Source organism: Pseudoalteromonas haloplanktis ATCC 14393, from assembly GCF_000238355.1.
GTDB classification, from domain to species: domain Bacteria; phylum Pseudomonadota; class Gammaproteobacteria; order Enterobacterales; family Alteromonadaceae; genus Pseudoalteromonas; species Pseudoalteromonas haloplanktis.
In genome coordinates this window covers 1-98,329 of record NZ_AHCA01000013.1, presented here as the reverse complement: position 1 = coordinate 98,329, position 98,329 = coordinate 1, and the positions used below count along the sequence as shown (strand labels likewise).

Sequence of the window (98,329 nt, the reverse complement as noted above, 5' to 3'; positions counted from 1 at the left end):
ATCTTTAATTTTAAAACTGATTAACCTAGAACCTAAAAATTTGAGCTTAATTTATCAGAACGTAGGAACTGTAACCTAGGGGCGGAAGCGTGCCTAAAGGGATAGGTTCTAGGTAAGTGACTAGGGGCTAGGTGTTTTGGCTTTTGTGGGAACAGGCTTTAGCCGTGATTGTTTTTGGTTATGTGTTAAAGCTCATCGGCGCTAAAGCGCTCTCCTACAACCATTAAAGGTTAGGAGCTAGGATTCGTAGCCAGAAACTCGTTACCCGCAGCCCGTGGCTTTTCTCATACACTTCTCTTTGTGCAAATGGTTCTTAAATGACTTATTCACAAAAGGTTAAGACGCGCCGCGCTTAAATGGGAAAATGTTTGGCAAGTAAATAAAAACAATCAAGAATGCTTGATAATAAAAGCCCGAAGCCCGAAGCCCGAAGCCCGAAGCCCGAAGCCCGAAGCCCGAAGCCCGAAGCCCGAAGCCCGAAACTTTAACCAAGATTACAAAAAAGTTAACCGCTTGCACACTAAACGTGCAGCCAACCTTGCGAAGCAAGGGTAGCCATGCTTTAATTAGCCAGCAAAAAAATAACAGCAATTTATTTAAAATAAGCTGAAAGTTTTAGAATTTAATATTATTTTGGGAATAAACAATGGCGCTAAGCTGTAAAACACTTGTAGCATCACTCACGTTGCTAACAATGACAGGTTGTACAATCATCCCCGGTAGCCATTTCGAAGGAATCGAATCGGGTGAACAAACAAAAAACCTTGAACAAGACCTTGAAAAAGTAAACATTCAAATTATTGATTCATCTTTGATTTATCAGCAAAAGCAAGCACGTAAAAAAGTTAAGCCACCTTCAAGCCTTGAAGGTTTAGACACCCAAAATTACGAATACATACTCGGCGTAGGTGACGTACTCACCATTGGCGTATGGGATCACCCAGAGCTAACAATACCCGCCGCAGTACAACGTACCGCAGAGTTTGATGGTTTTCGTGTACAAGCCGACGGTACAATTACCTATGCCTATGCACCAAATATTCAAGCCGCGGGTAAAACCGTACAACAAGTTCATGCTGAACTCGTAAAACGCCTAAGTCGAGTGATTGAAGACCCTCAGGTTGATGTAAAAGTGGTAGGTTTTAGAAGTCAAAAAGCATATGTAACCGGTGAGGTTCAACAACCTGGTGTACTACCTGTTACAGAAATTCCACTGACTTTAATTGATGCTTTAAATAAAGCAGGTGGCTTAACAGCAGCTGCCGACTGGCGCACCGTAACATTTACCCGTGGCGATAAAACCGAAATTATCAAACTAGATGACTTTTATGCTCATGGTGATATTTCGCAAAACCGTTTACTACAACACGGTGATATAGTGCATGTAAATCGTAATGACCTACAAAATGTATTTGTACTAGGTGATGTTAAAAAAGCAGGCTCTGTGGGGATTAACCGCTATGGCCTAAATCTAGCCGAAGCACTGAGCAACTCGGGTGGCTTAAACGAAAACACCGCCGATGCAAATGGCGTATTTGTACTGCGTAAGCGCAACCTTGAAACCGACGGTGTGATTGCTGATGTATACCAATTACACGCAAAAAATGTGGCAGCCCTGGTATTGGCAGAGCAGTTTGAATTACAACCGCACGATATAGTGTATGTAACCTCAGCACCACTTGCCCGTTGGAACCGTGTAATAAGCTTACTATTACCGTCTATCGCAACGGTTGATTCAATTGATGATCTAGCTGCAACAAACTAAGGATTACGATGTTTGATTCTATCTTAGTGGTGTGTGCGGGCAACATTTGCCGCAGCCCAACAGCAGAATACGTATTAAAAAGTAAATTGGCAGGTAAAAGTATTAAAGTGTCTTCAGCGGGTTTAACCGCGCTTGAAGGTAAACCTGCTGATGCTACAGCAAAGCAAATAGCAGCGGTGCATGGTATAACTATGGACGAGCACCAAGGTAGGCAGTTAACCGCAAGCCTAGTGGCACAAAATAGTGTGATTTTAGTTATGGAACACCGCCATTTAACCGATTTGTGTAGCCGTTACCCAGAGGCTCGCGGCAAAACGTTTTTACTAGGTAAATGGTTAGGTGATAAAGAAGTTCCCGATCCATACCGGCAAAGCCTTGAAGCGTTTCAACACGTTTATGCATTAATCGACAGCGCCTGTAGCGCTTGGCAAAAGTATTTATAAGGATAGGCTAGTACATGAATGCTCAGCCCACTGCATTAGCAGCAAACAAACAAAACAGACAAGACACACAAGCAAGCCAAGAAATAGATTTAATGGCGCTATTAGGCGCATTAATTGACCGCAAATATTTTATTATTGCATTAACCGCCGTATTTATGGCGATTGGTGTGGTCTATGCGGTGTTTTCGACCCCTATATACCAAGCGACTGCGATGATCCAAGTGGAAGAAAGCGGTGGCTCAGTACCTGGTTTTGACGACATGGCAGGCATGTTTGAAAGTACCTCCGCCGCAGTAACAGAGATCGAACTACTCAAATCTCGCTCAGTGATTGGTGAAGCAGTGGATACGTTGCAACTTGATATAGTGGCAGAGCCTAAGTTATTCCCATTTATTGGTAGCCGGGCGTTTCGTAAATTTACCCCAATGAACGAGGGTGAATTAGCAGAGCCAAGCTTTGGCGCAAGCTCTTATGCGTGGGGCGGTGAGAGTATTAATGTATTTAGGTTTGATGTACCCCGTTCGGCGATTGGTTTAGGTTTTACCTTAGTAGCGCAAGAAAATAATAGCATTGCGTTATTAAATGGCGAAGGCGAACAAATATTAGCGGGTAAAGTAGGGCAAGAGCTGACTAACGGTAAATTTAACCTAACTGTACGTAGTTTAAATGCCCGCGCAGGCACTGAGTTTACAATCTTACGTAAAGATCGCTTAAATACTATTTTAGATTTACAAGCCGCTATTGGCGCAAGTGAAAAGGGTAAAGACTCTGGCATTATTAATTTAAGCCTACAAAGTGCAAAACCACACTACGCAGAAAAAGTGCTTGATAAAGTAGCGGCTATTTATGTACGCCGTAATGTAGAGCGTAACTCAGCAGAGGCGCAAAAATCATTAGAGTTTTTAGAAGTACAGCTACCTGAAATTAAAAAGCAGCTAGAGTTTGCCGAGCAGCGTTTTAACGATTACCAAATTCAGCGCCAGTCAATTAATATTTCCCTTGAAACCCAAGGTGTGCTTGAGCAAGTAGTAAAGCTTGAAACTAAACTGCAAGAGCTAGAACTAAAACGCCTTGAAATGAGCCGTAAGTTTAAAAAAGACCACCCGAGTTACCAAGGCTTAGTTGAGCAAATTAGCGCGGTTAACGAGCAGAAAAAAGAACTAGTTGGCGAAGTAGGTAACCTACCAGAGACCCAGCAAGAGCTACTGCGCTTAAAGCGTGATGTAGAGGTAAGTAACCAAATTTACACGCTATTACTGAGCAAAACTCAAGAGCTTGATATTGTGCGTGCCGGTACAGTGGGTAACGTACGAGTGATTGACCACGCAGAGGTTAATACCTCAAAACCGGTTAAACCTAAAAAAGCACTGATTGTAGTAATGGCCACTATGCTAGGCGGCATGCTAGCAGTGGCAATTGTGCTAGTGCAAAAAGCTATGCACAAAGGGGTAGAAGACCCTAACGAAATTGAAGCAATTGGCCTACCTGTTTACGCTAGCGTACCGTATTCAGACTACCAAGATAAACTCACCGGCTTTAGTAAAGCGCTAAAAAATAAAACCAATAAGCCTAAATCAATTTTGGCTTTAGATAACCCAGCAGATTTATCGGTTGAGGCTTTGCGCAGCTTACGTACCAGCCTACATTTTGCGATGATGGAAGCTAAAAATAACCTGATTGCTATATCTGGCCCAAGCCCAGGTGTAGGTAAATCGTTTATCTCAGTTAACCTTGCAATAGTGCTGGCGCAAAGCGGTAAAAAGGTACTGATCATCGATGCCGATATGCGTAAAGGTTACCTACAAACCCAATTCGGCATTAAGTGGGACGATGGCTTAAGCGACTATTTATCAGGGCGTTTAGATCTTGCGCAAGTTACTAAACCAACTCAGGTTGAAGGCCTAAATGTAATTACCCGCGGGCAAATACCGCCAAACCCATCAGAGCTATTAATGCACAGCAACTTTAGCAAACTGGTAGCAGAGGTAAGCGCAGCGTACGATATTGTAATTGTAGATACGCCACCTATTTTAGCAGTAACTGATCCGGCAATTGTCAGCGCCCACACCGGCACTACATTGTTAGTAACGCGTTTTGGCGAAAACCATATTAAAGAAATAGAACTAACCCGTAACCGCTTTGAGCAAAACGGCACCGACGTTAAAGGCGTGGTATTCAACGGCGTAGTTAAAAAAGCCAGCAATGCATATGGTTATTATGGTTACTACAACTACGAATATAAATCAAATGAAAAGTCCTAACCTTTGAATAACAAAAAAATAATCACTTTTGCTCTGGGGCCACTATTATCTGGTGTTTTAAGTGTATTTTCACTGCCTTTAATGGCGTGGGCATTTTCAAAAGAGGACATTGGTAGAGTTGCCTTGTTAAGTGTCTTCTTAAATTTGTCTTTTTTAACATTAGCGTTAGGATTAGATCAATCTTTTCTTAGGTTTTATAATGAAATAGAAGATAAGAAAAAGCTACTTTGTAATGCTTTATTTCCTGGAATAATACTATTTAGTATAACCGCACTCTTATTATTAAACAGTAGTACATTATCTAAGTGGATTTTTGATCTAGAAAATACAACGTATACAAATTTGATTCTACTTTGTATTTTCTGCCATTTGTTATCAAGAATATCATCTTCTATTTTACGAATGAATGAAGAGGCCGCTCTTTTTTCTATTACGCAATCAATACAAAAAATAATTTTAATTATAGGTATTATAATATTACTGAATAAATATAATACTGGTAGCATAGATTTTTATTTTTTAATTTATTTAGTATCTATTTCTTGGTTAGTATTGCTATTAGTGCATCTATTACTTAATTGGCGTTTGTTTATTTGTGTATTTAATAAATGTATAAATTTAATTGATTTTTCTCTTTTATCTAAATTATTTAAGTATAGTTTTCCACTAGCTTTGAATGGTCTTTTATTCTGGGGATTAACTGCTTTAGATAAAATTAGCTTAAAATACTTATCTTCATTATCAGATGTTGGCTTGTATTCAATAGCAACTAGTTTAGCTTTTGCTGGCTTTATTTTGAAGTCTATGTTTAGTAGTATTTGGGTACCTTTGGTATATAAATGGCATTCACAACACATTGATGTGAAAGGTAATATAAATGAGATGGCTAATTATATTACCCTTTTTATAGTACTCGTTTTTTCTTGTGTCGGTATGTTTAGTTGGACTATTGATTTTTTCCTTCCTCCTGGGTACGAAAATATAAAATTATTTTTAGCTGCTTGTTTAGGGTATCCTCTTTTATATATGCTTTCAGAAATAACTTCTATAGGCATAAATTTAACAAAAAGAACTGTATTGAGTTTCATTCCAACATTAATAGCGTTAGCTATGAATCTATTGGGGAATTTTTTTCTCATTCCAATTTATGGTGCGGCCGGAGCGGCTGTAAGTACATTGATATCTTTCTTTTTCTTCTTACTTATACGAACTGAGATATCTTGTTTTGTGTGGGAGAAAATAGAAAGAAGAAAAGTATATGTGCTGTTATTGTTATGTATTTTAATTACTACTCTTACAGCATTTAAAGTCATTACTATAAGTTTTTCAATACTTATCTGGCTAATTATTTTTATTATTATATCGATAGTCCATAAAAATAGTTTTATCGAATTATTTCATAGACTTAAAAATAGGGAGTAGTTGTTGTGAGTAAAAAAGTTCTTTTCTATGGACAGGCTACGGGAGGAAATGCTCTTATTTGGTTTGAGCTGTTTAATAATATGGTAGAAGCTAATGACCCTATTTCAATTGAAATGCTAGCTAGGACAGAGTGCACATTAACGCATGACTTTAAAGTATATAAAGCATACGGTAGTAAATCATCAAAAGGTTTTTTTACTCGATTGAAAAAAGCATTAGCTAGTAAATTTACTTTACCTTTGTATTTGGAGTATTTAAAAAATTATACTAAATATGACTTACTTGTTTTACAAGGTAACTATACTCCGGAGAATAATTTAAAAGTTTTAAATAAAATAAATTATAATACTAGCTTGCTAAATATCTATGGTAGTGACTTCATTAGCAAATGGCCTAAAGTAAAAAATAATACGAAGTTGAGAAGTGCTTACTGTGAAGTGTTGGATAAAGTAGATTTTATAGTCTTCAACTGGTATTCAACATTTGAGTTGTTTTTGAAAGAATTTCCTGAGTTTTCGGGTAAACTAAAGCTATTTCCTTGGGGGATCCAAGACCAATGGTGGGATATCCCACAATGTAAAATAGAAAAAGATCAATTAAACTTCTTATCAACTCGAGCATTACATGCATACAATAACGTGGATAAAGTTGTTGAATCTTTTTGTATAGCATTTCCATCACCGAGCAAAAATATGTTGAAGGTTATATCGGCATATGGTCATGATGAAAGAGTATATGAGAATATTATTAATAGCATTAAAAAGTATTCAATGGAGGATAGGGTTACTATTGAAATAGATAAGTGGTATGAAGGAAGAGAATTAATGGCTCTCTATGATAATGCTGATTATAATTTATGCTTTGGAAATTACGATCAATTAACAGTTAGTATAACCTATGCAATATCACGAGGGGTTACAAATATATTGTCTCCAATTGACAGTTATAAGTATTTATATAACTTCGGTATAAAGTCACCTATTATTTGTGATGCTATTTCGATAGATTCTTTAGTAAAAGCATTTTCTGATGTCGATACTAATAATATTGAAAATACTCATTTAGATAGTGACTTCATTTTTGCAAAAAAAACATTCAACCATAGAAATACCCTGGATAACTATTTAGGTTTAATTAAAAATGAAAGTTAGTATAATTGATATATTCGAAATGGCTTATAATAGAATTAATGGCGAATTGACTAATATAAAACCTGGTCATAATGGACCATATATGGATCCAGAAACATTATGTAGAAACTATAGTCATTGGTTAATTATAGCAATGACGCTATATCGTGAAACAAACAATGAAAATTATTATTTATTTGCTCAGAAAATTATAAGTGAGCTCAAAGGCTGCCTATTCAGACCTATGGCTGCATCCTTTCATTGTCGTAGCAATCCAAACAAAGATTTTTCTAATGGCCTTATGGGACAAGCCTGGGTCATGGAAGCGCTTTTATTTTCTTATGAGATATTAGAAGATAAGAGCTTATTACAGCTTGCTGAAGAAATATATTTTAAGCATTTTTTTGATAAAAAAAGAGGGATTTGGAGGATTTTGAATGTTGATGGAAGCTACTCTGACTTCGATAAAACATTTAATCACCAATTATGGTTTGCCGCAATAGCTTCTCAGATACCCAGAGATTCAATAAAAGATGATATTAAATTATTTTTTAATAATGTTATTAGAAATATAGAGGTTTATTCGGATGGTGTTATCTATCATAAGTCTAGTATTTTTAAATTTAGTATCGAATCGAAACTTGGGGTATTATCGTTAGTTAACTTCCTTATAGACTCTTTTTTTAATATGAAAAGTAAGAGTGGCTTGTATTCTAAATCGGTTGGTTATCATTCGTTCAATCTATATGCTTTTAGTATTTTACAGGATAGCTTCCTTGATGACTCTTTTTTTACAAGTGAAAAATTTAAAAAAATAGGAAATGTTATTTTTTCAAAAGAATATCAAAAGACACTTCAAAAATCGAAGTATTCATTTCAGTATAATCCACCTGGTTATGAAGAAGCTGTTTTTCTTTCTAGACAACCAACAGTAAAAGATAACTATGATTCAGTATTAAATACAATTCAAAGAAACTTTAATATTACCGGAAAATATAATATTAAAGGTGTGCATGATGAGCATACTAGTTTTGCTAGGCTATATGAATTAGCAAGATTAAGTATAGATCTTAATCGAAAGTTTATCACAGTAGATGAGTGATAAACTATGAATTATAGTTCTGGTAATACTTATAAAAGAGATTTGATTAGTAAACTTTTTTTCTTGCTCATATTTTTCTTCCCATTATTGCCAACTTATTTAATTAATTCTCAAATACATATTAATATATTGGTTTTTACTCTTTCTTTAATATATTTAGCTTTCTTTTCTTTTGGTGAATATAATTGGCTGAAAAAAATAGTTGTTTTATACTATTTTTCTTTACAGTTTATAATAACTTTTTCTTTGCTTGAGGATGCCTCTGGAGATGACTTCAGTTTTTTAAGCTTTTTATCTTATCTTAGACCAACAATGTTATTAATAATTACACTAGCAGCATGTCGGATGCTAGATAAATCAGATTTTTATAAAGGGAAACTAATTTTCTTTATTGCATTGATTTCTCTTCTTTATGTTTTAATAGAGTTGTTTTTAACTAGTTTTTTTAGCGATTTTATATTCTTTCTATATAAAAGAGACTTTAGGTTTGAGCTAATTCATAGTGGTGTTGCTTTTTTTGGTACTACATATTACTCAGGTTATTCATTTTTAATTCTCTTTTATCTTAGTATAGTTAATTATGAGTTATATAATAAAAATAAAATTGGTGTTTTTTGTATAATATCTTTTTTTGCGCTTGTTTTACTGGCTCAAAGTAAAACAATTTTTCTAGCTGTTTTTATATCTTTGTTTGTATATTTTATTTTTAAGGTAAAAAATGCTTTTTTTAAAATACTTCTCTTTTTAACTCCTCTGTTTTTAGTCGTTATGCTATATCTATATATGGAACTCATTGTAAGTTTTTTATTTTCAACAGATTTAACTTCTTTGAAGTCGTTAGCAACTCTAATGAATGGTGCTGAAGAGTCTGGTAGTTTAAATGTTAGAAATGAACAGATAATGTTTTCATTTAATATGGCAATGGAAAAGAATTTAGTTTTTGGCGCTGGATTGGGTCGACAGGAAAGTTTAGAGTCTCTTCCAGCGGCTTACCTTTTCAGATATGGTTTGATAGGACTCACTTTATTCTTGTTGCTAACTATATTTATTATTTTTTATTCATTAAAATCATTGTTTTTATATTCTGAATATAAAGTTAAAGTTTACTCGTTAATAGTTTTTATGTGGGGAATAACACTTCCTTTAACTCAGTTAAGTGGTGTTATGATTGAGCAATCAAAAATGTCCTTTTTATCAGCAATTATGTTAGGTGTTTTAGTGAAAATAAGTTCAGGAAAAAAGAATGAAAATTAAAGTTTCTATTATTATCCCATATTATAAATCTAAGAAATCTCTTTTGAAACTGGTAAAAAGCATTCCTGAAGTTGAAGGGATTGAGATAATTATTATTGACGATCACTCTTACGATATTGATATAAAAGATATTAGACATCCTTGTGTTCAGCTATTAAGACAACAAAAAGGTAAAAAATGGGCTGGTGCTGCTCGCAATTTAGGGATGTCTATTTCAAAAGGTGAGTATCTTCTTTTTGCAGATGCAGATGATTATTTTTTACCAAATGCTTTTAACGTCATTTTGACTTGTTGTGCTAAAAATTACGATATTGTTTATTTCACTCCAACAAGTATAAAAGATAATGGGGAGAAATCAAAACGACATACCTCTTATAAAGAGTTAGTCGACGCTTATATAGAAAAGCAAGATGTTAGCATTAAATATCGTTACCACGTCCCGTGGAGTAAATTAATAAAGAAATCATTAGTTGTGGATAATAATATTACTTTTGATGAAGTGATTGCATCAAATGACGTTAATTTTTCACTTAAGTCATCTTTTTATGCGAAAAATATAATTGCACTTAAAGATGAAATTTACTGTGTTGTAGAGAGTGATTCAAGTTTAACGAAGTTAACAACTTTGGAAGTCAGTAATTCTCGATTTAACGCTATTTCAAGATATAACGATTTTTTAATTTCCCATGAAGATAGTAATTTAGCTGCTATGTCTGGACACATATGGAACGCTAGGAAATTTGGTATGAAACTTTTGCTTTCTCGTTTATTTTATAGCCTTAAAAAAGGTTATAAAATATTTTATGATTTTCAGCATATCATAAAAGTTATAAAAAGGGAGTTTAAAAATTAAATTGAAAATACTCTATTTACACCAATATTTTGCCACACCTGAATCTAATGCGGGGACACGTTCCTATGAAATGGCGAAACGGTTTGTTAAAAATGGTCATAATGTTACATTTGTAACTAGCTCTGCCTATTTTTCAGATAATTACAATTTACGAAATGGTTGGAACTTAATTGAAATTGATGGCATCAAGTTACATGTATTACATCTTGATTACTCAAATAAAGATAGTTTTGTAAAGCGAATTTTGAAGTTTATAAACTTTTCAATTAGGTCTACTTTAAAGTCGCTTTCGATCAAAGCTGATGTTGTTTTTGCTACTAGCACACCCTTAACCATCGCAATTCCAGGGTTAATTTATTCTAAACTGAAAAAAGTTCCCCTAGTGTTTGAGGTACGTGACCTTTGGCCTGAGTTACCTGTAGCAACGGGTGTTATAAAAAATAAGTGGATTATTAAAATTGCTACTTGGTTAGAAAAATACACTTACAAGAACTCTAAGCGTCTTATTGGTTTATCGCCAGGTATGTGCGATGGTATCACAAGGCATGGTATTCCAGCAGAGCATGTCACTTTAGCTACTAATAGTTGTGATACTGATTTATTTGATGTTGATAAAAGTGTTGGTCGTAATTATTTAAACACTAAACTATGTTTTGTTAATGGCCGTAAATTGATTACCTACACAGGTACTTTTGGTTTAATTAATAAAGTGGGCTATATTGTTGATTTAGCTAAAGCTGCACAGAAGCTTGACCCTAATTTATGCTTTGTGGCTATTGGTGATGGTATGGAAAAACAGCAAGTGATTGCTGATGCAGAAAAAGCTGGGGTTTTAAATAATAATCTTTATATACTACCACCAGTTCCCAAAACTGAAATTGTCGACTTGTTATCTGCGGCTGATTTATCGTTATCTTTATTTGGCCCAGTAAAGGAGATGTGGCATAACTCTGCTAACAAGCTGTTTGACGCTTTGGCATCACAAACCCCAATTGCAATTAATTACTCGGGGTGGCAAAAAGAGTTTATTGATGAGCATAATTGTGGTTTAGTTTTAGATGGCAGCGATTACGAAAAGGCATCTGCAAGTATTTCTCGGTTTTTAAACTCACAAAGTGAGTACAATAAAGCCGTTCAAAGTTGCAAACTGCTTTCGTATGAGTACTTCTCAAGAGATATTATGGCTGCACGGATAGAGAAAACTTTAATGGAAGCTATTAATGATTAAACGTTTTTTTGATTTAATAATTGCTCTGAGTGTGCTATTGGTCATATCCCCTATTCTTGTATGTATAGGATTTTTAATATTTTTCCAGCAAGGAATTCCCATTATATTTACCCAAGATCGTCCAGGCTTGAATGGTAAAGTATTTAAAATGATGAAGTTTAGAACCATGCTTGACTGTAAAGATAAACAGGGTAATTTACTGCCAGATAGTGAACGTATGACTAAATTTGGCTTATTTTTGCGCTCTACTAGTTTAGATGAATTGCCCGGTTTATTTAACGTATTAAAAGGAGATATGAGCTTAGTAGGGCCAAGGCCACTGCTTGTGCAATATTTACCGCTTTATAGTGCTGAGCAAGCACGCCGCCATAATGTACGCCCAGGCATTACCGGTTGGGCGCAAGTAAATGGCCGTAATGCAATTAGTTGGGAACAAAAATTTAAGTTCGATGTATGGTATGTTGACAACCAAAGCTTGTTGCTGGATTTTAAAATACTGTTACTCACAGTAAAAAAAGTGTTTGTTCGTGAAGGGATCAGCGCTGACGGGCATGTAACGATTGAGCCATTTAAGGGCTCTAATAATGACTAAACAGTTAGCGATTGTTGGCGCTAGCGGGCACGGTAAGGTTATTGCCGATATTGCCGAGCAATTGGGCTTTACTGTTAAGTTTTATGATGACGCTTACCCAACTAAAACCCACATTGAGCATTGGCCAATACAGGGTACCTGCGCTGATTTAATTGCCTTACATACTATGCCAATCGATGTTGTTGTTGCTATTGGCAATAACGAAATTCGCCAGCAAAAAATACAGTTATTACAACAAAATAGTTTTAACCTCATAACGTTAATTCATCCCACTGCAGTGATAAGTAAATACGCAGTAATAGCGCAGGGCACTGTAGTTTTTGCCGGTGCTATTATTAATGCATTTGCTAAAGTTGGGCAGGGTTGTATTATCAACACCTCAGCAGTTGTTGAGCACGACTGTACTATTGGTGATTTTACCCATATTTGCCCTAATGTTGCTTTAGCGGGCGGCGTTATTGTTGGCAGTAAAAGCTGGGTTGGTATTGGCAGCCAAGTGAGGCAGTTAATCGCTATTGGCGATAATTGCTTGATTGGTGCTGGTAGCACCGTTGTAAAAAATATACCTAATAACGTTACTGCATTTGGCTCTCCTGCAGTACCAAAATAAATTAAACACTAATTTCTATATCGAACTAATAGGAACATCATGTTAAATACCCCATTTTCTCCTTGGCCTAGCTTTACTCAGCAAGAGGCTGATGCTGTAAGCCGCGTAGTTTTATCAAACAAAGTTAATTATTGGACAGGCACTGAAGGCCGCGAATTTGAAAAAGAATTTGCCACTTGGGCTGATAGCGAATACGCAATAGCGCTTGGTAACGGTACGCTTGCATTGGATGTTGCGCTTAAAGCGCTAAATGTAGGTGCCGGAGATGAGGTTATCACTACACCTCGTACTTTTTTAGCATCTGCCTCAAGTATTGTTACAGCCGGCGCAGCGCCGGTATTTGCTGATGTTGACCTAAACAGTCAAGCCATTACTGCTGAATCTATTAAAGCGGTACTTACACCAAAAACTAAAGCGGTCATTGTTGTGCATTTAGCGGGTATGCCAGCTGAAATGGACGAAATAATGGCGCTGAGTAAACAGCATGGCTTTTATGTAATTGAAGACTGCGCTCAAGCCCATGGCGCTAAATATAAAGGTAAGTCTGTTGGTAGTATAGGCCATGTTGGCGCGTGGAGTTTTTGCCAAGACAAAATTATGACCACCGGCGGCGAAGGCGGCATGGTAACCACTAACTCAAAAGAGTTATGGTCATTTATGTGGAGCTATAAAGACCACGGTAAAAGCTTTGATGCAATTTATAACCGTGAACACCCACCAGGGTTTAGATGGTTACACGAAAGCTTTGGTACTAACTGGCGGATGACCGAAATACAAGCTGTACTTGGCCGCATACAATTAACCCGCATGACTGAGTGGACTGCAAAACGCCAAGCGTATGGCGCCGAGCTTGATAAAGCCGCAAGTGCTTTTGATTGTATCCGTTTAGTTGAGGTTCCTGAATACAGTGAACACGCTGAATATAAACATTATATGTTTATTAAACCTGAACACTTAGCCGAAGGTTGGGATCGCGATCGTATTGTGAATACCATAGTAGAGCGCGGCGTACCGTGTTTTCAAGGTAGCTGCTCAGAAGTGTATTTAGAAAAAGCTTTTGACAACACGCCATGGCGCCCAAAGACTCGCCTACCAAATGCAGTTGAGCTTGGCGAAACGTCTATTATGTTTTTAGTACACCCAACGTTAACTGAAGATGAAATAGCCAAAACAACCCAAGTAATGAAAGAAGTGTTTGAGTTGGCGAGTAAGTGATAGGTTACTAGGTGCTAGGGAAGGGCTAAGTTTCGAGCCGTCAGCCGTCAGCCGTCAGCCGTCAGCCGTCAGCCGTCAGATCACAGAGATTATTTGCTTTTTAAATGTTTTGTACCTATAAGGTTTTAAAACACTTTAAAAGAGTAACCAATGAATTTCGAAAAGTTAGAAGTATGGAAACGTGCCGCACGATTGAGTGCTGATGTATATAAAAAGACATCATACCTTAAAGATTTTGGTTTTAGGGATCAATTAACACGCTCCAGCCTATCAGTGCCTAGTAATATAGCGGAGGGGATGACTCGTGAAAGTAATAAAGAGCGGCTTAGATTTTTAGATATATCTAGATCTTCTTTAGCGGAAGCTAGAACACAGATTTATATTGGTATAGACATTAGTTATATAGATAAAAATATCGGCGCCCAGTGGATAAATGAAACCATTGAGTTATCAAAAATGTTGACAGCCCTAAAGTCAAAAATAAAATTCGTCAGCCGTCAGCCGTCAGCCGTCAGCCTAAGACAAATTCGTCTTGACACCTGATAGCTGATAGCTGATAGCTGATAGCTGATAGCTGATAGCTGATAGCTGATAGCTGATAGCTGATAGCTCCTAGCTCCTAGCTCCTATATTTCCATCCAAATCAATAACTAATGATTATGTATTGGTTTGTGGTGATTTTTTTCGTTTAGAGCTATAATTAATGAAATTTTAACAATTATAGGGCTACAGTATTAGCTCTTTAATTTTTTAACTGATAATGTACAAGAAAAGGGAACTTGTTGTGGATAGTTTCATCCAATCTATTTTGAATGCCTCGCGTGCGAAAAAACGCGTGATTACTTTATTTATTGATTCACTTTTTATCGCTGCGGCATTTTGGCTTGCACTTATTGTGCGTTTAGATAGCCTCGCGCCTTTCAGTGAACTCGGTAATTGGCTACTGCTAGCTATATTAATTCCTACCGGTTTAATCGCGTTTATTAATTTAGGCTTATACCGCGCTGTACTTAGGTACATGAATGCTCAAGCGTTATGGGCTATTGTGCTAGGTACGGTTATAACGACAGTTAGCTTAGTGTTACTGTCGTTTTTTGTGGGTATTACTATTCCGCGTACTATGCCATTTATTTTTGCGTGGTTGTGCTTACTTACAGTAGGCGGCTCACGTATTTTAGTACGCGCCATGATCGGCAAAATGGCTACCGCGAATAAAGAGTCAGTGATTATTTATGGTGCTGGTTCAGCCGGTAGGCAGCTTGCCACCGCCCTTGGTGCAGGTCCTGAATATTATGTACGCGCTTTTATTGATGACGATGAAACCAAGCAAGGCTCGATCATTCAAGGCATTCCGGTAATTTGCTTTAAAGATATTTACGAGCTTATTAATAAAGGCAAAGCCACTAAAGTGCTACTTGCATTACCAAGCGCTAGCCGCGCACGCCGTAAAGAAGTACTCGCTCAACTAGAGCCTCTCACGATTAAGGTTTTATCTATCCCTGGTATGGCTGATGTGGTTGAAGGTAAAGCGCAGCTGTCTGAGTTTAGAGAAGTCGAAATTGAAGATTTACTAGGCCGCGACCCTGTAACACCTAAACCTGAGCTGATGGCTGCTAATATTACTGGCAAAGTGGTTATGGTAACGGGAGCCGGTGGCTCTATTGGGTCAGAGCTGTGTAGGCAAATAGTTAGGCAAAAACCTAAAAAACTGGTGTTGTTTGAAATATCTGAGTTTGGTTTATACTCAATCGAAAAAGAGCTTAACGAATACGTTACTCATAACCAGTTAGAGTTAGAACTAATACCTATTATGGGCTCGGTGCAACGTATTAACCGTATCGAAACCGTAATGATGGCATTTAAAGTACAAACGGTTTATCACGCTGCGGCTTATAAACACGTGCCTCTAGTTGAGCATAATGTGGTTGAAGGTGTACGTAATAATGTGTTTGGTACTTACTATGCAGCTAAAGCTGCGGTAAATGCTAAGGTTGAGACCTTTGTATTAATATCTACCGATAAAGCTGTACGCCCTACCAATGTTATGGGCGCAACCAAGCGCATGGCTGAGCTGGTGCTGCAAGGTTTAGCGCAAACTAAGGGCAAAGAGCATCGCACCCGTTTTTGTATGGTACGTTTTGGTAATGTACTTGGTTCGTCTGGCTCTGTTGTACCATTATTCCGTCGTCAAATTAAAGAAGGTGGCCCAATTACGCTGACCCATCAAGATATCACCCGCTTTTTTATGACCATACCAGAAGCTGCGCAGTTGGTAATTCAAGCAGGCTCTATGGGTAAAGGGGGCGATGTATTTGTGCTCGATATGGGCGACTCGGTAAAAATTAAAGATTTAGCCAGTAAGATGATTCGCTTGTCGGGCTTTGAAGTGAAAGACGAAAATAACCCACATGGTGATATTGAAATTTTATGCACCGGCCTGCGCCCAGGTGAAAAGCTATATGAAGAGCTATTAATTGGCGATAACGTAGGCGAAACACCGCACGAACGCATTATGACCGCCAGTGAAGCAATGCTGCCACTGCCTGAGTTAAAAGTATTTTTAGAAGCGTTTGATATCGCTTGCCATAATTTTGACCATGAAATGATCCGCCAATTGTTGCTCGATGCCCCAACAGGGTTTAATCCAACCGATGGTATTTGTGATTTAGTATGGAATGCTAAAAAAAGCGCGCAACTTGGAAACCCCCCTCAAACGAAAGTGGTTAATTTGAAGGGGTAAAGAAATAGCCGTGGTTTACTCTCTTCTCTTTGTGCAAATGGTTTTTAAGTGATTTATTCACAAAGAGGTAAAGAGGCGCTGCGCTGAAGAGGTTAGAGGTTAGAGGTTAAAAGGTGCTAGGTGCTAGGTGTTTTCGTAGCTCGAAACTCGAAACTCGTGGCTTTTCTCATTTTGTTCTCATTCACTTCTCTTTGTGCAAATGGTTTTTAAGTGATTTATTCACAAAGAGGTAAAGAGGCGCTGCGCTGAAGAGGTTAGAGGTTAGAGGTTAGAGGTTAGAGGTTAGAGGTTAGAAGTTAGAAGTTAGAGGTTAGAGGTTAGAGGTTAGAGGTTAGAGGTTAGAGGTTAGAGGTTAGAGGTTAGAGGTTAGAGGTTAGAGGTTAGAGGTTAGAGGTTAGAGGTTAGAGGTTAGAGGTTAGAGGTTAGAGGTTAGAGGTTAGAGGTTAGAGGTTAGAGGTTAGAGGTTAGAGGTTAGAGGTTAGAGGTTAGAGGTTAGAGGTTAGAGGTTAGAGGTTAGAGGTTAGAGGTTAGAGGTTAGAGGTTAGAGGTTAGAGGTTAGAGGTTAGAGGTTAGAGGTTAGAGGTTAGAGGTTAGAGGTTAGAGGTTAGAGGTTAGAGGTTAGAGGTTAGAGGTTAGAGGTTAGAGGTTAGAGGTTAGAGGTTAGAGGTTAGAGGTTAGAGGTTAGAGGTTAGAGGTTAGAGGTTAGAGGTTAGAGGTTAGAGGTTAGAGGTTAGAGGTTAGAGGTTAGAGGTTAGAGGTTAGAGGTTAGAGGTTAGAGGTTAGAGGTTAGAGGTTAGAGGTTAGAGGTTAGAGGTTAGAGGTTAGAGGTTAGAGGTTAGAGGTTAGAGGTTAGAGGTTAGAGGTTAGAGGTTAGAGGTTGGGTGTCTTGGCTCTTGTGGGAACAGGCTTTAGCCGTGATTGTTTTTGGTTATGTGTTAAAGCTCATCGGCGCTAAAGCGCTCTCCTACAACCATTAAAGACTAGGAGCTAGGATTCATAGCTCGAAACTCGTTACCCGCAGCCCGTGGCTTTTCTCTCTGTGCAGCGAAGCGCCTCGGTGGTAAAATTTTTTAGTGATTTATTCACAAAGAGGGTAAGAGGGCGCTGCGCTTTAGAGGTTAAAGGTTAAAGGTTAAAGGTTAAAGGAGTTAGGTGTTTTCATAGCTCGGAACTCGTTATCCGCAGCACGTCTCCGGCAGCCCGTATTTTAATAGCTTTAGTGCTAAGCGGAATAAGCTTAAGCTTGGAAGCAAAATTTAAGATGTTTAAGGAATTTAAAATGAAAATTGCAGTTGTTGGTACAGGCTATGTGGGCTTGTCTAATGCGATGTTACTTGCGCAACATAATAAAGTAGTTGCACTTGATATTGATGAAAAAAAAGTCGCACTTTTAAAAGATAAGCAATCACCGATTGTTGATGTTGAAATTAGTGATTTTTTACAAAATAAGCAGTTAAATTTTACCGCTACCACTAACAAAGAGTCTGCACTTGTTGGTGCTGAATTTGTTATTATCGCCACGCCGACGGATTACGACCCGGAAACAAATTACTTTAATACCAACAGTGTTGAATCTGTAATTAAAGATGTATTAAAAATTAACCCTGCAGCCACTATGGTGATAAAGTCGACGGTACCAGTTGGCTATACCCAATCAGTTAAAGCAAAGTTTGCGACTGATAACATTGTGTTCTCGCCGGAGTTTTTACGCGAAGGTAAAGCCCTTTACGATAACCTGCACCCATCACGTATTATTGTGGGTGAACAAAGTGAGCGCGCTAAAACGTTTGCTAATTTGTTAGCACAAGGCGCAGTAAAGCAAAATATTGAAATTTTATTTACTGACTCAACCGAAGCTGAGGCAATTAAGCTGTTCTCTAATACTTACTTGGCTATGCGTGTTGCCTACTTTAATGAGCTTGATAGCTATGCTGAAAGCCACGGTTTAAATGCAAAGCAGATTATTCAAGGGGTAGGGTTAGATCCTCGTATTGGTAATCATTATAATAACCCGTCATTTGGTTATGGGGGTTATTGTTTACCTAAAGACACTAAACAATTATTAGCAAACTATAAAGATGTGCCAAATAATATGATTGGCGCCATTGTTGATGCTAACACCACCCGTAAAGACTTTATTGCTAACTCAATAATTAAACGCAACCCTAAAGTGGTTGGCGTGTATCGCTTAGTAATGAAAACAGGTTCAGATAACTTTAGAGCCTCAGCTATTCAAGGCATTATGAAGCGTATTAAAGCGAAAGGCATTGAGGTAGTTGTTTATGAACCAGCATTACAAGAAGAAGCCTTTTTTAATTCACGAGTAATAAAAGATCTTAATGAGTTTAAACAACTTGCAGATGTTGTGGTATCAAACCGTATGGTTGAAGAGCTAAGTGATATTGCAGATAAAGTATATACCCGCGACTTGTTTGGTAGTGATTAGGCGCGCAGCGCCTAGTTGTAAGTAACAAGATTAAAGGTTAAAGAGATAGCTGCGAGTTTCGGGCTACGAGATGCGAGAAATAACAAGATTAAAGATTCTAGGGACGTGACTAGGGGCTAGGTGCAATTAGCCCGTTACCCGCAGCCCGTGGCTTTATCTTCCCTTTGTGCAACTAGTGTTTATAATCTTGCCGAAGCCCGAAGCCCGAAGCCCGAAGCCCGAAGCCCGAAGCCCGAAGTCATTCACTTCCTATAAAGCTTCACGTTGTTAACTTAAATTGAATTAAATAAAATATTTTAAATAAAGGACTAACCATGAAAGCTGTTATCCCTGTTGCTGGCCTTGGTACGCGTATGCTGCCAATGACTAAAGCGATTCCAAAAGAAATGCTACCTTTGGTAGATAAACCACTCATTCAATATATTGTTAATGAATGCGTTGCCGCGGGTATTAAAGACATTGTGCTTGTTACACATAGCTCTAAAAATGCCATCGAGAATCATTTTGATACCAGCTTTGAGCTTGAAGCAACACTCGAAAAACGTGTAAAACGTACGCTACTTGATGAAGTGCGTTCAATTTGCCCTGTTGATGTAACTATTATGAGTGTTCGCCAAGGTGAAGCAAAAGGCCTAGGACATGCTATTTTGTGCGCCAAGCCAATTATTGGTGATGATGATTTTGTAGTTTTACTGCCAGACGTAATATTAGACGCTTACACCGCAGACCAAAAAACTGAAAACTTGGCTGCAATGATCAAACGTTTTAATGACGTTAAAGCAAGCCAAATTATGCTTGAGCCAGTGCCTGAACAAGATGTTAGCAAATATGGTATTGCTGATATTGATGGCGCGGTGATTAGTGCAGGTGAAAGCGCGAAAATTAAAACTATGGTTGAAAAACCAAAAGTGGCAGATGCGCCATCAAACTTGGCGGTTGTTGGCCGTTATGTACTATCAAAAACTATTTGGCAATTACTCAGCAAAACGCCTGTGGGTGCTGGTGGTGAAATTCAATTAACAGATGCGATAGACATGTTGATGAAAATTGAAACGGTTGAAGCATTTCACATGAGTGGCCGCGCCCATGATTGCGGCGACAAACTAGGTTATTTAAAAGCGATTGTGGAATACAGCATGCGCGACGAAAACCTAGGAACAGACTTTACAAGCTTTGTAACTGAATTAGTTAACCCTAAAAAAGCAAGCCACCTAAAAGCAGTTTAAGTGTAACAGGCTACGAGTTTCGTGCTTCGAGCTACGGCTACGATATAATCGTAGCTTAGGCTCGGGTGCTGTATGCTACACTCTTCAATTAAATCATAGGTGCATAATTATTTGGTCGTTTTTGCAAGGAAGTAACAACACTAGGGTATGTGATGAAATATGAAAGTTTAGATGTATGGAAGAAATCTTTTTCATTAAGTTTATTGATATATCGTGTTTTTAATGATTTACGAGATTTTGGCCTTAAAGATCAAATGTGCCGCAGTGCTGTTTCTGTACCAAGTAATATAGCAGAGGGATATGAACGCTATTCCGATAAAGAAAGAACCTACTTTCTTTCTGTGGCAAAAGGCTCTGTAGGAGAATTAAAAACACAACTTATGATTGCTTTTGAACTCGGTTATATTAATCATGAGCAAGCAGAGTTTGCATTAAATGAGTGCGAAGTAATTGGAAAGATGCTTGGGAAATTGATTTATGTAATCAAAAGCTCATGAGACCCTCACAACTTCCACTAACCTTATAATAAAATCCAAAGGCTAGGCTAAGTTGTTTGCCCGCAACCCGAAGCTCGTAACCCGAAACCCGCAACCCGAAACCCGAAACCCGAAACCCGAAACCCGAAACCCGTAACCCGAAACCCGCAACCCGAAACCCGAAACCCGAAACCCGAAACCCGAAACCCGAAACCCGAAACCCGAAACCCGCAACCCGAAGCCCGTAACTCGTAGCCCGCAACCCGTAACTCAAAGCCCGTCACTTAACTGTGCTATTTCAATTTCAGTCCCTTCTCCTAGGATCTCTTTATATTTCTGTGCTAGTGCCTGTTTGGCATTATCGTCACCGTGAACAATTTTTATTAATGTTGGTTTTTTGCGCATGCCGGTTACGAATTTAATTAAACCATTTTGATCTGCGTGGGCGCTGTAGCCGCTGATAGTGTGTATTGCTGCGTTAATGGTGATCTTGCGATCGTTTATATGAACATAACCATTACTTGGGCCGTAGGTTTGAATGTCGCGGCCAAGCGTACCGCGGCCTTGGTAACCTACAAAAATGACATCGGTGGTTTTATCGGGCAAAAAGCGCTCTAAATAATTGACGATTCGACCGCCGGTGCACATGCCGCTGGCGGCAATAATAATGGCTGGTTGTTTGCGGTTACTTAAATAATTAATAACGGCGATATGCTCTTTATGGCTGTCAATGGTATGTAGTTGTGCAAAGTTTAATGGATGACGCCCCTTGGCTAGGCGCTTTTTGGCTTCATCATCCCATAATGTTTTGAAATTACGGTATTCAACAGTAAAGTTAGCCGCCATGGGAGAGTCAACTATCACCTCTAAATTGCGCCAAGGTGAGTTTTTAGCAGCGCTATGAATTATTTGCTCTAGTTCATATAGCAGCTCTTGGGTACGGCCAATGCTAAAAGCGGGTACTAACACAACGCCGTTGTCGGCCACGGCTTTTTCAATGACTGTTTTTAGAGTTTGTGTACGTTCTTTTCGGCCTTGATGGTTTTTATCACCATAGGTTGATTCGATCACTAATGTGTCTGCTTTATAAGGTGCTTTTGGTGACGGCAACAATGGAGTGTGTGGGGCGCCTAAATCTCCAGAGAAAACAACTCGGTGTGTGTTTGGCTTGCTTCCTATATCAATCTCAACATAAGCTGAGCCTAAAATATGCCCCGCGCGTTGTAAGCGGGCTTTTGCGGTTGGCTCGTTGTGGTTACTGGGTAAATAAAACCAGTTATTAAATGCGACAGCGGTTATGCGCTTATTGAGTAGGCTTAAACAGGCGTTGATAATTTTTTGATCCCGCGTTACACCAACTTTAAGTGCATCTTCAATTACTAAGGGTAATAAACTGGCCGATGCTTGTGAGGTAAAAATAGGGCCTGCAAAACCAGCAGCGAATAAATAAGGAATGCGGCCAACATGATCAATATGGCAATGTGTAACAATAAGCGCTGTAATTGTTGATATATCAAAGTCGATAGCCAAACTTGGCCCTGAATCCTCACCTTGAAATAACCCGCAGTCAATCAATACCGCTGAGTGTTGCTCGTAGTCTAGCTGGTGGCAAGAGCCTGTAACTCCGTTCACCGCTCCATGGTGGATAATTTTCATCGTCGTCCTTATTTTAATTATATAAATTAGAAACAAGGTTAGGGTAAAACGAGCAAAATTAAAAGCTAAGCTCGCGCTTACAAACTTTGTTACATATTTAAAACGTCTGTTTTGGCTTATCGGTTTATTGTTGCATTGAACAGGTTTAAGATGGGATACCGAATATTCTAGTTCAATACTTTTTTAGTGGCTGAATATTCAAACGATAACTAACAAACGAGACAATCATGAAAAAAGTAACGCTTACTGCAGCAAGTATTGCACTTGCTTTGGGGTTAGTCGGCTGCGGCGATAAACAAGAAACCACAAAAAAAATCGAAGTCGCTCAAGTTAGCGCACCTGCAACGCAGCTTAATTCAGGTATTGAATTAGCAAATATGGACAAGTCGGTCCGTGCTCAAGACGATTTTTACTATCACGTAAATGGCCAATGGTTAGCTAGTACCGAAATCCCAGGCGATAAGTCTAATTATGGTTCGTTCTCACAGTTATACGATGATTCGCAACAAGCGATGAAAATTGTGCTTGAAAAAGCGGCTGCAAATACCGCAGTTAAAGAGGGCACGGATGAGTATAAATTAGGTGCATTCTTTAAAAGCTACATGAATGAAGCAAAACGTAATGAGCTAGGCATTACCCCGTTAAATGCACCTTTAGCTGCAATTGATGACGTAAAAAATAAGTCAGATTTAGTGGCGCTTATGGCTAAAATTCGCATGCAAGGCGGTGCCGTGCCATTTGGTTGGTATGTAAATAACGATGCTAAAAATTCTAGCGAAAATGCCTTATATGCTTATCAATCAGGTTTGGGTTTACCTGATCGTGATTATTACTTAAAAGATGACGAAAAGTTCACTAAGATCCGTGCGCAGTATCAAGTTTACGTGACTGATATTTTAACCCACGCTGGTGTTAAAAATGCAGACGAAGCTGCCAAAGCTATTATTGCCCTAGAGACTAGCATTGCCGAAGCACAGTGGACGCGTGTTGAAAGCCGTGATGCAACCAAGTCTTACAATAAAATGAGCGTTGTTGATGCAAGCAAGTTAACCGGTGAGTTTGACCTTGTTGAATACTTTAAAGCGTCAGGCGTGAATACTGCCGACATTATTGTTAGCCAACCGAGCTACTTTGAAAAATTTGCAGATATTTATAAAACAACAGACTTGGCAACGTGGCAACAATATTTAAAATTCCACCTAGTAAGCAACTATGCCGGTGTGCTAGATAAAGAATTGGTTGATTTAAACTTTAATTTTTATAGCACCACATTACGTGGTGTAAAAGAGCAAGCGCCACTTTGGAAGCAAGCTGTTGATGCCTCTAACGCAGTGCTAGGCGAGATTTTAGGTAAAGTTTACGTTAAAGAAAACTTTCCACCAGAAGCGAAAGCTCGCATGGAAGAGTTAGTTGATAACGTGATCAAAGGCTACGCTGTAGCAATTGAAAACCTAGAATGGATGAGCCCTGAAACTAAGCTTGCCGCGAAAGAAAAACTCGACAAGTTTACGCCAAAAATTGGTTACCCAGATAACTGGAAAGACTACTCACAGTTAAGCATTAATGCCGATGATTTGGTCGGTAATTATATTCGCCACAGTGAATGGGCTTATGCGGATATGATCGACAAGTTAGGTAAGCCAGTTGATCGCTCTGAGTGGCACATGACACCACAAACAGTAAATGCTTACTACAACCCTGTGAATAATGAAATTGTATTTCCAGCGGCAATTTTACAACCGCCATTTTTTAACTTAGAAGCTGATGATGCGGTTAACTACGGTGCTATTGGTGCAGTAATTGGCCATGAGTTAGGCCACGGTTTTGATGACCAAGGTGCTAAGTATGATGGTGATGGCAATTTACGTGACTGGTGGAGCGAGTCAGACCTTAAGCAGTTTGAAGAGCGTACAGGGCAATTAGTGGCGCAGTACAATGAGTACAAACCATTCGAAGATGCCAGCGTTAATGGCCAACTCACCTTAGGTGAAAATATTGGTGATTTAGGTGGCTTAACGGTTGCTTATACTGCATACCAATTATCACTTGGCGATGGTAAAGCACCAGTGATTGATGGCTACACTGGCGAGCAACGCTTTTTTATGGGCTGGTCGCAAATTTGGCGCCGTAAATATCGTGATGAAGAGCTACGTAACCGCTTAATGACAGACCCTCATTCACCTAGTCATTACCGCGTAATTGGGATTTTGTCGAATATGCCGGAGTTTTACCAAGCGTTTGATGTAAAAGAAGGCGATAAAATGTATATCGCCCCAGCAGAGCGTGTAAAAATTTGGTAATTAATTTTTAATGTATAAAAACGGTGGCTCAGGCCACCGTTTTTGTTAGAGGTTAGAGGTTAGAGATTAGAGAAATAGCCGCGAGTTACGGGTTACGAGGTGCGATAAATAACAAGAGCAAAGGGAAAAGGTTAAAAGGTTAAAAGGTTAAAAGTTAAAGGGAAAAGGTTAAAGGGAAAAGGTAAAAGGTAAAAGGGAAAAGGTTAAAGGGAAAAGGTAAAAGGTAAAAGGTTAAAGGTTAAAGGTTAAAGGTTAAAGGTTAAAGGTTAAAGGTAAAAGGTTAAAGGTAAAAGGTTAAAGGTAAAAGGTTAAAGGTAAAAGGAGCTACAGAAACTCGTTACCCGCAGCCCGTGGCTTTATCCCGCGCGGTTTAAAGATTCATGGCTGAAGCTATTTCCTGCGTTACGATGTTAACCTTGAATCTAAAATCTAAAATCTAAAATCTAAAACCTAAAACCTAAAACCTAAAATCTAAAACCTAAAATCTAAAATCTAAAATCTAAAACCTAAAATCTAAAACCTAAAACCTAAAATCTAAAATCTAAAACCTAAAATCTAACATCTAAAACCTAAAATCTAAAACCTAAAACCTAAAATCTAAAACCTAAAATCTAAAATCTAACATCTAACATCTAAAACCTATCCCTATGCTAGATCTGGTGGTTGAAACTGGTAGACTCGGGCTATTAATGATTAAACGGTACAAAAATGAAAACTAAAAAACATCACCTAAGTTTAGTGGTTCTGGCGGGTGGTTTGGGCTCTCGTTTTGGTGGTAATAAGCAAATAGCAGAAATCGCAGGGCTTGGCTGTACTATTATGGAGCTTAGTATTGCTGATGCGGTTACGGCTGGGGTTACTCAAGTTGTATTAGTGATCAACCAAGCTGTGCGAAACGAAATAGAGCAAGTGATTCTACCGCGTTTACCTGCGGGGGTTGATGTTGTTTTGGTGGAGCAGAGAATTGATTTAGTACCTGAGCAGTACCAAAATTTAGTGCAACAACGAGAAAAACCGTGGGGTACGGGGCATGCGTTATTGTGCGCTAAAGAATATATTCATAATCCTGCTATTGTCATTACCGCTGATGATTATTATGGCGCGTCTTCATTTACTTTACTTGCTGATCATTTTAAAAATTCCAGTAGCTGGGCGATGGTTGGGTATCCAATCATTGACACGTTATCAGCACAAGGTGGTGTAAACCGTGGCGTTTGCCAAGTTGAAAATAATCAATTAAGAGATGTTGTTGAGTATTTAAATATACAAATTGAGCAAGGGCACATAATGGGTGATAATCCACACGGACAGCGTGAAAAAATCGCTTTAGATGCTTTGGGATCAATGAGTTTTTGGGGCATTACACCTGTACTTTTTGATGCGCTTGAAGTTGGCTTTACGGAGTTTCTGCAAAAATATGACAACGGTGTCAAAATGGAGTATTATTTACCAGATCAAATTCAACATGTGATCACATCTAATCAACAAAAAGTTACTATTTATACTGCACAAGAGTCTTGGTATGGAGTAACTTATAAATCAGAATTACAGGATGTTACAGGTAAATTATATGAACTACGTCACGGATGAGTTAGCCCCGATCATGCCTTTTCCTGGGCACAATAATAGCGAAGTAAGTATGAAGTCAAATTCCCTTGCGGTTTACTTGTCTGAAAGTTTTGGCCTTGGCAATGAAAAAGTCAGCATGAAACCAATTGGTAGTGGTCATATCAATACCACTATGTTGTTAACTGCACCTAAAAAATCTTTAGTCGTGCAAAAGTTAAATACAGAGGTTTTTCCTGAGCCTGACATGCTGGTAAAAAATGCCCGTTTAATCGAGCAGCATTTAACTAAAAAGCGCCAGTCGGGTGATTATGATTTAGCCATTATTCGTCATGTTCCTACTGTTGAAGATGGGTATTTAGTTGATTGTGATAATGGCGTTTGGCGTGCACTCGAATTTATTGGCGGCAGTTACAGTGAAGATGTTGTGCTAAACACTTCGCAAGCGCAAACTGCGGCCAATGCATTTGGTCAATTTGCTGTTGCATTAGAAGACTTTGATGCCAAGCAATTGCATCATGTTATTCCTGATTTTCATAACTTAGCGATGCGAGCCGAAAAACTTAAAGCAGTGGTTGCTAATGACCCTGTTAATCGTTTAGCTAGTTGCCAAGCAGAAGTTGATTTTTGTATGGCGCAGTTTGGGTTAATTGATGAGCTAAAATCGTTAGCTGGTAATGTGCCTGTTAGACCTTGCCATAATGATACTAAAATCAATAATATGCTGTTCTGTAATAAGTCACATGATGCCAAGGCGGTGATTGATTTAGACACATGTATGCCAGGTTACTGGCTGTATGATTTTGGTGATATGGTGCGAACTTTTTGCTCGCCAGAGCAAGAAGACTCAACCAATTTAGACAATGTGTGTGTTCGCGAAGAAATTTTTGAAGCCGTGGTTAAAGGTTATGTTGAGCCTTTAAAAGATTTAATTACCGAGCAAGAAAAACAGAGTTTTTGGTTAGGTACTAAAGTGATGACCTTTATGATTGGTCTGCGCTTTTTAACTGATTACATTGATGGCGATCACTATTTTTCAATTAAGCATGCTAACCATAACTTAGAGCGAGCACAGAATCAGTTTGCTTTATATCGTGATATTCTTGCCAAAAAAAGCACACTTAAAGCTATTTTAAGAGACGTGTAATAAAGGTTAAAAATTAAAGGCGCTAGGAGCTAGGCGCTAGGAGCTAGGGAAGTGACTAGGGGCTAGGATTCGTAGCCCGCAGCCCGTGGCTTTTCTTCTAGGGGGGCATAAACCTGCGCGAGGTAAACTCGCGCCTACGGGTTTGCACCGGTGTTTGGGTTATTGTAGGCGCGGCTTTATGCCGCGCGGTTAAGGGTAATTCTAACCCCTTCTTTTATTATGTTATCTATCCTCATCTACTTTACCTGTTACCCTATTTTAGGTAAGTTGCAGTGAAGTAAATCCAGGGATAATTATAAAATGAAGCAAATAAATCGTCGCGATTTTTTAAAAGCAGCCAGCGCGGCTGCGGCTGCCAGTGTGGTGGCCGGCTGTGCAGGTAATACTAATTCTGCAGCTATAACTCCGAAACAACAAGGCCGTTCAGTAATTGGCTTGATTGCGCCAAAAATGGATGTAGTACGGGTTGGCTTTATTGGTGTAGGCCAACGAGGTTTTGGCCATGTAAAACGCATGAGTCGTATTGCTGGTACTGAGATCAAAGCGATTTGTGACACGCATAACGAAGTATTAGAACAGTCCGCAAAGTATCTCACCGATAAAGGGTTAGCAAAGCCTGCTTTGTATACTGGGTCAGATAACGCTTACCAACAAATGCTTGAGCGTGACGATATTGATATTGTCATTATTTCCACTCCGTGGGCATGGCATGCGCCAATGGCGATAGATACTATGAATAGCGGTAAACATGCGTTTGTTGAAGTGCCGCTAGCATTAACCGTTGCAGAAATGTGGCAAATTGTTGATACCGCAGAGCGCACCCAAAAGAACTGCATGATGATGGAAAACGTCAATTATGGTCGTGATGAGCTAATGGTTTTGAATATGGTTCGCCAAGGTGTATTTGGTGAATTACTGCATGGCGAAGCGGCGTATATTCATGAATTACGCTGGCAAATGAAAGAGATTGAGCATAAAACCGGCTCTTGGCGTACCGCTTGGCATGCAAGACGAGATGGTAACTTGTATCCTACCCATGGCTTAGGGCCTGTGTCGCAGTATATGAATATCAATCGCGGTGACCGTTTTGACTTTTTGACCTCAATGAGCTCACCTGCTTTGGGGCGCAGCGCTTATGCAAAAAAAGAGTTTCCAGCCGATCATCAGCGTAATCAACTTAATTATATTGCTGGTGATATGAACACGACGCTAATCAAAACCGTTAAAGGTCGCAGTATTATGGTGCAGCATGATACAACTACGCCTCGACCTTACTCTCGCCATAATTTAATTCAGGGCACTAATGGGGTATTTGCTGGGTTCCCAAATCGTATTGCACTAGAAGACGGTGGCTCAAAAAGCTTCCATGAGTGGGATTACGAAATGGCTGATTGGTATAAAAAGTACGACCATCCCTTGTGGATAAAAATGGGTGAAGAAGCGCAGCGTAACGGCGGCCATGGTGGCATGGATTTTTTAATGTTTTGGCGAATGATTTATTGTTTACGCAATGGCGAAGCGCTCGATCAAGATGTATACGATGGCGCCGCGTGGTCTGTAATATCACCGCTTTCAGCAGAGTCAGTGAGTAACCGCAGCGCATCGATTGATATTCCTGATTTTACCCGTGGCGCGTGGCAAAATGCCAAGCCGTTGGGGGTTGTGGGTTAAAAAATTAAAGGGGGAAGGGACGAGGCTCTAGGGAAGTGACTAGGGGCTAGGATCCATAGCTCGCAGCCCGTGGCTTTTCTTCTAGGGGTGAACATAAACCTGCGCGAGGTAAACTCGCGCCTACGGGTTTGCACCGGTGTTTGGGTTATTGTAGGCGTGGCTTTATGCCGTGCGGTGTAAAGATTCATGGCTAAAGCCATTTCCTACGTTACGATGTTAACCTTGAACCTTGAACCTTGAACCTTGAACCTTGAACCTTGAACCTTGAATCTAAAATCTAAAATCTAATCTCTTTCTTTTCCCTGGTAGCTTTAACTTTGCTATTCATCTAGAATTGATCTCTCGATGTAATTTGGTGTTTTTCATGGCTAAAGATAGGTTTGCGCCAAAACCGTTAAACGATATTATGGCAGGTCTCAGTGGCCGGTTGTCGTCGTATGCGGGTAAAAGCCAAGCGCTGGATAAACAGCAGAGCTTATTAAGCGAATTTTTAGGGTCTAATTTAAGTGCTAAATGTCGGGTAAGTAATTATCGAGATGGCACTTTGATGATTGAAGCCGTTTCTGCTCCAATTGCTTTACGGTTAAATTACTTAAAAATGGATATGCTGTCGCACTTTCGCGGTGCAGGAATGGCTGAGCTTGGGCAGATCAAAATTACTGCTAACCCACAAGCAAGCCAGCGTTTGACACCAAACAATGCTACAAAAACCGCAAACGCTATGCCCGCTAAAAAACTTGCTATGAGTGAGCAAACAGCAGATTACCTTACTGCTATCGCCGCAGATGCACCGCCATCACTAAAAGAAAAGCTTGAACGATTGGCAAGGCATGGTAAGAAATAAAGGTTTTGGCGCTAGAACCTAAGTTTTTTTCACCTCTTGATTTTATTTTATCTACCTCCATATCTTCAGAGTTAATGTCGTTTCATCGCTTTTATTAAAGTTATGTTTACGAGTTATTGTAAATTTTCTTGCAGAAAACGCATATCTTAACTACGCGATGGTTTGATGTTTCGCATAGTCTGGTATAGTAGCGCACGTATTGAACGCTGCATTTGGCAACGTTTCTCGAAATTGCTAATTAATATGTGCTCAAATGAGTAATCTATTAATTAGTAATTATAAAAATGGGTTAGCTGATAATCGGCTAGCAAAGAATACATTGTAACGGTTTTATCATGATATCTAATTTATTTACCAAGATTTTTGGTAGTCGCAATGACCGCACTATTAAAAATTTAAGAAAGACGGTCGCGCTGATCAACGCACTTGAAACGCAACTTGAAGCGCTTTCAGATGAAGACTTAAAAGCCAAAACAGCAGAGTTTAGAGAGCGTTATGATAACGGGCAAAGCCTTGATGACATTTTACCAGAAGCATTTGCAGTGGTACGTGAAGCATCGAAACGTGTTAATGGTATGCGCCACTTTGACGTACAGTTACTAGGCGGCATGGTGTTACACCAAGGCCGCATCGCAGAAATGCGTACTGGTGAAGGTAAAACTCTTACCGCAAGCTTACCGGCATACCTACGCGGTATCACGGGTAAAGGGGTTCACGTTATTACCGTGAATGATTACCTTGCTAAGCGTGATGCTGAGACTAACCGACCATTGTTTGAGTTTTTAGGGTTAACGGTTGGCTGTAACGTGCCTGGTATGATGCCGCAACAGAAAAAAGAAGCCTACGCAGCAGATATCACCTACGGTACTAATAACGAATTTGGTTTTGATTACCTACGTGACAATATGGCGTTTAGCATTAACGAGCGTGTTCAACGCCCACTTTACTATGCGGTAGTCGATGAAGTTGACTCAATTTTAATTGATGAAGCACGTACACCATTGATCATTTCAGGTCCTGCAGAAGACAGCTCGCAGTTATATGCTGAAATTAATACCATAGTCCCGCTTCTTGAATTGCAAGAGAAAGAAGACGAAGAAGGGGTTGAAGGTGATGGCGATTTCACCATTGATGAAAAAGCCAAGCAAGTTCACTTAACTGAGCGCGGCCAAATCAAGGTGGAAGAATTGCTAATCGAGCGTGGCTTGATTGAAGAAGGTGATTCGCTTTATTCTGCTGCAAGTATTACGCTATTGAGCCATATTTATGCGGCATTACGTGCTCATAAGTTGTATCAAAAAGACATTGATTACGTAGTAAAAGAAAACGAAGTAATCATTGTTGATGAGCACACTGGCCGGACTATGGAAGGACGTCGTTGGTCTGAAGGTTTACACCAAGCTGTAGAAGCAAAAGAAGGTGTGAAAATTCAAAACGAAAACCAAACGTTAGCGTCAATTACTTTCCAAAACTACTTCCGTATTTACGACACGCTTGCAGGTATGACAGGTACTGCTGACACTGAAGCATTTGAGTTCCAGTCAATCTACGGCCTAGACACCGTTGTAATGCCGACGAATAAGCCGATGATCCGTGAGGATCGTGCTGATTTAGTTTATTTAACGCAGGAAGAGAAATACGAAGCAATTTTAGTTGATATTAAAGATTGCCAAGAGCGCGGCCAACCAGTATTGGTGGGTACTATTTCAATTGAAAGCTCAGAGTATTTATCACAGTTTTTACGTAAAGAAAAAATTAAGCATAATGTCCTAAATGCTAAATTCCATGCGCAGGAAGCTGACATAGTCGCCGATGCTGGTTTACCAGGTACCGTTACGATTGCCACTAACATGGCTGGTCGTGGTACCGATATCGTATTAGGTGGTAATTGGCAAAGCGAAGTTGAAAAACTAGACAACCCAACTGATGAGCAAATTAAGGCAATTAAAGACGCATGGCAAGTTCGCCATGATGCTGTAATTGCGGCTGGTGGTTTACATATTATTGGTACGGAACGTCATGAATCACGTCGTATTGATAACCAGCTACGTGGTCGTTCTGGTCGTCAAGGTGATGCGGGTTCAAGCCGTTTTTACTTATCAATGGATGATGCATTAATGCGTATTTTCGCAGGTGAACGCATGACCAATATGATGCGTAAACTCGGTATGCAACGTGGTGAAGCGATTGAGCATCCGTGGGTTAACCGCGCCATTGAAAATGCACAACGTAAAGTAGAAGCGCGTAACTTTGATGTTCGTAAACAATTACTTGAGTACGATGATGTGGCAAACGATCAGCGTCGTGTTGTTTACTCACAACGTAACGAGTTACTTGAGGAAGGCGATATTTCAGAGACTATCTCGGTTATTCGTGGTGACGTATTAGGCAATACTATTGACCAATATATCGCGCCGCAAAGTTTAGCTGAAATGTGGGATATTCCTGGTCTTGAAGAGCGTTTAAAGCAAGATTTCTTAATCGAGTTACCAATTGCACAGTGGCTAGCTGACGATAACAAGCTTTACGAAGAAAAATTACGTGAGCGTATCGAAGAAGCGGTCGAGCAAGCTTATAAAGAGAAAGAGCAACAAGTTGGTGAGTCAGTACTTCGTCAATTTGAAAAGGCGATCATGCTACAAAGCTTAGATCAACATTGGAAAGACCACCTTGCGGCGATGGATCATTTGCGCCAAGGTATTCATTTACGTGGTTACGCACAAAAGAATCCTAAGCAAGAGTACAAGCGTGAGTCGTTTGAATTGTTCTCAGAAATGCTTGAGAACCTTAAAATCGATGTAGTGAGCATTTTAAGTAAAGTGCAAGTACGTGCTGAAGAAGATGTTGAAAAAGTAGAAGAGCAACACCGTAAGAGTGAAAATGCCCCTCGTGAATATCAGCATGAAGAAGTTGAGCACGTAGGTGGTGAGACACCACAGGGCGCTGTAGTTAGCGCTCGCGCGGAACCTAAAGTTGGCCGTAATGAACCATGCCCTTGTGGCTCAGGTCAAAAGTTTAAGCAGTGTTGTGGTAAGTTAAAATAACCTGTTTGAGTACTGAAAAAGCGACGCCTACGTCGCTTTTTTTGTTTTAAATTAAGGGGAAAGGGGGAAGGCGCTAGGTTCTAGGGAAGTGACTAGGAGCTAGGTGTTTTCATAGCCCGTAACTCGTAGCCCGTAACTCGTAGCCCGTAACCCGTAACTCGTAGCCCGTGCTTTATGCCACGCGGTTTTTTGGCGGTGTAGATTAATAATAAAGGTAAGATGATAATGACTAAAAAAATTGTGCATGTAGCGGTGGGGGTTATCAAAGCGGGTAACACTTTATTTATCTGTAAGCGTCCAGATGATAAACACCAAGGTGGTTTATGGGAGTTTCCAGGTGGTAAAGTGGAAGCTGGCGAAAGCGTTTTTGCAGCACTGCAACGTGAGCTTCAAGAAGAAGTTGGTTTAACAATTAATAGCTCAAGTGAATTGATGGTGATTGAGCATGATTACGGCGATAAATGCGTAAAACTCGATGTGCATTTAGTGACTGACTTTAGCGGCCAGGCTCATGGCGCAGAAGGCCAGCAAAGCTCTTGGGTTGCTATTGAGCAGTTAGATGAATATAACTTCCCTGCTGCAAATGTAGAGATTATAGAAAAAATAAAAGAGTCTTGTTAAGCCATATCCCGCGTTCAAAAAATTCTAACCTATGTGGGGAAATATAACTGCTATAACTGCTATAACAGTTAATAAGTAATTGCCTATAAAGGGGTTTTATAGGCAACTCAGCGCTAAATGTAGTTTAGCGCATGATGCTTTCCTTAAGGTACTGAAATAACTCTTTGTAGCTTTTGGCTGGTTTTTCAGCTTTTACTTCTTTTGCGGCATTGCGTACTAATTGACGTAGCTTTTGACGCTCAATAACAGGGTGCTCTTCAATCGTTTGATTAACTAAATCATCACCTTGCGTAATTAAGTCTTCGCGTAACTGCTCAATTTTTTTAATCAAAACCTCTGCTTGGTTGTTTTTATTGAGCATAATATCGATGATAGCTTTGATCTCTTCGATATTTTCAACAGTACGTAATGTTTTAGCTATGTAATTTAAATGACGACGATACGCATCACTTTTGTTGCTGATTTTATCTGCGACTACCATGGCTTCTTTTAAATCATCATTTAAGGGTAAGCGTTCACGCTGTTTTTTCCCCATTTTGGCAATTTCTGAACCTAACTGATGAAACTCTTGCGCTTCGCGCTTTAGTTCACTTTTTGATATATAGATAATTTCTTCTTCAATTTCAGCAGGCTTGCCTTTTTTCTTCGCCATGGGGTACTCATATGATAACGTTAACTGCGGTCATTATACCCAAACTACCCCAAGATGCGAGTGTCGTCGGAGTTAAAAGCGATTTAGGCAAGGCATTGATTGCAAGTAATAGTGGTTCTATTGTTAAAATCAATAACGCAGTATAAATCGCTTTTAAACCAACCCCTTGGGCGTTTCACAGGGACTTACTCTCGTCGTTGTTACTTCTTAAAAGGGACTGCCATTCTTGCAAAGTAACGCCTTGATATTAAGCCCCTGTGAAACGCTGAATTCTGCATCTTGAGGTGGCTTGGGTATATACGTGATTCTTTTAATGATTAATATTAGCTGATGCAATGCGGTGAGTGTGTTAGCATTTAAGTATTATGATTGCGCCCGTAAAACGCTCTAAGCTCAGGACTAAAAAGATGAAAAGCCAACAGCAAGATCCTATTTATACTCAAATTTCTCAAATTAAAGATGCCGTTGCAGAAGTTTTAGAACACGCTAAAAAACTTGGCGCCACAGGCGCTGAAGCTGCTATGTCGAGCACATCAGGTTTATCGGTAAGCACACGCATGGGGGAAGTTGAAACCATCGAGTTTAATCAGGATGGTGGCTTGGGGATCAGCGTTTATGTTGGTAATCATAAAGGTTCAGCATCAACTGCTGACTTAAGCCCGAAAACATTGCGTACAGTGGTCGAAAAAGCCATTGATATTGCTAAATTTACCTCAGATGATCCGCATAATGGTGTTGCTGATAAGGCACTTCTTGAGTTTGCTCCACTTGATTTAGATTTATATCATCCGTGGGATGTTAGTCCTGAACAGGGAATTGAGCTGTGTCATACTGCTGAGCAGGCTGCACTAAACGCTGATACGCGTATTGTTAATTCAGATGGTGCGAGTTTTTCATCACACCAAGGTCTACGAGTGTATGGTAATAGCCACGGCTTAATTACCGGTTATCCGCGTACGCGCCACAGTATTAGTACCATGGTGATTGGTAAAGATGGCGAGCAAATGCAACGAGATTCAGCCTACACGGTCGCGCGTGACCAAGCTGGTTTGAATAGTGCCGCAGCGGTTGGGCTTGAAGCCGCTCATGAAACATTAGCAAAACTTAATAGCCAAAAATTAGGCACCATGAAAGTACCTGTGGTTTTTCGTGCCGATATTGCTAACTCATTATTTGGTCACCTTGTGTCGGCAATTGGTGGTGGTGCATTATACCGAAAGTCGAGTTTTTTACTTGATAGCCTTGGCACACAAGTGTTCAATAACTGCGTTAATATTTCAGAACGTCCGCATATATTAAAAGGCCTAGCGTCTTCACCATTTGATAGTGAAGGGGTAAAAACAATTGACCGCGAAATCATTCAAGGCGGTGAGCTACAAACTTACTTATTAGCAAGCTACGCAGCGCGTAAGATGAATATGACACCTACCGGTCATGCAGGTGGTATTCATAATTGGCTAGTTGAACAAACCCATGCTGACTTAGCGGCCTTGTTAAAAACCATGGGCACTGGCTTATTAGTGACTGAATTAATGGGCCAAGGAGTTAATACCGTAACAGGTGATTACTCGCGTGGCGCCGCTGGTTTTTGGGTTGAAAATGGTGAAATACAATACCCTGTAAGTGAAATAACCATTGCAGGTAAACTGCAAGACATGTTTAAAGGTATTAGCGGTATAGGTGGCGACATAGAGCGTCGTGGCGGTATTCAAACCGGCTCTGTATTGGTTGAGCAAATGCAAATAGCGGGAAGTTAGGTTAAAGCTTTAAGTCATAATTTTTTAAGCTATAAGTCCTAAGTTTTAAGCAATAAGTTTTGCTCGGTGCCTGAATTTGCGTAGGCGCGGCTTTATGCCGCGCATCAGCGGGAAAGGTTAAAGATGCTAGGGAATATGCTTTTGTAGGTCGGGCTTTAGCCCGAAAAGTAAAATATTAATTTTTTTGGTTTCTCATTTCCCCTCATTGTTTTCTCTTTGTGCAAAATGTTTATAGGCGCGGCTTAATGCCGCGCATCAGCGGGAAAGGTTAAAGATGCTAGGGAATATGCTTTTGTAGGTCGGGCTTTAGCCCGAAAAGTAAAATATTAATTTTTTGGTTTCTCATTTCCCCTCATTGTTTTCTCTTTGTGTAAAAATGTTTAAGGCGCGGCTTAATGCCGCGCATCAGCGGGAAAGGTTAAAGATGCTAGGGAATATGCTTTTGTAGGTCGGGCTTTAGCCCGAAAAAGTAAAATATTAATTTTTTGGTTTCTCATTTCCTCTCATTGTTTTCTCTTTGTGCAAAAATGATTTTAAGTAATTTATTTACCACAGAGGTTAAGAGGCGCTGCGCTGTAGAGGAGACAGGTAAAAGGTTAAAAATTAAAGGCGCTAGGAGCTAGGGAAGTGACTAGGGGCTAGGTGTCTTGGCTTTTGTGGGAACAAGCTTTAGCCGTGATTGTTTTTAGTTATGTGTTAAAGCTCATCGGCGCTAAAGCGCTCTCCTACAATCATTAAAGACTAGGGGCTAGGATTCATAGCCCGAAACTCGTTACCCGCAGCCCGTGGCTTTATGCCGCGCGGTGTGAAGATTCATGGCTAAAGCCATTTCCTACGTCATGCTGTTAACCTAGAACCTAGAACCTAGAACCTAGAACCTAGAACCATCCCCATTTTTATTATTTCATTTTTCATAAAAAACACTTTACCTCAACTTTGCTTGAGGTTTTATTGTGCCTTTAATTACTCAAATAAAGGAATTTTATTATGTATTTAGAGCACGTGAATTTAGTTGTTGATGATGTTGAAGCTATGCTGCATTTTTATAAAGCCGCTTTTCCACATTGGTCTATAAGAAGCCAAGGTGAAGGGGCGTGGCATGGAAAACCGCGAAAATGGTTGCACTTTGGTGATGACCGACAGTATTTGGCACTAAGTGATAATGGTGAACAACGTAATCGGGATTTAACGGGCCATCAAATTGGTTTAGCGCATTTTGCATATGTTACAAATAATATTGCAGCGGTTATTTCGCGTTTAGAAAGTGCGGGTTACCGTATTGATAAGCCTGGCGCGGAAAACCCTTTTCGTAAAAATGTTTATTTTATCGATCCGGCTGGATTTGAAATTGAGTTTGTGGAGTACCTAAGTGACATTCCCAGTGAGCGTAATAATGATTTATAAAGCGATTAAGTAACTCGCGGCTAGCGTGTAGATAGCTGGCCGCTTTATCGGCTTTACGAGCGCTTATTCATATCTTGCCAGCTGGTTTTGAGGCTGTTGGCGAAGGAGATAAACTTTTCTTTAATGGTTCGCTTGATTTTAATTTCTACCGAGCCAAGCAACACTTTACCTTCGATAGTAATGGTTGGTCCTTGCTGCTTGTTCAGTGACACAGATGTATTTTCAACACTGCCAATAATACTAAATAGTTTTGATACAACATTAACGTGCTCTGGAACATAAATTTGGTCACTACCAAGCAAGCAATTAACATAGAGGGTGATATTTTGATGCTGGAATATGGCATCAGTAAAATCAAGTTCAATCGAACCTAGCAGGTTAGTTAGGTGAATTTCTTTGGGTACGACCCATTGACCACTGCGCTCATTTGATCCCAATATGCTGCGTAGGTGCAATGCTTCATCGTTGTTTTTATTACTGTAATTTGGGCTAAACTGTGCTCTTTTTTCAGACTGATAGCTACTATCAGTTGTTAGTTCAAGGTCACTTACCAAATCAATTAAGGTTTGGTTATCTTTAGCTTCCATCGCTTGGTCTAATCGGCGCTCAAAAGCCTCTGCTGAAATAACCGCATGACTGTAGTTATAAATTAATTTATCAATAACTTGTTCACGCACTTGCTCAATTGGGCGATCTTCTAGTTTTACAGGCATGGTGTATTCCTTTTTAGTGAAGCAGTTGCTGTATATGTACTATTACTAAGTTCAACTATAACTAAGCAAGGCTTAGGCCATTATTAATTGCAATAAAAATCAATCTGTTAGATTTTATGAAACTAAAATGGTTCGTTATATTAACGACAGATTAACGAATAATGCTATTAAATAGTTAATTTTGCAACGACCAGAATAAATTACCGAATAGTCGGTAAATTATTACCAAGACAAAACACACTGTTGTCACATTTATTTTGTAACAGTCTGATTTTTATTGTTTTAAATGTTGGCCTGATGTTCGCATTAATCATATTGTCTTTAATCAAAAGGAGAAAGATTATGAAAACATTTAACAAATCTATTATTGCAGCGTTAGTTCTTGGTACAACAGCAATGGGTGCTCAAGCAAGTAGCTGGGAAAATGAAAGTAAAGATGCTTGGATTGATGGTAAGGCAGAAACAGTTCTTCTAATGAACACTAACTTAAACAATTTTGACATTAACACTGATGTAAAAAATGGCAAAGTTGTACTCACTGGTAAAGTTGAAAGTGAGCTTGATAAAGAGCTAGCCGAAGAGCTTGTATTAAGCCTTGATGGCGTAACTGATGTTGATAACGAATTAACGGTTGTTAAAAATGTCGAAGCCAAAAACAAGAAAATGAAATCTGATAGCACTGAAAGTGACTTAACTGACGCTAAAATCAGTACTGTTATCACAACTCGTTTCTTGTTCAACTCTGAAGTAGGTGGTACTGATATCGACGTTGATACCGATAAAGGTGTAGTTACACTCAAAGGTACTGTTGAATCTGAAGCTGAAAAACAGCTTGCAGTGAAAATTGCCAAAAATGCTGAAGATGTTCGTGATGTGATTGATGAGTTAACAATCGTCGCTGAATAATCTATAAGTCAAGAATGCCCAGCTAGGCTGGGCTTTCTTATGGAGTAAACAATATGGACTTAATTCGTATTATATTTTCAGTATTGATCCCGCCACTGGGTGTTTTTTTACAAGTGGGCTTAGGGATACAGTTTTGGATTAATATTTTGTTAACATTGCTGGGGTATATTCCAGGCTTAATTCATGCAATTTATATAATTGCTAGGCGTTAAGCGCGCAATGTTCAATAAAACAAGGATGGGCAGCCTTATGGCAAGGAGAAATATTATGGACAACATATTAAGGAAAAACCAACAAGGAAGAACAGTCAGTGTTACGCCACTGTGGACGGCACAGCAATGGAAGCAGCTAATGGATAAGGCAACAAGGAGTGAAGCCAAAGCAACAAGGAGCGGGCTTTAAATTATAAGGAATTTACTAGGATGTTAAATACCGAAAAATTATAAGTGCATGCTACTTTTTAAAGGCAGAGCATGCACTTATAACCTTCCCATAGAATATCTCAAAACTAAATTAGTATCATATAAGCTATAAGCGGTAAGTGCCCAAAGCTTATCTCATAGTAACGAACTCTTCTGAGCCAGTTGGGTGAATCGCTACAACGGCATCAAAGTCTGCTTTGGTGGCGCCCATTTTCATGGCTACTGCAAAACCTTGGATCATTTCATCAACAGCAAAGCCTAAGCCGTGTAAGCCAACTACTTTTTCATCATCACCTGCACACACTAACATCATGTTACAAGGTTGACGGTGCTGAGTAACGGCGGTGTACATAGCCGCAAACGTTGATTTATACACTTTTACGTTTTCGTTGCCGTACTGTGAAATCGCTTCTTGCTCAGTTAATCCAATAGTACCAATTGGCGGATGGCTAAATACCACTGTTGGTACTAGGCTGTAATCCATTTTTAAATCATCTGGCAGCTCTTTATTAAACAAGCGCTCTGATAAAGTACGACCGGCTTTTACCGCTACCGGGGTAAGTTCAATACCGCCTTCGATGATGTCGCCCACAGCGTAGACATTTTTAGCAGTGGTATTTTGGTACTCATCAACTTTCACATAACCGCTTTCGTTAACTTCTACGCCTGCGGCTTCAAGGTTAATTTTATCAGTCGTTGGCGTGCGGCCAATTGCCCAAATTACTTGGTCAACGTTTTGGCTGTAACCGTTTTCAAAGTGAATGGTTAAGCTACCATCGCTTTCTTTCACCACTTCTTTTGGTGAACATTCGGTATGTAACGTAGGCCCTTCTTTAGCCATAATATCAACTAGGGTGTCGATGATGTATGGGTCAAAGGTGCGCAGTGGTTTATTTTTACGAACAAATAAGTGGGTTTCTGTGCCTAAGCTATGTAGTACACCAGCAATCTCTACCGCGATATAACCTGCACCAACAACGGCTACGCGTTTTGGCTGTTCATTCAGCTCAAAAAAGCCATTTGAATCAATACCGTGTTCAGCACCAGGGATGTTTGGAATGCTAGGACGACCGCCTACGGCTATTAAAATATGATCAGCTGTGTATAGCTCACCGTCTACTTCAACGGTTTTACTGTCAACAAATTTAGCGAAGCCTTTGATAACGGTAACGCCGTTTTTGGCAAGACCATTATCATAGCCTTTATGAATTCGGCCTATGTAAGCTTCACGACTTTCAACTAGTTTGCTCCAGTTAAAGTCTTTTACTTCAACATTAAAGCCGTAATCAGGGGCATATAGGTTAATTGCTTCAGCAACTTGAGCGCCATGCCACATTACTTTCTTGGGGACGCAACCGACATTTACACAAGTTCCGCCCATGTGTTTTGCTTCAATTAACGCTACTTTTGCGCCGCGCATTGCTGCTCGGTTAGCCGACCCTATACCGCCGCTGCCGCCGCCAATTGCAATGTAGTCAAAATGCTGAGCCATAGTTATTCCTCAAAAATAAATCAATTGGTTTGATAATAGCATAAGCAAGACCTGTTAAAAGCCCCTTGTATTTCAACAGATACGCCCCAACTTAAAAATCATATTCGAAACGACTTGAGAGCTAACATGAGCGATTTACAAAATAACCCACTAATAGGCCTTGAAGGCTTACCGCCATTTTCTAAAATCAAGCCTGAGCATGTTGTGCCAGCGCTCAAAGCGGGCATCAGTGAGTGCCGTGCAAAAATAGATGAAGTGTTGGCTAATAAATCGTTCACTTGGCAAGACTTAGTGTTACCGCTTGAAGAAGTGGATGATAAGTTATCACGTATGTTCTCTCCCGTATCGCACATGAACTCAGTGGTAAACTCTGATGAGCTACGCGAAGCCTATGAACAGTGTTTACCGCTTATCTCTGAGTATTCAACTTATGTTGGTCAGCATCAAGGTCTGTATGAAGCGTATAATGCGTTGCATAATAGCGATGAATTTAAAACCTTAAGCGCAGCAGAGCAAAAAACGATCACCAATGCACTGCGCGATTTTGAGCTTTCAGGTATTGCCTTGGCACCAGAGCAGCAAAAACGTTATGGCGAAATTAGTGCGCGTTTATCTGAGCTGGCTGCAAAGTTTGGTAATAATGTAATGGATGCCACCTTGGCTTGGCAAAAACACATTACCAATGAAAGTGAACTTGCGGGTTTACCTGAATCGGCATTAGCGCTGGCGGCAGATACTGCTGCAAGTAAAGAATTAGATGGTTGGGTGTTCACGTTAGATTTCCCATCGTACTTGCCAATTATGACTTATGCAGATAACCGCGAGTTACGGGAAGAAACGTATACGGCATTTGTCACCCGTGCGTCTGATCAAGGTCCTAACGCGGGTGAATTTGATAACTCAGCAATTATGAGTGAAGAACTGGCGCTACGCCATGAGTTAGCTCAATTGTTAGGTTTTGCCAGCTACGCTGAAAAATCACTGGCAACTAAAATGGCTGAAACACCTGAGCAGGTATTCTCATTCTTAGAAGACTTAGCCGCTAAATCTAAGCCGCAAGCAGAGCAAGAACTCGCTGAGTTACAAGCTTATGCTAAAGATAAGCATGGTATTGACGAGCTTGCTGCGTGGGACTATGGCTATTATGGCGAAAAGCTAAAGCAAGAGAAATACTCAATATCAGACGAAGTACTGCGTCCGTATTTCCCAGCAGATAAAGTGCTAAGCGGCTTGTTTGAAACAGTAAATCGTTTATTCGGTATTACCGTAAAAGAAGTAAAAGACTTTGACAGTTATCATAAAGATGTACGCTTCTTTGAAATCTACGATAACAGCAATACCTTGCGTGGTCGTTTTTACCTAGACTTATATGCACGCGATCACAAGCGTGGTGGTGCGTGGATGGATGATTGTATGGGCCGCAAAGTTCGTGCGAACGGCGAGTTGCAAACTCCTGTAGCCTATTTAGTGTGTAACTTTAATAAAGCGGTTGGCGATAAGCCTGCATTGTTTACGCATAACGAAGTAACAACCTTATTCCATGAGTTTGGCCATGGTATTCATCACATGCTAACGCAAGTTGAAGCGGCACCGGTTGCTGGTATTAATGGTGTTGCCTGGGATGCTGTTGAGCTACCAAGTCAATTTTTAGAAAACTGGTGTTATGAAGAAGAAGCGCTTAATTTTATTTCCGGTCATTTTGAGACGGGCGAGCCATTACCTAAAGAGTTATTGGATAAGCTATTAGCAGCTAAAAACTATAATTCAGGCATGCAAATGTTACGTCAAATTGAATTCTCATTGTTTGATTTTAGAATTCATAATGATTACCAAGCGGGTGAAGAATGCCAAATTCAAGCGCGCTTAGACGAAGTGCGTAGCCACACCTCTGTTGTTAAGCCACCGGAGTTTAACCGTTTTCAACATGGTTTTAGCCATATTTTTGCTGGTGGCTATAGCGCCGGTTATTACTCGTATAAATGGGCTGAAGTGCTTTCAGCTGATGCATTTTCTAAATTTGAAGAAGAAGGTATTTTTAACCCAGAAACGGGCCAAGCCTTTATGCAACATATTTTAGAAAAAGGCGGCAGTGAAGAGCCAATGGAATTATTTAAGAACTTCCGTGGCCGCGAGCCAAGTGTTGAGGCATTACTGCGCCACAGTGGTATAGCAGCATAAGCACTATGTACATTAAGTTGTTTTAAAAGCGCCGTTTGGCGCTTTTTTATTGTTTAATTTAACCTGTGTGATGATGAATTCTAATAAATTGTCGCAAAATAATAGCTCCGTACTATGCTTTTTAAGTAATTAATAAAAAGGAATGGGGCATGACAAAACTGGTACTGGCGATTGATGACGATAAGTACGTTCACCATGTAATTGAAGAATCATTAGCAGGTTTTTGTCAGCTAATACATGCTAAAAATGGTGATGATGGACTCAGACAAGCACTAAAATATAATCCCGACATTATTTTACTGGATGTAGAAATGCCCGGGAAAAGCGGTTATCAAGTATGTACTGAACTTAAAAATAATGAGCAGACTAAAGACATCCCCGTAATGTTTTTATCTGGCAAGAGTGAGTTACCAGAGCGCGTTAAAGGCTATAACGCAGGGGCCGCAGATTACATTGTTAAACCCTTTAATGCCGAAGAATTAATGGCACGCATTAGGGTGTTATACCAGTACCGCCAGCATTCAATAAAGTTAAAAAATGATGTTGAGCGAGCGCAGATCACCGCTGAAATAGCTATGACAGATTCAGGCGATATGGGCCGTATCATGCGATATGTTGGGCAAACGTATCACGCGCATGATCTGCAATCATTATCGAGCTATTTTTTTGAGTTTTTCCGGCCGTTAAACCTCGATGTGGTGGTGGCTTTTTGGTATCAAGATGTGGGAGTGGTGTGTACTGATGATGGCGGCGTTTGCCCATTAGAGCAAGAGCTGCTAGAAAAGCACCGTTATTCAAACCGGTTTGTTGACTTTAGCAGCCGCACGATAATTAATTACCCTAAAGTGTCTATTTTAATTAAAAACATGCCCCTTGATGATGTGGCACTGTATGGCCGTTATAAAGATTTATTCCCGCATATTTTGGAAGTCACTAACGCGAAAATTCAAGATATGGAAGTAAACGAAAAAGCGCTAGCCCAAGCACACACTGTGGGTAATGCCTTTAATGAGCTTGCCTCGCAACTGTTTGGCAGCAGTGAAGCGCGTGAAAGCACAGTCGCAGTATTGGCAGCCCAGCTAGCAGAGTTACGCATACTGTTGCAACAAAGCTGCGCTGCCGATGATCAGGCATTAGCATCACACATAGCGCAGTTAGAGCAAACGCAGTTACAGTTAGCTACCTTGAATGATGATTTAACTTTTATTGAACATCAGCTTAATCATATTATTGATTCGCGTAGTGAGTTGATCGACAGTTTAAGTAAAATTGCTAGCCCCGAACACACTCAAGACGTTACATCACAAACCGATATTGAGCTATTTTAGTGCTATGACGCTGAGCAGTTGATATACTTCGCGGGCTATTTACGGTCGGAGTTTATTTTGGTTATACAGTGTCCTTTTAAAGAAGTACGTCCTTATCTCAATGAAATCGAGCAGCGTTTTGGGCTAGTTGAATGGGCGGCAAACACGGCTGGCTTTTCATTACATTATGATGATCAAGGGCTCAGTCTGCGTAAAACCGATGAACCAAAGCTTGGCGCTATCAGTGTTGATTTTGTGACGGGGGCTGTTGCTCATCGTCGTAAATTTGGGGGCGGTAAAGGGCAATCTATCGCCAAAGCGGTAGGCTTAAATAAAGGCGCAACGCCGGTTGTGCTCGATGCCACAGCAGGCCTTGGCCGTGATGGCTTTGTTTTGGCATCACTGGGTTGTAAGGTGATTTTACATGAACGCCATCCTGTTGTAGCCGCATTGCTTTATGATGGCTTACAACGTGCTTATAATGATATTGAAATTGGCTCGTGGATGAAGCAAAACATGAGCTTAGTATTTGGCTCTAGTCATACCTTACTTGCACAATGTGAGAGTATGCCAGATGTGGTTTACCTTGACCCTATGTTCCCCCATCGTGAAAAATCAGCACTGGTTAAAAAAGAAATGCGGGTGTTCCAGGATTTAGTCGGCGCAGATAACGATGCCGATGATTTACTTGAATTTGCCTATCCACTTGCCAGTAAACGAGTTGTTGTTAAGCGCCCCGACTACGCACCGTTTTTAAATAATAAAGCTCCAAGCATGCAAATCAAAACCAAGAAAAACAGATTCGATGTATACGTAAAAGCGGCAATGGTGTAGTCCTTTATTCGTATATTTTAAATTTAATCTCATTAACCATCAGTGTTTAATGCGGCTTTTCATTAAATTGTCATAAATAGTTAATAGTGTACGCGCAGTTATTTAGAGGAATTGAATTTCATGCGCGTGTCATCATTTACTCGGCTATTAGCTATATTGTTGGCATTAGCCAGCCTGCTATTAGGCGGCACTCTGTTCTGGGCAAGTCAAACATTAGTTAAACTTGAACAGCAAGACCATTCTTATAATCAATTAAAAAATAAAATACTCGTCGATTTAAAAGGCTTACTTGAAGATTATTTAGCTCAGGGCGATAGTCTGTATTTAGGGCAAGCGTCAGATTTAATTAGCCAAGTAAAAAGCACTCAGCTGGCTATTTTACCTAGTGACTTAAAGCAGCAGTTGGATACGCAATTAACTCAGCTAGATACGGAAATAAACGGTAAATATCGTGCGTTGGGTAAACTTTCCGGTAATGAAACTGCATTACTGGATAACGCGCTTAGGCAAATGGCGGGCTCCGCGTCTTCTTTAATTGGTTATGCCAATAAAGCTGCGCAACAAAATATACATGCGCTTGATTATTATCAGCTTGCTAGTGATTACTATCGTGAAGTGACTAATTTGTCGTTATTTACATATCAATTATTGCTGAGCTTTGATCAAGATACGCAAGCTAATTTGCAGCAAAGTATTACTAACTTAAATCGATTAGCGCAGCAGATAGATGAGCTTGAAAACTTAGGCGTGATGAGTGAAGTTGAAGAAGATAGTTTATTTTTTGATGAAGAAGCCGAAGATTTAGCTGACGAAATTAAAGCCGAACTAAGCAGTTGGCCAAACCGTTATCCACGTGATTTAGAAAATACCATTGCACAAGCTCAGCAACGTCAAATTGGTATGCAAGCCATGCGCAAACAAATTAGCACGCTTTCTGAGACGGTTATTAACGCCGAGCAACAACTTAAAATTCAACAAGGTACGTTAAAACAGCAAGTGCTAGTGGTGTTTTGTATTGCTATTAGCATGTTAGTGGTATTAGCTATTGGGGTTTATTTTGTACAGCGAAATCAAGTATTAGCACCACTTCGCCAGTTACGGGATGGGTTTGCATTTTTAATTGAAAGTAATGAGTTAAAAAATATAGAAAGTAAAAACCCAAAAACGGAAGTGGGTGAAATTGCTCATTACTTCAATCAGTTAATTGAGCGCCAGCGCCTCGAGGCAGATGAGCGGGCACAAATGCTAAAGGTGATTAATGACTTTATGCAAGAGATGAGCGAGCACTTACAAACAATAAGTGAGCAAACTGATGCCAGTCACCATCAAGTGGAGCAAAACCAAGGGTTACTAACGGATATTCAACATATTGGTGAACAAGTTAATGATATAAACGGCAAAGTAGCAGATAACGCGAAGCACACCTTTTCAGCAATGGAGCAAAGCTTAGGCTTTGCACAGAATATGTTAAGTGCTAGTTCGAATACGCAACAACGTGTCGATCAAGGTTTACATAGCCTACAAGAACTACTCAGCGGCGTACAAGATGTTGGACAAGTTATTGAGATGATCCGCAATATTGCTGATCAAACCAATTTATTGGCGCTCAATGCGGCAATTGAATCTGCTCGTGCTGGAGAGCATGGCCGTGGTTTTGCTGTGGTAGCGGATGAAGTACGTAAGTTGGCTCGTCAAACCCAAGGTTCACTGAGTGATATTAATAGCCAGCTAAACCTCTTGAGTGAAAATTCAACCATGGTATCAACGCAAATATCAGCACTGGCCGATGACGCTCAATTACAGACTAAGAATGCGCAAGAACTAAAACGTAATTCAGAAGGGGTCGCCGATAACGCCCAAGACGCTAATAAAGTCGCGTTTGAAGCAATGGAGTTAGCAAAACAACAAAATGCATTGTTGGATAATTTTAGCCAGTCAATGCAAAGCATGAAAGGCCAAGTGAGTGAGTCAAGCCTACTAGTGGCTGATATTCACCAACGTTTACAGCAGCAAATGCACACAATTCGTAGTAGTTTGGGGTTGTAACTTTGGTTGCAAGCTACTCGTTTTTAGGTGTTAGGGTAGTAGGCACTTTTGTGCTATTTTGAAGGCGTTCAGAACCTATTACTTTAAAAGGAAATATTATGATTTCTCAAGGCCAAGTATTACCAGCAATTAGTCTTACGCAATTAACCGACGAGGGTATGCAAACACTGACTAATGACGATTTATTCGCGGCTAAAAAAGTGGTGCTATTTGCCGTTCCAGGGGCATTTACACCAACCTGTTCAAATGCACATTTGCCTGAATTTATTACGCTTGCAGATAAAATAAAAGCGAAAGGTGTCGACGCTATTTACTGCGTATCAGTGAATGATGCCTTTGTTATGAAAGCGTGGGGTGAAGCACACAATGCCGAGCATATTCAAATGCTAGCAGATGGTGATGCAAGTTTTACCAAAGCACTTGGTTTAGACAAAGACACTGCTGGTTTTGGTGGTGTTCGTTCAACCCGTTATGCGATGATTGTTGAAGATCAAACTGTTACTGGTTTGTTTGTTGAAAAAGACAAAGAATTTGTAGTCAGCCGTGCAGAAGCCGTGTTAGCACAGTTATAATAAAAAAGCCGAGCAAAGCTCGGCTAAAAATCACCAGGGGAAACTGGTTGAATAAGATGCGAGTGTCAATAATATTGAAACTCGCATTTTTATTGCTTACGGCTGATATTGCGCGTCAAGCGTTAAACCAGCAAAGGTTTTATATGCATTTACACTCAGATGCCAAGTGCCCGCTTGTGGATTACTGAATGTACATGTTTCAACGTTACCATTTTTATAGGGGCGGCAATCATAACTAGCGCTGGTTGGTTGGCTGCCAAATTTAACGAATAAATCAGCATCACCCGAGCCGCCAGAGGTCGTTACGGTAAAGTTCGCCATACCTGCTGGGACATCTAAAGTGTAGTGTTTCCACTGACCAGCACTCGCTGCTACATTTTCAACCGTACCACCACCTGCTTGTGGGTTACCTGTACCACCTGAGGTTGTTAAATTACCGACTAAACTCACATTTGCGTAAGCTGAATAGCCGCTCAGCATGACATGATATGTTCCTGCTGTTGGGTTATTGATAGAGCACTCTTCGTTATTGCCATTTTTATATGGACGACAATCATAAGTTGATGACGTTGGCACGCTGCCAGCACGTACGTACATATCTGCATCGCCACTACCGCCACTCATAGTGAAAGTAACATTTGCAGCGCCACTTGGTACGGTCATCGTATAGAATGTAGTACTGCCTGCACTACCACTTAGGTTGGTTAGTGCTTGGCCATCAACTAATTCATTACCTGTTGGTGGTGGCGGTGTTGTTCCTCCAGCAGCAGCAACAGCGGCGGCGGCATCAACAATACCAGTACCACAGTTAGTACAGGTTGCTGGGAATGAACGGGTTGTTGACTTTAAGATGCTCTCAATTTCGTCAGGCGTTGCACTTGGCTTAACCTGTTTAATTAATGCAGCAACACCAGCAACGTGTGGTGCTGCCATTGATGTACCTTGTGAGTAGTGGTAGCTATCATTTGAAGGGCTTGATGAGCCTGAGTTATGAGTTGAAAGCACACCCTCAGAGTCATTCGCAAAGCTTTGCGCGCCACCCGGTGCTGCAACATCGATAGATGTACCATAGTTAGAATAATAAGCACGACCGCCATTACGACCAACCGAAGCAACATTTACTACGCCACTACAGTTACCAGGGTTGTAGTTGTTAGCGTTGTCGTTATCGTTACCTGCGGCAATTACAATCACTGTGCCGTTATTACGCGCTTGGTTAATAGCAGATTGTGTGGTTGAGCTACACGAACCGCTACCGCCTAAACTCATGTTGATAACATCAGCAGGGTTCGCATTTGCAGGCACTCCAGATACAGAGCCGCCTGATGCCCAAATAATCCCGTCAGCAATATCTGATGTTAAACCACCGCATTTACCAAGCACCCGAACTGGTACTACTTTCGCGTTGTATGCAACACCGGCAACACCTTCGCCATTATTTGTTACTGCAGCAACTGTACCTGCCACGTGAGTGCCGTGCCAGCTAGAGCTTTGTGCGCCATGAGTATAACCACATTCGTTAGCACTGATCGCATCACCTGGATCGCGAGCATCACTATCGCGTGCGCCACCATCATTAGCAACAAAGGTGTCAGAGATCATATCGTAGCCTGGTAAAATATTGGCGTTAAGATCAATATGTGGACGGTAACCTGTATCGAGCACCGCAACGGTTACACCGCTACCAGTAGCAGTATCCCATGCTGTTGGCAGGTTTAAACCGCCAGCTTGCTCATAGTAATGCCATTGATCCGCATACATAGGATCATTGGGGGTGGCGAATGGCTTTAACATTTGGTCAATTTCAATGTATTCAACATTGCCAGATGCAATTACTTCCTGCATATATTCTTGCGCTTCATTTGGACTTAGTTTTTTCTCTGCACGCATTACATGGTGATTGCTTAAAGCCATAGCTCGAACGTATTTCGCCTTCACTTTACCCTTTTTGCTGGTAAAGTTCTTCACAAAGCTCTGTGCTTTTTTGTTCATCATTTGTGGGCTAATCTCAGTTGCCGAAAGCGTTGCCATTTCGCTGCTATTACTTTTATATTTGATAATAAAGCGAGTACCTAGCGGGTCTTGGCCTTGCAGTTTTACTGCTGTTTCAGCCATTGATGGCATAAATGCTTGGCTTGGATTTGCCATACTCGTAGTGGCACCAAGTAGCGTGCCTAATGTTAGTGCTATCGCACATTTTTTAAATGTTGTTGTTGTCATAATGATCCCTAGATTGTAATGGTTTACTTCGCGATTGATTATCGAGAAGGGGAACAAAGGTAAATGATCTGTTAAAATAGTTAAAATAACGTTTTATTATGACTGTCTCTATTTTGGTTATATCAGGATGTTTATATGGCTAAATACGCATTTATGATTCTTACAATGCAGTCTTGATAGTTATAAAGTATTGGTTTGTTTGTGCGGTAGTATGAGGGGGCATTTATTTTTTACTTTTTATTGTTAATAATTAAATAGTGAAATACCACTCAGTTTGTACTTTTAAATTTGCTACAATTGCAAAAATTTCCTGATGAGATGAACAAATGACCCAAGTAGATGTAATAGTGATCGGTGCTGGTGCCGCAGGTTTAATGTGTGCAGCGCAAGCAGGTTACCGTGGCCGCAGTGTTACAGTGCTTGATATGGGCAAAAAGCCAGGTCGTAAAATTCTTATTAGTGGCGGTGGACGTTGTAATTTTACTAACGAAAATGCCAGCCCAGAAAACTACTTATGTGGTAATCCTCATTTTGTTAAATCTTGTTTGAGCCGCTATACACAGCATGATTTTATTGAGCTGGTGGACAGACACGGTTTGGCATATCACCATAAGACCCTCGGGCAATTATTTTGCGATAACAGCGCGCAGGATATTGTTGATATTTTACTTACCGAATGTGAATGGGCCGGCGTTAACATTGCGCTGCGCAATGAAGTGTTGCGTGTTGAAAAAACGGATGCGGGTTACCTTGTGAGCACAGAGCAAGGGGAATTCCGTTGTGAATCACTCGTAGTTGCAGCGGGTGGTTTAACTATGCCAAAACTAGGCGCAACACCCATAGGCTATAAAATTGCAGAGCAATTTGGCTTAAAAGTATTACCGACCATGGCAGCTCTGGTGCCTTTTACTTTGCATCAACATGACAAAGACCGCTTTGAAGGGCTATCAGGTATTAGTATTCCATGCATTGTCAGCAGTGAAGACGGCACCCGCTTTAAAGAAAATATCTTGTTTACTCACCGTGGTTTATCAGGCCCCGCTATTTTACAAATTAGCTCGTTTTGGCGCGCAGGGCAGGCGGTGACTATTAACCTGTTACCAGAGCTTGATTTAAAAGCGCAATTAGCCACATGGCGAGAAACTCAAGCACAAAAATCATTAAAAAATAGCCTTGCCACTATTTTACCTAAACGCTTTATTGAAATACTACACGAGAGCAAAGCCATCCCAGACTGCAATGTAAACCAGCTTACCCATAGTCAAATTGACGAGCTAGCTAATTACATTCATAACTGGAAAATTAAACCAAATGGCACAGAAGGTTATCGCACAGCCGAGGTTACACTTGGTGGGGTAGACACCGACGAACTTAGCTCAAAAACCTTCGAAGCTAAAAAAGCCCAAGGGCTGTACTTTATTGGTGAAGTAACCGACGTAACAGGTTGGTTAGGAGGGTACAATTTTCAGTACGCGTGGAGCTGCGGCTTCGCAGCGGGGCAGTATTGTTAATTTGTGTGTAGAGTGACAATAGAGTTTGCCTGTAAGGGATACTTTAAACAATACTCTGCCCCTATGGTTTTTACTGTCTATACTCAGTGAATGTTGTAAATGCAGGCAAAGATTATGTTGTGTTTAATGTCGGGATTAACTAAATGTGCAAAGCGAAAGGAAGTAGACCGAAAGAAAATTTCCCCGCTTTTAAATACTTATTGGTGCCTTTGTCAGACTGAAAATGCTTTTTTACCTGCTTACGCGAACAGGGGAAGTTTCGGGACACAGCGTATTGAAGAGGTTAAAGGTGCTAGGCGCTAGGGAAGAGACTAGGGGCTAGGTGTCTTGGCTTTTGTGGGAACAGGCTTTAGCCGTGATTGTTTTTGGTTATGTGCTAAAGCTCATCGGCGCTAAAGCGCTCTCCTACAACCATTAAAGACTAGGAGCTAGGATTCATAGCTCGAAACTCGTTACCCGTAGCCCGTGACTTTTATTCTCGGTGGTGAATATAAGCCTGCGCGAGGTAAACTCGCGGCTACGGGTTTACACCGGTGTTTGGGGTTATTGTAGGCGCGGCTTTATGCCGCGCTTAAAAGGCGCTAGGTTCTAGGGAAGCGGCTAGATACTAGGGCCTAAAACCTAGCTTCTAGAACCTCTATTCCTATCTAGACTAACAACCAAGTTGCGGTGCCGAGAAAGGCAAAAATGCCTACAATATCAGTTACAGTAGTCAACACTACACTACCAGCTAGTGCAGGGTCTATTTTCATTTTCTTTAACAGTAGTGGGATACTTGCGCCGGCGACGCCTGCTGCGACTAAATTCATAAACATGGCAAAGGCGAGTACGCCGCCGAGTTTAAAGTCCCACTGCCATAGTGCGACTACACCTGCTATTAAAATTGACCATACCATGCCGTTTATAGCGCCGATCGCGAGCTCTTTCATTAGTAAAAAGCGTTGGTTAGTTTGGTTAATATGACCTACAGCGATACCACGGATCACTAGAGTAAGTGTTTGGCTACCAGCTACGCCACCCATTGAGGGCACAATCCCGTTGAGTACAGCTAGGATCGGTAGAATCGCTAAGGTGTTTTCAAAGAAGCTTGCTACAATTGCAGCGAGCAACGCGGTTAATAAGTTAACGCCAAGCCATACTGAGCGCTTTTTCGAACTTTTTAATACTGGGGCGAAGGTATCTTCTTCGTCGTCAAGACCCGCTAAGCTCAATAAGCTGTGCTCTGCATCTTCACGGATAACGTCAACGATATCATCGATGGTGATCCGGCCCAGCAGGTGGTCGTTATCATCAACAACAGGTGCAGATATCCAGTTATGGCGTTCGAACAATTGGGCTACTTCACTTTCATCCATGGAAATAGGGATTGATTCACAATCTTCGTCCATTAATTCGCGAATAACTTTATCCGGCGAGTTGGTGAGTAGCGTGGTGAGCGACATTGCGCCTAAAAAGCAGTTGTGTTTATCAACCACATAAAGGTCATCAGTGCCTTCAGGCAGTTCGCCACGTAAGCGTAAGTAGCGCAGTACCACGTCAATAGTGACATCGGGACGAATAGTGACCGTATCGGTATTCATCAATGCGCCAGCTGAGCGCTCTTGATAGGAAAGCGCTTGAGTTGCCCGCTCACGGTCTTGGCTATCCATGGCGCTGACAACGTCTTGGTAGACTGTGTCAGGTAAGCTACGTAATACTTCCCCTAAGTCATCGTGACTCATGTCTTCGGTCGCCGCAGCAATATGCTCTGGCGCCATTTGGGCAATGATCCCTAGGCGAACATCTTCAGAAAGCTCTTCGAGTACATCACCTTGTACATCTGGATCTACCAGTTGCCAGAGCAATGTACGAATTTTATGCGGCGATGATTCTAGTAGTAAAGCTGTGTCACAGGGAGCTGTTTTTGCCAACATACGCCTTACTTGAACAAATTGACCACTGTTAAGTGACTTGGTCACTTGCTTTAGTTGTTGTAGTGGGTAATCTTGTTCAAAAGCTTCTGGCATTGGCGTCCTTAAATAATAAATACACTTAATTGGTGGGATGAAACTTTGATAATTACACTGGTTGCGTTGACCAGTAGCTTATTAAGTTTAACGTAATTTTATTGTGCTGACTATGGACTATTCTTGCTCGTTAAAGCGGTGCGCAATCAGCTCTCCAATAGCAGCAAGTGCGAGTTCGGCATCGGGCCCTTCACACACAACTTTAACTTCTTTACCTTGGCTGCTTTCTAATAACATTAGGCCTAGAACACTGTCGCCAGCGGCTTGTTTGTCATCTTGGTGAAGTGTGATACTGGCATCAAACTGCACGGCTAACTGTGCTAATACACTGGCTGCGCGGGCATGTAATCCAAGTTTGTTTTTTATTAAAAATGTATCTTCTAAGCGCATCCACATTCCTTACTGTAACAGTGGTTGTTATTCTTGCTCGCGATGGCGAATTTTTACATTGCTGTGGCTCATTGAAAAGCTTTCGCCAATGGTTTGCGCTAAATAAACCGAACGATGTTGGCCACCTGTGCAGCCGATTGCAATGGTTAAATAACTGCGGTTATTACGTTCTAAGTGCGGTAACCAGGTTTGTACAAAGGTTTGGATCTGCCAAGTGAATTTTTGCACAATACTGTGGCTGGCTAAGTAATCTTTAACTGGTTGATCAAGACCTGTCAGTGGCTTTAGCTCAGGCTCCCAATGTGGGTTAGGTAAAAAGCGCGCGTCAAATACATAATCCGCTTCTTTTGGAATACCATGTTTAAAGCCAAACGATTCAAAGGTGATAATTAGCTTTTTATCTTTTTTACCTAAAATCTTTTCGCGAATCGTCTCGGCAAGTTGATGGACACTTAGATCAGTGGTATCTAACATAAAGTCAGCACGTGTTGTTAACACATCAAGTAATACTTTTTCTTGTTTGATGGCTAAATCAAGCGGCAATGAATCTAAAGAAAGTGGATGCAAACGGCGCGTTTCAGAAAAACGTTTGATCAGTGTTTGATCATCACAATCTAAATAAAATAATGTTGGATTGGCAAAGCCGGGTAAGTACTCAAGAATGTCGTTAAATTCTTCTTGTTCTTTGGGTAAGTTACGAACATCAATACTAACAGCAATTTTGTCGTAATTATCAGAGACACTACGAACTAATGAAGGCAGTAAGTTTACAGGGATATTATCGACACAATAATAACCAAGATCTTCAACTACACGCAGGGCAACCGATTTACCTGAGCCAGAGCGCCCACTGATGATGATTAACTCCATGTAAACTCTCCTTCACTTAATAGCAATTTTATTAAAAACATGATCACTCTAGCTGGTTAAATAACTCATTAACGTTATTAAAAATTATGTGTACAGAATAACTACCTGTCATAATTTTTCCTTGTTATTGAACTACTTTGTACCGCCATAATAGATCACTAACGCAAGAGGTATGACTTACGATTGCTCAACAATAACGTGATATAAATCTTGATCTGTTTTCGCGCTACGTAGTTGTTTACAAAAATCTTTGTCGTTAAGTTTATCAGCAATTGTGGCTAACGTCTTTAAATGAAGTTGACTATCACCCTCTGGTACGATGAGAGCGACAAACAGATCCACAGGGCGATTATCAATTGCGTCAAAATTAATAGGCGTTTCGCTCACTAAAATGATTGCTAGTGGATTTTCAATACCACTCATTCGACCATGAGGAATGGCAATGCCACGACCAATACCAGTACTACCTAGTTTTTCTCTAGCGAGTAATGCATCGAGGATTTCTTGTTGTGATAGCTGAGGAAGTTGTTCATGAGCCAATTGGCTGATAAATTCAATGATCCGTTTTTTGCTATTAAAAAGGACCGCAGTTTTACTGCAGTCCTGGCAAATAAGTGAGCTTAATTTCATAGTGTTAGTGTCGAGCGTGCTTCTCTTTGTGTTTGATTACTTGACGGTCGAGCTTGTCGATTAGTCCGTCAATGGCTGCATACATGTCTTGATGTTCAGTTGAAGCAAATAACTCAGCACCACTGACATGGATGGTGGCTTCTGCTTTTTGGCTTAGCTTTTCTACGTCAAGAATAACATGGACATTGTTGATGTGATCAAAATGCCTCTCAAGCTTCGCAAACTTATTGTTTACATAGTCTCTTAATGAATCAGTAATTTCTACGTGACGACCAGTTAAATTTAGTTGCATAAGCATTTTCCTTTTTTGATTTTACGCCTTAAATCAAACTCTTTCTTTGATTTGACGGTGGAATAGCCAGTGACTCGCGGTATTTTGCAATAGTCCGTCTAGCTACTTTGATACCTTGCTCTGCCAATATATCTGCAATTTTACTATCACTCAATGGTTTCGCTGAGTTTTCTGCGCTAATCAGTTTTTTGATTAGTGCGCGAATAGCTGTCGATGAGCATTCGCCGCCATTTTCAGTACTAACATGGCTTGAGAAAAAATACTTTAACTCAAAAATACCACGCGGGGTATGCATGTATTTTTGGGTAGTTACACGAGAAATTGTTGACTCATGCATCTCTACCATTTCAGCAACGTCATTGAGTACCATAGGTCGCATGGCTTCAGGGCCATGTTCAAAGAAACCTTGCTGCTGTTTTACGATGCAATTGGTTACTTTGAGCAATGTGTCATTGCGACTTTCTAGGCTTTTTATAAACCATTTAGCTTCTTGCAGATGCGAACGAATAAACTGACTATCAGTGCTCGACTTTACTGAGCGCGACATAGCTGCATATTGGCTGTTCACTCTGATTTTTGGCATGCTGTCTGGATTAAGTTCAACCACCCAGCGGCCTTTAATTTTTTTCACTGATACGTCAGGAATAACGTATTCTGACTCTTCTCGTACTATGGTATCCGCAGGCTTTGGATTTAGGCTGTGGATCAGAGTCATCACTTCTTTTAGTTCATCTTCCTTAAGCTTAGTCTTTTTCATCAAAGTGCGATAGTCGCGACTAGCTAATAAATCGATATGATCAGTTAAAATCATTTTTGTCTCATTAATCCAAGGGGTTGCCGGATCAAATTGATTTAGCTGAATACATAAACACTCTTGTAGACTGCGAGCCGCGATGCCTACAGGGTCAAATAATTGGATACGTTTTAAAACCGCTTGTACTTCGTCAAGTTCGATTTCTTCTTCGTTGTTGCCTTGATTTAAGCTCTCTACAATGTCTTCACAGCTAAGCGTTAAAATACCTGAGTCATCAATGGCCTCAACAATTGCAATGGCTATTGCTTCATCTGTAGGGCTAAATGGAGTTAGCTGTAGCTGCCACATTAAATATTCATGCAAGGTTTCTGTTGAGGCGCCTTGATATATAGATTCGTCCTCTGGCATTGGGCCTGCTGAGCTATTTGGTGCAGCGCTCATGTACTCATCCCATGTGACATCCATCGCCATTTCATCACTGAGTGTTTCTTTGGTGAGTGCTTCGCTGCTTTCTTGTTCGTATTCGCTGGGCTTGTCATCTGCTGAGGCGCTAACGGTTAAGTCGTCGTTATCTTGCTTTTGCTCATTCTTGCCCGCCGTGTCGTCTGAATACTCATGCTCTTCTAGCTCTAGTAACGGATTGCTATCTAACGCTTCTTGAATTTCTTGCTGCAGATCCAATGTGCTGAGCTGCAATAAGCGGATAGCTTGTTGCAGTTGCGGTGTCATTGTAAGTTGCTGGCCCATGCGCAGCTGGAGTGATTGCCTCATGTATCTCTAACAATCCTTTTATTGTTGTCATTGTTAAGTTTAGCAGATGCTTAGCCAAGTGTGGCTTTATAGCCTAAATTGCTCACCTAGGTAAACATCGCGAACTGTTTGGTCGGCGAGTACATGCTCAGGTGTGCCTGATGCAATTAACTCCCCATGAGAAACTATGTAGGCTTTTTCACAAACATCAAGAGTTTCTCGTACATTATGGTCGGTGATAAGCACGCCAATACCACGGTTTTTAAGGTGTTCAATAATCTTCTTTATATCTAACACTGAAATTGGATCAACACCAGCAAAAGGCTCATCTAACAAGATAAATTTTGGGTCTGCGGCTAATGCACGGGCAATTTCAACACGACGACGTTCACCGCCAGATAGAGCCATACCTTGGCTGTCCCGAATATGTTGAATGCTAAATTCATCAAGTAAGCTGTCAAGAGCTTCTTCTCTTGCTTGTTTTTTAAGGTCTTTTCGGGTCTCTAAAATAGCCATCAAATTTTGATAAACAGTCAATTTACGAAAAATTGATGACTCTTGCGGTAAGTAACCAATCCCCAAGCGAGCGCGACTATGCATTGGCAGTAAGGTGATGTCGTTGTCATCTATACTGATCTTGCCTTTGTCGCTAGGCACTAAGCCTACAATCATATAAAAGGTTGTGGTTTTACCCGCACCATTTGGGCCCAGTAAGCCAACAATGCTGCCGGCGGTAACTTCTAAGCCTACACTTTTGACAACTTGGCGACCTTTGTAGCTTTTAGCTAAAAATTCAGCTTTTAATGTACTCATGGCTGGCCTTTAGATTTGTCTTTTTTGTTACTTACCGGTACTAAAATAGTGTGCACGCGATCATTTGAGCTTTCGCCTTTTTCGGCGCTGATAAGCTGTTGGTCCATGTCGTAGGTAATGCTTTTAGCATTAATTTTTTGCCCTGCTTGAGTAACCTGCGCATCGCCAATTAAGGTTAAGTAGCGCTTGGCAACGTCGTAACGAACTTCTTTAGCGCTGGCGCTCATAATTGTGCCATCAGCTTGTTTTTCTTCAAAATAAGCTGGACTTCCTGTGGCTACAAGCAGTTGTTTATTGTCGCCTAAGTCTTCACGTTTGTGTACTTCAAGGCGATCAGCTTTAATACGGCGGTTACCATGAATAATTTCAACGTTGTTTTCAAAAATACCGATGTTATCTTTTAACTGGGCAAGTTGTTTGTCTGCACTGATCGATACTTGGTCCGCAGGTGGTAAATTAGTCTCAGCAAAGCTTGCAAAGGCCATGAATAAGCTTGGTATAACAAGCAAGTGAGCAAATTTATTGGTCATAATATATGGTTCGCGTATGGTTAATTAGTTCTACCACTTCGGCTTTTAAGTCGGCATTGAGGCCGCGCCCAGTGATCTTTAAATTTGGCCCAATCAATTCTACAGGTTGTTCAGAGCTCATGGTTTGTAGTTCAATATCAACCTGAATGTTATCTGCATTGATGTGCTCAATCATGGCATTGTTGGTCAGGTTTTTAGCCACCACATTGCCTTCTAAAATTAATTGATGGTTTTCATATAAAGTGGCTTCGTTTGCATTAATTTGCCACGTTTGTTGTTGATTATATAAAGTAAAAATAGGTTGCTCAAAGTAAGTGAAGCCTAACTGTTGATAGAGCTCCATTTTTGCAGCGGTTACTTTGTGGCTAATTTTACCTTGTTCATCAAATGCTGTTTGTTTTAATGCTACGGCAGTGTAATCGGGTTTTGCTATTATATCTTCTTGGTTTTGTGGTGCATTTGTTGGCTGATTAAAATAGGGAAACCACAACCACACCATGCAAGCGACGAACAATACGCATAATATTAAACGCGCACTATTCATGAGCTAGTCCCTTCGCTTGTTAGTGACTTACCATTTTCAAGCATCAATAAATCAGTGAGCTCACGCACTGCACCAAAACCACCTGGTAGCATGGTTGTATAATGCGAGATGCGTTTGATGAGCGGGTGTGCATCATTCACTGCTACAGCAAAACCGACTAATTCCATAACCGGCATATCTGGTCCATCGTCACCTATATAGGCTATTTGCTCATCTGTTAACTGCAATTTATTTTTGAGCTGTTGATAAGCTTGCAACTTGTTTTCTTGACCTTGATAAATATGCTCTACAGTCAGGCTAGTCATTCGTTGCTGAACTATCTGTGAATGACGACCAGTGATCACTGCCACTTCAAAGCCACTGTTGATTAAGGCTTTAATGCCAAAACCATCTTTAGTATTAAAGGCTTTGAGTTCTTCACCATGATTACCTAAGTAAATACGGCCATCTGAAAATACACCATCGATGTCGCAAATAAGCAGTTTAACTTTTTGCGCGCGACTACGGGCATCATCACTAAGCGGCTGGTATAAATCAGCAAACTGCATTATAAAACTCCTGCTTTGAGCAAGTCTTGCATGTTGAGTGCACCAATAGGGTGTTGATTATCGTCAATCACAATTAAGCCGTTGATACGCTTATTTTCCATAATATTGAGTGCCTCTGCTGCCAACATATCAGCGCTTGCTGTAGTACAAGAGCGGGTCATTACTTCGCTGATTAAGGTGCTATGAATATCGACCCGCTGCTCTAAAATGCGGCGTAAGTCACCATCAGTAAATAATCCTGCAAGTTGGTTGCTATCATCAACAATGGCGGTCATCCCTAATCCTTTGGCTGACATTTCAATTAATGCATCTTTAATACATTGTTTATCATTAATGATAGGTGTTGCAGTCCCCGTGTGCATAATATCTTTTAAGCATAGCAGTAGGCGTTTGCCTAAGCTGCCACCTGGGTGCGATAATGCAAAGTCGTCGGCGGTAAAGCCGCGGGTCTCTAACAAGGCAACGGCCATAGCATCACCCATTGCAAGCATTGCAGTAGTGCTTGCTGTAGGGGCTAGTCCTAATGGGCAGGCTTCTTGACTTACTTTTGTACACACATGGGCATCTGCCCAATTCGCCATTGACGATGCAGGGTTTCCAGTAATGGCAATCATTTTTGCGCCAATTCGTTTGATTACTGGAATGATATTCAGTACTTCGCTGGTTTCACCAGAGTTTGATAACAGCATGACGACATCATCGCGGGTTATCATTCCTAAATCGCCGTGGCTTGCTTCACCGGGATGAACAAAAAACGCAGGTGTACCTGTACTTGCCAATGTTGCTGCAATTTTATTACCGATATGACCTGATTTTCCCATGCCAACAACAATGATCCTGCCATGACATTGATATATCAGCTGGCAAGCTTGATTAAAGTTTTCGTCTAGGTATTGGGCTATCTCAGTTAGTGCTTGGCGCTCGATATCGAGTACCCGCTTACCTTGTTCAATAAAATTTAACTGCGTCATGTGTTGTCCATTTTTTGAGTAGCATTAAGCAACTTGGTTGAAAATATAACCTTGATAGATTAAAAACGCGACCAATAAAAGGCCACCTTCAACGCGGTTAATGCGTCTTGTGCCTCTAAAACTCAAAGACATAGCAATCAATGCTATGGTGGCACCAATCATAATTAATGCATCACGGTTTGCCGCGGATGGATCGATAATTGATGGGTTGATAATACCAGCCAGCGGCAATACCGCTAAGATGTTAAAGATATTAGAGCCGACGATATTACCCAGTGCTAAATCATCTTCTTTTTTCAATACTCCAGCAATACAGGCAGCAAGCTCTGGTAAGCTGGTACCAACGGCAATAATGGTTAAGCCGATAACCAGATCACTTAAGCCGAAGAATTTGGCAATATCAACCGCTGAACCAACTAAGAAGTGCGAGCTAATAGGTAACACAATCATGCCAATAATGAGCCAAAATAACGCTGATTTAGTTGATACGTTATCTGGGACGTCTTCACAGGCTTCGCTGACAAAAGGGTCATCAGCTTGGTTTTTTGCGCGAATAGAAATAACAATTAAACCTGCAATAAAGACAACAAAGCCAATAATTAATGCAACACCCTCAGCAAATGAAAAGTAGTTATCGGAAAACACATACCAAGCAGCAATCGAAACTAATAATACTAACGGCATTTCACGCTTTAGGGTCATTGATGACACCGAAAGTGGACGTAACAGCGCGGTAATACCTAAAACAAGTAAAATATTAGTGATATTTGATCCTACCGCATTACCTACTGCGGTGTCGGTTTTACCTGCCAGAGCCGCTGAGGCAGAGACCATCATTTCAGGCGCTGACGAGCCCATTGCAACTACGGTTAAACCAACAATAAGTGTAGGGACACCGAAATTTTTTGCCAGTGCTGCTGCACCGTAAACAAAACGATCTGCACTCCACACAAGAGCTGCAAACCCGAAAATTAAAATGACAAAAGAAGTCACCATTATGTTACGCCAATTATTCAAAATGAGATGGCTGCAAATAGTAACAAAAGCGAACCTGAAAGTATAAATAAAAGAATCAGGTCAACTTGTTGTATTGATTTTGCTTAATAGAATTTTTTTAAGCGCCTGTTAAGCCTGCTGCTGTAAGGTTTTGGCTGTTATTACATAGAATATTACAAAATTTTACGATTTGTTTTTTCCATCTTGCTGTAAAAACGCTTAAAATAGGGGAACTAGTGAAAATAGTAATGGAGAGCGGCTTGTCGCAACCAATAGTAGAAATCAAGGATGTAAGCTTTTCTCGAGGCAATCGCAGCATATATAAAAATATGAGCTTTAGTGTTCCTAAAGGGAAAATTACGGCGATCATGGGACCAAGCGGAATTGGTAAAACCACCATGCTGCGTTTAATTGGTGGCCAATTAAAACCAGATAGCGGTACTATTTTATTCGAAGGCAACAACATTCCTACCATGTCCCGTAAAGAGCTTTATGCGGCACGTACCAAAATGAGTATGTTATTCCAAAGCGGCGCATTATTTACCGATATGTCGGTGTTTGACAATATCGCTTTTCCGCTGCGTGAACACACTCGTCTCAGTGAAGATTTGATCCGTCTTGTGGTGCTCATGAAACTACAAGCCGTTGGCCTACGTGGCGCTCAGGATTTAATGCCTTCTGAGCTCTCTGGCGGAATGGCGCGTCGCGCTGCATTAGCGCGTTCTATTGCACTTGATCCTGATTTAATTATGTATGATGAGCCGTTTGCAGGCCAAGATCCGATTTCAATGGGGGTGTTGGTTAAATTAATTAAGTCACTTAACCAAGTGCTTGGTTTGTCATCGCTAATTGTCACCCATGATGTAACCGAAGTAATGAGTATTGCTGATCACGTTATTATTATTGCAGAGCAAGGCGTTATTGGTAGCGGTACACCAGATGAAATGCGTCATCATGAGTCACCGCTTGTACAGCAGTTCTTAAAAGGGTTATCTGATGGCCCTGTGCCATTTCATTTCCCTGCGCAACCTTACCAGCAAGAGTTACTGGGAGGGCGCCGCTAATGTTAGATTTTTTGCAAATGTTAGGTCATAAAGCATTAGGTCGTTTTGCGGCGCTTGGCCGTTCGACACAAATGTTGTTTGGCGCGTTATGCCATTTACCTAACTTTAGAAAAGGTACCCCGTTACTGGTTCGTCAATTATATATGGTTGGTTCGCAGTCATTATTGATTATCATGGTATCGGGCTTATTTATTGGTATGGTGTTAGCGTTACAGGGCTACACTGTGCTGGTTGGCTATGGGGCAGAAGACAGCTTAGGGCCGTTAGTGGCATTGAGTTTATTGCGAGAGTTAGGGCCGGTAGTCACCGCGTTATTATTTGCTGGACGAGCAGGGAGTGCGTTGACTGCAGAAATAGGTTTAATGAAAGCAACTGAGCAGTTATCTAGCCTTGAAATGATGGCGATTGATCCTCTTAAACGTATTATTGCACCGCGCTTTTGGGCAGGTTTTATCAGTATGCCATTGTTAGCATTAATATTTTCTGCTGTTGCAATTATTGGTGCTCACTTAGTTGGCGTTGATTGGCTAGGCGTTGATACAGGCAGTTTTTGGTCAATCATGCAGTCGCAAGTGTCATTCCAGCAAGATATTTTAAATGGCATGATCAAAAGTTTTGTATTTGCCATCGTGGTTACATGGATAGCACTTTATAAAGGTTATGATTGTATACCGACCTCTGAAGGGATCAGTAAAGCAACAACAGAGACGGTAGTACACTCTTCTTTGGCTGTTTTAGGGTTTGATTTTATTTTGACAGCGGTAATGTTTACCAGCTAATAAAGGTATAAAAAATGAATTCACGGAAATTGGAAATTTTAGTTGGTTTTTTTGTTGCGTTAGGTATTGCTGCATTTGCAATGTTGGCGTTAAAAGTGGCCAATGCAGGGATCAGCGGTAATGGCGAAACGTATTTATTAAAAGCCAAATTTGAAAATATTGGTTCGTTAAAGGCGCGTGCGCCAATCAAAGTGGGTGGGGTTGTAGTTGGTCGAGTTGAGTCGATTTCAATTCATCCGCAAGAATTTGTGCCAGTTGTTGATATGACGATTGATGCGCAATATCAATGTCGTTTTTCAGACACCAGCTCAGTGTCAATTTTGACCTCAGGTATTTTAGGTGAGCAGTACCTAGGTATTAACCCTGTTATTGCGCCGAAGTCGGCTGAGCAAGCTTGTTTCGGTGTAGCAGTCACCAGTGATGATAAAGATTTAGGTTTAGATGAGCTATTTGGTGTTGAAAGCAAAGCCTTAAAAGATGGCGACTATATCACGGACACTAAATCTGCATTGGTGCTTGAAGAGTTAATCGGGCAGTTTTTATTCAATCAAGGCGGCGAGTAAATAATTATGTTTAAACAATTTTTAATGATAGTGGCGCTTACTTTCAGCGCTATCAGTATTGCAAGTGAGCCGGTTGACTTAAAAGACCCTTACAAAATGGTACGCCAAGTTTCAGATAATACGTTTCAGCGCATTACGCGTGACCAGCCTTTAATTGAAAAAGACAAAGAGCATTTACGGGTGATCGTAAAAGAAGAGCTAATGCCGTATATAGATTATAAATATGCTGCACTTCGGGTGTTAGGTAGCCATGTTTCTAAAGTTCGCTCAATTAAAGATCCTGCAGAGCAAAAACAAGCGGTTGAAGACATTAAACGCTTTATTGATGTGTTTCAAGAATATTTAATTGCAACGTATGCTGGTGTGTTTACCCAATACACAAACCAAAAAGTAGAGTTTGGCCCAAGTAAAGAGTTTGCTGGACAAGATTTAGTATTAGTAAAAACAAAAATCATTGAGCCGGGTAAGCCAGAAATTAAAATTGATTTTAAAGTGCGTGAAGACCGCGATGGCGAATGGCGTGCTTATGACATGGTTGCTGAGGGCATTAGCTTATTAGATGCAAAGCAAAGTGAATTCCAAGGTATTTTACGCCAACAAGGCATTGACCATGTAAGTAATCTACTTGAACAGAAAAGTAAGTTACCAGTGCAATTTAGAGGCGAAGGCGGTAATGAGTAAAGTGACGGTTACTCAGCTCAATGAACAGCAATTTCGAGTCAGTGGTGAATTGACTCGAAATTCAATTTCTGCTGAACGACTTCTGAATAAAACACCACAAAGTGACCATAAAACATGGTATTTTGACCTTTCTGAGGTGTCTAGGGTTGACACGGCGGGCTTAGCTTGGTTAATTCACTCTTTCGCAGAATTAAAGCAGCAAGGTATTCACCTTGAATTGCAAAATATTCCTGAGCAATTGCAAAAATTGATGCAGTTGGGACAGGTTACAAACCTATTTGAGTGAGAGTTATGCAAACGAGCCAGGTCGAAACCCTATTACGCGACGAACTACAATTAGCTGAAGTACATGTAAAAGCCAATGGTAGCCATTATGAAGTCATCGCAGTTGGTGATTGCTTTGATGGTTTGAGCCGTGTGAAAAAACAACAGCTAGTGTATGGGCCGTTAATGAATACTATTTCTGATGGTACAATCCATGCGGTGTCGATTAAAGCCTTTACACCGACTGAGTGGAAGCGCGAACAAAAATTCATTTTACCTCAATAAAAAGGTTTCCTCATGGATCAATTTGTAATTCAGGGTGGAACCGGACTTGCCGGTGAAGTCACTATTTCAGGCGCTAAAAATGCTGCGCTGCCCATCCTCTTTGCCGCTTTACTTGCGGATGGCAAAAGTACCTTTAACAATGTGCCTCGTTTACGTGATATTGGGACTACTGAAGCGTTATTAAAAACCCTTGGCGCAGAAACCCAATGGCATGGTGAGCAGCTTGTTATTGATGGTGGCAAAGTAGATAAAACACTCGCTCCTTATGAACTTGTTAAGCAAATGCGTGCATCGGTATTAGCTTTAGGGCCTTTGGTTGCGCGTTTTGGTCAAGCGCAAGTATCGTTGCCTGGAGGCTGTGCAATTGGCGCACGTCCTGTTGATATTCATATTCAAGGCTTAGAGCGCATGGGCGCGGTAATAAGTGTTGAGAATGGTTACATTAATGCCAAGGTTGACGGGCGTTTAAAAGGCGCTGAAATATACATGGAAATGGTTAGCGTTGGCGCAACGGAAAACTTATTGATGGCCGCTACTTTGGCCGATGGTAAAACTGTATTAGAAAATGCCGCTCGTGAACCAGAGATCATTGATTTAGCTGTGTGCTTAACCGCTATGGGCGCAAAAATTACAGGTGCGGGCACCAGCCGTATTGAAATTGAAGGTGTTGAAAAACTCCATGGTTGTGAACACCGTATTTTACCGGATCGCATTGAAACCGGTACTTTCTTGGTGGCTGCAGCGATGGCGGGTGGTGAAGTGCTGTGTAAACTTACTGATTTTCACAGCCTAGAGCCTGTGATTGAAAAGCTGCGCGCCACTAATGCGTTAATTGAAGTACACGACGACAGCATTTACCTTGATATGCGCGGCCGTGAACTCAAAGCCGTAAATATCAAAACCATGCCACACCCAGGCTTTCCTACTGATATGCAAGCTCAATTTACCGCGTTAAATGTGGTTGCTAATGGTAGTGCGACAATCACTGAGACGATTTTTGAAAACCGCTTTATGCATGTACCTGAGTTACAGCGTATGGGTGCTAATATTCGTTTAGAAGGCAATACCGCTATCTGTGGTGACACTAAAAGCCTAACTGGTGCGCAAGTGATGGCAACAGACTTACGTGCTTCAGCGAGTTTGATTTTAACGGGGATAGTAGCGCAGGGTGAAACGGTTGTTGATCGTATCTATCATGTTGATCGTGGCTATCAACGCATTGAAGATAAACTCAGTGCATTAGGTGCCAATATCAAACGTAGAAGTAGTTAATAGCCTAGAACCTAGGTCCTAGCTTCTAGGCCCTAGGTTTTATAGTTTAGTCTCAAGCTCTGCCACTTTAACCATCACTTTCAATATTTCACCATTGCGATAAAGCTCAAACTCAATTTCATGGCCGGGCTCTGAATTACCAATAATATTTAAGGTCTTTTGTGGGTTAGTGACATTTTCGCCTGCAATTTTTACCACTATGTCTTGCTCTTTGATCCCCGCTTGCCACGCAGGGCCTAATGGATCAAGGTTGGTTATACGCAGACCAGCCACTGGCGTATAGTTATCACTGACCTCTTTACCTGTGCTATCAACAGCGGTACCCGTGAAACCTAGATAGCCGCGTACAACACGTCCATGACGGATCAGTTTATCCATTACTTCTTTGGCTAACGAGTAAGGAACTGCAAAGAATATTCCTTGAATATCTAAGTTCTCCCGGGTTTTAAATTGTGCGGAGGTGATGCCAACGAGATCGCCGTTAGAATTGACCAGTGCGCCGCCTGAATTGCCAACATTGATTGCGGCATCCATTTGTAACAGGCTGTTGTAGGGGCTGTCGGTAATTTTTTGTTTTCCCGTTGCACTGATGATCCCTTGGGTGATGGTTTGTCCTAAATTAAGCGGGTTACCAATTGCAAGGACGACATCGCCAACTCGTGGTATAAAACGGTCGCTGATCGGGATCACTGGCAAGTGCTCTACATTAATTTTTAATAATGCTAGGTCGGTGATGGTATCAAAGCCGATCAGCTGCACATCAAAATAACGACGGCCATCAGTGAGTAGCACCATAATTTGGTCAGCGTTATTGATCACATGATAGTTAGTTAGAATATAGCCATCACTTGACATGATCACGCCTGAGCCAAGTTCTTGCACGGTATTTTGCCGTTTGTAGCGTGGCTCTTTTGAAATGCTTTCAGAAATGATAGTTACAACCGAAGGTGCGGCGCGTTGCACTGCATCAGCAAAGCTCAGGTGATTAACACTCATGGCGCTTGGCAGTGGGACATTGGGTAGTAAGGTTGCACGCATATTTGGGCTAAAAAAAACGACCAAAAAGGCGATGCCGAGTCCGGCAAACAGCGGAGGAAGGACAAACTTAAAGAATTTCAGCACAATTTTCTTATTCTTAGTGAGCAATCTGGTAATGATGGCACAAAAAAAATAGCAGCGGCAAGTGCCACTGCTATTTTTTATGTCATTTGTGCAATATTTACTTTATTGAATTAAAACAAATACTGACTCACGACCACGTTGTACCCCAAGTACTATGTTTCCTTTGGTATTCTCAATGATCTTATTCATATCATGAATTGTTGCAACGCGCTGGCGATTGACCTGCATAATAACATCACCTTCTTCAAGACCGACTCTTGCTGATGGTGAACGTGGGTCAACAGTTGTTACTTCGACGCCTTTTGCTCCGTTTTTCTGGGTGTTCTCAAGCGTGGCTCCTTGGAATGCAGGGTGAAGTTCATCCCCTGCGGCAGTGAGGCCTGATGCGCCATCAAGTGTCACTTTAACCGTTTGTACTTTGCCATCGCGGTAAATTCCCAGTTTAACTTTTTTACCTTCACCTAAGGTAGCAATTTTACTGCGTAGTTCGTGGAAGCCACTGATTTCGCTACCATCAATGCTAATAATTACGTCACCGGCTTTGATGCCTGCTTTACTTGCAGCAGAATCATCCATCACTTGCATGACGTAAGCACCTTGTTTTACATCTAGCTTTTGCGCTTTGGCAAGGCCTGCGTCAAGTGGACGGCCAGAAATACCTAATGAGCCACGACGTACCTCGCCATGCTCAATAATTTGATCAACTAGGTTTTTCATCATATTAGATGGGATGGCAAAGCCAATGCCCACATTACCACCAGAGGCACCTAAAATAGCAGTGTTAATGCCGATTAGCTCACCGTTGAGATTAACGAGTGCACCACCAGAGTTACCTTGATTTATCGCGGCGTCAGTTTGAATAAAGTCTTCATAGCCTTCAATATTTAAGCCGCTGCGGCCAAGCGCACTGACAATACCTGATGTTACGGTATGGCTTAAACCAAAAGGATTACCAATAGCAACGGCAAAATCACCCACGCGCAGTTGATCTGAATTAGCCAGCTTTACGGCTACTAAGTCTTCAGCATCAATTTGCAATAGGGCGATATCTGACTCTTTATCGCTGCCGATTTTAGTTGCTTCATATTCGCGGCCATCTTCAAGAGTCACTAGCATTTTTTCTGCGTCTTGAACTACATGATTGTTAGTCACTACGTAGCCTTCTTTAGCATCAATAATAACCCCTGATCCTAAACCACTAAATTCACGTTTTTGACTGCGTGGTTGCGGGTTGCCAAAAAAGAAATCAAGCGGATCGGCGCGACGACGAACTTCTTTTGAGCCGGATACTTGGATGCTGACAACGCCCGGTGTTATTTGTTCTAGCATAGGCGCTAACGTTGGTAATTGTTGACCATTAACAGCGATAGGCATTTTTGCCATTGATACAGCAGGGGCCAATAATAAGCTGGTAGATAACATTGCTGCACTGATTAACGATAGTTTCATTTTCATAGTCAGGGTTTACTCCACATCACAGGAAAAAGCACAAACAAAAAAGGCTGCATGTAAGCAGCCTTTTCGAATTTAAATATAAAGCTGTTACATTTAAAGACTATGGGGTCAAAAAAAAGTTCATCAAGATACTTTAGAATGTTCTGAAACTTTATTTTCACCAGCAAATAATCCTGAAGTACCGGCTACATAGTCAGAAGGTTGTGCGTGTGCTGATGAACGATCACTTTGACGCTCTTTTAATGAACGTTGTAATTGCTCTGTCGTTTCTTTTGAGAAGAATGGTTCTGCAGGGTGTTGTTTTTTGTCAGTCAACAGTAGCTTATTTGTTTCATCAACATGATTTAATAATTGATCATAGTTGTCTTTCATTTTGCTAACTAACTTACTGGTACTTGCTAAGTGATCTGCAACGTCTTGGCGATATTGCTCCAAGGCATTTTTAGCTTGTTCAGCTTGTTGTTCCAGCTCATCTTGTTTAAATTGCTTTTTGGTTACAAATGCACCTAGGAAAAAAGCCGCCACTGCCACAATAATAATAATGCCGATCCAAGTAACTGTGCCCATAAATTCTACCCCTTTGGGAATTAATACGTAAAAAATAAAAATAACGCCTAAATTGCGTATTCAATAATAAATCCTGTTGTTGCTAATATACCCCGAGTTACGATGCGTGTTAACATATTGCGTAAATTAAACCGTGTTTTATTGTAACTATCTATGACTCCTTGGCAAAAATATCAACAAGATTTACAACGCGATGACTTTGTTTACGATGCCGCGCAAGAAAATGCCGTGCGTCACTTACAAAGACTCTTTGATGACTTAACAGCTCCAAAGCCTGCCGCTAAAGGTTGGTTTTCTAAGCTCTTTAATAATAAAGATAGCACGCCACCTATAAAAGGTTTGTATTTTTGGGGTGGGGTAGGTCGTGGTAAAACATACTTAGTTGATACCTTTTATGAAGCGCTACCTGGCAAGCGAAAGATGCGTGTGCATTTTCATCGCTTTATGCACCGAGTTCATGATGAGTTAAAGAAATTAGATAAAACAGCGAATCCACTTGAAGTTGTTGCGGATATTTTAAAAACCGAAACTGACATTATTTGTTTTGATGAGTTTTTTGTTCAAGATATCACCGATGCTATGCTACTTGGTGGTTTAATGGAGGCCTTATTTGAGCGAGGCATAGTATTAGTTGCTACATCGAATATCGTACCTGATGAGTTATACCGTAATGGCCTGCAACGCGCCCGTTTTTTACCTGCCATTAAGTTGGTCAATGAAAACACAGTGATTGTGAACGTAGATTCGGGGATTGATTACCGGTTACGTACTTTAGAGCAAGCAGAGATATTCCACAGCCCACTCGATGCGCAAGCGGATAAAAACTTATTTGAATATTTTGATAAATTATCGCCAGAGCCGGGCGTACTTGATAAATCAATTGAGATTGAAGGGCGGATGATCAAAACACGTAAAGTGTCAGATTGTATTGTAATGTTTGATTTTCCAGAGCTTTGCGAAACCGCCCGTAGTCAAGTGGACTACATGGAGATCAGCCGTCTTTATAACACCGTGATCTTATCTAACGTAAAGCAGCTCGGGCAAAGTAATGATGATGCTGCACGCCGTTTTATTGCGTTGGTAGATGAGTTTTACGAACGCCACGTAACATTAATTATCTCTGCTGAGAAACCGATCACTGAGCTTTACACGCAAGGTAACCTTAACTTCGAGTTCAAGCGCTGCATTAGCCGATTACAAGAAATGCAGTCACTAGAGTATTTAGCAAGAGAGCATTTGGCTTAGTCTGAGCCGTCAGCCGTCAGTTTAAGACAAATTCGTCTTTACACGAAAGTTGCAGCGGGCAAATTTTCTAGCTGATAGCTGATAGCTGATAGCTGATAGCTGATAGCTGATAGCTGATAGAAGAAATTTCTTGCGGAAAAAACAACCGTCGAGTAGCAATGTGGTAAAAGTGCTGGTATACTCCCGCGTCTGCCACGTTGCGTTCTATTGCCTTCATCAGATTAGCCTCTTTTGAATGGCGCTAAAGTCTTAAACTCGAAGGGGTTGGAGCAAACATTTAGAGCGGTAATTAATAATAATTACCTGTGGTTTTAATTGAAAAACATTGGATTTTTATAAATGAAAACGTTTGTTGCTAAACCAGAAACAGTAAAACGTGACTGGTACGTAGTTGACGCTGAAGGTAAAACTTTAGGTCGCATCGCTACTGAAATCGCTCATCGCCTACGCGGTAAGCACAAAGCTGAGTACACTCCACACGTAGATACTGGTGATTACATCATCGTTATCAACGCGGAGAAAGTTACTGTAACTGGTAACAAGTTCAAAGATAAAGTGTACTATGCTCACTCTGGTTTCCCAGGTGGTCTTAAGTCTACTACTTTTGATAAACTTCAAGCTGCAAAGCCTGAAATGATCATCGAGAAAGCTGTTAAGGGCATGTTGCCACGTGGTCCTTTAGGCCGCGCAATGTACCGTAAACTTAAAGTTTACGCGGGTACTGAGCACAACCATGCTGCACAACAGCCTCAGGTTCTAGACATTTAAGGAGCACTAACATGGCAAATCAATACTACGGTACAGGTCGTCGTAAAAGTTCAAGTGCTCGCGTATTCTTACGCCCAGGCACTGGTAACATCGTAATCAACAATCGCTCTTTAGAAGAGTATTTTGGTCGCGAAACAGCACGCATGGTTGTTCGTCAAGCTCTAGGGCTTGTTGATATGACTGAAAAGTTTGATCTTTACATCACCGTTGCTGGTGGTGGTACTACTGGTCAAGCTGGTGCTATCCGTCACGGTATCACTCGTGCACTTATGGAGTTTGACGAGTCACTACGTCCACAACTTCGTAAAGCAGGTTTCGTTACTCGTGATGCACGTAAAGTTGAACGTAAGAAAGTGGGTCTTAAGAAAGCGCGTAAGCGTCCACAGTTCTCAAAACGTTAATATTTACGTTATCAAGAATTCAAAAACCCAGCCTCGGCTGGGTTTTTTGTTTTTGCGGCTATAAAAGTTAGCGATAAGCCTTGAGTTTTATATGGTGGTATTATTTAATCTTGAAAAACTCGCAACTCGCAACTCGCAACTCGCAACTCAACTCGTCGCAACTCGCAACTCGCAACTCGCAACTCGCAACTCGCAACTCGCAACTCGCAACTCGCAACTCGCAACTCGCAACTCGCAACTCGCAACTCGCAACTCGCGCTCTCTATAAGTGAATGCAAATTCGCACTTTTTATTAGTAACCAGCAAACTCGCATCAAATATGCGCCTAATAATTAACCTGCTTTGGCCTTTACTGCGTGTAACTCAAAAAAAAGTTCAATAATTATTGTAATAAGTGTAAATCCGTCAGTTAATTGGTGAATTTTTTTGCTACAATTGTCTGGCAAGTAATGTGAGTGAGTTCAACAGCACCATGTGCAGTTTATCTGTTTCCTCTTAGTGAGGTTGATCTTGGTCAGTATATTGTTTTTTAAAGACGCTATTATAACAAACGGCTTCATACTCGAGCCGACCCTATTAATAATTTAATTAAATCGGGTTTATTCGAGCATGGAACTGTGAATAACCTTGTTTTAATCAAGGGTTTTAATTATGATCGCGTCTATTTTAAAATTTCTAAAAATTAACCTGCTGTAACTGATGTTCTCAATATAGCAAGTGTTGGGAATCATAGTGGAGATAAGTGGATGAGCAATGCGCCTGTAGACAATGGCCGACGTCGCTTTTTAACCATAGCTACCTCTGTTGTAGGTGGTGTTGGTGCGGCTGGGGCTGCTGTTCCTTTTATTGCGTCTTGGAATCCAAGTGAGCGAGCTAAATCTGCGGGTGCGCCTGTAGAAGTAGATATCAGCAAGCTTGAGCCTGGGCAATTAATACGTGTCGAGTGGCGTGGTAAACCTGTATGGGTTGTATCACGTACCCCAAAAATGCTTGAGCAGATGAAAGCTCACGAAGATCAACTTCGTGATCCTGCATCTGAAGAGCCTCAACAACCTGAATCAGCTGTAAACGAATACCGTTCAAAACGTCCGGAAATTTTCGTTGCTGTTGGTATTTGTACACACTTAGGTTGTTCACCAGGCTTTTTTGAAGGCAACTTTAGTGAAAAAGTAGAAGGAACCGATGATGGTTTCTACTGCCCATGTCACGGTTCTAAATTTGATATGGCAGGTCGCGTATTCCAAGCGGTTCCAGCACCATTAAATTTAGAAGTACCGCCTTACACCTTTATCGATGACACCACTATTTTAGTGGGCGAAGAAGAAGGGGCTGCCTAATGTTTGGTAAGATTATTGGTTGGATCGACGACCGTATCCCAATGACACGTGTTTGGAATATGCATATTGCACAGTATCCAGCACCAAAAAACTTTAACTTCTGGTACTTCTTTGGCTCTTTAGCTATGTTAGTGCTGGTAAACCAAATCCTAACTGGTATTTGGTTAACGATGAACTTTGTTCCGTCAGCTGAAGGTGCATTTGCTTCTGTAGAATACATCATGCGTGATGTTGAATACGGCTGGTTATTACGTTATTTGCATTCAACCGGTGCATCAGCGTTCTTTATCGTTGTCTATCTACATATGTTCCGTGGCATGATCTACGGTTCTTATCAAAAACCACGTGAATTACTGTGGTTGTTTGGTATGTTTATCTTCTTAGCGCTTATGGCTGAAGCCTTCATGGGTTACTTATTACCTTGGGGTCAAATGTCATTTTGGGGTGCACAGGTAATCATTTCATTATTCGGTGCGATTCCGGTTATTGGTGATGACTTAACGCTTTGGATCCGTGGTGACTACGTAATTTCAGGTGCAACGCTTAACCGCTTCTTCGCACTGCATGTAATTGCGTTACCTTTAGTGATCGTTATCTTAGTATTCTTACATATTGTTGCACTTCACGAAGTGGGTTCAAATAACCCTGATGGTGTTGAAATCAAACGTAAGAAAGGCTCTGTTGCAGAAGAAGATAAGCCTAAATTTAAATTCCATGAGTATTACACTGACAAGAAAGACATTGTTGATGCGATACCGTTCCACCCATATTACACAGTAAAAGATATTATGGGCGTGGTAGGTTTCTTAATCTTATTTTGTTGGGTTGTGTTCTTTATGCCTGCGATGGGTGGGTTCTTTTTAGAAGCGCCGAACTTTGAGCCAGCAAACCCACTTAAGACGCCTGAACATATTTTCCCTGTTTGGTACTTTACGCCATTCTATGCAATCTTACGTGCAATCCCAGATAAATTAATCGGTGTTGTCGCTATGGGTGCATCGATTGTTGTACTGGCTCTGTTACCTTGGATTGACCGTGGTACAGTTAAATCAGTTCGTTACCGTTGTGGCTTCCATAAATGGAACATCGCAGGTTTTGTGGTGACTTTCGTTTTACTTGGTTGGGTGGGCGCAACTCCACAAACTGATTTGAAAACGATTATCTCGCAAATCTGTACTGTGACTTACTTTATGTTCTTCGTGCTGTTATTTGTATACAGTAAGAATGAAAAAACTAAGCCATTGCCAGAGAGGTTAACGAAATGATGAAGAAGCTAATTATCGGTTTATTTGCTTTATCAATAAACGTATTGCCGGCAATGGCTGCAGGTCCTTCGGTTCCGTTAATGGAAGCGGGCAATGACCTTACAGATCAGCCATCATTGCAACGTGGTGCAAAGTTGTTCATGAATTACTGTCTTGGTTGTCACCAAATGCAGTATCAACGTTATGAGCGTACTTTTCGTGATATCGGTATTCCTACAGAGGTAGGTCTTGAGCAGTTAATTTTTGACGGTTCAAAAGTAGGTAGCCATATTACCAATGCAATTACTAAAGATGATGCTGCAAAATGGTTTGGTGCGGCTCCGCCGGATCTAACAAATGTTGCGCGAGTGCGTGGCAGTGATTGGATTTACACCTATTTAAAATCGTTTTATAAAGATGAATCTCGTCCGTTCGGTGTGAATAATACAATATTCCCATCGGTAGGTATGCCGCATGTTCTACAAGAGCTGCAAGGTTTACCTACGCCTATCACTGAAGAAGTGGAAGAACATGGTCAAACTGTGACTAAAGTTGTTGGCACTAAAACAGATGGCACTGGCGAATTAAGTGTAGATGAGTATGACCAAGCTGTTCGTGATTTAACGAACTTCCTAGAGTACGTAGGTGAGCCTACGCGTCTTGAATCGGAAGCGCTTGGCCTTAAGGTAATCGGATTCTTAATTATCCTCTTTATCTTGTCATTTATGCTGAAGAAAGAATACTGGAGAGATGTTCATTAATCTTGAACATATTTAAAGGTAATTTTGCAATAGGGGCTTAAGCCCCTATTGCTGTTTTTGTTATTTAATGGAGGTAGGCATGGCCGTAGCTGCCAATAAGCGCCCTGTAATGACCCTTTTTTCTGGTGCTAACTGTATGTATAGCCATCAAGTACGCATTGTACTTGCTGAAAAAGGCGTAAGTGTAGATATTCATCTGGCTGAAAAGGACAACCTGCCAGAAGCACTTCATGAAATTAACCCTTACGGTACAGTGCCAACACTGATCGACCGTGAGCTTGGTTTATATCAGGCAAACATCATCATGGAATACCTTGATGAACGTTTTCCTCATCCTCCACTAATGCCTGTTTATCCGGTAATGCGTGGCCGTAGCCGTTTGATGATGCATCGTATCGATACAGACTGGTATAGTTTAGCTGCTAAAATTTACGACAATGGTGCAGAATCTGCTCAAGCACGTAAAGAATTAACAGAAGCTCTACTTGCTGTTTCAGCCATCTTCACCGAAGCGCCATATTTTATGAGCGAAGAATTCAGCTTAGTTGATTGTTACTTAGCGCCGTTATTATGGCGTTTACCAGAGCTTGGTATTGAGTTAACAGGTGCAGGTTCAAAAGAAATGAAAGAATATATGATCCGTTTATTTGAACGTGAATCATTCCAAGCTTCTTTGACTGAAACTGAGCGCGAGATCCGTTTGTAATGACGCCTAATCGTCCTTATTTATTACGCGCTTTCTTTGATTGGATTGTCGATAATCAGTGTACACCGCATTTAGTGGTTAACGCTGATTTTCCAGCAGTACAAATACCAACACAGTTTGTTCAAGATGGTCAAATTGTATTGAATATTAGTCCTTCTGCTGTAACACAATTCTCAATGGATAATCAGCAGTTAAGCTTCAATGCACGTTTTGGCGGTCAGCCAATGCAAGTTTATGTACCAATCGGTGCTGTACTTGCTATCTATGCCCGCGAAAACGGTGAAGGCACGGTGTTTACCGCAGATGAGTTTTTAGAGGACGAAGACGAATTTGCAGCTGAGTTAGAAAGTGTTGATGTCGCAGATGAATTACTACCTGACGAACCAGCACCAGCTAAGCCAGAAAAGAAAAAAGGCTCACATTTACGTGTTATTAAGTAATATGTAATTGTTTGATAAAAACCGCTTAGTAGCGGTTTTTTTATGTCTCGGAGTTTTTCAAGTTAGTTGTCGTATCAAGTTATACCAATCGTGTTAAGTTACTGACCATTTATAGCGACAGATAAATGGAGTGATAACAAGGCACAAATTTTGACATGTAGTTGTTCTACATGAAAAATTTATAACGCAGTTAGCGCTTTATTTAGCCCGCTAGAATGGTTAAATATTTAAGTCGATTGGTATTAAACTTTATGCCGCCCGCATTTCTTGTTTTTTCTTTAAATGAAATTTATGTATTCGTTAAGTCTAACCTTACACTTACGTGATACAAGCGTTCGTAGGAAATGGCTTTAACCATGAATAGAGAGCGTTTACGATTACTATTTAAGCAGTTAGCTTGTTGATTGTTAAAATAAAGCTTTTTGCTAGTGACAAGCCAGTAAAAACTTTTTATACTGCAACCCGCTTTAATCGCTGTGGTGGTTAAACGCTTCAAAAATTTAGCCTTGTTCAAAACACATGCTAATACAAAATGGCCCCTTAGCTCAGTTGGTTAGAGCACACGACTCATAATCGTTAGGTCCCCAGTTCGAGTCTGGGAGGGGCCACCACTTTTAAAAGCTTCCCAAGTAAATACCTACTAACAGAAATTACCCTGTGCTACCTCTGTGCTACTTTAAATATAGCAAAATAAACTAGTAATTTTAATTTTTAAACTATTTAAAGGTTTTCGAATCAATTTCGTTTGTGAGTAAGTCCGTTGGTGTTAGGCTGTATTAATAATTATTTACACGGAAGTACTTATAAATGAATCGACTCGATGTTTCCGCTCAAGATATTGAAAAAAAACTAGTCTCTCTCAAAGAGAATGAATTAAGCCAGACGGTACTCGTTCCCCTTCTTAAAGAGGTTTATGGTGCTCGAGTTGAATTTACAGGTGGTTTATACGAAAAAGGAAGGGATATAATAATTTATAAAAAAGATGAACTTGGTGAGTTAGAGCCAATTGCTGTCCAAGTTAAGAAGATATCTCCCTCTGCAAATTCTCAATCTAAGTCATTTCAACAACTATTAAATCAACTTTCTCAAGCTCAAGATGAAACAATTATAGATCCAGAAACATCTCACGAGACAGCGATTAAAAAAGTACTTTTTATCACTCCATATTTATTAGAACAGAAAGTAATTGATACTCATAAGGGGGCTTTCAGCAAAGCTAGATTAATTGGAATAACGATAGTTGATGGTTTTAAGCTAATTACTCTATTAAAGGAAAAAGCACCTTTCTTGCTTAATTCGTTACTCGAAAATGAACAGCTTCTTAAAAGTTATGTAAGCCCTAAATTAACAAATAGCCTTCTCATGAAAGCTTTGAATATGGGCACCGGAAAAAAGGTTTGCGATATTTATTGTGATATTGATTTTACTTTTGGGAATATTAGAAGTTCTTTAGACCAATTTAAAACAATTGAAGCTAAACAAGCTGTAAAAGTAGAAAGAGTATCATCCTCACACTTCCCTCTATTCTGTAGTACTTTCAAAGCTATTGAAGCCAGCTCAGGTGTAGAAATATTAGATAAGGATGAAGTTAACTCAGCACAAAAGAAGTTTAAAGAAGCTGAGTCATTAGAAGCTGAAGATAAGGCTGTTCGTGCCAAGATTAGTTCTTTCAGGAGAGAAATATCAGAACTGGCAGCGGAGGAGGTTTTTACAAAGTATAACTCTTTAAATATTGATGTTGGTGCTATCCTTAGTCTAATTAAAAGTGATGAAAAATTATTGATAGAGCACAACTTTAAAGACGAAGATGACAGTGTTTTATATCAAGCATTAATGGTAAAGATTCGAAGGGCTTGTAGTAACATCGATGTCTTAAATTTACAAATAAGAAAAATAAGGGAGCGTATCGATGACCTAGATGCTTCTATTGAAATTAATTTAGACTCTGTCGCTAAAGCATTTAATACAGTTGCAAAAAAAGTTAGAGAGTCATACTCAAAGCGGTGCTCAACAGATGAGTACTTATTGGCTGTGAGCGGTCTCAATGAGTTAATATCTAATTTGAGAGGATATATCAGTGAATTTGATATACAACCAATAAAACATGTAAACAATACTAAAATAACTCTCTCAGACGCTCTTTATTCTGAGTATAACGTCCTTTTATTAGGAGATGCAGGATCAGGGAAAACAACAAACCTTCAAGTACATGCAAATACTCTGTATGAGAATGGTTTCGAGGGGATTGTATTTTATTCATCTCTAAATGAGCTATGCCAATATAAAAAGAATGAGGCTTGTTTATTTAATTTAATAGCTAGTTATATGCTTGATGTTGGAATTCAGAAAAGTCCTCAGGAAATCATCGAATCTATAAGAAATCAAAACTGTGTGATCATATTGGATAGTATCGATGAGGCGATATCTACATATCCCTGGGTAATTGATTCACTATCTACATTTGCAAAAGAAATTAAACATGGGAAGATTATTACCTCTTCTCGTTACACAGTAGAAGAGATCAGTGAATTAAACTTTTTATCTTTATCCTTGTGTCCTTTTAATGAAAAGCAGAAGGAGCAATTTTTTAATAAATGGTTTGCCGATACAGACGAATCTATTCACATTATTGAACACTTAAAAAATAACCCTAAGTTAAGTGAAGTTGTTACTAATCCATTATCTGCAACTATCTTAGCAACCCTCAAAGAGAACAATATCCCATTACCTACAACAGAAGCATCTCTTTATCAAAAAAGGTTTGAGTTACTGAGCGGTATGTTTGATAGATTTAAAGGTGTGAATAGATCCACAATACAACCGGAAAACTTGTTAAAAACAGCTCAGTATCTTGCATTTGAAATACATAAATTAGGCCATAGAAAATTTTCGAGAGAAGAGGCCATTATTATTTGTAAAGATTATGAAGATAACTATGATTTAACGCCAAGTGAAGATGTAATCAACGAGCTTATTTCGCCTTGTGAAATCATACAGCCCACAAATGACGGACTTTTTAGCTTTGGACATTTGAGGTTTCAGGAGTACTTAGCATCTAAAGAGTTTGGTTATAGACGAGGGCTTCAAATGTATAAATTTGTAAGCTCTAACTGGTGGCATGATGTAGTCATTCTTTACTGCCAAGATACAAAATCTGTAGATTGGATTCTAGAGGACGCTATACAGAATGGCTATGCAACAGAAATAAAAGAGTTATTGAAGTCTATTATTCAATTTAGCCGAGAGAGTCAAAAAAATCGTTTCACACGTAAGTTAAATATTGCTCTGGTTGATGAGACTAAATCAGATCCGAAATACACGGAATATTTAGATGATGAAATTGATGAGCTAGATTATGATCTTGATTATTAATTGCGGAACCTTTTTATTGTTGAGATTACTAAATATCTTATACCTTACTTGAGATAAACCTCAGTAATTTCAGCCCTGAAATGACCTAGCTCTTGCGACACAGTTTCGAGAGCTGTTGCTCTACTTAAGCCAAAGTTTTTTAATTCATTCATTCTCTCTTGTGCGTAGCTATGCCTGAGGCCATGACCGCCATTTGAAAAAAAGAGTGTGCGAACAGATGCTTTTGAGAATGAGCACGTCCATTTATGGCCACCGCCAAGGTCGTAGCGTTGCAAATAGTTAATTTCCCTATCACGAACTGTTACAGGCTGCGCTAAGCGCCTTTGTTCTAACTGTGTAGCTAATGCATTCGGTATTAGTACATCACGGATTAGGCCGCCTTTGCCTTTCACTGTATAAATACTACCTTCTCGACCAAGCCACTTGCTGTCTAGCGCTGGACGGCAATCAGCTTTTCGCTCTGATACTCTGGCTATAGTTAATAGCTCATGGGCTCTTAATCCTGCTGCGTAGGCTATTTGTGTAGATAAATTATATTTTCTAGTTTGATGCTCATTAATTGCATGGGCTTGAGCAGGAGTGTAGGCGCGAGACTTTTCGATTATCTCTTTTTCGGATTTTATTACTGTCAGCGTTTCTTTAGGGCCAAGTTTGCCATTGAGTTTAAACATAGCTTGAATTGCTTGCCGTTCCATATCCAACGTTTTTTGGCCTGCAAACTCACTGCGGTAATCAAGGTATTTATAAGCATCTTGAAGGCTCATACCCTGTACTCCATTAATTCCAATATCTTTTGACCACCGAGCTATTTTTATAAGTGCTGTTTTATAGCTTCGAGCGGTACCTAGAGATTTAATAATTTTGTGCTTATATAAGTTTTTAGCCAGCTTCTCCGCTTGCGTTTCTGGTTTTGCGAACTTAGGCATTCTTTTGTACCCAACGTTTTACAGTTGTCCAATGTACTCTCATTCCTTTACGCAAGAGCCACCTTTGAAGATTGGCAATACTTGTATCTTCCTCGTAAAGAGCCAGAAGTCGTTGTTTATGTTTATCTAGCTTGGATGGCTTAAATCGTTTTTTACTGATCAATTTTTTCTCGTTTTTTAGGCGCAATGCTTCTGCTTCGGCATTAAAGGTCATAGTTATTCTCCGGAATGATTGTAAGAAAAACTGGCTGATTAAGCTCAGCGGCTAACGCCTATTCGCCCCTGTTTTACGCATGCGTAAGGCTCGGACTGATCGCGCCTAAAAATCAAAAGACTTGGTTTTATGATGAAGCTGAAAGCTTCTGAAATGGGGGTTACAGAGAATGTAACGACGTGTTGAAGGCAGCAGAAAAGCGCCTGTTTTTTCTTGCCCGAAGGGCTTGATTAATATTTAGATTAGCAGCTTTAATTTAAATTTCAATCTGCAAATAAAAATCTGCGTATAAGATGCTCTAGAGCCCATACCCCGCTATGTGCAAGCCTATTTTAGGCTTCTACATAGCGGGGTATGGGCGAAGCCCAGAAAAGAGGAGGCAATTGCTCATGATGCCTCATTTCAAAGTGCTTGGTTTTACGAGTTTACAAATGTATGAAACTCCTTTAAGCATATGTATTTGTGACTCGCGCTTTAAAATTCAGAGGAAGTATGAGCGAAAATTTAGTACTATGACAAAAGAGAGATTAATTAATCTTGCTACTTAAAGAGTATTTCATAAGTAGCATTTAACTTTAGTAAATTGGCAAATGAACTTTAATAATTTAGCAAAGCTATTCTCAAGTCAGGGAATTGTAAAAATTGGAAGCAATGATTGGTCATTGATCAAAGATGTTGTGGATGAGTTCAACTTATTGTTAAGCCCTTCAATGACTTTATTAGAGCTATATGAAAAGTCATATGAACTGTTACTAAAAAACTATCGAAATGAATATGTGGTAAAAAATGAGATCGCTAATAAAGTTCTCTTGGGCCGTCATTCATTAAAAACAGCAACAATGCTTAGTGAAGTTTGGGTTGGGAATAACAAAGCTGATTGCGTTATTGTAAATGGGGAATCTACTTGTTACGAGATAAAAACAGAGCTGGATTCCTTATCTAGGTTAAAAGACCAAGTAAATACTTATACAAAAGTTTTTGACAAAACATACATAGTGGCAACAGCCAAACATTTAGAGTATTTGTATGAATTCCATAAGCTTAGTCCTAATTTCGGTATTATTGAGTTGACTAAAAGAAACACTCTTAGTGTTAAAGTGAGCGCTCCCAATAATTATAATTATGAGCCGGAGCTAATGTTTAACGTTTTGCGTAAAAATGAGTATGTTAGCATTGCAAGGAATGTTCAGGGAGATATGCCTGATATTCCGAACACTCAAACGTATCAATTTTGTAAGGAAGTATTCAATAATTTATCTATTGAAAATGCAAATAGGTTGTTTAAAAGTAGTTTGAAGAGTTTTAGGAAAAATGATGCCTCTTTCATCACATCATTACCTAGATCAATGCGTAACGTTGAGGTAAGTTATAGTATTAGTAGGAAGTTTAAAAATCAGATCATTAATTCACTGTCTGATACATTAAGGGATAACCAAGGAGATTTTGAATGTACTATCCATACCTCAGAGGCAAGCGGCATGAATTATCGGCCCTAAGAAAAACGGCACCTAAATTCTCTTCTGATAAGTTTGCACCAATAATAGAGCCGGTAAAAGCAAATCTAAATGAGCTAATTTCCACAGTAGATGAGTTGAATAAAAACTCTCTTGTTCCGCTTATTATAGTAAATCCAATAGTGGGGGAACTGTCTAACCAGCTTCCAAACATGATTTTACCAAGCTTGTACAAAAAAAATCTAAACGTTATCCCATGTATTCTTTTTAATAATAATAATTGCCAGCAAGCTCTACAATTAGCTAACCAATATATCACCAGCAAGGTGAAATTCTCGATATATGTTAACGAAGGCTTATCATTAAATATATCACACCTTTTGAGTGCTTCGGCTGTTAACATCATAAAAGACACTGCAAGTGTAAGTGCTGCGGTAGTAGCAGCTACGCCTAATTTGGTAATTTTAAAGGACCCATTTCCAGTTTACCCAAGGAATGCTGACTATCCAAATACTCCAAACCCTTTCTCTGATGCCCATTTAACTTTTAAAAATAATCCGAATCAAATAGGATTTGGTGACTTTACAATTGTTGGAGAGACATGGAGTGAGAACGGGGGGCCTGCGCGAGCGGTAGCAATTCATATCACGTATATTAATAGCCAACAGATGAATATGATGTATATAAAACATTGTGTATCAACAATTAATAGTGGCTCTGTGAATGATCCTGCATCGAAATTTCTGGAAGCTCTACAACAACTTATGAGCTTTGCTCAGGCTACACCGTCTCTAGATCAAACAACTATTGGATTTCAAAGTTTTGTTGACCTTTACAATAGAAAGCACTATCCAAATTTAGGCCCAGTAAAGGAAAACTCAATTATACATCATATGGAAACAATTGTTGGGTTCCTCTAGAGGAAGATTTCTAAAGTATAGATTGTAACAAGAGGATTTATTCAACTTTGTATTCTGTTATGGTTCGATAAATCAGGGGAGCTCTAATTGATGAGTGGTAATGCTATCACCTAAAGTTGTTTCCGGATTTATTGAACTACGACACAATAGAACTTCCCGTCAGCCCATAAAATCTAAAATTTCGATAGCCAATTTATCTTCGATACAATACAGGTACGCAGTTGGCACTTCTAAAATATCAGCAAGTGCTTTCACAGTTTTAAAGTCAGGAGCATGTACACCTTTTTCGTACTGGTTCATTCTTGCTGATGCTGCAAACTGATCTATACCAGCCAAAATTCCCAACTGTTTTTGTGATAGCCCTTTGGCTTTTCTAGCCTCTTTTAAGCGTTTTGGAAATGGTGATTCGTCATTAGTTTTCATTATTTATTGTTCTTAGCTTGAAAACTAAGAGTTTCTTAGCTTTAATTGAATCTAGATACTAAGGAATACTTAGCTTTTGCTTTCGTGGGTAATTTGAATTTGGAGGAATGAATATGCTTGAAACATTTGTGTGTGTATCAGTCGGGACTATCTACTTGTTGGTAAGTATATTTACAAGTGATGAGCAATCGTCGAAAGAAAACGAGCAACTAGATAAATTGAATGATGGTATGGGCAATATTATCGCTGATGGTGAATTTATGTCGCATGAAGAGGCAGAAGATGCGCAATCACGTGGTGAGCTTTACGACACCTATTACTAATCACTTAAAGAATAAGGGGGCAAAATTAGGCATGCCTAATTTTAAGGAGCAATGTAATGCTTTTTTTTGATCTATACAAAAAAGTTGAGCTAAGACCATTTATCCCTGTTGTAGCTGAGTTTCAAAGGCGCTTAGCTGGTATCGAAGCTGAATGTGAGCCATTAGGGCTATCATTTGAGAAAGAAGTGCAGTCAGAGCAAGAAATCTTTTTTGCTCTGATTTCTCAAAAAGCGTTGGCTTTCGATGTAACAAATGAAATGGGTGAGGTTTGGGATATTAGATTAGAGCCTTTCAGCCATTTTAAATCTCGAAGCAAAAAAATCGCCTTTCCATTCATGGGGTGTAATGAGCAGAAGCAACAAAATATTAGTGAGTGGATTATTGCTTTGTGTAATTGGGAAGGATTTTTTCTATATTCAAGTGCAAAGCATTAGCAGAGATTGCAGTTATGACATTGTACGAATGGTTTCAAATGTGGATTTTAATGGTGTTAGCGATTCGCGCTATTCGACGCTATGACAAGCTGAAAAATGATCTTTTCACAGCAATAAAAGAAGGCAGAATTTAAACATGGCTCCTGTACTCGCTGGTTGCGCTTTGATTCTAAGTCTAGTGATCTTCTTCGCTACTTTGTTTTATCTTAAATGTAAGTGATATTGCGTAGACCTCTCCAAAAGCCTACTTAAAAAGATTATCAAGAAAATTTTTTTGTAGGCATTTTCACTAGCCAATCCCCACTTTTAAAAAATAATATAGATAAAAATCATAAAGTTATTCTTTTTCGTTTACTAAACCATTTCACTTTGTCCCTAAAACATCAAAAACCCCCTGAAAGTTCCCCTAGCTTTTCAAGGACAAATATCTGATCACCTAATTACCATTGTCGCTCAACTAATTAATAATGTGTTGAGCTAATAATTGAGCTCAACGCTTACGCTTTGAGGTCAATTATAATGGAAAAGATATTTTATCGTTCAGAAGAAGTAGCCGACTTACTTTTTATCAGCAAACAAGCCCTTTTTAATCAAATCTCTAAGAACAAACAAGGCTGTGGTAATTATCCATTACCGCCACATATTAAAATTGGCGCTCGATTACTCTTCCCTGTTGAAGACTTTCATAACTGGTTAGCTTCTCAACCAAGAAACAAGTAACGCTAGTTATGGCGTATTTCGAGTGCAAAATGACTCATGTCAATTTGAAATCAGATATGTTTTCAATGGTGTGGCCTGTGTTTGCATTAGACGGAAAGTCTAAAGGTAGATTAGATTTCTCATATAAAGGTGTATCAATAAAAATCGTTCCAAGCGTCCAGGGTCGAGCAACCATCAAAGACAAAGAAGTACTCATTTATTGCTTGAGCCATATCATGGCTGCAAAAAATGCTAAGTTAGAGCTCAGTAACACGGTTCGCTTCAACACCTATGATCTCCTAAAGGCTACTGGGAGAGGAACATCAGGAAAAGAGTACAAACTTGTTGAAAAGGCTTTATATCGGCTCGCAGGGACTTTAATCACTACTGATTATAAGTTTAATGGTCGAAGGTTTTTGGAAAGTATGGGCCTCATCGAAGATTTTAAGTTAATCGAAGATAGTGGTTTAAGTTGTTGGCAAGTAACACTGCCCGATTGGCTCATTGAGACGGTTGATGACAATGATGTCTTAACATTACATGAAGATTACTTTCAATTATCCAAACCATTTGATCGCAGACTTTATGAAGTTTGCCGGAAGCGCTGTGGTAGACCTTCTAAGCAAGTTATCAAGTTAGATAATTTACGAGAAAGAATCGGTGTAAGACTACCGCTATCAGCCTTAAAGAACCGTATCGAAAAACTTAAAAAAATTTTAGATTATCGACTTAGGGTTGAGAGCGATAACGTACTCATTTTTCGCGATAATGAAAGTGGGAGAAGACAGCTTGCAAAGTTTGAAATTGAACGTTTACGAAAAGGGTAAAAGCCAGATAAGCGTCGTACTTTTAATTTTGGATAGTATCGTACTTTTGATCCAAATTATCGTACTTTTAGTTTTTCTGAGTCGTACTTTTGAATTTCATTCCTCTTTTAAAGTTTTGTATTTATTGTAAATTTTAAGTTTTAAACGGGTGGGATAGCGAAACGTATTTTAAATATATAAATAAACGTATTTTATAGCTCTGATATTATAACCCCTAAATTTATACCGCTTAATTCTGATTATCAGTTATAACCTCTAAAATTATAATATTCGACTTTTAAAGTTGGTTAGTCAAAATAAAAACTTAAGCTTGGTGCCAAAATGGCACCGCTATTGACAGCAAGGTGGAATCACTTTATAATGTAAGAATACAAGTAAAGTTTTAATTACTTGTTATTGGCCCAATCGAACTTAGTTGCAGCTGTCCTATTTTATAAACAAAGGAAGCTCGATAAGATTTTTGGAACTAGGCCTTTATAAGGCCACTCTCTAAGAATTTAATTCTGGAGGGGAATAGAGGATCAAATATGAAAACTCAAAATATGGCGACCGAGCGTATTACTGCTCGAGTTACAATAGAAAATAGAGAGTTGCTGGAAAGAGCAGCATTATTATCTGGTGCAACAAGTCTTAATAGTTTTTTGACTAATGTAGCTATTTCAGAGGCTCAGCGAGTTGTGAATTATACGAATGTATTACGGCTGAGTGAAGCAAATGCAAACGCATTATTTGAAGCGTTAGACAAACCTGCGAATGTTAATGATAAGCTCTTACAAGCAGCCATGAAATATAAGGCTCGTAAGAATAATGAAAATAGAGAAAATTACCACCGAACATGATAAAAAGTCATTTGACTGCGGTGTTCAACCGCTAAATAATTACCTGAAAACAATCTCAGGCCAACACGAAAAAAAACATCTTGCAAGAACATTTGTTCTTTCAGATGGAAAAGTACCTTCAAAAATCATCGGCTTTTATACCTTAGCTATGATGAGTATTGACCAATCATCTTTACCTCCGGAAATGGTCAAGAAGCTTCCAAAAGGCAATTTAAATTGCTCTCTTTTAGGCAGGCTCGCAATAGACCTTCAGCATCAAGGGCAAGGGCATGGTGAGTTCCTGTTGATAGACGCTATCCGCAATTCATATATTGCCTCTCTTTCAGTCCCTACCCCCATGCTAGTTGTAGATGCTAAAGATGATAAAGCAAAAGAGTTTTATGAGAAATATGGATTCATTGCTTTTCCTGACGAGCCTTATAGGTTGTTTCTTACGATGAAAGATAGTGAGTTGCTTTTGAACCGTGCTGACTTAATTTAGTTGAAAATAATTAGATTTAGTTTACGTACTCGTATTGATAGTTGCTAAATTAAGCAGGTATCTAGAAAGTAATTTAATATCTATTTGCAGCTTTTATGAAGCTGCAAATTATAATTCAAGCAGAGCAGTTCGCAGGCATCATCTCAATAACGTACTTACTAGTTCTATTTTTTGCTCCTTGCTTAAACTCTCTAGCTGCAGCTTAATATCTGTTAATCCCAAGTTGTAACAGGGACTGATAAGCCCCGCATATTTGGCTATCGTTTCTGTTACTTTTTCTGCTGGCTCTTTAAGCTCCTCAGCGGTTAAGATTAAATAGCCTGCAGTTACATCACTTTTGTCTGTAATATGGTTTAGAAGGCGTTTCAGGAGGTATCCTGATACTCCGCTACTCTCAGCCATTGATGTAAATGTGCGGCGCAAATCATGCGAAGTGATTTTTACCCCTGCAATTTGGCATACATGTTTCAACGTTTTTTTAGGATCAGTGAGGTAGCCCTTTTTACTATCTGTCCCAAATACATAGTTAGATACCTTATATTCTTTACGTCGATTAAATATCTCAGCTAATCGATCTGTAATAGGAAACTCAACGTCCAACCCGTTTTTTGTGTCTTCTAAAATGAATATCCTATCTTCAAGGTGTACTTGTGACCAAGGAAGTTGCAGTAACTCTGATCTTCTTAGGCCTGAAAAGGTTAAAAATTCTAGGTAATCACAAAAAGCAACGCGGCTATTCTGACGATATTTGGCAGCTTCATTTCTAACTTCGTATAGTGCGTCCACAAAAGGTTTGAGTTGTGAACGGCGCAGCCGTGTTGTTTTGCGTTTTATATTATTCCAACTACGTTTTTCAGAAAGGGCTGCAACAGGGTTTTCTGGGAATAATGAGCGTCCTTCAGAAGACTTGTACTCAGCCTTGGCAAAGTTAAACAAAGCACGCAGTAGGCGCATTGTGCAGTTTGCTTGAGCTGGGCTTCTTGAGGTGATTTCTCGTTGGCGCTTTAAAATCATTGTTTGATTAATGTCGGCCAAGCGCTTGTTATGCCAGTCAGGTAGATAGCAGTCCATTTTTTGCTTATAACCTCTTTCAGTTATAGGCTTGAGATCTCTAGATTCGATGTATGAATCAAAAGCTTCTTTTAGAGTAATCGAAGCCGCTCTAAACTGGCGCTTAAGGTCATTAGGATTAATACCCTCAGCTATATCAGCCATTACCTTTCTAGCCATTCGCCTTGCATCATCAAGTGCAATTGATGGAAAGTAACCAAGGGTGACATTAATCGGGGTGTCTCTCCCTGGTATCTTTTTATAAACTCTAAATGACTTTTTACCAGCTACGCTCACATCTAGAATCAGTCCTGACAATAGGCTGTCATAATAGCGAGTGCGTTTATCGTTTGATTCTATCTTTTCAAGCGACAATTCAGTGAAGCGAAATTTTGTGTCTGACATATGGTGCTACCTCTGTGCTACTTTGAACGTAAAATTTAACGTTCTGAAATACATAATGATTTATGCATCAGAGGTAGGTTTTATTCAATAACCCTATGATATAGCTATGAAAATTAGTAAATAGTTATATCAAAAAGTAACTCGTAGTAAGTCCTTGTTTTGCAACTCATAATCGTTAGGTCCCCAGTTCAAGTCTGGGAGGGGCCACCATCTCCACTCAATATGTGGTTAGATGGAAACTCACTACTTCCTGTTTTACTAGATAAGTCGCCAATCTCAAGCATGGTTATCTTGGACTACCTATAACTTCCCTAAATTTCATTTTAAAAAGTAGGCGCTTTTGATTGGGGAACGACCATAGTATTGAACTATCTGAAATCGAGCTATTGGGAAAAATACTCAAGTATATTGGTTAGCGATAAGTGATTTCATAACCCAGCGCTCTGTATCCCTTTTCTCGTTTTGAAAACATTCGCTTAAGTGTTGGGAAAGTATCAATGTAATCATAAATCAGCACCGAGTTTTTGTTACTCCACTCTCGCCCGATTCGACCTGCATATTGAGCTAATATGCCCTTCCACGCTATAGGTAAGGTGATGAACAACGTATCTAAATAAGGTAAATCAAATCCTTCTCCAACGTATTTACCCGTTGCAAGTATAACCTGTTTAGCGTTACTTAAATCTTTGTTTTCTTCGAGTAAAGCAATGCGTTCTTGGCGCTGCTTCGTTGATATTCCACCATGCAGTTCTACAACCATTAGGTTTTTTTGTGTGAGTAAAGCTGATAGAAGCTCGATGTGTTCTTTTCTCTCGGTTAACACCATCACTGCACGTTTTTCATCGATACAACAGACAATATCATCGACAATCTTTTGGTTCCTGTCATCACTGTTAACTAGGTGCTTATAAATTTGTGCGATATGGGGCTTTGTATCAGGATCTAACCACTCATTCGGAAACGCTGTATTGGTTTCATGTGCTTTAACTTGCTGATTAAGCAGTGAACCTGATTTAACGCCTTTATAAACAATATCTCCTAGTTGTAGCATCATCAGTTTTTCTAAACCATCTTGGCGTTTTGGTGTTGCGGTAAATCCATGAATGAATTTGGCATGGCTGGACTTAATCAGGCTTTCATAGTTTGAAGCAGGTAAATGGTGGCATTCATCAACAATAACCTGGCCATACTTTTCAATGTATGGCTTAATATCCATGCCATTTCGGCCCACTAAACTTTGATATGTTGCTACATCAACTTGATACGACAGTTTTTCTTTACCACCAAGTAATGAACCAACTTCGGTGTCTTTGAGAAAAACATTAATACGTTCCAGCCACTGCTCTGCAAGTTGCCGACTGTGAACTAATATCAGTGTGTTCACCTTGCGCTTAGCAATCAGTGCTAATGCAGTAACTGTTTTACCAAAGCCAGTAGAAGCTTCTAGTATCCCAACCGATGAATCTAATAATGCATTAACCGCTTTATTCTGCTGACTTTTCAATTTTCCTGTAAATTTAACCTTAGCAAGCTTGTCACCTGAAAAACGCTTATCATCGAAATTCACTTTAATTTTTTGCTCGGTTAATTTTTCTTTTACAGATGATAGGCAGCCACGCGGTATAATTAAGAAATTACCCTCAACACGAGCGGCACAAATGTATCTAGGGACTCCAATCGTAGATAATCGAAGACTTTGCCTTTTGTAAAACTCAGGGTTAGAAAACACAGCTAATTGCTTAAGCCTTGATGTTAATTTGCCAGGAAGCTTATCGATTGGAATATAAATTTGATCTGCAATAACCAAGGTTACTTCTTCAGGGCAATGGGCTATCACATCATTCTCAATAGTAGATAGCTTCTTCCAAGGCGTATTTGCCAAGTCATCATTAGTTTTGTTATCTATTAGTGTTATTTTGCCAAGTAAGCTATCAAGTGTCGTAGTATCAATTTTTTGAATAGAAGCAAGCTTGGCCCATTGGTCTTTAAAAGGTACTCCTGACGAATCTATAAATACACTATTACCTTGCTTTCTTGGTTCTAGTTGAAGTGGTAATGCAATCAAATTACCAAAACCACCTTCCGGCATTACATCTTGATTCGGAAATAGGCGATCGAAACAAGTAAATGAGAGCGCTGGATACATTTCCATGGCTTTGGTTAATAAACCATTACCTAACTTTCTAGCTTTGGTCGCTTCAACAGCTTGCGAAAAGAAAATCCATACATGTCCACCGTTACCGCTTCTAGAGCGTTCTATAATGTGTGGTACTTTATAAAAATCACAGGCTTCAGCAAAAGCTTTAACGCAGTGAATCCAATCTTCTTTATCGAAATCAGTGGCAAGAATGTGAGTTCTATTGTTCTCTAGAAGTGGGTAAATCCCAATCGTTTGATTGCCTTTAAGGTGATCAAATATTGCCTGACCATCATAATGCTTAAAGTGTTGATTTGAACATTCAGTGCAACTAATCTTTGGTTTATCACAGATTTTAGGTTTCCATTCATTCCAACATGCAGGCGAATAACCACTTCGCCCATTTTTCGATTGCCAACGAAACGGGTAAACGTCATTGCGACCTTTAAAATAAGAGATGAATAAATTGACTTTAGCTTCAGGTGAAACGTGTTGGTTAAAGTGTTTGGCTAGCTCGACTTCTTGCTGTGCAAGAATATTATTACGTTCATTTAATAATGACTCTTTTTCTTCAGCGAGTCGCTGAAGTCGATTATCAATATCTAAAAGCCTATCAGATAACGAGCTAGACACAGTCATTACTCAAAAGCAGTTTTAAGGTTTTCTGAGCTTAGTATTCGCATAACATCAACACAGTCATTAGAAACGACGTAGTAAATAGCATGAGTTCCGTAGATACTGCGTCTATATCCTTTACGAATATGGTCAACTGCCTGGTAATGCAATGGGTTTTCTGCAATGCTTTGAAACTGTATAATCAACCCATCAATGTATGATTCAGCCTGAACTAAACCAAAGCTGTCTATACCATATCAAATAGCTGCTCGAAGTCCTGAACGGCAGCTGTACTTAATCTAAATTTCGTCATTAGTTTGCTTTCTAGCAATCACCGCATTAACAATATCCTCAGGAGAACGAGAGCTAAAACCGCTTTTCTCTGCTTTGATAAGTTCTTGTCTAATAACTTCAACTTCGCTAGTTCGCATTTGCTCTTTTCTAATTAAATCTCGCAATAACTCGCTGTCACTAGCATAATGACCAGTTGCAAGTTGAGCTTGCATCCATTGTTCTTGCTGATCAGTTACTGTGATACTTTTCTTGACCATTGCCATAATTTACCTCCAATGAAAGAAACTTTGTAAGGATATAATCCTACTTAATCCTACCATAATGAAGTTTAGTTCAGAACTGGTAAAAATCAATTTGAGTTACATCATACGATTTATAGATGGTAACAATATCGATAAACGACCGTAACATTAAAGGGGTTACAAGCTTGCTATTGGGGCTTCATAATCATTAGAACCCCCAATTTAAGTTTACGAGGGGTACCACTTTTCAAACTTTCCCTCTATTTAATTAAGTCTAAGCGTTGTACTTAAACAATAAACCAGAGTTAGTGTTCCCTGCTGACGAAAATAAACTTCCCATCAACGTTGACACATTCTTTTTAACGCTTAATTGTATTGCAACTAGTTCTTCATCTAACTCTTGCTGTAATTCAGAAATTTGTGTTTGTTGATCTGCTTTTGTGAGGCTGTTGTCTGCTTCAAGTGCGCGCAACTTCTGTTGTAGCTCTTTAATATTTTTTATCATCTGCTGTTGAGTGGTGTCTGCCGCTTCATCAGGGGTCACTTCATCTGGGCGGGATTTTTCATCAGTACTTTTAATTTTGTTTGTGTTTGAGCCGGTCTCTTCGGCTTGGCCCGTTGTTTGTTGGGTGCCTGTTTGGGTGTGCTTTAAAAAATTTGGATCAGTAAGTAGTGATGTAGGTATGTTGGTTAAGTTCATTATGCGTCCCGTGCGACTAAAAATTGACATGCTTTTATTGTCAAAGGCGATGCATTAATTGTTCCACATTTGGGCTCAAGAGGCATAAGCCCTGCATAGCTAGCGTACTATGCAGGGGAGGGGGGATTACGCAGGTACGGTGGTTTTTTGTGGTAATGCCAATGACAGTAGGGCGGCGAAGGCTATAAATGCGCTTGAAATCCATAAGCATGCTTCAAGTCCGTATTGCTGATATACCCAACCAGATAACACGGTGCCAATTAATCGGCCCATGGCGTTAGCCATATAATAAAAGCCTACATCTAACGATACGCCATCACTATCAGCTAGGCTGACGATTAAATAACTATGTAATGATGAGTTAATAGCAAATACAGCGCCAAATATAAGTAAGCCACCAATAATCGATGCCTGAATATAAAAATCATAATGTAGTGCTAAAGCAATCAGTACTGGTATTGCCGTTAGGTAACTAGCCCATAAAAATGCGCTGCGGCCACTTGGGACTTGCCCTGACTTTTTACCGGTAAAAGAGGGGGCAAAAGATTGCACTATGCCATAGCCAATTACCCAGCTTGCCATAAAGCCACCAACCCACCAATGATCCCAGCCAAAGGTTGCTGCTAAAAATACGGGCAAGGCAACAACAAACCATACATCTCTAGCACCAAATAAAAACATCCGTGCGGCGGAGAGCACATTAATGGCTTTACTCTTTGAGAATAGCTCACTAAATTTGGCTTTGTGCTTGGCTTTACCTAAGTCTTGTTTTAAAGCAAAGATACTAAATAGCCATACAGCTGTTAGCATGCAAATCATGCTTAGTATCGCACCGTGGAAGTCTAGCAAGGTGAGTAATAAGCCACCTAAAAAGAAGCCAACCCCTTTGAGTGCATTTTTAGAGCCGGTTAATATAGCTACCCACTTATAGAGTTGGCCTTGTGCATCTTTTGGTACTAAAAGCTTAATGGCACTTTTTGCACTCATTTTATTGAGATCTTTGGCTATTCCCGATAACGCTTGTGCAGCCATAACATAAATAACAGTGAGTGCATCTACAGGCACCATGAGCATAGCTAAAGAAACTATTTGTAAGCCCAAGCCAATGTTCATGGTTTTATTGAGACCGAATCGAGCACCTAGCCATCCGCCCACTAAGTTAGTGATCACACCAAAGATTTCATAAAACAAAAACAACATGGCAATACTTAAAGGGCTGTAACCAAGTTGATGAAAATACAGTACCACAAGCATACGCAGGGCACCGTCAGTTAAGGTAAACGCCCAATAATTACCGGTAATTATTAAGTATTGTTTTATCTGTGGCGGCAGTGCTTTTAATCGATCCACGGTTAATTATCCTTTATCGGCTAGGCCAACTTTGCGCATAAGCTCTGCAGTTCGGTTCGCATAGCCCCACTCATTGTCATACCACACGTAGAGTTTTACTTGAGTGTCGTTGATCACCATAGTTGAAAGGGCATCAATAACACTTGAACGAGGATCGGTTTTGTAATCGATAGATACAAGCGGTCGTTCTTCATAACCCATAATGTCTTTAAGTTCGTTAGCAGCAGCGTCTTTTAGCAGTTTATTTACTTCATCAATCGTTGTGCCACGTTCAAGCTCAAATACACAGTCAGTAATAGAGGCATTTGTTAAAGGAACACGAATAGCGTGGCCGTTTAATTTCCCTTTTAATTCAGGGAAAATATGTGTAATGGCAGTCGCTGATCCCGTGGTTGTTGGAATTAAACTTGTGCCACATGAACGGGCGCGACGTAAGTCTTTATGGGGGGCATCAATAATTGTTTGGGTATTAGTGATATCGTGAATGGTCGTGATTGAACCATGTTTGATACCGATTTTTTCATGAATCACTTTAACGACAGGTGCCAAGCAGTTGGTTGTACATGAAGCAGCAGTAACAATAGGGTGGGTATCTTTATTATAAAGGTGATCATTTACACCCATAACAATATTTAAAATACCCTCTTCTTTTACTGGGGCTGTTACCACAACGCGTTTTACGCCTTGATCAAGGTAAGCTTGTAACAATGCTTTGGTTTTTATTTTACCAGAGGCTTCAATTACTACGTCACATTTTGACCAGTCAGTCTCTTGTGTTTTTGTGTTTTGGCTAAAGCTGATTTCTTTACCATTGATTACAATTGCATTATCAGTATGGCTTGCTTCGTGATGCCATTTTCCGTGTACTGAGTCAAATGTCATTAAATGGGCAAATATTTCAGCGTTACCTGCAGGGTCATTAATATGAACGATTTCTACATCATCCCAATCAAATGCTGCACGCATTGATAAGCGGCCCATACGGCCAAAACCATTAATACCTACTTTAATTGTCATTGTTTATTCCTTAATACTCGTTATAACTGCGAATTAAAATAATTAAGTTGAAGTGTATTCTTCAGTGCTTTAGGTCTTATGTGTTGTACTTGCTGCATGATTTTGTCGCTAGGCCAACCATGAGTAAGTAAAATAAGCGCAATCACTAAGCCAGTTCTGCCTGTACCACCTTTACAATGAACGGCAATCGTCTGTTGGTTATTGATAGCGTTTATGATCGCATCTTTATGTAACGCCCACTGTGCTTCAAACTCCTGAGAGGGTGCCTCATCATCTAATATTGGTAGCTGCAACCAAGTAATATCATGCTCTGCGCATAGGTTTGGTAACCGTTGTATATCATTTTTAGCAATTTCATGATCATACATAAGCGTAAGTAGCATGCTGGTGCCGGCTTGTTTTAGAGTTAGTACAGACTCTTCTAAAGATGCTTCTTTGCTTCCAGGGCAAGGCGTAAAAATAAGTTTTGCGCCATTTTCTAAATTTAACGAATCAAATGGGTGAAGTGGCATTGTTAAATCCTTTTCTATAATTATTTAAACCAATGTTGGGTGCGATTAATGATGGCAACTAACGATAGCATCACGGGGACTTCTACTAATACACCTACAACAGTGGCAAGTGCAGCGCCAGAATGTAAACCAAATAATGAAATAGCGACCGCGACAGCAAGTTCAAAAAAGTTTGAAGTACCGATTAGGCATGACGGCGCTGCTATTTTTTGTGGTAGCTTCATCCAAATAGCGGCAGCGTAAGCAATGATAAAAATGCCGTAGGTTTGAATGATCAGAGGAATAGCAATTAATACAATAGTCTGCGGTTCAGAGATAATTGTATTAGCTTGAAAACCAAACAGTAAAACCACCGTTGCGATTAAACCCACCATAGACCATGGTTTTAGCTTTGCTAAAAAGTGTTCAAGTGCTTGCTCATCTTTACTTTTATTCAGTGCTCTACGGGTTAATACGCCTGCAGTTAAAGGTAGTAATACATATAAAACTACTGAGATCAGTAATGTTTCCCATGGTACTTGAATATCGCTTACGCCTAATAACAATGCTGAAATCGGGGCAAAGGCAAAAATCATGATCACATCGTTCACAGATACTTGGATTAGTGTGTAATTAGCATCACCTTTAGTGAGTTGTGACCAAACAAACACCATCGCAGTACAAGGGGCAACGCCTAGTAAGATCATACCGGCTATATACTCTTGTGCAGATTGCGGGTCGACTAAATCTGCAAATATAAAGTTAAAGAATAACCAACCAAGCGCTGCCATAGTGAACGGTTTAATTAACCAGTTTATTATTAGTGTCAGTATTAGCCCTTTAGGGTTTTTACCGACATCTTTAATCGATGAAAAATCGATTTGTGCCATCATAGGGAAGATCATCACCCAAATAAAAACAGCGACGGCAATATTTACATGAGCAATCTCAAAATCAGCAATCATTTGAAATACATCAGGTTGCCATTGACCAAGTAAAACACCGGTAATAATGGCTAAGCCAACCCATAGAGATAAATAACGTTCGAAAATTCCCATTTTATTCTCCTCTATTACCGACAAAAGTCAGTTTTGCTTGGGCGGTTACACATATTAGTAAGGTTTTCTAAATTTTTAGCTATCAGCGGAAGGTTATTTTCGGTGGTTTCGCTGATCACTTTTTTTATCCAAAGAGGTAATTCTGGATTTATTTTATAAAACACCCATTGGCCATGTTTTCTGTCAGTAATAATATTAGCTCGTTTTAGAACAGCTAAGTTACGAGAGACTTTTGGTTGGCTGTCTTCTTGTAAGGCCTCCATGATTTCGCAAACACATAGCTCACCATGATAATTAGTTAGCATTAGTGTTTTTAAACGAATGTCATCGGTGAGACATTTATAAAATGAGATTGGATCAATCGATATATTATCAAGCGCTGATATTTGCTCATCAATACGTAGGGTAGGTTGTGTTTTATTGCTAGGTTGGTTTTTTGACTCTAAAAGTATAAACATCGATAGACGATTATTCAGTTCACTTAATGTGGTAGCAAATGGATTATTGCAGGTGCGCTCTTTTGGATCTGGAAAATCCCAAGCAAGTTGTGCTTTAGCGCCGGGGAAGTTTCGGCATTCTTGATTTGCTTTATCACACAGGGTAATTACAAAGTCGAACTCTTGTCCTGAGAATTCCTCAATGCTTTGAGATTTTAATTCATCAATGGTTAAACCAAATTTTTTAAGTGCGTCTAAAGTGCGTGAATCTATTTCTTCAGGTGACGTACCTGCACTCGAAATTTCAAATTGATCACCTGCTTTATGGCGTAGCAATGCCTCAGCCATTTGTGAGCGGGCAGAATTACCAGTACATAAAAATAAAACTGAACGCTTAGTTGAAGTTTGATTATTCATAAATCACACCTTACATAGAATATGCAATAAAGTGTATATTCGTTTTTGTATATATTCAAGTGCGATGTCTATTTTAATTTTAACTACTGCAGTTCTATATAACGTATTTTTATCCAAAGTTAGTGTTAAATTACTTTTATTCGTTATTTACAGATGAGTTTAGGTTTGTTTTTAAGCTGTTCGTTTGAAAATTAAACCAAACACCAATAAATCATAAAAAACGTTAAAAAACGCTTGCGTAAAATTCGCGGCGCCCTATAATGCGACCCCACTGAGACGGCAGAGCAGGCAACGCATAGCGAGCCAAGTAAGTCACTTAGTAAGTCGAGTAAAACTTGAGTTTAGATTTTTTAGAAAGTTTAAAATTAAGTGTTGACAAAAAAATAGGAAAGCGTAACATGCGCAGCCCTAGCGAGATAAAGCCAAGCGCTTTAATCGCAACCGGATAACCGGTATAGCTCTTTAACAATATAAAGCAATCATCTGTGTGGGCACTCGTACAGATTGAGTTCTAACAGCAGATTCTAGTT

General features: G+C 39.9%; 94 protein-coding genes and 1 tRNA gene. 61 read left to right on the top strand and 34 right to left on the bottom strand.

Going from position 1 to position 98,329, the window contains the following annotated elements; all coding sequences use genetic code 11:
- The first annotated feature begins 646 nt into the window (after positions 1–646).
- The 17 genes from PHAL_RS0119495 to PHAL_RS0119410 all read left to right on the top strand — a co-directional run bounded on the left by PHAL_RS0119495 (position 647) and on the right by PHAL_RS0119410 (position 20,784).
- Positions 647–1,765, top strand: coding sequence for a polysaccharide export protein (locus PHAL_RS0119495; RefSeq protein WP_016710120.1), 1,119 nt, complete (start codon positions 647–649; stop codon positions 1,763–1,765).
- Positions 1,766–1,773: 8 nt separating this feature from the next.
- Complete coding sequence (locus tag PHAL_RS0119490; RefSeq protein WP_016710119.1) at positions 1,774–2,208, top strand: low molecular weight protein-tyrosine-phosphatase; 435 nt, start codon at positions 1,774–1,776, stop codon at positions 2,206–2,208.
- Between the two features lie 14 nt (positions 2,209–2,222).
- Entirely contained in the window at positions 2,223–4,469 is a 2,247-nt protein-coding gene (locus PHAL_RS0119485) for a polysaccharide biosynthesis tyrosine autokinase (protein ID WP_016710118.1), read from the top strand.
- Between the two features lie 3 nt (positions 4,470–4,472).
- Complete coding sequence (locus PHAL_RS0119475; RefSeq protein ID WP_080571555.1) at positions 4,473–5,891, top strand: lipopolysaccharide biosynthesis protein; 1,419 nt, start codon at positions 4,473–4,475, stop codon at positions 5,889–5,891.
- Positions 5,892–5,896: 5 nt separating this feature from the next.
- Positions 5,897–7,042 (top strand): hypothetical protein, encoded by a 1,146-nt coding sequence (locus PHAL_RS0119470; protein ID WP_016710115.1) that lies wholly within the window; start codon positions 5,897–5,899, stop codon positions 7,040–7,042.
- Positions 7,032–8,123 carry a hypothetical protein gene (locus tag PHAL_RS0119465; RefSeq protein ID WP_016710114.1) on the top strand — a complete coding sequence of 364 codons (1,092 nt, stop codon included), beginning with the start codon at positions 7,032–7,034 and terminating at the stop codon, positions 8,121–8,123. The genes PHAL_RS0119470 and PHAL_RS0119465 overlap by 11 nt, the downstream gene beginning before the upstream one ends.
- A 6-nt stretch (positions 8,124–8,129) precedes the next feature.
- Positions 8,130–9,377: a hypothetical protein gene (locus tag PHAL_RS0119460; RefSeq protein WP_016710113.1), complete on the top strand. Its 1,248-nt coding sequence runs from the start codon at positions 8,130–8,132 to the stop codon at positions 9,375–9,377.
- Positions 9,367–10,230 (top strand): glycosyltransferase family 2 protein, encoded by an 864-nt coding sequence (locus tag PHAL_RS23230; RefSeq protein ID WP_016710112.1) that lies wholly within the window; start codon positions 9,367–9,369, stop codon positions 10,228–10,230. Before PHAL_RS0119460 ends, PHAL_RS23230 begins: the two co-directional genes overlap by 11 nt.
- Before the next feature lies 1 nt (position 10,231).
- Positions 10,232–11,458 (top strand): glycosyltransferase family 4 protein, encoded by a 1,227-nt coding sequence (locus PHAL_RS0119450; RefSeq protein WP_029216257.1) that lies wholly within the window; start codon positions 10,232–10,234, stop codon positions 11,456–11,458.
- Positions 11,451–12,050 (top strand): sugar transferase, encoded by a 600-nt coding sequence (locus PHAL_RS0119445; RefSeq protein ID WP_016710110.1) that lies wholly within the window; start codon positions 11,451–11,453, stop codon positions 12,048–12,050. The genes PHAL_RS0119450 and PHAL_RS0119445 overlap by 8 nt, the downstream gene beginning before the upstream one ends.
- Positions 12,043–12,660 (top strand): acetyltransferase, encoded by a 618-nt coding sequence (locus PHAL_RS0119440; protein WP_016710109.1) that lies wholly within the window; start codon positions 12,043–12,045, stop codon positions 12,658–12,660. The genes PHAL_RS0119445 and PHAL_RS0119440 overlap by 8 nt, the downstream gene beginning before the upstream one ends.
- Positions 12,661–12,699: 39 nt before the next feature.
- Complete coding sequence (locus tag PHAL_RS0119435; protein WP_016710108.1) at positions 12,700–13,875, top strand: DegT/DnrJ/EryC1/StrS family aminotransferase; 1,176 nt, start codon at positions 12,700–12,702, stop codon at positions 13,873–13,875.
- 150 nt (positions 13,876–14,025) lie between these two features.
- On the top strand, positions 14,026–14,418 hold the full coding sequence (locus PHAL_RS0119430) for a four helix bundle protein (protein WP_016710107.1): 393 nt from the start codon (positions 14,026–14,028) through the stop codon (positions 14,416–14,418).
- Between the two features lie 241 nt (positions 14,419–14,659).
- Positions 14,660–16,615, top strand: coding sequence for a nucleoside-diphosphate sugar epimerase/dehydratase (locus PHAL_RS0119425; protein WP_016710106.1), 1,956 nt, complete (start codon positions 14,660–14,662; stop codon positions 16,613–16,615).
- A gap of 1,279 nt (positions 16,616–17,894) precedes the next feature.
- A complete protein-coding gene (locus PHAL_RS0119420) occupies positions 17,895–19,061 on the top strand; it encodes a nucleotide sugar dehydrogenase (RefSeq protein ID WP_016710105.1) in 1,167 nt (388 codons plus the stop codon).
- Between the two features lie 314 nt (positions 19,062–19,375).
- Positions 19,376–20,287 (top strand): UTP--glucose-1-phosphate uridylyltransferase GalU, encoded by a 912-nt coding sequence (gene galU / locus PHAL_RS0119415; protein ID WP_016710104.1) that lies wholly within the window; start codon positions 19,376–19,378, stop codon positions 20,285–20,287.
- 152 nt (positions 20,288–20,439) lie between these two features.
- Positions 20,440–20,784 carry a four helix bundle protein gene (locus PHAL_RS0119410; RefSeq protein WP_029216255.1) on the top strand — a complete coding sequence of 115 codons (345 nt, stop codon included), beginning with the start codon at positions 20,440–20,442 and terminating at the stop codon, positions 20,782–20,784.
- Positions 20,785–21,033: 249 nt separating this feature from the next.
- Here the strand turns inward: PHAL_RS0119410 and PHAL_RS0119405 are convergent, their stop codons facing one another.
- Positions 21,034–22,419, bottom strand: coding sequence for an MBL fold metallo-hydrolase RNA specificity domain-containing protein (locus tag PHAL_RS0119405; protein ID WP_016710102.1), 1,386 nt, complete (start codon positions 22,417–22,419; stop codon positions 21,034–21,036).
- A 227-nt stretch (positions 22,420–22,646) separates the two neighbouring features.
- Between PHAL_RS0119405 and PHAL_RS0119400 the strand changes: the two genes are divergently transcribed.
- The 7 genes from PHAL_RS0119400 to mutT all read left to right on the top strand — a co-directional run bounded on the left by PHAL_RS0119400 (position 22,647) and on the right by mutT (position 33,612).
- Entirely contained in the window at positions 22,647–24,719 is a 2,073-nt protein-coding gene (locus PHAL_RS0119400; protein ID WP_016710101.1) for a M13 family metallopeptidase, read from the top strand.
- Between the two features lie 708 nt (positions 24,720–25,427).
- Positions 25,428–26,309 carry an NTP transferase domain-containing protein gene (locus PHAL_RS0119395; protein ID WP_016710100.1) on the top strand — a complete coding sequence of 294 codons (882 nt, stop codon included), beginning with the start codon at positions 25,428–25,430 and terminating at the stop codon, positions 26,307–26,309.
- Positions 26,310–26,358: 49 nt separating this feature from the next.
- Positions 26,359–27,432 (top strand): phosphotransferase enzyme family protein, encoded by a 1,074-nt coding sequence (locus tag PHAL_RS0119390; protein WP_029216254.1) that lies wholly within the window; start codon positions 26,359–26,361, stop codon positions 27,430–27,432.
- 300 nt (positions 27,433–27,732) lie between these two features.
- A complete protein-coding gene (locus tag PHAL_RS0119385; RefSeq protein WP_016710098.1) occupies positions 27,733–29,103 on the top strand; it encodes a Gfo/Idh/MocA family protein in 1,371 nt (456 codons plus the stop codon).
- 364 nt (positions 29,104–29,467) lie between these two features.
- Entirely contained in the window at positions 29,468–29,947 is a 480-nt protein-coding gene (locus tag PHAL_RS0119380) for a DUF721 domain-containing protein (RefSeq protein WP_016710097.1), read from the top strand.
- A gap of 335 nt (positions 29,948–30,282) precedes the next feature.
- Positions 30,283–32,991, top strand: coding sequence for a preprotein translocase subunit SecA (gene secA, locus PHAL_RS0119375; protein WP_016710096.1), 2,709 nt, complete (start codon positions 30,283–30,285; stop codon positions 32,989–32,991).
- 225 nt (positions 32,992–33,216) lie between these two features.
- Positions 33,217–33,612, top strand: a complete 396-nt coding sequence (mutT, locus tag PHAL_RS0119370; RefSeq protein WP_016710095.1) for an 8-oxo-dGTP diphosphatase MutT — start codon at positions 33,217–33,219, stop codon at positions 33,610–33,612.
- Between the two features lie 124 nt (positions 33,613–33,736).
- Here the strand turns inward: mutT and yjgA are convergent, their stop codons facing one another.
- Positions 33,737–34,264 (bottom strand): ribosome biogenesis factor YjgA, encoded by a 528-nt coding sequence (gene yjgA / locus PHAL_RS0119365; protein WP_016710094.1) that lies wholly within the window; start codon positions 34,262–34,264, stop codon positions 33,737–33,739.
- A gap of 11 nt (positions 34,265–34,275) precedes the next feature.
- On the opposite strand from yjgA, the gene PHAL_RS24675 reads away from it, so the two are divergent.
- The 3 genes from PHAL_RS24675 to PHAL_RS0119350 all read left to right on the top strand — a co-directional run bounded on the left by PHAL_RS24675 (position 34,276) and on the right by PHAL_RS0119350 (position 37,425).
- On the top strand, positions 34,276–34,410 hold the full coding sequence (locus tag PHAL_RS24675; RefSeq protein ID WP_016710093.1) for a hypothetical protein: 135 nt from the start codon (positions 34,276–34,278) through the stop codon (positions 34,408–34,410).
- A 261-nt stretch (positions 34,411–34,671) separates the two neighbouring features.
- Positions 34,672–36,021 carry a metalloprotease PmbA gene (pmbA, locus tag PHAL_RS0119355; RefSeq protein WP_016710092.1) on the top strand — a complete coding sequence of 450 codons (1,350 nt, stop codon included), beginning with the start codon at positions 34,672–34,674 and terminating at the stop codon, positions 36,019–36,021.
- Positions 36,022–37,008: 987 nt separating this feature from the next.
- On the top strand, positions 37,009–37,425 hold the full coding sequence (locus PHAL_RS0119350; protein ID WP_016710091.1) for a VOC family protein: 417 nt from the start codon (positions 37,009–37,011) through the stop codon (positions 37,423–37,425).
- A gap of 53 nt (positions 37,426–37,478) precedes the next feature.
- Here PHAL_RS0119350 and PHAL_RS0119345 read toward each other — a convergent pair whose 3' ends face one another.
- Positions 37,479–38,138 carry a LiaF domain-containing protein gene (locus PHAL_RS0119345; RefSeq protein WP_016710090.1) on the bottom strand — a complete coding sequence of 220 codons (660 nt, stop codon included), beginning with the start codon at positions 38,136–38,138 and terminating at the stop codon, positions 37,479–37,481.
- Between the two features lie 342 nt (positions 38,139–38,480).
- Between PHAL_RS0119345 and PHAL_RS0119340 the strand changes: the two genes are divergently transcribed.
- Genes PHAL_RS0119340 through PHAL_RS24670 form a run of 3 tightly spaced genes read left to right on the top strand, consistent with a single transcriptional unit; the run spans position 38,481 to position 39,446 of the window.
- On the top strand, positions 38,481–39,044 hold the full coding sequence (locus tag PHAL_RS0119340) for a BON domain-containing protein (protein WP_016710089.1): 564 nt from the start codon (positions 38,481–38,483) through the stop codon (positions 39,042–39,044).
- Between the two features lie 53 nt (positions 39,045–39,097).
- Positions 39,098–39,256, top strand: a complete 159-nt coding sequence (locus tag PHAL_RS23975) for a YqaE/Pmp3 family membrane protein (protein WP_016710088.1) — start codon at positions 39,098–39,100, stop codon at positions 39,254–39,256.
- Between the two features lie 55 nt (positions 39,257–39,311).
- The gene (locus PHAL_RS24670) at positions 39,312–39,446 is read left to right on the top strand and encodes a hypothetical protein (RefSeq protein ID WP_258165118.1); all 135 of its coding nucleotides are present in this window, start codon (positions 39,312–39,314) and stop codon (positions 39,444–39,446) included.
- Between the two features lie 150 nt (positions 39,447–39,596).
- Here the strand turns inward: PHAL_RS24670 and gorA are convergent, their stop codons facing one another.
- Positions 39,597–40,958 (bottom strand): glutathione-disulfide reductase, encoded by a 1,362-nt coding sequence (gene gorA, locus PHAL_RS0119325; RefSeq protein ID WP_016710086.1) that lies wholly within the window; start codon positions 40,956–40,958, stop codon positions 39,597–39,599.
- A 126-nt stretch (positions 40,959–41,084) separates the two neighbouring features.
- On the opposite strand from gorA, the gene prlC reads away from it, so the two are divergent.
- The 5 genes from prlC to PHAL_RS0119300 all read left to right on the top strand — a co-directional run bounded on the left by prlC (position 41,085) and on the right by PHAL_RS0119300 (position 47,895).
- Positions 41,085–43,136: an oligopeptidase A gene (gene prlC, locus PHAL_RS0119320; RefSeq protein WP_016710085.1), complete on the top strand. Its 2,052-nt coding sequence runs from the start codon at positions 41,085–41,087 to the stop codon at positions 43,134–43,136.
- A 149-nt stretch (positions 43,137–43,285) separates the two neighbouring features.
- Positions 43,286–44,464 carry a response regulator gene (locus PHAL_RS0119315; RefSeq protein WP_016710084.1) on the top strand — a complete coding sequence of 393 codons (1,179 nt, stop codon included), beginning with the start codon at positions 43,286–43,288 and terminating at the stop codon, positions 44,462–44,464.
- Positions 44,465–44,521: 57 nt separating this feature from the next.
- Positions 44,522–45,277 (top strand): class I SAM-dependent methyltransferase, encoded by a 756-nt coding sequence (locus tag PHAL_RS0119310; RefSeq protein ID WP_016710083.1) that lies wholly within the window; start codon positions 44,522–44,524, stop codon positions 45,275–45,277.
- Between the two features lie 120 nt (positions 45,278–45,397).
- Positions 45,398–47,323 carry a methyl-accepting chemotaxis protein gene (locus PHAL_RS0119305; RefSeq protein WP_016710082.1) on the top strand — a complete coding sequence of 642 codons (1,926 nt, stop codon included), beginning with the start codon at positions 45,398–45,400 and terminating at the stop codon, positions 47,321–47,323.
- A gap of 98 nt (positions 47,324–47,421) precedes the next feature.
- Positions 47,422–47,895, top strand: a complete 474-nt coding sequence (locus PHAL_RS0119300; RefSeq protein ID WP_016710081.1) for a peroxiredoxin — start codon at positions 47,422–47,424, stop codon at positions 47,893–47,895.
- Positions 47,896–47,991: 96 nt separating this feature from the next.
- On the opposite strand, the gene PHAL_RS0119295 is transcribed toward PHAL_RS0119300, so the two are convergent.
- Complete coding sequence (locus PHAL_RS0119295) at positions 47,992–50,115, bottom strand: S8 family peptidase (RefSeq protein WP_016710080.1); 2,124 nt, start codon at positions 50,113–50,115, stop codon at positions 47,992–47,994.
- Positions 50,116–50,441: 326 nt separating this feature from the next.
- On the opposite strand from PHAL_RS0119295, the gene PHAL_RS0119290 reads away from it, so the two are divergent.
- Positions 50,442–51,626 (top strand): BaiN/RdsA family NAD(P)/FAD-dependent oxidoreductase, encoded by a 1,185-nt coding sequence (locus tag PHAL_RS0119290; protein WP_016710079.1) that lies wholly within the window; start codon positions 50,442–50,444, stop codon positions 51,624–51,626.
- A gap of 647 nt (positions 51,627–52,273) precedes the next feature.
- Here the strand turns inward: PHAL_RS0119290 and mgtE are convergent.
- The 12 genes from mgtE to PHAL_RS0119230 form a co-directional block, all read right to left on the bottom strand.
- A complete protein-coding gene (gene mgtE, locus PHAL_RS0119285) occupies positions 52,274–53,632 on the bottom strand; it encodes a magnesium transporter (protein WP_016710078.1) in 1,359 nt (452 codons plus the stop codon).
- A 117-nt stretch (positions 53,633–53,749) separates the two neighbouring features.
- Positions 53,750–54,022, bottom strand: coding sequence for an HPr family phosphocarrier protein (locus PHAL_RS0119280; protein ID WP_016710077.1), 273 nt, complete (start codon positions 54,020–54,022; stop codon positions 53,750–53,752).
- Between the two features lie 27 nt (positions 54,023–54,049).
- On the bottom strand, positions 54,050–54,892 hold the full coding sequence (gene rapZ / locus PHAL_RS0119275) for an RNase adapter RapZ (protein WP_016710076.1): 843 nt from the start codon (positions 54,890–54,892) through the stop codon (positions 54,050–54,052).
- Between the two features lie 177 nt (positions 54,893–55,069).
- Positions 55,070–55,522: a PTS IIA-like nitrogen regulatory protein PtsN gene (gene ptsN, locus PHAL_RS0119270; protein ID WP_016710075.1), complete on the bottom strand. Its 453-nt coding sequence runs from the start codon at positions 55,520–55,522 to the stop codon at positions 55,070–55,072.
- Between the two features lie 4 nt (positions 55,523–55,526).
- Positions 55,527–55,814: a ribosome hibernation promoting factor gene (gene hpf, locus PHAL_RS0119265; protein ID WP_016710074.1), complete on the bottom strand. Its 288-nt coding sequence runs from the start codon at positions 55,812–55,814 to the stop codon at positions 55,527–55,529.
- Positions 55,815–55,842: 28 nt separating this feature from the next.
- Complete coding sequence (locus PHAL_RS0119260; protein ID WP_016710073.1) at positions 55,843–57,339, bottom strand: RNA polymerase factor sigma-54; 1,497 nt, start codon at positions 57,337–57,339, stop codon at positions 55,843–55,845.
- A 66-nt stretch (positions 57,340–57,405) separates the two neighbouring features.
- A complete protein-coding gene (gene lptB, locus PHAL_RS0119255) occupies positions 57,406–58,131 on the bottom strand; it encodes an LPS export ABC transporter ATP-binding protein (RefSeq protein WP_016710072.1) in 726 nt (241 codons plus the stop codon).
- Positions 58,128–58,661, bottom strand: a complete 534-nt coding sequence (lptA, locus tag PHAL_RS0119250; RefSeq protein ID WP_016710071.1) for a lipopolysaccharide transport periplasmic protein LptA — start codon at positions 58,659–58,661, stop codon at positions 58,128–58,130. Before lptA ends, lptB begins: the two co-directional genes overlap by 4 nt.
- Positions 58,651–59,205 (bottom strand): LPS export ABC transporter periplasmic protein LptC, encoded by a 555-nt coding sequence (gene lptC / locus PHAL_RS0119245; protein WP_016710070.1) that lies wholly within the window; start codon positions 59,203–59,205, stop codon positions 58,651–58,653. The genes lptA and lptC overlap by 11 nt, the downstream gene beginning before the upstream one ends.
- Complete coding sequence (gene kdsC, locus PHAL_RS0119240) at positions 59,202–59,753, bottom strand: 3-deoxy-manno-octulosonate-8-phosphatase KdsC (RefSeq protein WP_016710069.1); 552 nt, start codon at positions 59,751–59,753, stop codon at positions 59,202–59,204. The genes lptC and kdsC overlap by 4 nt, the downstream gene beginning before the upstream one ends.
- Complete coding sequence (locus PHAL_RS0119235; RefSeq protein ID WP_016710068.1) at positions 59,753–60,724, bottom strand: KpsF/GutQ family sugar-phosphate isomerase; 972 nt, start codon at positions 60,722–60,724, stop codon at positions 59,753–59,755. Before PHAL_RS0119235 ends, kdsC begins: the two co-directional genes overlap by 1 nt.
- Positions 60,725–60,748: 24 nt before the next feature.
- Positions 60,749–61,720, bottom strand: a complete 972-nt coding sequence (locus tag PHAL_RS0119230) for a calcium/sodium antiporter (protein WP_029216252.1) — start codon at positions 61,718–61,720, stop codon at positions 60,749–60,751.
- Positions 61,721–61,968: 248 nt separating this feature from the next.
- Here PHAL_RS0119230 and mlaF point away from each other — a divergent pair, with 248 nt between their 5' ends.
- From mlaF to murA, 7 genes are read left to right on the top strand one after another with little or no spacing between them, the layout of a single operon-like run.
- Positions 61,969–62,784 (top strand): phospholipid ABC transporter ATP-binding protein MlaF, encoded by an 816-nt coding sequence (gene mlaF / locus PHAL_RS0119225; protein WP_016710066.1) that lies wholly within the window; start codon positions 61,969–61,971, stop codon positions 62,782–62,784.
- A complete protein-coding gene (mlaE, locus tag PHAL_RS0119220) occupies positions 62,784–63,563 on the top strand; it encodes a lipid asymmetry maintenance ABC transporter permease subunit MlaE (protein WP_016710065.1) in 780 nt (259 codons plus the stop codon). Before mlaF ends, mlaE begins: the two co-directional genes overlap by 1 nt.
- 14 nt (positions 63,564–63,577) lie before the next feature.
- Positions 63,578–64,126 carry an outer membrane lipid asymmetry maintenance protein MlaD gene (gene mlaD / locus PHAL_RS0119215; protein ID WP_016710064.1) on the top strand — a complete coding sequence of 183 codons (549 nt, stop codon included), beginning with the start codon at positions 63,578–63,580 and terminating at the stop codon, positions 64,124–64,126.
- A 6-nt stretch (positions 64,127–64,132) separates the two neighbouring features.
- Positions 64,133–64,807: an MlaC/ttg2D family ABC transporter substrate-binding protein gene (locus PHAL_RS0119210; protein WP_016710063.1), complete on the top strand. Its 675-nt coding sequence runs from the start codon at positions 64,133–64,135 to the stop codon at positions 64,805–64,807.
- Positions 64,800–65,093 carry an STAS domain-containing protein gene (locus PHAL_RS0119205; RefSeq protein ID WP_016710062.1) on the top strand — a complete coding sequence of 98 codons (294 nt, stop codon included), beginning with the start codon at positions 64,800–64,802 and terminating at the stop codon, positions 65,091–65,093. The genes PHAL_RS0119210 and PHAL_RS0119205 overlap by 8 nt, the downstream gene beginning before the upstream one ends.
- 5 nt (positions 65,094–65,098) lie before the next feature.
- Entirely contained in the window at positions 65,099–65,356 is a 258-nt protein-coding gene (locus PHAL_RS0119200; protein ID WP_016710061.1) for a BolA family protein, read from the top strand.
- A gap of 12 nt (positions 65,357–65,368) precedes the next feature.
- Positions 65,369–66,628 (top strand): UDP-N-acetylglucosamine 1-carboxyvinyltransferase, encoded by a 1,260-nt coding sequence (gene murA / locus PHAL_RS0119195; protein WP_016710060.1) that lies wholly within the window; start codon positions 65,369–65,371, stop codon positions 66,626–66,628.
- A 39-nt stretch (positions 66,629–66,667) separates the two neighbouring features.
- Here murA and PHAL_RS0119190 read toward each other — a convergent pair whose 3' ends face one another.
- The 3 genes from PHAL_RS0119190 to PHAL_RS0119180 all read right to left on the bottom strand — a co-directional run bounded on the left by PHAL_RS0119190 (position 66,668) and on the right by PHAL_RS0119180 (position 69,772).
- Complete coding sequence (locus PHAL_RS0119190; protein WP_016710059.1) at positions 66,668–67,750, bottom strand: trypsin-like peptidase domain-containing protein; 1,083 nt, start codon at positions 67,748–67,750, stop codon at positions 66,668–66,670.
- Positions 67,751–67,852: 102 nt separating this feature from the next.
- A complete protein-coding gene (locus PHAL_RS0119185) occupies positions 67,853–69,205 on the bottom strand; it encodes a Do family serine endopeptidase (RefSeq protein ID WP_016710058.1) in 1,353 nt (450 codons plus the stop codon).
- 123 nt (positions 69,206–69,328) lie between these two features.
- The gene (locus PHAL_RS0119180) at positions 69,329–69,772 is read right to left on the bottom strand and encodes a YhcB family protein (protein WP_016710057.1); all 444 of its coding nucleotides are present in this window, start codon (positions 69,770–69,772) and stop codon (positions 69,329–69,331) included.
- Between the two features lie 153 nt (positions 69,773–69,925).
- Here PHAL_RS0119180 and zapE point away from each other — a divergent pair, with 153 nt between their 5' ends.
- Entirely contained in the window at positions 69,926–71,017 is a 1,092-nt protein-coding gene (gene zapE / locus PHAL_RS0119175) for a cell division protein ZapE (protein WP_016710056.1), read from the top strand.
- A 67-nt stretch (positions 71,018–71,084) separates the two neighbouring features.
- Here zapE and PHAL_RS24280 read toward each other — a convergent pair whose 3' ends face one another.
- Positions 71,085–71,234 (bottom strand): hypothetical protein, encoded by a 150-nt coding sequence (locus PHAL_RS24280; protein ID WP_016710055.1) that lies wholly within the window; start codon positions 71,232–71,234, stop codon positions 71,085–71,087.
- Between the two features lie 122 nt (positions 71,235–71,356).
- Here PHAL_RS24280 and rplM point away from each other — a divergent pair, with 122 nt between their 5' ends.
- The 9 genes from rplM (at position 71,357) to PHAL_RS23645 (ending at position 80,046) form a co-directional block, all read left to right on the top strand.
- Entirely contained in the window at positions 71,357–71,785 is a 429-nt protein-coding gene (rplM, locus tag PHAL_RS0119170) for a 50S ribosomal protein L13 (protein ID WP_002957960.1), read from the top strand.
- A gap of 11 nt (positions 71,786–71,796) precedes the next feature.
- Positions 71,797–72,186, top strand: a complete 390-nt coding sequence (rpsI, locus tag PHAL_RS0119165; RefSeq protein ID WP_016710054.1) for a 30S ribosomal protein S9 — start codon at positions 71,797–71,799, stop codon at positions 72,184–72,186.
- Between the two features lie 746 nt (positions 72,187–72,932).
- Positions 72,933–73,523, top strand: coding sequence for a ubiquinol-cytochrome c reductase iron-sulfur subunit (gene petA, locus PHAL_RS0119155; RefSeq protein WP_016710052.1), 591 nt, complete (start codon positions 72,933–72,935; stop codon positions 73,521–73,523).
- Complete coding sequence (locus PHAL_RS0119150; protein ID WP_016710051.1) at positions 73,523–74,788, top strand: cytochrome b; 1,266 nt, start codon at positions 73,523–73,525, stop codon at positions 74,786–74,788. The genes petA and PHAL_RS0119150 overlap by 1 nt, the downstream gene beginning before the upstream one ends.
- On the top strand, positions 74,785–75,528 hold the full coding sequence (locus tag PHAL_RS0119145) for a cytochrome c1 (protein ID WP_016710050.1): 744 nt from the start codon (positions 74,785–74,787) through the stop codon (positions 75,526–75,528). Before PHAL_RS0119150 ends, PHAL_RS0119145 begins: the two co-directional genes overlap by 4 nt.
- A 79-nt stretch (positions 75,529–75,607) precedes the next feature.
- Positions 75,608–76,234, top strand: coding sequence for a stringent starvation protein SspA (gene sspA / locus PHAL_RS0119140; protein ID WP_016710049.1), 627 nt, complete (start codon positions 75,608–75,610; stop codon positions 76,232–76,234).
- A complete protein-coding gene (locus PHAL_RS0119135) occupies positions 76,234–76,674 on the top strand; it encodes a ClpXP protease specificity-enhancing factor (protein WP_016710048.1) in 441 nt (146 codons plus the stop codon). Before sspA ends, PHAL_RS0119135 begins: the two co-directional genes overlap by 1 nt.
- A gap of 534 nt (positions 76,675–77,208) precedes the next feature.
- A tRNA-Ile gene (locus PHAL_RS0119125) sits at positions 77,209–77,285 on the top strand.
- Between the two features lie 196 nt (positions 77,286–77,481).
- The gene (locus PHAL_RS23645; RefSeq protein ID WP_016710047.1) at positions 77,482–80,046 is read left to right on the top strand and encodes an NACHT domain-containing protein; all 2,565 of its coding nucleotides are present in this window, start codon (positions 77,482–77,484) and stop codon (positions 80,044–80,046) included.
- 44 nt (positions 80,047–80,090) lie between these two features.
- Here the strand turns inward: PHAL_RS23645 and PHAL_RS0119115 are convergent, their stop codons facing one another.
- Positions 80,091–80,972 (bottom strand): integrase, encoded by an 882-nt coding sequence (locus tag PHAL_RS0119115; protein ID WP_016710046.1) that lies wholly within the window; start codon positions 80,970–80,972, stop codon positions 80,091–80,093.
- Complete coding sequence (locus tag PHAL_RS0119110) at positions 80,965–81,186, bottom strand: hypothetical protein (RefSeq protein WP_016710045.1); 222 nt, start codon at positions 81,184–81,186, stop codon at positions 80,965–80,967. The genes PHAL_RS0119115 and PHAL_RS0119110 overlap by 8 nt, the downstream gene beginning before the upstream one ends.
- A gap of 590 nt (positions 81,187–81,776) precedes the next feature.
- Here PHAL_RS0119110 and PHAL_RS23210 point away from each other — a divergent pair.
- Entirely contained in the window at positions 81,777–82,682 is a 906-nt protein-coding gene (locus PHAL_RS23210; RefSeq protein WP_016710044.1) for a sce7726 family protein, read from the top strand.
- Positions 82,634–83,560 carry a sce7725 family protein gene (locus tag PHAL_RS0119100; RefSeq protein ID WP_016710043.1) on the top strand — a complete coding sequence of 309 codons (927 nt, stop codon included), beginning with the start codon at positions 82,634–82,636 and terminating at the stop codon, positions 83,558–83,560. The genes PHAL_RS23210 and PHAL_RS0119100 overlap by 49 nt, the downstream gene beginning before the upstream one ends.
- Positions 83,561–83,719: 159 nt before the next feature.
- Here PHAL_RS0119100 and PHAL_RS0119095 read toward each other — a convergent pair whose 3' ends face one another.
- Positions 83,720–83,983 (bottom strand): helix-turn-helix domain-containing protein, encoded by a 264-nt coding sequence (locus PHAL_RS0119095; protein ID WP_016710042.1) that lies wholly within the window; start codon positions 83,981–83,983, stop codon positions 83,720–83,722.
- A 113-nt stretch (positions 83,984–84,096) separates the two neighbouring features.
- Here PHAL_RS0119095 and PHAL_RS0119090 point away from each other — a divergent pair, with 113 nt between their 5' ends.
- The 6 genes from PHAL_RS0119090 to PHAL_RS0119065 all read left to right on the top strand — a co-directional run bounded on the left by PHAL_RS0119090 (position 84,097) and on the right by PHAL_RS0119065 (position 87,586).
- Positions 84,097–84,306, top strand: coding sequence for a hypothetical protein (locus PHAL_RS0119090; RefSeq protein ID WP_016710041.1), 210 nt, complete (start codon positions 84,097–84,099; stop codon positions 84,304–84,306).
- A 56-nt stretch (positions 84,307–84,362) separates the two neighbouring features.
- Positions 84,363–84,740, top strand: coding sequence for a hypothetical protein (locus tag PHAL_RS0119085; RefSeq protein ID WP_016710040.1), 378 nt, complete (start codon positions 84,363–84,365; stop codon positions 84,738–84,740).
- Positions 84,741–85,259: 519 nt separating this feature from the next.
- Positions 85,260–85,460: a helix-turn-helix transcriptional regulator gene (locus PHAL_RS0119080; protein WP_004588652.1), complete on the top strand. Its 201-nt coding sequence runs from the start codon at positions 85,260–85,262 to the stop codon at positions 85,458–85,460.
- Between the two features lie 8 nt (positions 85,461–85,468).
- Entirely contained in the window at positions 85,469–86,266 is a 798-nt protein-coding gene (locus PHAL_RS0119075) for a replication initiator protein A (RefSeq protein WP_016710039.1), read from the top strand.
- Between the two features lie 527 nt (positions 86,267–86,793).
- Entirely contained in the window at positions 86,794–87,105 is a 312-nt protein-coding gene (locus PHAL_RS0119070; RefSeq protein WP_016710038.1) for a type II toxin-antitoxin system TacA family antitoxin, read from the top strand.
- Positions 87,074–87,586, top strand: coding sequence for a GNAT family N-acetyltransferase (locus PHAL_RS0119065; RefSeq protein ID WP_016710037.1), 513 nt, complete (start codon positions 87,074–87,076; stop codon positions 87,584–87,586). Before PHAL_RS0119070 ends, PHAL_RS0119065 begins: the two co-directional genes overlap by 32 nt.
- A gap of 138 nt (positions 87,587–87,724) precedes the next feature.
- Here PHAL_RS0119065 and PHAL_RS0119060 read toward each other — a convergent pair whose 3' ends face one another.
- The 10 genes from PHAL_RS0119060 to PHAL_RS0119020 all read right to left on the bottom strand — a co-directional run bounded on the left by PHAL_RS0119060 (position 87,725) and on the right by PHAL_RS0119020 (position 97,799).
- Complete coding sequence (locus PHAL_RS0119060) at positions 87,725–89,041, bottom strand: tyrosine-type recombinase/integrase (protein ID WP_016710036.1); 1,317 nt, start codon at positions 89,039–89,041, stop codon at positions 87,725–87,727.
- A gap of 412 nt (positions 89,042–89,453) precedes the next feature.
- Positions 89,454–91,817 (bottom strand): TOTE conflict system archaeo-eukaryotic primase domain-containing protein, encoded by a 2,364-nt coding sequence (locus tag PHAL_RS0119055; protein WP_016710035.1) that lies wholly within the window; start codon positions 91,815–91,817, stop codon positions 89,454–89,456.
- The gene (locus PHAL_RS24800) at positions 91,817–91,999 is read right to left on the bottom strand and encodes a type II toxin-antitoxin system RelE/ParE family toxin (RefSeq protein WP_198160579.1); all 183 of its coding nucleotides are present in this window, start codon (positions 91,997–91,999) and stop codon (positions 91,817–91,819) included. Before PHAL_RS24800 ends, PHAL_RS0119055 begins: the two co-directional genes overlap by 1 nt.
- Positions 92,000–92,092: 93 nt before the next feature.
- A complete protein-coding gene (locus PHAL_RS0119050) occupies positions 92,093–92,350 on the bottom strand; it encodes a ribbon-helix-helix domain-containing protein (RefSeq protein ID WP_016710034.1) in 258 nt (85 codons plus the stop codon).
- 253 nt (positions 92,351–92,603) lie between these two features.
- The gene (locus tag PHAL_RS23205) at positions 92,604–93,029 is read right to left on the bottom strand and encodes a hypothetical protein (RefSeq protein ID WP_016710033.1); all 426 of its coding nucleotides are present in this window, start codon (positions 93,027–93,029) and stop codon (positions 92,604–92,606) included.
- Positions 93,030–93,155: 126 nt separating this feature from the next.
- A complete protein-coding gene (gene arsJ / locus PHAL_RS0119040) occupies positions 93,156–94,379 on the bottom strand; it encodes an organoarsenical effux MFS transporter ArsJ (protein WP_016710032.1) in 1,224 nt (407 codons plus the stop codon).
- Between the two features lie 6 nt (positions 94,380–94,385).
- Positions 94,386–95,396 (bottom strand): ArsJ-associated glyceraldehyde-3-phosphate dehydrogenase, encoded by a 1,011-nt coding sequence (locus PHAL_RS0119035; protein ID WP_016710031.1) that lies wholly within the window; start codon positions 95,394–95,396, stop codon positions 94,386–94,388.
- 20 nt (positions 95,397–95,416) lie between these two features.
- Positions 95,417–95,908 carry a phosphatase domain-containing putative toxin gene (locus tag PHAL_RS0119030; protein ID WP_016710030.1) on the bottom strand — a complete coding sequence of 164 codons (492 nt, stop codon included), beginning with the start codon at positions 95,906–95,908 and terminating at the stop codon, positions 95,417–95,419.
- A gap of 20 nt (positions 95,909–95,928) precedes the next feature.
- Positions 95,929–96,945, bottom strand: coding sequence for an ACR3 family arsenite efflux transporter (arsB, locus tag PHAL_RS0119025; protein ID WP_016710029.1), 1,017 nt, complete (start codon positions 96,943–96,945; stop codon positions 95,929–95,931).
- Between the two features lie 14 nt (positions 96,946–96,959).
- Positions 96,960–97,799, bottom strand: a complete 840-nt coding sequence (locus PHAL_RS0119020; RefSeq protein ID WP_016710028.1) for a metalloregulator ArsR/SmtB family transcription factor — start codon at positions 97,797–97,799, stop codon at positions 96,960–96,962.
- Positions 97,800–98,329 lie beyond the last annotated feature (530 nt).

Coding starts and splice junctions, on each gene's coding strand:
- PHAL_RS0119295 (WP_016710080.1), bottom strand. CDS start 50,115: ATGACAACAACAACATTTAAAAAATGTGCGATAGCACTAACATTAGGC.
- zapE (WP_016710056.1), top strand. CDS start 69,926: ATGACTCCTTGGCAAAAATATCAACAAGATTTACAACGCGATGACTTT.
- secA (WP_016710096.1), top strand. CDS start 30,283: ATGATATCTAATTTATTTACCAAGATTTTTGGTAGTCGCAATGACCGC.
- gorA (WP_016710086.1), bottom strand. CDS start 40,958: ATGGCTCAGCATTTTGACTACATTGCAATTGGCGGCGGCAGCGGCGGT.
- PHAL_RS0119085 (WP_016710040.1), top strand. CDS start 84,363: ATGCTTTTTTTTGATCTATACAAAAAAGTTGAGCTAAGACCATTTATC.
- PHAL_RS0119095 (WP_016710042.1), bottom strand. CDS start 83,983: ATGAAAACTAATGACGAATCACCATTTCCAAAACGCTTAAAAGAGGCT.
- pmbA (WP_016710092.1), top strand. CDS start 34,672: ATGAAAAGCCAACAGCAAGATCCTATTTATACTCAAATTTCTCAAATT.
- PHAL_RS0119440 (WP_016710109.1), top strand. CDS start 12,043: ATGACTAAACAGTTAGCGATTGTTGGCGCTAGCGGGCACGGTAAGGTT.
- ptsN (WP_016710075.1), bottom strand. CDS start 55,522: ATGAAATTAAGCTCACTTATTTGCCAGGACTGCAGTAAAACTGCGGTC.
- PHAL_RS0119460 (WP_016710113.1), top strand. CDS start 8,130: ATGAATTATAGTTCTGGTAATACTTATAAAAGAGATTTGATTAGTAAA.
- PHAL_RS0119055 (WP_016710035.1), bottom strand. CDS start 91,817: ATGACTGTGTCTAGCTCGTTATCTGATAGGCTTTTAGATATTGATAAT.
- PHAL_RS0119060 (WP_016710036.1), bottom strand. CDS start 89,041: ATGTCAGACACAAAATTTCGCTTCACTGAATTGTCGCTTGAAAAGATA.
- sspA (WP_016710049.1), top strand. CDS start 75,608: ATGGCCGTAGCTGCCAATAAGCGCCCTGTAATGACCCTTTTTTCTGGT.
- lptA (WP_016710071.1), bottom strand. CDS start 58,661: ATGACCAATAAATTTGCTCACTTGCTTGTTATACCAAGCTTATTCATG.
- PHAL_RS0119235 (WP_016710068.1), bottom strand. CDS start 60,724: ATGACGCAGTTAAATTTTATTGAACAAGGTAAGCGGGTACTCGATATC.
- PHAL_RS0119035 (WP_016710031.1), bottom strand. CDS start 95,396: ATGACAATTAAAGTAGGTATTAATGGTTTTGGCCGTATGGGCCGCTTA.
- PHAL_RS24280 (WP_016710055.1), bottom strand. CDS start 71,234: ATGAAGGCAATAGAACGCAACGTGGCAGACGCGGGAGTATACCAGCAC.
- hpf (WP_016710074.1), bottom strand. CDS start 55,814: ATGCAACTAAATTTAACTGGTCGTCACGTAGAAATTACTGATTCATTA.
- PHAL_RS23210 (WP_016710044.1), top strand. CDS start 81,777: ATGAACTTTAATAATTTAGCAAAGCTATTCTCAAGTCAGGGAATTGTA.
- PHAL_RS0119200 (WP_016710061.1), top strand. CDS start 65,099: ATGCAAACGAGCCAGGTCGAAACCCTATTACGCGACGAACTACAATTA.
- PHAL_RS0119065 (WP_016710037.1), top strand. CDS start 87,074: ATGAAAATAGAGAAAATTACCACCGAACATGATAAAAAGTCATTTGAC.
- PHAL_RS0119080 (WP_004588652.1), top strand. CDS start 85,260: ATGGAAAAGATATTTTATCGTTCAGAAGAAGTAGCCGACTTACTTTTT.
- PHAL_RS0119230 (WP_029216252.1), bottom strand. CDS start 61,720: ATGGTGACTTCTTTTGTCATTTTAATTTTCGGGTTTGCAGCTCTTGTG.
- PHAL_RS23205 (WP_016710033.1), bottom strand. CDS start 93,029: ATGAACTTAACCAACATACCTACATCACTACTTACTGATCCAAATTTT.
- PHAL_RS23645 (WP_016710047.1), top strand. CDS start 77,482: ATGAATCGACTCGATGTTTCCGCTCAAGATATTGAAAAAAAACTAGTC.
- PHAL_RS0119185 (WP_016710058.1), bottom strand. CDS start 69,205: ATGAAAATGAAACTATCGTTAATCAGTGCAGCAATGTTATCTACCAGC.
- PHAL_RS0119495 (WP_016710120.1), top strand. CDS start 647: ATGGCGCTAAGCTGTAAAACACTTGTAGCATCACTCACGTTGCTAACA.
- PHAL_RS0119345 (WP_016710090.1), bottom strand. CDS start 38,138: ATGCCTGTAAAACTAGAAGATCGCCCAATTGAGCAAGTGCGTGAACAA.
- mgtE (WP_016710078.1), bottom strand. CDS start 53,632: ATGCCAGAAGCTTTTGAACAAGATTACCCACTACAACAACTAAAGCAA.
- PHAL_RS23230 (WP_016710112.1), top strand. CDS start 9,367: ATGAAAATTAAAGTTTCTATTATTATCCCATATTATAAATCTAAGAAA.
- PHAL_RS0119395 (WP_016710100.1), top strand. CDS start 25,428: ATGAAAACTAAAAAACATCACCTAAGTTTAGTGGTTCTGGCGGGTGGT.
- PHAL_RS0119150 (WP_016710051.1), top strand. CDS start 73,523: ATGTTTGGTAAGATTATTGGTTGGATCGACGACCGTATCCCAATGACA.
- PHAL_RS23975 (WP_016710088.1), top strand. CDS start 39,098: ATGGACTTAATTCGTATTATATTTTCAGTATTGATCCCGCCACTGGGT.
- PHAL_RS0119205 (WP_016710062.1), top strand. CDS start 64,800: ATGAGTAAAGTGACGGTTACTCAGCTCAATGAACAGCAATTTCGAGTC.
- PHAL_RS24675 (WP_016710093.1), top strand. CDS start 34,276: ATGATAACGTTAACTGCGGTCATTATACCCAAACTACCCCAAGATGCG.
- PHAL_RS0119350 (WP_016710091.1), top strand. CDS start 37,009: ATGTATTTAGAGCACGTGAATTTAGTTGTTGATGATGTTGAAGCTATG.
- PHAL_RS0119110 (WP_016710045.1), bottom strand. CDS start 81,186: ATGACCTTTAATGCCGAAGCAGAAGCATTGCGCCTAAAAAACGAGAAA.
- prlC (WP_016710085.1), top strand. CDS start 41,085: ATGAGCGATTTACAAAATAACCCACTAATAGGCCTTGAAGGCTTACCG.
- PHAL_RS0119305 (WP_016710082.1), top strand. CDS start 45,398: ATGCGCGTGTCATCATTTACTCGGCTATTAGCTATATTGTTGGCATTA.
- rapZ (WP_016710076.1), bottom strand. CDS start 54,892: ATGGAGTTAATCATCATCAGTGGGCGCTCTGGCTCAGGTAAATCGGTT.
- PHAL_RS0119020 (WP_016710028.1), bottom strand. CDS start 97,799: ATGAATAATCAAACTTCAACTAAGCGTTCAGTTTTATTTTTATGTACT.
- PHAL_RS0119445 (WP_016710110.1), top strand. CDS start 11,451: ATGATTAAACGTTTTTTTGATTTAATAATTGCTCTGAGTGTGCTATTG.
- PHAL_RS0119260 (WP_016710073.1), bottom strand. CDS start 57,339: ATGAGGCAATCACTCCAGCTGCGCATGGGCCAGCAACTTACAATGACA.
- yjgA (WP_016710094.1), bottom strand. CDS start 34,264: ATGGCGAAGAAAAAAGGCAAGCCTGCTGAAATTGAAGAAGAAATTATC.
- PHAL_RS0119430 (WP_016710107.1), top strand. CDS start 14,026: ATGAATTTCGAAAAGTTAGAAGTATGGAAACGTGCCGCACGATTGAGT.
- PHAL_RS0119075 (WP_016710039.1), top strand. CDS start 85,469: ATGGCGTATTTCGAGTGCAAAATGACTCATGTCAATTTGAAATCAGAT.
- PHAL_RS0119420 (WP_016710105.1), top strand. CDS start 17,895: ATGAAAATTGCAGTTGTTGGTACAGGCTATGTGGGCTTGTCTAATGCG.
- PHAL_RS0119070 (WP_016710038.1), top strand. CDS start 86,794: ATGAAAACTCAAAATATGGCGACCGAGCGTATTACTGCTCGAGTTACA.
- PHAL_RS0119385 (WP_016710098.1), top strand. CDS start 27,733: ATGAAGCAAATAAATCGTCGCGATTTTTTAAAAGCAGCCAGCGCGGCT.
- PHAL_RS0119410 (WP_029216255.1), top strand. CDS start 20,440: ATGAAATATGAAAGTTTAGATGTATGGAAGAAATCTTTTTCATTAAGT.
- lptC (WP_016710070.1), bottom strand. CDS start 59,205: ATGAATAGTGCGCGTTTAATATTATGCGTATTGTTCGTCGCTTGCATG.
- PHAL_RS0119390 (WP_029216254.1), top strand. CDS start 26,359: ATGAAGTCAAATTCCCTTGCGGTTTACTTGTCTGAAAGTTTTGGCCTT.
- petA (WP_016710052.1), top strand. CDS start 72,933: ATGAGCAATGCGCCTGTAGACAATGGCCGACGTCGCTTTTTAACCATA.
- mlaE (WP_016710065.1), top strand. CDS start 62,784: ATGTTAGATTTTTTGCAAATGTTAGGTCATAAAGCATTAGGTCGTTTT.
- PHAL_RS0119090 (WP_016710041.1), top strand. CDS start 84,097: ATGCTTGAAACATTTGTGTGTGTATCAGTCGGGACTATCTACTTGTTG.
- PHAL_RS0119400 (WP_016710101.1), top strand. CDS start 22,647: ATGAAAAAAGTAACGCTTACTGCAGCAAGTATTGCACTTGCTTTGGGG.
- rpsI (WP_016710054.1), top strand. CDS start 71,797: ATGGCAAATCAATACTACGGTACAGGTCGTCGTAAAAGTTCAAGTGCT.
- kdsC (WP_016710069.1), bottom strand. CDS start 59,753: ATGCAGTTTGCTGATTTATACCAGCCGCTTAGTGATGATGCCCGTAGT.
- PHAL_RS0119180 (WP_016710057.1), bottom strand. CDS start 69,772: ATGGGCACAGTTACTTGGATCGGCATTATTATTATTGTGGCAGTGGCG.
- PHAL_RS0119490 (WP_016710119.1), top strand. CDS start 1,774: ATGTTTGATTCTATCTTAGTGGTGTGTGCGGGCAACATTTGCCGCAGC.
- mutT (WP_016710095.1), top strand. CDS start 33,217: ATGACTAAAAAAATTGTGCATGTAGCGGTGGGGGTTATCAAAGCGGGT.
- PHAL_RS0119280 (WP_016710077.1), bottom strand. CDS start 54,022: ATGCGCTTAGAAGATACATTTTTAATAAAAAACAAACTTGGATTACAT.
- PHAL_RS0119145 (WP_016710050.1), top strand. CDS start 74,785: ATGATGAAGAAGCTAATTATCGGTTTATTTGCTTTATCAATAAACGTA.
- PHAL_RS0119030 (WP_016710030.1), bottom strand. CDS start 95,908: ATGCCACTTCACCCATTTGATTCGTTAAATTTAGAAAATGGCGCAAAA.
- PHAL_RS0119300 (WP_016710081.1), top strand. CDS start 47,422: ATGATTTCTCAAGGCCAAGTATTACCAGCAATTAGTCTTACGCAATTA.
- lptB (WP_016710072.1), bottom strand. CDS start 58,131: ATGAGTACATTAAAAGCTGAATTTTTAGCTAAAAGCTACAAAGGTCGC.
- PHAL_RS0119050 (WP_016710034.1), bottom strand. CDS start 92,350: ATGGCAATGGTCAAGAAAAGTATCACAGTAACTGATCAGCAAGAACAA.
- mlaF (WP_016710066.1), top strand. CDS start 61,969: ATGGAGAGCGGCTTGTCGCAACCAATAGTAGAAATCAAGGATGTAAGC.
- PHAL_RS0119435 (WP_016710108.1), top strand. CDS start 12,700: ATGTTAAATACCCCATTTTCTCCTTGGCCTAGCTTTACTCAGCAAGAG.
- PHAL_RS0119290 (WP_016710079.1), top strand. CDS start 50,442: ATGACCCAAGTAGATGTAATAGTGATCGGTGCTGGTGCCGCAGGTTTA.
- PHAL_RS0119380 (WP_016710097.1), top strand. CDS start 29,468: ATGGCTAAAGATAGGTTTGCGCCAAAACCGTTAAACGATATTATGGCA.
- PHAL_RS0119115 (WP_016710046.1), bottom strand. CDS start 80,972: ATGCCTAAGTTCGCAAAACCAGAAACGCAAGCGGAGAAGCTGGCTAAA.
- PHAL_RS0119315 (WP_016710084.1), top strand. CDS start 43,286: ATGACAAAACTGGTACTGGCGATTGATGACGATAAGTACGTTCACCAT.
- PHAL_RS0119210 (WP_016710063.1), top strand. CDS start 64,133: ATGTTTAAACAATTTTTAATGATAGTGGCGCTTACTTTCAGCGCTATC.
- PHAL_RS0119340 (WP_016710089.1), top strand. CDS start 38,481: ATGAAAACATTTAACAAATCTATTATTGCAGCGTTAGTTCTTGGTACA.
- PHAL_RS0119135 (WP_016710048.1), top strand. CDS start 76,234: ATGACGCCTAATCGTCCTTATTTATTACGCGCTTTCTTTGATTGGATT.
- PHAL_RS0119100 (WP_016710043.1), top strand. CDS start 82,634: ATGTACTATCCATACCTCAGAGGCAAGCGGCATGAATTATCGGCCCTA.
- rplM (WP_002957960.1), top strand. CDS start 71,357: ATGAAAACGTTTGTTGCTAAACCAGAAACAGTAAAACGTGACTGGTAC.
- mlaD (WP_016710064.1), top strand. CDS start 63,578: ATGAATTCACGGAAATTGGAAATTTTAGTTGGTTTTTTTGTTGCGTTA.
- PHAL_RS0119465 (WP_016710114.1), top strand. CDS start 7,032: ATGAAAGTTAGTATAATTGATATATTCGAAATGGCTTATAATAGAATT.
- galU (WP_016710104.1), top strand. CDS start 19,376: ATGAAAGCTGTTATCCCTGTTGCTGGCCTTGGTACGCGTATGCTGCCA.
- PHAL_RS0119485 (WP_016710118.1), top strand. CDS start 2,223: ATGAATGCTCAGCCCACTGCATTAGCAGCAAACAAACAAAACAGACAA.
- PHAL_RS24670 (WP_258165118.1), top strand. CDS start 39,312: ATGGACAACATATTAAGGAAAAACCAACAAGGAAGAACAGTCAGTGTT.
- murA (WP_016710060.1), top strand. CDS start 65,369: ATGGATCAATTTGTAATTCAGGGTGGAACCGGACTTGCCGGTGAAGTC.
- arsB (WP_016710029.1), bottom strand. CDS start 96,945: ATGGGAATTTTCGAACGTTATTTATCTCTATGGGTTGGCTTAGCCATT.
- PHAL_RS0119405 (WP_016710102.1), bottom strand. CDS start 22,419: ATGAAAATTATCCACCATGGAGCGGTGAACGGAGTTACAGGCTCTTGC.